Origin of the sequence: Paenarthrobacter sp. NPDC057355 (assembly GCF_042667405.1) — a bacterium.
Lineage (GTDB): Bacteria > Actinomycetota > Actinomycetes > Actinomycetales > Micrococcaceae > Arthrobacter.
Genome location: NZ_JBHVAL010000003.1, coordinates 159,071 through 252,821 on the forward strand (window position 1 = coordinate 159,071; position 93,751 = coordinate 252,821).

Sequence of the window (93,751 nt, forward strand, 5' to 3'; positions counted from 1 at the left end):
CCGGCACCACCCCGGGTGCCAGCACTTCTGGTTCTGACGGCGTCCTCGCAGGTACGCAGCTGATCGTTCCGATCACCGCTCCCGTCACCATTGGCTCGACTTCGGTAGGTATCGGTGGCGGTTCTGCCGGCAACGTAACGCCTCCAGTGGTGAACCCTCCGGTAGTCAACCCGCCGGTTGTTACCCCTCCGGTAGTTAACCCGCCCGTGGTGAACCCTCCCGTAGTTACCCCGCCGACCGAGGCCCCCATTAACGGAAGCCCCTCGACCGGTGGAGAAACCGGTGTTGATGAGCCCGTCGGTGGCGCTGTCACTGGTGGCGCAACCAACGTCGGCGGTGCAAACGGAAGCCTTACGGGCGGAACCATTCAGGCTGCAGGCAGTGTTCACACGCTGGGTGCTACCAAAGGTTCGGTGTCCGCGGCAGCCTCGACCGCCGTCGGAAGCGCCAAGAACTTGGCTGCAACGGGTCTGGACAACAACTTTGCACTCTGGGCAGGAGCGATGCTCCTCATGGGCCTGGTCCTGACCGCCCTTGGTCGTCGGAAGGCAGTAGCCAGCCGTCGCTAGGGCCGAGCGGTAAATCGCTTCGCATCCCGTTGTTGCGGCTCCGGTCTTCGGAGCCGCAACAACTGCGCGTCAAACCCGCGCACCCGTTGCCGCCGATCGCACCCGTAACCTCTGGTGCGCCGAGCGCGTACGGGTGCGCGCCAGCCCACGAAAGGGTGCGCCGAGCGCGTACGGGTGCGCGCCAGCCCACGAAAGGGTGCGCCGAGCGCGTACGGGTGCGCGCCAGCCCACGAAAGGCAACGGGGTACTTCCTCGAGTCTTAGGATGAAAGGGATGACCACCACCCAAGCAGACAAGAGCTTCAGCCTCCGCAGTGTCGCACTCCCGGCTTTTGGGCCGGCACTGCTGTTCTGCATCGGCGAGGGGGCGGTCCTTCCGGTCATTGCGCTCTCGGCCAGGGAGCTGGGTGCGTCGGTAGCCGTTTCAGCGTTGATCGTGACGCTCATTGGCTTGGGTTCGTGGCTCTTCAACATCCCGGCGTCGATCATCACCGAGAAGTTTGGTGAACGATGGTCAATCGTCGGCGCCGGTGCTTTGGGCGCCATGGCCCTCGGCGCGGCGGCGTTTGCCCCGCAGATCGACCACGGACTGTGGCTGTTGGCGGCATCCATGACGTTGGTGGGCATGTCCGCCAGCGTGTTCAACCTTGCCCGGCAGAAGTTCCTCACCGAGGCCGTACCGGTCATCTTCCGGGCTCGCGCATTGTCCACCCTGGGCGGTGTCACCAGAATCGGCATCTTCATTGGACCGTTCGTCGGTGCCGGCGTGATGCAGTTCGCGGGCATCAGCGGTGCCTACTGGGTGGGGTTCGCGGGGATGATGGCAGCGGCTGCCTTGTCGCTCACCATTCCGGATTTGGTGACGCCAGAGTCGTCCGACGGCGGTCCGCGCCCTCCGGCGTCGACGCTGCGGAGCGTCGCGGTATCGCATGCGGGGGTGTTCCTGAGCGTCGGTTTCGGCATCCTGCTGCTGAGCGCACTGCGTGCTTCACGACAAGTCGTTATCCCGCTGTGGGCCGATCACCTGGGTCTCGACGCCACCCACGCTTCACTGCTGTACGGCTTGTCGGGAGCAATCGACATGCTGGTCTTCTACCCGGCCGGGAAACTCATGGACAGGAAGGGCCGGCAATGGGTGGCGATACCGTCGACGGTGATCATGGGAGCGGCACTGATCCTGATCCCGTTCACGGCCGGCTTTGTCCCGTTGCTCTTGGTCGCTTTGTTGATCGGCTTCGGAAATGGGATCAGTTCCGGGCTGATCATGACGCTGGGCGCAGACTTCTCGCCGGACAACGGGCGGAGTCACTTCCTGGGAATTTGGCGCTTCATCGCGGACTCGGGCGCCACCGGGGGTCCTGTACTGCTGTCGGGGTTGACTGCTGCCGTCTCCCTCTCTGCCGGTATCTGGGCCACAGGAATACTGGGCTTCGCAGCGGCAGTGGTGTTCGCCGTCGCAATTCCGCGGCTGAAGCACCGCCGCAACTACTAGCGGTCCGACCGGCAAATGCTCACGGTCAAAATTCACAGGTAATTCGCAGGAAAGTCTAAACAGTGGCTAAACTCGTGCTGGCCGTACTCAGGCGGCCATTTTTCCGCGCTCTTGGGGGCGTTTGAGTAGAGGGCGGCTGTTGATGCAGAACCGACGGAGAGCGCGTGTGCGCTGTCAAGTAATTCTTACCGGTATTATCGCCATGATCGCCGCTGCTTTGCCGGCTCTTCCGGCCGCAGCTGAGGGGACTGAGGCGCCGCCGCCCAGTCCGGCACCGCAGCCAATGTCTACGGTTTCAGACGAAGTTCCGACGGACCAGTTCATCGTGAAATTCAAGGAACGGGACAGCATCCAATCCGCTGATCGGCAAGCATCCCTGGGGCATGCGGCCAGTGCTGCGTCGGTTTCTGTCCAAGCTGTCCGCACCACAGCCGCTGGCGAGGACGTGGTCAAGGCCGACCGAAGGCTCGGAAAAGTCGAAGCTAAAGAGTTCGTCGATGCCTTGACCTCTAACCCGAACATTGAGTACGTCGAGCCTGACATCATCATGCGTGCCCAGGACGTTCGATTCAACGACACTTACTTTGACTATCAGTGGGGTGTGGCCCACTACCAAGGCGGCATACTCATGCCCATCGCCTGGGATATCAACCAGGGACAGGGAAGTGTTGTGGCCGTCATTGACAGTGGCATTCTCAGCCACAGCGACCTGAACCCCAACGTCCTGCCTGGCTACGACATGATCACCGACCCGGCCGTCGCACGCGACGGCAACGGCCGTGATTCGAACCCGCAGGATGAGGGTGATGCAACGTCTGCCGGCCAATGCGCAGCGGGCGAACCCGCCGCCGCTTCATCGTGGCACGGTACACACGTCGCGGGCATTGTTGCGGCCGTGGCCGGGAACGGCAAGGGAGTAGCTGGAGTCGCTCCCAAAGCCAAAGTTCTGCCCGTTCGTGCCATTGGAACCTGCGGCGGTTATGCGTCGGACATAGCAGACGGCGTGATTTGGGCCGTTGGCGGTGCGGTGCCTGGGGTCCCGGCCAATGCAAACCCTGCCCGCATCGTCAACCTCAGCATCGGTTCGCTTGCCAGCTGCCCGAGCGTCTTCCAGGACGCCCTCGATGTGGCCCACGACAAGGGTGCCGTGGTGGTCGCGGCCGCTGGAAACGAGGGAGTCGATGCCTCGCAAGCCAGTCCCGCCAATTGCCGGAACGTCATTGCTGTTGGCGCGAGCACCCGCACCAACAACAAGGCGTACTACTCAAACTATGGCGCGGCCATCGATGTCACCGCCCCTGGTGGGGACATGCGATACGACGTTCTCGACGGAATCGTCTCCACTCTCAACAACGGAAAGGATCGCGCCACCACAGAGGACTACTACATCAAGGCTGGAACGTCCATGGCGGCGCCGCACGTAGCCGGGGTCGCGGCCATGATGCTATCCAGACTTCCTGCTCTGACGCCTGAGGCCGTCGAGCAAAAGCTAAAGGCGACGGCCTCGGCTCCGAGCTGCAATGTTTGCGGTGCGGGACTCATCAACGCGACAGCCGCGCTCCGGAATGTTGAGGATGAAGCCCTGGTGATCACGGCAGGTGAGCCCCGTATTGTTGGTGAACAGGTGGTTGGACGTACTGTCACCGTGGACTATGGCAATTGGAAGTACAACTCCTTGGCCCAGTGGTCACGCCAATGGAAGCGGAACGGCATCGACATACCATCGGCAACGGACTACTCATACACCTTCGTGCCAGAGGATCTGGGTGCGGCGATCACCGTCACGGTGACTGCCAAGATGAACTTCACACCCACTGCCTCGGCCACCTCCCTTCCAACGGCCGCGATCAAGCCGGGTGTGTTGTCCACCGGAGAGCCTACTATCAGCGGTTCAGCTTATGTTGGGAATGCTTTGTCCGTCGCCGCCGGAACATGGGGACCGGAACCGGTGGAGCTGGCGTACCAGTGGTACCGGGCCGGAACGCCGATCGCCGACGCCTCCGAGCCCTTGTACATCCCTACGGACGCGGATACGGGGAAGTCGCTCACTGCGACGGTGACCGCCAGCAAGTTGGCGTACGGCACAGTCTCCAAGAGCACGAAGCCGACCGCCACCGTGGTGGCTGCGGATAAGGCAGTCTCTCCGGCGCCGGTCGTTTTCTCCGAGGCTCCCTACATGGCTGAGGACAAATACACCGTCCCGGAAACGGTCGGCGTTGACTATCAGATTGATGGCGTGACGGTGGCAGCTGGCGTATATCGGGCACGGGGCCAAGTAAAGGTGACCGCCAAGCTTCAGACTGGCTACGCCTTGGCCCGCGATGCAGCTGACCAGTGGATTACGTTCTTCAGCACCAAGGGCCCGGAATTCATGGCTCCGACTGTTTCTCCCTTCAAGGATGTCCTGACCACCCAGCAGTTCTACAAAGAAATGGCGTGGATGGCTGATACAGGGATTTCCAAGGGGTGGGTGGAGGCCGACAAGACACTAAGCTACAGGCCCTTGACGCCGATTAATCGGGACGCGATGGCCGCCTTCCTTTACCGCATGGCTGGTTCCCCGGACTACACGCCTCCTGCCCAGTCACCTTTTAAGGACGTGGAGACCACCCAGCAGTTCTACAAGGAGATGGCTTGGCTTGCGGAGACCGGAATATCGTCGGGCTGGATTGAGAATGGTGGACGCCTGTATAAGCCGTTGACACCAATCAACCGTGATGCCATGGCCGCGTTCCTATATCGTTTGGCAAACAAGCCGGACTACGTGGCCCCGCCGTGGCTGCCCTTCAACGATGTCAGCTCCGGCCAACAGTTCTACAAAGAGATGGCATGGATGTACGAAACCGGTATTTCCTCCGGCTGGAGCGACGCGTATCAACGCGTCTATAAGCCGCTCTCGCCCATCAACAGTGATGCCATGGCAGCCTTCTTGTATCGAATGCCTTAGCAAAAAATAAGAAAAACAACCGGGAGCGGTTGCAGGAGCGCCTGCGACCGCTCCCGGCGTCTTCGACGATTCACAGGTAATTCGCAGGAAAGTCTAAACAGTGGCTAAACTCGTGCTGGCCGTACTCAGGCGGCCATTTTTCCGCGCTCTTGGGGGCGTTTAACTAGCGGGCGGCTGTTGATGCAGAACCGACGGAGAGCGCGCATGCGCTGTCGAGTAATTCTTACAGGTCTTATTGCCGTGGTGGGAGCCTCTTTGCCGGCTCTTCCGGCCTTGGCTGAGGGCACGGACGCCCCGATGCCCAGTGCAGCACCACAGACGATGTCCGCGGTGTCCGAAGAAATTCCCACGGACCAGTTCATCGTGAAATTCAAGGAACGGGACAACATCCAGTCGGCTGACCGTAAGTCCTCGTTTGGCCGGGTCGCCAGTGCTGTGGGCGTACCGGTCCAATCAGTGCGCACCATGGCCACCGGTGAGGAAGTCGTCAGGACGGACAGGAAGCTCGGTGCTGACGAAGCCAACCAACTGGTTTCCGCGTTGGCTGCCGACCCCGGCGTTGAATATGCCGAGCCGGATTCCATCATGCGTCCTTTTGCTGCCTCTCCTGACGACACCTACTACGGCTTGCAGTGGGCGCACGGCACCGACTACGGGGGGATGCGCGTCTTGGGCGCCTGGGACGAGAGCCAAGGGGAAGGGAGCGTGGTTGCTGTAATCGATAGCGGAATCCTCAACCACTCAGACCTGAATGCCAACGTCCTGCCCGGATACGACATGATCAGCGATGCAGCGATCGCACGGGACGGCAATGGCCGCGATTCAAACCCACGCGATGAAGGCGATGGAACGTACTACGAGCAGTGCGGCGCCGGTGCGCCATCGGAAGCTTCTTCGTGGCACGGTACTCATGTCGCAGGCATCGTGGCAGCAGTTGCGGGCAACAACAAAGGTGTTGCCGGGGTAGCGCCAAAGGCCAAGATTGTGCCCGTCCGCGCGCTTGGAATTTGTGGCGGTTATGTCTCGGACATTGCTGATGCGATTGTCTGGGCGGCTGGCGGAACTGTCGCAGGGGTGCCGGCCAACGCCAATCCTGCCCGGGTCATTAACCTCAGCTTGGGTGGACGCGGTACTTGCCCGGCCTCGTACCAGAACGCCACTGACTTCGCCCGAAATCAAGGCGCCTCTGTTGTGGTGGCTGCAGGCAACGAGAACATCGATGCCTCGCAGGTCAGACCCGCCAATTGCAAGAACGTCCTGGTTGTTGGTGCAACCAAGAAGGACGGAAATAAAGCCTACTATTCGAACTTTGGCGTGAATGTGGATGTTGCTGCGCCGGGTGGCGATATGCGGTTCTCCGACAACGATGGAATTGTCTCCACCCTCAATGACGGGTCGGACGTGGCAACCACGGAGAACTACTCCCTCAAAGAAGGCACCTCCATGGCTGCTCCACATGTAGCTGGCGTGGCGGCACTCATGTACTCCAAACTGCCCGCATTGACTCCCGCGGATGTCGAGCAACGACTGAAAGAGACAGCCAGACCCGTTTACAACTGCAACTGCGGCGCGGGCCTCGTTGACGCGAATGCTGCCCTCAAGGGCGTATCTGCGGACGTGGCTCCCATTGTCCCCGGAACGCCCACCATCTACGGTCAAACCAAGGTCGGCGCGATGCTGACGGCCAATGCCGGTTACTGGGGACCTGGCCAGGTTTTCCTAAGTTACCAATGGTTGCGTGATGGTCTTCCCATCAGTTATTCGAGGCTCTCGCAGTACGTTTTGGCCCCGGAAGACGCCAACGCGGTCATCTCCGTCAGAGTCACTGGAGAGAAAAAGTATGCCGCCGCAGCGTCCGCAACATCGGCGCCGACGGACCCGATTACCCCTGCCGATATCTACTCCAACGCCCCGAGGATCACAGGCCCGGCGTACGTTGGCAGCGTCTTGAAAGCGGAGGTGCAGCCATGGGGGCCGGAGCCGGTGGCCCTTGCCTACCAATGGAAGCGCAACGACGAACCTATTTCCAGCGCGACGGGTTCTGAATACACCATCACCGGCGACGACACAGGCGCCGTTATCACCGTCGTGGTGACCGGGACCAAACCCGGTCACGCCACGCAGTCCTTGGCCAGTGAGCCAACGGAAGTTGTGCTGCCGGCCGACAAGGCCGTGAACCCGGCGCCGGTGGTGTTCTCGGATGTGCCGTTCACGGAGAACGATACATACACGATTCCTGAGACTGAGGGAGTTGAATATTGGGTAGCAGGCAAACTGATTGAGGCTGGAACCTATGCTGGCCTCGATCGCGTGAGCGTTACGGCGAAGGCAAAAGACGGTTACGTACTCGCGGCGGGATCCACCGTGGAGTGGACGGATCGTTTCAGCGCCAAAGGTCCGGACTTTGTACCGCCCGCGGTGTCACCTTTCAAGGATGTCCTCACCACGCAGCAGTTCTACCGGGAGATGGCGTGGATGGCTGATGCAGGGATCTCCAAGGGATGGGTGGAGGCGGACAATTCCGTCTCATACAGGCCCCTGACCCCGATCAATCGAGACGCCATGGCCGCTTTCCTCTACCGTATTGCTGGTTCGCCGCAGTACACCGCGCCGGTCACATCACCGTTCAAGGATGTGTCCACTACCCAACAGTTTTACAAGGAAATGGCGTGGCTGGGATCTCCTCTGGCTGGACCGAGGGTGATGGATCCAAGACGTATCGTCCGCTGACTCCGATCAACCGTGATGCGATGGCCGCCTTCCTGTACCGCTTGGCCGACCGCCCTGCGTACGAGGCACCCGCGGTATCGCCGTTCAGGGACGTTGTCACCAGCCAGCAGTTCTACAAGGAAATGGCATGGATGATGGAAATGGAGATTTCGACGGGCTGGTTGGAAGCGGACGGCTCTCGAAGCTACAAGCCGTTGTCGCCCATTAACCGCGACGCCATGGCAGCATTCCTTTACCGGATGCCGTAGGCGCCGGAACTCCCGCAAACCTGCCTGGCATGGGGGTTTGCGGCCGTTCCCGAACCTTGCCGGTCACCAGAACCACCGCGATCACCAGCAACAGCAGGCCCCACGTAGCGTTAGCCGCGTCAAGCGCCGTCCGCATCACGACAAAGGGCGGAATGATGGCCAGCACAGTCGCAACAATAATCCGCCACATCGCCGGCCGTGAGGCACCCGGGGCCAGTGCTGTGCTGGCAAGCTCCAAACGGACCAAGGGCAGGGAGACCAGCAGCACCAGAACCCAGGCGGCCACGTAGAAGACCGGCCGGCTGAGCCACCATTGAACCCCCGCGGGCTCGGGGAACGGCAGCCGCAGGAGCAGGGCGATCCCGAACATCGCGATGATCAACGGCAGGTGCCACAGATAGATGGTCATGGCACGGCTACCCACAACAAACATCACCTTCTGGATCCAACCAAGCTGCACGCACCGCTGCAGCACGGGGTAGAAGGCCTTCACCAGCAGCACATGTGCCAGGCCAACCAGGATCAAGGGAAACATCGGCGGGTTTTGGTTGGTGAGCATGTCCACCGGGTACGGACCCGAGTGCGTTAACAGCGCCAACGCCGCGTAGCAACCCGCCGCAGCAAGAACCAATTGCCAACCCGCAAAGCGGTCAAAGAACCCGTCGGCGTAGAAGAACCCCAGCTGCTGCAATAGCCCCCACACGAACACCATATTCAGCAGCCCGATCGGGTTTGAGTCGAAGCCCCAGGGATTGTGCTCCAAGCCCAGGCGGAAAACATCCACGACGACGGCGCCCGCGGCCAGCGCAGCGATGGTCCGGTAGGGTGCGGCCTCGTGAAGTTTCGCCATCGTGGGCACCATGGCCTGGCAGATCAGGTACGCGGCAAGGAACCACAACTGCACTCCGGCGCCCGCAGCGATAACGGAGAGCAGCGCGCCCGGGACGCCGGCCGCCGTCGCACTCCACAGCGCAACCGTGAGGAAGGCGTACAACGCAACGGTAGGTCGAACCAGCCGCAACACACGGTTCCTCAGATAATCACCGGCGTCGCCTCCTTTACGGCGCAGACTCCGCCATGAGGTCAAGGAAGCGAAACCGCCTACTACAAAGAACAGCGGCATCACTTGGCCAAACCATGTGCCTTGGGCGAACCAGCTGAGGGAGGTCAGCGGGTTGTCCACCCCGATCCCGGACTGGTCCACGCTGATGCCCATCATGAGCAGGTGTACGGCGACCACGGCAAACATGCACACTACCCGGATGAAGTCCACAACGAGGTCACGTGAGGCCGGGACGGTTGCGGCCTTGCATGGCAGGCCGGGTTTCAGGGCGGATGACATGGGGGCTCCTGGAGTTATCCATCGTTAGTCCATCGATTGGACTAACTGTAGCCCATCGCGGTGCATTCGTCGACGTAATCCGCAGAAACGTTGGGCATTACCGGGTCAGGATCGGCGCACCACGTCGTAGCCTAGTGGGGAGGACCCGGCCAATTTCCCGAGTTTGAGGCAGTGCATTGAGGGGTCCCCGCCATATCCCACCAATCAAGAACGGCAGCGCTGATCACTATGCACATCAGGGAATTTTGGAATCAGCTTTCTCCCGAAACGCAGCAATGGCTCATCGACAATCCGGGCAGTGTGATGGTGCCCCGGACTGTCACCACGATCATCAAGGGGCAGACCGGCGACGACAGTGCCGTGGATATCCATGGCGCCACCGTGCTGACGGATGAGGACCGTGCCTTCATCCGGGAGCAGGCCCGCCGGGTTCGCAGCGACGCTACGGAGGGCTGAAGCCGATGGCGGTGTGCCGCCGTCGAGCCTTAGCTCTTTCGGGCCGCCAGGCCGAACAGCCACGTGCCGCCAAGCGCTGAGAGGTATCCAGCGATGGCTATGAAGGCTGTGCCTGCCCAAAAGTAGTCGATGGTGCTGTCGGTGCTGAGTCCCGGCATTACTTGAAACAGCGAGTAGGCGGCCACCATCAAGGCGATCAGGAGGGCGGTAACGGTAAGCCAAACCCAGATCCGGGATGCGGCCCAATGTTCGCCGTAGCCCTTCCAGACGTTCCAACTGCTGCCGGTGCGCAGGACCAGCCAGCCAGCGGGGAGCATCACCGCGGCCACCACCAGGAATGCAGCTATGACGTCGGCGGGGCGGTGCCACTGGTTGATGAGGGTCGAGATGCCGGTGGCAACAGCGAACATGCTTCCCAGGAAGCCGGCCAGCGGCCGCCAGCGCGGGGAAACCATGAGGAACACAGCTGCCGCAGCGGAGGCGGCAAGCGTGGTATGTCCTGAGGGGAGTGAGTTCAACTCCAAGGTCTGTACGCCGCGGTCGGGACGGTCCGGGATGAAGAATTTGAGGACCTGGGTGGCCAGGTTGGCGGCAACGCAGGCGGCCACAGCGATTCCCGCAGCCCTCCAGCGGCGCCGGGCGACGGTCACGAAGAGCACCATGACGGTGGCAATCGCTAGGGAAAGCATGGGGAGCATGTCCAGGAATTCGGTGGAGGCCCGGCCTGCGGTTCCGCTGAGGGTTGTGGCCTCGACCAACGCCGACTCGTCGATGAACTGGCCGGGAGTGGTTCGCACAAAGAAGTAATACGTTGCCGCGAGGCCCACGATGCTGGCGATGGTGGCCAGGCAAAAGAGGAAACCTGTGCCACTGCCTGCGGCGCGTGCTTCAAGCGGCCGTTTGCTCGACCTCCCGCTGGTGCGGAATTGCTGGGAACTCATTCTGTCTAGATTGCCACAATTCGCTGGACGCCTCATGTGAATCGGAACCCAGCGTGGCGGGACTCCGTGAGGCGCAAGCAACAATTCTGTGACACTTGACACGTGTTAGGTGACGGGCATACGCTTCCTAACACGTGTTAGGGAAGGAAAATGACATGTCGGGAACCAATGGGGCTTTGCGCGAATTCACACGTAGAAGTGCCCTCACAGCCCTCGGCGCCGGAATTGTCGGACTGACTGCGGCGTCGTGGCCGCGCTTGACCGGCGCCGATATCCCAGGCCGGGGAGACAACAGCCTCAGCATCGCCATCATGGGCACCGCCGCAGACGCCGCAGCCCGCCAGAAGGTCATCGACGCCTTCGCCAAGGTCCACCCTGAGATCAAGGTCAAGGTCCAAGCCATCCAGGCCGTGGACTGGAAAGACTTCTTCACCAAGATCCTCACCATGGTGGCCGCAGGAACGCCACCGGACGTGGTCTACGTGGCAACGGAAGGAGCCCAGCTTTTCGCCGAGAAGCTCGCCCACCCGTTGGACGAGTACCTCCGCCGCGATGCCGACCACATGAAGGAGTACTTCGCGGACGTCCACCCCAGCTTGGTGGAAGCCTTCATGTACAAAGGCAGCCTGTTCCAGCTTCCCATCGACTGGAACGCCGCCAACATGTACTACAACACCACGGCACTCCGGCAGGCAGGCCTTGACCGGCCCGCCGATGATTGGACGCACACCGACTTCCGGGCCACCCTTGCGGCCATGAAGAAGGCGAATCCCAAAGACTTCACTCCGTACTACTGGACCAACAGGCTCTTCGGCGGAGTGGTGCCGTGGCTCTACGCCAACGACACGAGCTTCCTCAAGGAAACCAAGTCCGGCGGCGGCGAGTGGCTGTGGGACGGCTTCTATGCCAACGACCCCTCGCGCGGCCTCCGCTCCGGGGGCTACCAGTGGCTCGAACCCAACGCGGACGATCCCCGGGTCTTCGAATCCTTCGATTACCTCCGCGGGCTCGTCAAGGACGGACTCGGCGTCCGTCCCGAAGAAGGCGGCGGCAGCTCACTGATCGGCCTCTTCGCCTCCAACCGCATAGGTACGACGCCGGCCGGTGGCTATTGGGTGCAAGGCCTCCACGAGGCGGGGATGACAGAGGACGGATTCGATGTCCAGTTCTTCCCCAAGTGGCGGTCCCAGCGGCACCAGTTCGGCACCGCGGGCTACGCGATCATGAAGACGGCCAAGGACAAGGACGCCGCCTGGGAATGGGTGAAGTTCTCCTCAAGCCTGGAAGCCATGCGGATCGTGTTCCCCACGCCGAACACCACACCCGCCCGCCGCTCCATGGTGAACGAGCAGCTCTATTCGGGAACAGGGCCCAAGCACTGGAAGGTCTTCTACGACACCCTGGACCGTTTCCCCACCACAGGTCCCATTCCAGCGCCACCCCAGCAGGCCGCCGTCGAGACCGCCCTGATGAAAAACGTAAGCCTGGCTGTCAGCGGTGACGAGCGCCAACTCAAGGACGCGCTCAACTCCATGCAGCGTGACCTTGAACTGGCCCTGAGGAGGCAGCCATGAGCACAACCACCAGTGCGCCCGCCCCGACAGGAAGGCAGGCCACCCGCAAATCCCCGCACGATTCCAAGCGGGGACGCGTGCAGCAGCGCTGGCTCCCTTGGGCTTTCCTGGCACCGACCATCGCGGGCATGGGCATCTTCACGCTGCTGCCAATCGTCGCGTCGATCGCGCTCGCCTTCTTCCGCTGGGACATCATCTCGGCGCCGACGTTCGTGGGCTTCGACAACTTCGCGGAGGTGGTCCAGGATCCAACCGTCAGGGTGTCGTTCCTGAACACCATCGTGTTCGTGATAGTTGCCGTGGCGTTGCAGCTCGGGTTGGCCCTGGGGCTGGCCATCATGGTGCAGGAGAAGCTGCCGGCCTGGCTCAGGGTGTTCTTCCGCTCGGCGTTCTTCTTCCCCCTGATCCTGTCCGCGGCATCGGTCTCGATCTTCATGCGCTACCTCTTCAACGAGCAATTCGGCGTCGTGAACTGGTTGTTGTCGATCGTCGGCATCCCGGCGGTACCGTGGCTGACCACGCCAGGTGGGTCTGCCGCCGTCGTGATTCTTGTGTACGTATGGCAGAACTTTGGCTTCTCGTTCCTTTTGTTCATCGGCGGCCTCGCGTCGATTCCGGTGGAGACCTACGAGGCCGCCTCCATTGACGGTGCAACCGGTTGGCGCAAGCACTGGTACGTCACCCTGCCGCTGCTGAGCCCCACCACCCTGGTTGCCTCGGTGATGGCCATCATCAACGCGCTCCAGGTATTCGATCAGCCCTACGTGCTCACCCGGGGCGGACCCGGCGACTCGACGCGCACCGCCGTCATGGTGATCTTCGAGTCAGCGTTCCAGCGCCTCGAATTCGGCCAGGCCTCGGCGATCGGCGTGATCCTGACGCTCATCATCATGGGCATCACCGCCGCCCAATTCCGGCTCAGCAAACGATTCGTCTTCTACCAGTGAGGCCCGCCATGACAACCATCCAAGAACGTGTCACCACCACGGCGCCCGTAACCACCCGGAAGAAGCGCGATTGGTCAGTGGCCGTGCGCGTCCTCGTCTTGCTGATCGCGTCCGTCTTTGTCCTCGGCCCCGTGTTGTGGACGCTGTCCACCTCGCTGCGGCCGCCGTCGGAATCCTTCCAGCTGCCGCCGGCCTTCCTGCCGCTCAATCCGGACCTGACCTCCTACGAGCAAGTGTTCAAGCAGCTCAACATCGTGGCGCTGGTCGTGAACAGCGCCCTGGTGACCGGGCTGATCGCGGTAGGACAGATGATCACCGCGGCACTGGCCGGTTACGCCTTCGCGCACCTTCGTTTCCGTGGGCGCGGCGCCCTGTTCTCCATCGTGCTGGCCACCATGATGGTGCCCGCTCAGGTCACGATCGTGCCCGTGTTCATGCTGATCCGCGGCGTAGGGCTCTCTGACACGCTGCTCGCGTTGATCATTCCCGCCATCCCGACGGCGTTCGGCACCTTCCTGATGCGCCAGTACTTCCTGGGGTTGCCGGGAGAGCTCGCTGAAGCGGCCGCCATTGACGGCGCTTCGCCGTGGCGCACCTTCCGTTCCGTCTACGCACCGCTTGCCATGCCGGGCCTGGCGATCGTGGGCATCCTGGCGTTCAACTTCCACTGGAACGAGTTCTTCAGGCCGCTCATCATGACCATCTCCGAGCAGAACTTCACCCTCCCGTTGGGTCTGGTGTCGCTCCAAGGCAACCTCGGCACCGGCAGTATCTCCGTGGTCCTGGCCGGTGTGGTCCTCTCCATGATTCCCGCGCTGGTGGTGTTCATGTTCGGTCAGCGCGCGCTGCAGGATGGACTCACCGCAGGCACGGGCAAGTAATTTCATCTCCATTCTGAAAGGGGTTCCGTTGACGGACCTTGCACTCATTGACTCCCTGGCATCCGCTTCGACGCACCCGGACCCGGCCTTCCCGAGGTTCCACCCGCGTCCGGCACAGGGCTGGATCAACGACCCCAACGGCGTCAGCTTCATCGACGGCCGGTACCACGTGTTCTTCCAGTACAACCCCTTGTCCGCCCGGCATCACCAGATCCAGTGGGGCCATGTGAGCTCTCCGGACCTGGTCCGCTGGGAAGAACACCCGGTGGCGCTGGTTCCCCAGGCCGGCGGCCCGGACTCTGCCGGCTGCTGGACGGGCGTGGTGACCTCCGATAACGGCGTTCCGACGGCCGCATACTCCGGTGTGAAGGACCACGGCGGTCATTCGCAGGTAGTGATCGCGCGTGGTTCCGCGGATCTGGTGACGTGGGAGCAGGACGGACACGTCGCTGCCTCCATGCCCGCCGATCCGCTGGTCACCGCAGTGCGCGATCCCTTCATCTTCCACTTCAATGGCACCCGCTACGCCATGCAGGGTGCGGGCCTGGCCGACGGGCGTGCCGCCTTGCTGCTGTACACGGTGGACTCCCTGGATGACTGGAAGTACCAGGGAATCTGGCTCACCACGGCCAACCCTGTCGCTGCCCAGTACACGCCGGCCGAGATCTGGGAGTGCCCGCAGCTGGTAGAGGTGCCGGTGGCTTCCGGCGGTTCCACATGGGTCATGATGTTCTCGCTCTGGCTTTCCGGGGACGACCACGAGCACGCCAATGGCGTGGGGCATCTGATCGGCTCTCTTTCGGCCGATCCGGAGACCGGGTTGCCGGTGTTTACACCTGTCTCAGGTGGGAAGTCCGATCTTGGACGCGACTTCTACGCACCGCAGATCGTGCAGCTTTCTTATGGTGCATCTGCTTCGGCTTTGCTTATTGGTTGGGCCAACGAAGGGCCCGGACGCGACGGCCGGCGCGGCCGCACCCAGGAAGAAATTGACGACGCCGGGTGGTCGGGTGTGTTGACGCATCCTCGCGTTTTGTCCGTGGCTGATGGGGCGTTGGTGGTTGCTCCCGCGCCGGAAGTCGGCGCTTACCGGGGTGCTTCTGTGGCTTCGGGGGCTACCGGATCGGTTGAGGTTCCTGGGTTTGCCGAGGTGCTGGTGTCCGGTGCCGGCACTGTTTCCTTGGAACTCGGTGACGGTTCTGGTTCCCAGGCGGTCTATTCGGGTGAGCTGGTTGAGGGGGAGGAGCTCCGGATCTTCATCGATGCCTCCCTGGTGGAGGTGTACTCGTCGGGGTCCGTGGCGACTACCCTTCGGGCCTACCCCGCGCCCGGGGAATCCTGGACGCTCACCCTTCCCGATGGCGCGACCGCCGACGTGTGGGACCTGGCCCTGCCCGCCTGATCTTTCCCGTTGTGAGGCCTGCTTTGCGCGCTACTTCCTCAGCAGGGCCCACGCCGCCCGGGTTCCTTGGCCGAGCTTGCGAGGTTAGGGAGGCGGTGGGGATGCAGAGTGGGCCTCGCACGTGGGGCTCAGCGTGGTGCTGGGCCCGTTGACTCCCGCACCACCAAGCGGCAGGGGACCAGCGTCTCCATGGTGGGGGCCGCCGTCGTGCTTTCAGTGCCCGTGCTTTCAGTCCCCTCAATGGTTCCCAAGAGAGCTGCCATGGCTGCCTGCCCGATCTCACGCAACGGCAGGGCCATGGTGGTGAGGGCAGGGACCATGGTGTTGGCGATCCGGTGTTCGTCGTCGTAGCCCATGATGGAGAGGTCGCCGGGGATGCTGAGGCCAAGGCGCGATGCCGCCAGCGCAACGCCGATGGCCAGGCGGTCGTTGGCACACATGATGGCGGTCGGCCGGTTGGTGGTTTCCACGTCGTCGAGCAGGCGCATGGCCCAGGTGAAGCCGTCATTGATATCCCAGCCGGCGTGCGTGATCCGGTCCTCCCTGATGCCGATCCCGGCGTGCTCAAAAGCGTCCTTGAAACCCTGCACGCGGAGGGGAGCGGCAGGGTCTTCGCCGGCACCGGCCACAAGGGCGATATCCCGGTGACCGAGTTTCAAGAGGTGTTCCGTGGCCTCGCGGCCGCCGGTGACTTCGTCCGGGATGACGTGGTGAAGCTGGGGTTGGGGGTGCTCGTCGTAGCAGTTGGCCAGGACTGACGGGACGCGGAGCATACCTTGCGGGATCTCGATCGGCTTCAAGCCCACAGTCACGTACATCAGGCCATCCACCTGCCGGTCCAGGAGGGTCTCGATGGCACTGGCATCCCGGGCGGCGTCGCTCTCGGTGTCCATGACAACGGTGACGAAGCCACGGCTGCGCGCGACGTCGTCCGCGCCGCCGATGATGTTGCCGTCGAAAGGGCTCACTACTACCGCGTCGGAGACTATGCCAATGACGCGTGATCGCTGGTTCCGCAGGCTGAGGGCAATGGCATTGGGGGAGTAGTTCAGCTCCTGGGCCGCCAAACGGATGCGGTCCTGGCTTTCCTTGGCCACATTGCCGTCACCCCGGCCATTGAGGACGAGTGAGACCGCACTTCGGGACACGCCGGCCCTCTTGGCGACGTCCAATGCGGTGGCCTTGCGGTTCATCGATGTCCTCTCCTGACGCTTAGTCAGCAGTCTACCTAACGCGTGTGAGGCTTGGCTGCAGGCGCTTAGGCGGCTTAGCCCATGCCGGAGAAGATGGAGCGCATAAACTCCATGCTTTTGAGGCCGGCTACCACCATGTAGAGCAACCAACCTGCGGTCAGTACAGCCATTGGCCACCATCCACGTCCGGGGGCGACCTTGTTTACCACCACTGTCCGGCCAATCATGTAAACCACGCTGCCCATGTACATAAAAGCCCAGGCCCAGTGGAACGGCCGAACAACGCCCTTGCTTTTGAGGCCTCGATGGTCAAAGAAAGCCAGGACAATTGAGGCTACGTAGACAAACGCCAAGGATCCCATGATCAGGAAATAGCCGGAGTCCAGGACAGACGAGGGATCAGGAACGGGATCGCCCGTGCGCGATGTCAGGAACCGGATTTGCGGGTTCCACGCCAGTGCTGACACTGCTGGAAGCAAAGGCAATCCGGCAATGCCCCAGGCGAAGGCGTTGTACACCGGTGTCCCCGGGCTGAGAGCTGGGCGTTGGTTCAGCAACGGAGAAGCCGGCGGTCCTACATGTTCCGTCCAAGCAGTGCCGTCCCACCAACGGTAGTACCGCGGATCCGAAGCGTCGGCGTACCAGCCAGGTGCCGGCGTCGTGGTGGGTTCCGGAAGCGGGCCAGGCGCTGAGGCGTCAGTCATTGCATCCCTTGGCCGCTAGGCGTTTACGGAGTAGCCAATCTGCGAATAGATCTGAGACATGAAATTGGTCATCCAAATGCCCACAACGATCAGCGAGACGATGTAGGTTCCGATCATGGCCCAAATCGGTGCGAGACCCCGGCCGAGGGCTACCTTCCGAACGATCACGGTCCGCCCAATGATGTAAACCGTAGGGCTCAGGAAGCACCAAGCCCAGTGGAAAGGTCGGATCACGCCCGAATTCGCCAGGCGCTGGCGATCAAGGAACGCGAAGAAGACCGACAAACCGTAGGTGACGAACCCTACGCCCTGGAGCAGAAAGTATCCGGGGGAATAGATCGAAGTCGGATCCAGGGTGGTGGTGCCTTGGCGCGTCGTGATGATGCGGAACTCCGGCTGCCAGGTGAACATCAGCAGCAGAGTGACCAGTGGCAGGAGAGTGATCGCCCAAATAAACGGGTTGTACACCGGAGTCTGGTTGCTGATCAATACGCGCTGAGGCGGCATCATTTGCGCCGATAATGGTGCCAGATGCGGCGTCCATTGCACACCGTCCCACCAACGCATCCGCTGCGGGAAAGAGGGGTCCGGGTACCAGCCGGGAGGCGTCGTCGAACCGGGCATTGCTTGACTCATGTTTCCCCCACATCGTGTTGTGACTTCGAGAGTATCGCGGTTGCAGGCTCTCGGTTGCAAGGTGGCCTTCCCCAGAGGATGCGTGGCGGTGTATGGATGGAGCATGAGCTTCTTCGACGACCTCCCTGAGGCCCCCGCCGGGCTACGCGAACCGCAGCCGGGCAGGGCCGAATGGTCCGGGCCGCCGTCGGACGAACTGCCTGGCATCGTGACTTCCGGCGGCTTCGTGCTCCGGGGCCCCAACGCGGTGGTGGCGCTGAAAGCGGTGGAGGTCTTCTCCACGGGATGCATTCTGGATCTGGTGTGGTCCGTGCGGCGCTCGGACGAAGCCGGCCAGGATTGGCGGGATGTCATGGAGCGCAGCTTTGAGCGACCCGGGTTGCCGGGAATCATGGTCGGTGCAGCACTGCCCGATGGTCGAAAGGCTTTTGCCGGGGACCCTTCCATGGTCGAGGGCATTGGACCTGTTTTAGTGCCGCAGGAAGGCAGTGGCAGCAGTGCCGGTGACGAACAGGCGGTGGGTCACGCCCAGTACTGGTTATGGCCGCTGCCCGCCGAAGGTGACCTGCGGATCGTTGCAAAGTGGGACGATGTGGGGTTAGCCGAAGGCTCCGTCACTGTGCCTGCTGAGTCTTTGGCCCGGGCGCGTGAACAAGTGGGCAAATACTGGTCGTAGCACTTTTCCACATAGCCAACCTTCCCTCGCAGCGCCGTCAAAGGCCGCCGGTACAGTGGCAATATGCCTGAACGCCTTCCTCACCCTAAGCGCCTTCCAGACCTCGAAGAACTCCTTGATTCCGCCTCCGTGGTCTCGTTGCCCATGCGCGTGAAGTTCCGGGGCATCATGGAGCGCGAGACTCTCCTTTTGCGTGGGCCGCTGGGTTGGGGTGAGTTCTGTCCCTTCCCGGAATACGACGACGACGAATCGTCCCGCTGGTTGGCAGCCGCCCTGGAAGCGGGCTGGCTTGGGTTCCCGGAACCGCTGCGGGACACCATTCCGGTCAACGCCACGGTTCCTGCGGTTTCGGCAGACCGCGTCCCCGATGTCCTGGCCAGGTTTGGACGGGTCGACGCCGTCAAGGTCAAGGTCGCCGAAAAGGGACAACAACTGTCCGATGACCTGGCGAGGGTGGCAGCAGTCCGGCGGGCGTTTCCCGAGGCCGCCATCAGGGTAGATGCCAATGGCGGGTGGGACGTTGAGGAAGCCGTTGAAGCACTGGGGGCACTGGCTCCGTATGGGCTTGAGTACGCCGAACAACCTGTTTCAACCATTACCGGCTTGGCTGAAGTGCGGCGGCGATTGGCCGCGGCAGGCACCCCCGTCCTCATCGCAGCGGACGAGAGCGTGCGCAAGGAAGACGATCCCCTGCGTGTGGCCAAGGCCGGGGCGGCCGACCTCATCGTGGTCAAGGTGGCGCCCCTTGGGGGAGTCCGACGGGCCCTGGACATCGTCGAACAAGCCGGGCTGCCCGCCGTCGTCAGTTCCGCACTGGACACCTCCGTGGGTATCCGCGGGGGCCTGGCGCTCGCGGCCGCTCTTCCCACGCTGCCATACGCCTGCGGCCTGGGTACAGTTTCGCTCTTTGCGTCCGACATCACCAGGGATCCCCTTGTAGCCGACGACGGCGCCATCCGGCTGCGGGACATCACCGCCGACCCAGGGCTACTGGAGCAGTACGCGGCGCCCAGGGAACGTCAGGATTGGTGGTTGGACCGGCTCCGGCGCGTGCACGAAGTCCTGGCAAACAACCAGCACGGGTTGTTCACCGTGTCTTAACCGGACAGACCACTGAGCTTCGGATTGCGCTGAAAGGCTCGTCGGGAACCTCGTACACACTCTGGAAGGTCCCCCCATGTCTGAAACCACCGGCCGCAAGTTCCCGCTGCTGCCCATGCTCGGCCACACCAAGGGTAAGCGCAGCGCAGTAACGTGTGCGCTCAAGTGCGACAACGCCTGCGCAGGCGAAGTGTGCAACACCAGCGCCAACGGCTACTTCCGCGATATTGCCTCGACGGCGATGTCTCGCCGCGCGGCCCTGGGCCTTGGCGCAGCAGGGGCGCTCGCCGTCGTTCTTGGTGGTGCCGTGACCGGCACCGATTCCGCCGTCGCCGATGCGGGCAACGGACTGTCCGACGCAGCAAAGAAGGGCTTCGACAAGTCCAAGCTGCAGTTCACAGCCATCAAGCCTGTCGACGCCGCCGTCGATGCCTTTACGGTTCCTGAGGGCTTCGGCTGGAACCCCATCATCCGCTGGGGTGACCCGCTGTTCGCGGACTCGCCCGCCTTCGACATCACCAAGCAGACGGCCGCCGCCCAGGCACGTCAGTTCGGCTACAACAACGACTACACGGACATCCTGCCGATCCCGGGCTCCAAGGACCGCCGTGCCGTGCTCTTCACCAACCACGAGTACACCAACGAGAACATCATGCTGCCGGTTGGCTTCGATGCCGCGGAAGCCCGCGCCATTGGCCGTGCCGCACACGGTCTGGCAGTGGTGGAGCTGGAACGCAAAAACAAGAACAAGCCGTGGAGCTACGTTCAAGGTGCTGCGCTGAACCGGCGCTTCCTTACCGACACTGTGTACGAACTGACCGGCCCGGCTGCAGGCACCAATCTGGTCAAGACCATCGATGACCCGGCCGGGCGTTACATCAAAGGGACTCTCGGTAACTGTTCGGGTGGCACCACTCCTTGGGGCACCGTCCTCTCCGGCGAAGAAAACTTCAACGGCTACTTTGCAGCTCCCGGAACCAGCGACGCAGACAAGCGCTATGGTCTCTCATCGAAGCCGACCACCCGCCAGTGGGAGCTCGACGAGCCACGTTTCGACACCCGCAACTCCGGATACGCCAACGAAAGCAACCGCTTTGGCTGGATCGTCGAAGTTGATCCGTTCGACCCCACGTCCACGCCCAGGAAGCACTCCGCCATGGGACGCTTCAAGCACGAGGGCGCCAACGTCATTGTCGCTCCGGACGGCCGCGTAGTGGCATACATGGGTGATGACGAGCGCTTCGACTACCTCTACAAGTTCGTCTCCAAGGGCAAGTACCAGCCGGGCGATTCGAAGGCAGCCCGCAAGAACAACATGAGCCTTCTCTCCGAAGGTGACCTGTACGTGGCCCGCTTCACGGGCGACTCGCCTGGTGCGGAGATCGATGGCAGCGGGAAGCTGCCCGCCGACGGAGCCTTCGATGGTTCCGGCGAATGGCTGCCGCTGGTGGTTGGCGGGGCATCAGCCGTCCCGGGGATGTCCGTCGCCGAGGTCCTTGTCTACACCCGCCTGGCCGCCGACAAGGTTGGCCCCACCAAGATGGACCGTTGCGAAGACGTCCAGCCCAGCCTGCTCACCGGCAAGATCTACGTGGCCTGCACCAACAACTCCGACCGTGGCAAAGCCGGCAAGGAAGGCGCTACGGAGGTCAACCCGCGCACACTGAACCGGGACGGCCACATCGTGGAAATCACGGAGGCTCCGGGCCAGACGGGTACGAAGTTCAACTGGACCCTCCTGCTGGTTGCTGGCGATCCCTCGAAGAACAGCTCCACGTACTTCTCCGGGTTCCCGGCCGACAAGGTCTCTCCGATTTCCTGCCCGGACAACGTGGCGTTCGACTCCGTAGGCAACCTCTGGATCTCCACAGACGGTGCTCCGTCAACCATTGGCTACAACGACGGTCTGTTCAAGGTCACCCTCGAGGGCCCGGAGCGCGGCAAGGTGGAACAATTCCTGGCTGTTCCCCGCGATGCCGAGACCTGTGGTCCGATCATCCACGACGAGGAGCGCACGGTATTCGTCGCCGTCCAGCACCCGGGTGAGGAAGGCACGTTCGACGCGCCCCACTCGTTCTTCCCGGATTACGTACCCGCTGGGGCCACCCCTGCCGCCGGTGCGGTGCGGGCACCCCGCCCGTCGATTGTGCAGGTCTTCCGCAAGTAGGTGATCCGCTGAAGCGCTCCCTTGTCTCTCGGAGATAGGGGAGCGCTTCTGTCTCCCACGCTCGTTCACATCCCCGGTGTTTGGGCCCGACGCTCGTTCACGTCCCGGGTGTTTGGGCCCGACGCTCGTTCACGTCCGCCTGGGGTGTGATGGAGGGTCGGCCGGAAGGTGGTGGGATGTGAGTGAGGGTTGGGTCGCCGTCTGCGCCAATAGACTGGAACGGTGACTTCCCAGGACTCTCTGACATCCATCGCCGCCGCCCGGATCGCCGTAACTGCGCTGCTCGACGGCGGCGTGCGGCACGCCGTGGTTGCGCCGGGGTCGCGTTCTGCACCCATGGCGTATGCGCTCGCCGAAGCGGAAGCAGCTGGCCGGATCCGGCTCCACGTCCGGATCGACGAACGAGACGCCGGATTCACCGCGCTCGGTCTCGCCCTCTCCTCGGAGGCTCCCGTCGCTGTCCTGACCACCTCCGGCACCGCAGTGGGAAACCTGCTGCCCGCCGTCATGGAAGCGAACCATTCAGCCGTTCCGGTTGTGGTCATCTCAGCGGACCGCCCCGAGGAACTCCACGGTACCGGGGCGAACCAGACCACCATCCAACTGGACCTTTTCGGCGATCACGTTCGCTTCGCCGTCGACGTCGCCGCGGGGGAGGACCCGCAGAAAGCCATGGCTACCGCGCTCTACGCAGCAACGGGCGCGCTCGAAGACACTCCTCCCGGCCCCGTCCAGGTGAACCTCGCTTTCCGCGATCCGCTGATTCCGGAGGTCGGCGACGCCCTGCCGGAAACGCAAGGACACGGCGTGTTCCATTACGACGCCGGTCCCCAAGCTTTGGATCTTCCGCCGGCATCCGCAGCACTTTCCGAGAGACGGACGGTGGTCCTCGCAGGCCACGACGCCGGTCCGGTGGCCGAAGCCTTCGCCCGCGCCCACGGCCTTCCACTGCTCGCGGAACCGTCCTCGAACGCCCGCTTCGGACCTAACGCGGTGGGGCCGTACCGGGTGTTGCTGGAGCACTTCGGTCCGGGCTCGCCGACTCCCATCGAGCGAGTGGTCCTGTTCGGCCGAGCCACGCTGTCCCGCCCTGTTGCAGCACTCCTGGCACGCGAATCCGTGGAATCCGCGATTTACCAGCCCGTCCCGGTCGCTTGGTATGAGGCCGGTCGCCGCCGCGAAACACCTGTGGAAACCCTCCCTGAACTGGCAGATTTCGCGGGCCGCGGTTCGGCGGAATGGCTGGATTCCTGGCTTCTGGCCGGGGCCGCTGCCCAACATGCCTTGGACGGCGTGCTTGCGGGGGAGAACGTCGCGAACGGCCCCTCCATAGGCGCAGCCGTGTGGGCACACTCCCGCGGGCAACTGGTCCTGGGCTCCTCCAACGGCATCCGGGACGTCGACCTCGCCGGCCAACCGCACCACGAACCCATCGCCACCGTCTACGCCAACCGCGGCCTCGCCGGCATCGACGGCACCATTGCCACGGCCACGGGAATCGCCCTGGGCAGCGGGCGCGAAACCACCGTCCTGCTGGGCGATGTCACCTTCCTCCACGACGTCGGCGGCCTCCTCCTCGGCCAGGGCGAACCTACGCCGGACCTCCGCATCGTGGTGCTCAACGACTCCGGCGGGGCCATTTTCAGTCTTCTCGAACACGGTGCTGTGGAAGACTCGGGCGCCTACGGCACCGCCGTCGAGCGTCTCTTTGGCACCCCTCACTCAGTGGACATCGCGGCACTCGCGGCGGCCTACGGCGTCGGGCACCAAGCGGTAAGCACGACGGCGGAACTTGCCGAAGCGCTCAAGGCGCCGCTGAAGGGACGCACCATCGTGGAGGTGCGCGTGGACCGGGCGGGCCTACGCGGACTTCATGCCCGGATCAAGGACGCGATCAGCGCGGCCGTTGGCCAGGTTATGACAGCGGGTTGAGCGTTTTCCCGGTGGGATGCGATTGAGCGTCGGCCGCAAGCGGGTGGGATGTGAGCGAGCGTTGGCGGCAAGCCGGTGGGATGTGAGAGAGCGTGAAAAACGAAAGGCGGGCGGCACTCAATGTGAGTGCCGCCCGCCTCCAAAGCAGAAGGACTTAAGCTTCCTCGACGACGATGTGGGTCGGGTCAAGGACGCGGCGCAGGAATTCCTTGGTTCGCGGCTGGGTGGGGGCGCTGATGACCTGCTCGGCCGGGCCTTCCTCCACCACAACACCGGCGTCCATGAAGACAACGCGGTCGGCCACTTCGCGGGCGAAGCCCATTTCGTGGGTGACCACCAGCATGGTCATGCCTTCCTGGGCCAGCTTGCGCATGACGGCAAGGACATCGCCCACGGTTTCAGGGTCCAGGGCGGAAGTGGGCTCATCGAAAAGCATGAGCTTGGGGTCCATGGACAAAGCGCGTGCAATGGCCACGCGCTGCTGCTGGCCACCGGAGAGCTGGTCCGGGAAACGGTCTGCCAAGTGTCCCAGGCCAACGCGTTCGAGGTTGTGGCGTGCCACCTCGCCGGCTTCGGACTTGGAGCGCTTGAGCACCTTCATCTGCGAGATGGTGCAGTTGTCCAGCACGCTCAGGTGCGGGAACAGGTTGAAATGCTGGAAGACCATACCGACGCTTTGGCGCATCTTGTTGAGGTCGACGTCAGGATCGGTGGCCTCGAATTCGCCTACGTTGATGGTGCCGGCGTTGGGGTGTTCCAGCAGGTTGACGCAGCGAAGGAGGGTGGACTTGCCGGAGCCCGACGGGCCGATCAGGCAGACTACCTGGCCCGGTTCCACGGTCAGTGAAATGCCCTTGAGGACCTCGTTGCTGCCGTAGGACTTGCGGAGGTCCTTGATGTCGACGCCGGCGGCGCGAACGGCGGCCGTGCTCCCAGTGGAGTTGTTCATGACTGTCCTGCCTATCGCTTGGTCCGCGCGGAGCGGCTTTCGAACTTCCTTGCAAGGAGGCTCAACGGGATGGTGATGACCAAGTAGAAAGCACCAGCCACCAGCAAGGGGGTGAGGCCTGCGCCCAGGCTCGAGATGCCGTCGCGGCCGAACTTGGTGAGCTCGTACTGGGAAGCCGTGAGGCCCAGGACGTAGATCAGCGAGGAGTCCTTGGTGAGCAGGATGATCTCGTTGGTCAGCGGGGGAAGGACGATCTTGAACGCCTGGGGAATGACGATGGAAACCATTGCCCGCCAGTGCGGCATGCCCAGCGAGCGGGCTGCTTCCATCTGTCCCTTGGGTACGGCCTGCAGGCCTGCACGGAGGGTTTCAGCGATGTAGGCCGAAGCCACCATGCCCAGCGAAACCATGACCACGACGTTGACATCCCACTGGACACCGAAGGCCAGCGGAACACCGTAGCCAAAGGCGATGAAGACCAGCAGGGCAGGGACGCCGCGGAAGAACTCGATGTAGCCGGTGGCAATCCAGCGGTACAGCGGGAAGGAAGAGAGCTTCATGAGGGCGAGCAGGAGGCCGCCCGACAAGCCCACCACGAAGGCCAGCGCTGTGTAGATGAGGGTGTTCTTGAGGCCCACCAGGAAGATGTCCGGGAACATCGGGCCGATCTTGGCGAAGTTGAAGACGCTGGTGCCGATCGTCTTCCAGTCCACGGCAAGGATCACTGCGGCCAGGACCACAACGAAGATGCCCGCCTGGACGTACAAACTGACTTTGGCTCGTTGACGTGCAGTCATTGCCATGGTGTTCTCACATTCATGTTGCGCAGCAGGGCCCCGAAACAACGTATCGTTTCGGGGCCCGGCTGCGTGGATCTCGGGAGAGCCGGGGCTCGGACTACTTGGTGGCTTCGCCGAACCAGGTGGTCTGGAACTTCTTCAGGGAGCCGTCGTCAGTGATGCGCTTCAGGGTGCCGTTCACAGCGTCTGCCATGGCGGTGTTGCCCTTCTTGATGGCGATGCCCAGCTTCTCACCCGTCGCGTAGTCCTCAACGCGCTTCAGGTTGGAATCGTCCTTGATGGCGTAGCCGAGAACGGACTGGTTACCGATGGCGGCGTCGATGGTGCCGGCCTTGAGGGCCTGGACCAGGAGGCCGGAGTCCTCGAACTGCTGTGCGTCGATGCCCTTGTCCTTGGCGTACTGTGCACCGGTGGTCGCCTGCTGGACGCCGACCTTCTTGCCCTTGGCGCTGTCGATGTTGCTGATGCCGGATGACGAACTGGCAACGAGGGTCAGGTCATCGTCCAGGTACGGGCTGGAGAAGTCCATGACATTCTTGCGGACGTCCGTGATGGAGATCGAGGAGATTGAGACGTCGCAACCTGTCAGTGCGGTGCCGGTCTCGATGGCCTCGAAGGAGCTGTCCACCACGTTGAGTTCTGCCTTGATGTCCTTGGCGATCTCTGCAGCGATGTCCATATCGAAGCCGACAATCTTGCCGTCCTTCTGGAACTCAAAGGGCTCGTAGGGGACATCCGAGCACACAGTCAGCTTGCCGGCGTTGATGAGCTTCAGGCCCGAGCCATCCGAGGCTGCGGGAGTCGAGGAACCACCACAGGCGGTGAGGGCCAATGCGCCGGCTGCGAGCACGGCGGCAATCTTGGTGCCGGACAGAACCGAACGGGAGATCTGCATGTGTTTTACCTTTTGTTGCGGTGGATGCTGAACTGAGTCGGTTTTAGTGTAGCGCCGAACATGAGATGTGCATCACAGGAAACGAAGTTTCACTATTAGATAACCAGTTTACGCACTTATCAACCACCAAAGCAGAAGGTCTGTCTGGAATCCCAGATTCAGCGCTTGATTCCCAATGCCTCGAGCATTGGCCGGAACTTGGCCCAGGTCTCGGCGAGTTCCGCCTCGGGCTGCGAGCCCTCCACGATGCCGCAACCTGCGTAGAGGCGCACAGTATTCGCGTCCTCGATCACGGCTCCGCGCAGCGCTATGCCCCACTCTCCATTGCCGGCGGCGTCGAGCCATCCGACCGGCCCGGCATACGGCCCGCGGTCCAAATGCTCGAGTTTCCGGATCAAGGCGCCCGCCACCAGGGTGGGAGTTCCGCAGACAGCCGCCGTAGGATGCAGGGCGTTGATGAGCGCCAGGCACGTAGGCACATGTCCCTCGATATCGGCCAACTCGGCTTTCACATCCGAGGCCAAATGCCACACGTTGGGCAACTCCAGAATGAACGGCTCGCTGTGGGAATTCATCGCCTCGGAGAACGGTGCCAGTTGCCGCGTCAGGGAATCAATGGCGATTTCGTGTTCATGCCGCTGCTTGTCCGAACCGGCCAAGACCCGCTCGGCGTATTCCATGGGGGAGCCGTCCATGCCATCGGCATCCCGACGGTCCAGGGTTCCCGCCAGGACCCGGGCCTGCGCAGTACGGCCTTCCACCTGAATCAGCATTTCAGGTGTTGCGCCAACCAAGCCGTCAACACCGTAGGTCCAGCATTCGCGGTACCTCGCGGCCAGCTGGCGAAGAACCTCGGCCGCGTTGACGCCGGCCGGAAGGGTGGCAACGACGTCGCGCGCCAACACCAGCTTCTCCAGCTTGCCGGCACGGATCTCTTCGACCCCGTCGGCTACAGCTTTCATCCAGTTTTCTTCGCTGAGCGAACCGTGGCTGAGGTAGCCGTCTTCGGCAACGGCCTCAGGGGACAGTCCGACGTCGGACCCTCCTTGGGCGGACTCGTCACCGTTGGTGCCGGCGAGCCAGCGGTCCACGCTGGCGAGGACGCTCGCCTCGGTGAGGGGGCCGGCGTCGAACGTCAATTGGGTGGCCCAGGCGCGACCGTCACGGATGCCGATCACCAATTCCGGCAGGATCAGGCGGGAAACGTGCGGGGAGGTCTTGGAGAAAGCGAAGGAACCGAATGCCACAGGACCGGTGCCCGGGAGCTCCACGTAATCAGTGATCTCTGCCTCAAGAATGAGGTGCCGCCACCAGATATCGGCCTCGAGGAAACGCTCGGGGCCGGTGGCATTGAAGCGGGTCAGCTCGCCATAGCCCACCAGGCCGGCTTCGCGCCGGGACCAGCAAAGAACGTCGTCCCGCACCAGAAATGACGGCAGCCCCCCGGAGGATGAATCAACATCGAGGGGGACTGTCAAGGTGCGGAGCGTACTCGTCATGATGGAACAACAGTACTCCCGCGCGGGAGCAGAACCTGAGCCGACTTCTACAGCGCAGCAAAGTCTGCGGAATGTCTGAGACAATTACTGGGTGAACCGAGCATCCTTGGAAAAGCGTCCGGACGAAGTTGCGACGATGTTTGATGATGTCGCCCCAAAATACGACGTCGTCAATGACGTCTTGTCCATGGGGCAGACCCGGCGTTGGCGCCGGATCGTGGTGGACGCCATGGATGTAAAGAAGGGTCAGAAGGTCCTTGACCTCGCCGCCGGAACGGGAACGTCCAGCGAGCCCTACGCCGATGCGGGCGTGGATGTTGTGGCCTGTGACTTCTCCCTGGGCATGCTCAAGGTGGGCAAGCGCCGCCGCCCGGACATCGACTTCATTGCAGGGGACGCCACCAACCTGCCGTTCGCGGACAACAGCTTTGACGCCTCCACCATTTCCTTCGGCCTGCGCAATGTCGTGGAACCCCGCAAGGCACTGGAGGAGATGCTGCGCGTCACCAAGCCCGGTGGCCGCCTGGTCATCGCCGAGTTCTCCCACCCTGTGGTTCCGCTGTGGCGCAACCTTTACACCGAATACCTGATGCGGGCCCTCCCGGCCATCGCCACCAAGGTCTCCTCCAACCCGGATGCCTACGTGTACCTTGCCGAGTCCATCCGTGCTTGGCCGGACCAGGACCACCTGGCGCAATGGCTCGCGGATGCAGGCTGGACGGACATCACCTACCGCAATCTCAGTGGCGGGATTGTTGCCGTGCACCGGGCGCAGAAGCCTGCCGAGCACCGCGAAAGTGTTCCCGTGGCCAAGTTGCGCCGCCAGATCAAACCGCGCCGAACGGGCGCCCAGTCCGGCTAAGTTGCTGATTAGGACGACGTGAAAGTACTGATTGTCGGCGCGGGCCCTGCCGGGTCCACAGCCGCGTATTACCTCGCCCAAGCGGGCATCGACGTCACTGTGCTGGAAAAAACGTCGTTTCCCCGCGAGAAAGTCTGCGGAGATGGGCTCACTCCGAGAGCCGTCCGCGAGATCCAGAAGCTGGGCCTGCCCCATGCCGTTGACGAGGGATGGCGCCGCAACAAGGGCCTGCGCCTCATTGCCGGTGGCCGCACCATCGAATTGCCCTGGCCGGAAGTTGCGGACTTTCCCACCTACGGCCTGATTCGCACCCGCCTCGGTTTCGACGAGGACCTTGCCCGTCACGCACAGGCAGCCGGCGCCGTGGTGCTCGAGCACCACAGCGTCACCTCTGCGCTGACCGACGACGCCGGTCGCGTCATCGGTGTTCGCGCCTCGATCCTTGACGAGTCCGGACGCAAGACGGGCGAACAGCGCGACTTCCATGCCGACGTCGTACTCGCCGCGGACGGTAACTCCACGCGAACCGCCGTGTCGCTGGGGATGCATAAGCGCGACGACCGGCCGCTCGGCGTCGCGGTGCGCACCTACTTCACCTCGCCCCGCCACGAGGACGACTGGATGGAAGGCTGGCTGGAACTACCGGGCAAGTCCGGCAAGCCGCTGCCCGGCTACGGCTGGGTGTTCGGGGTCGGCGACGGCACCTCCAACGTGGGCCTCGGCATCCTGAACTCCTCCAAGGAATTCGGCAAGCTCGACTACAAGCAGGTCCTGCGCGAATGGACCGCCGGCATGCCCTCCGAGTGGGGCTTCACTCCCGAAAACCAGGTGGGGGAGATCCGTGGCGCCGCGCTGCCCATGGGCTTCAACCGCACGCCGCACTACTCGCCCGGGCTGCTTCTGCTGGGCGACGCCGGCGGCATGGTGTCCCCGTTCAACGGCGAAGGAATCTCCTACGCGATGGAGTCGGCCCGTTTCGCGGCTGAGTTCCTGATTGACGCTTCTTCGCGCTCAGCCTCCGCCGGTTGGTCCACGCACGACGCCGATGCCCACCTTGCGCGGTACGCGGACTATGTGCGTGAGCAGTGGGGTTCGCACTTCACGCTGGGACGGATGTTTGCATCCCTGATCGGCAAGCCTGCAGTGATGAAGCTTGCGCTGCGCACCGGCATGCCCATTCCGGTCCTGATGCGCTTTGTGGTGCGCATGCTCGCCAACCTGACCGACCCGTCCGCGAAGGGCTTCGAAGACCGCGTGATCCGCGTCCTCGAGATGCTGGTTCCGGCAACGTCAAACACTTCCTCTGCCCGCGCCCTGACGCCGGCAGGCTCCGACACCGCGGTTTCCGCAACAACTAGTTAGGGTTAACCCGTGACGAACTCTGCCGAACACAGCTGGACGCATGCCGGGCACGGCTTGCCGGACTCCAACGAGCCTTCCCTGAACACCACGGCGATTGCAACGGGCCTCCAGCTGCCCGCAGGTTTTGCCGCCATCGCAGGCGACGCCGAGCTTGGCCCGGCCATCACCAACAATCTTGCCCGGGTGGAGAAGAAGCTTCGCGAAGCGATCTCCAACTCGGACCCGCTGGCTGACGCGACGTCGCGCCACCTGGTGGAAGCCGGAGGCAAGCGGATCCGCCCGCTGCTGACCCTGCTGTGCGCACACCTGGGCGACGCCTCACGTCCCGAGGTTGTACAGGCAGCCGTTGTTGTTGAGCTCACGCACCTGGCCACGCTCTACCACGATGACGTGATGGACTCCGCGCCTTTCCGCCGTGGGGCTCCCACTGCCCACGAAGTCTGGGGCAACTCGGTGGCCATCCTGACCGGCGACCTTATCTTTGCCCGCGCCTCCATCCTGGTTTCAGAACTCGGGTCCCGGGCTCTCGGCATCCAGGCCCGCACCTTTGAGCGGCTGTGCCTTGGCCAGCTGCACGAAACCGTGGGGCCGCGCGAAGACGAGGATCCGGTGGAGCACTACCTCTCGGTGATTGCAGACAAGACCGGGTCCTTGGTTGCTGCTTCCGGGCAGCTCGGTGCGATTTTCGCCGGCGCTGCTCCGGAATACGAGGACGTGCTGGTTGAGTACGGCGAAAAGGTCGGCGTCGCATTCCAGCTGGCCGACGACGTCATTGATGTCACCGGAGTAAAGGTCAAGTCCGGCAAGTCCCCGGGCACTGACCTCCGTGAAGGCGTTCCCACCCTCCCTGTGCTGTTGCTGCGCCGCGATGCAGCGGCGGGTGACACGTCCGCCGTCGCCCTTCTTGAACTGATCGACGGCGACCTGTCCTCGGATGAGGCGCTGGCTGAGGCCGTGGCCGGCCTGCGTGAGCACCCTGTCACCAGTGAGTCCTGGAAGATCGCCCGCCAGTGGTCAGCCGAGGCCGTCGCGGCCCTGGCCCCGCTGCCCGAGGGTGTCGTGAAGGACTCCCTGACCAACTTCGCCCACGCTGTGGTGGACCGCAGCAGCTAATTTCCCTGCTTTCCCGCAGGCGTCCGGCTCGTCATGGGCTGGGCGCCTGTTTTTTGTGCCTGGGTTTCTGCGCTTTTGCTGGGCTTTGCGACGGGCCCTGTGCCGCCACGACCAACTTTGGGTGAGCATTCGGGCCCTGGGCAGCATTTCGCGGCGTGTCCCGCCCTTCTGCCGTCAATGTGGGTGGTGGGGGCACGGGCTCACAGCGTGCTTAAAACGGAATGGCCCCGGTCCGCTGCAACGTTACGAGTCATACGCTGCACCGAACCGGGACCACAATCTCCGTTCGCATCAGACCCACCGGAGGCATTTAGTGGATCCGTGAATAGCTTATGACAATCCTGTCAAATTGGCAACTCTTCGCGTCAACGGATTTTCGTTTGTAGTGCTGTGGTTTACAGGTTGAGCTCGCGCCGTCAGCACCCACATTGATGTCGGGGAGCGGGTGACACGCCGGAACTGGGGGAGTTGTGGCTGGTTCTTGCAGCAAAGTCGGTGGCGGAGGCACGGAACGTTTTCCACATAGCCCTATTCACCCCAACGCCGTGAGCCGTCCTGGCTGGACTATTTGCATATGGACATCGTTGATTTTCTCCGCAGCCGTGAAGGGGCTGCAACTGCCCAAGCACTCTACGCAGCGGGTTTTACACGCCGGGCTCTGGCCAATGCCGTCAGCAAAGGGATCGTCACCAGACTGCATCGCGGTGTCTACGTTTCACGGAAGGCAGCCCCGGACGTAGTAGCCGCGTTTCGTTCCAACGGAAAGCTGACCTGCGTTTCCGCTGCTCGCTTTTATCAGTTGTGGACCCTTGATAGCGCCAATGACCTCCATCTCAGCTGCGGAACGGGGTTGGCCCGTCACCAGGTTGTTCACCACGGTCAGTGCATACACCCGGACCACCCATTTCTGCCGGTGGCAGGTGTTGGTGATGTTTTGCTGCACGCCTTGAGATGTCTACCGGAGTTGGAATCACTCGTCATGGTGCAGAGCGCGGTCAGCCAAGCACTGTTGACCACCAAATTCCTGGAAAACAAGATGGGAGGAAACCGGAACGGCAAAGCCCGCGCAATTCTGGATCTTGTCCTTCCGCGAGCAGATTCACTCCTGGAAGTCCTCGCCCATACGCACTTCAAAAGGGCAGGCCTCCGCGTCAAGATGCATGCAAACGTCCCCGGCGTGGGTGAAGTGGACTGCCTGATCGAGGACTGCGTGATTGTTGAACTCGACGGCGGGACACACTTCGAGCCAAAGCAGGTGAAGAAGGATTGGTACCGAAGCAACTCGGGTTTGAGGGGCGGCTTCATGAGTCTGCATTACTACTATGCAGACGTTGTGTATCAGCCACAGAAGATGGTGGACGAAGTCCTTGCGGTCCTGGCGAACAGGGAAACCGGCCGCTACGGGCCCCTCCGCTACATAGCCGGCCCGCCGCCGTCGTAAATTTTGGGCCCAAAGCCGTGCCGCCACAACCAACTTTGCGAGCAGAAGGTCGCCGGGACCCCCGGAAAACGGCGTGGCGCGGTGTTTAGAAACCCAATGTGGGTCGTGGCGGTACAGGCGCCAAACAAAAACAGCCCCCGCGCAACCAAACGGCTGCGCGGGGGCTGCGTGGACAGCAAACCTAGTCCTCGTCGTTGAACGCCCACTCGAACATGTCGAACACGAACTCGGAGAACGTACCTTCCTCGCTCTTCCACTGGCCGCGGGCGTTGTTACGGCGCCACACGATGGGGTCCGGGATGTTGAGGTCGGCGGTGCGGAAGCCCCAAGTGAACTGTTCGTCCTCGTCCTCCAGGAACATGAGGAAGCCTTCGTCATCGACTTCGAGTTCCTCGGGGTCCCAAAAGTAGTGGTAGGCCTCCATGAGGTCTTCGCAACCGCCGATGGCAAGGTAGAACTCGCGCAGGACCAGCGGGATGGTGAAGGAGTGTTCGGCGAGGGCGTCGTCCAGTTCCTCTGGCGTGAGGCCGTCTTCTTCCTGCCATTCATCCTCGAGATACTTTGGGACCAGCGCGCGGAACTTCTCGAGGAACATGTCAGTCATGCTCTTATCCTAGCTAATCCCGGGCACCCGAAATTGCGCCTCCGCCGGTCCCGGCACGGTGCCAGCCACGGACTGCCAACGGCACGTACCAGCCGCGACGCCAGGCGGTTACCCGGAAGGCGAAAACAACCCCGGCGATCACACACGCCGTCAGCCCACTGAAGAGCCCAAGGTGCCACAGCAACGTGGTCAGTCCCGCTCCGACAAAGGCAGGCAGCGCATAGATATCGCGGTTGTTGAACAGGGTGGGGATTTCGTTCGCGGTGATGTCCCGGAGCAAGCCACCGCCCACGCCGGTGGTGACACCCAGCAGTATCGCCGCCACGGGATTCATGCCGGCACTGATTGCCTTGAGGGTTCCGGTGATGCAGAACAAAGCCAGCCCGCCGGCGTCGAACAGCGTCAAAAGTGACGTGAAGCGCTGGACGGAGGAGAACAGGTAGTAGACCAGCATCGCCGCGAGCAGGGGAGGCGCCAGATAGGCGGGATTTGTGAAGGCGATGGGCGGACCGGCGTTGATGACGATGTCGCGGATGACGCCGCCGCCAAGTGCTGCGATGGACGCAAGGAGTATCGAACCGACAAAGTCGAACTGCTTCCGGGCGGCCAGCAACGACCCCGAGACGGCAAAAAAGAACACACCGATGAGGTCAAGCCAGAGAAGAACAATGTCAAAGGAAATCACGGGGACTGGTTCTTTCTTAACGTGCTTCACAACAGGTGCTGGCTCAACGTTACGCTAGCTCCCATGAACAGCCCCGTTTTGATCGCCTGTGCCCACGGAACCCGCAATGCCGAGGGGCAGGCAGCCATCCGCCAGGTCATGGCCGAAATCGAGGAACTCCGTCCCGGGCTTCGGGTCCTGGAGGCCTACGTGGACGTGCAGGAGCCTGAATTGTCCGGGGTGGTGGAGGGCCTGCCCGAGGGAACTGCCGCCGTCGTCGTACCGCTTTTGCTTTCCACCGGCTTCCATATCAAGGTTGACGTTCCCAAGGCGATCAAGAGCAGGCCCGAGGTAGTGGCCGCCAGGCCGCTGGGTCCCGATCCGCGGCTGGCGGAGCTGCTGGCCATGCACCTGCGCAACGCCGGGCTGCAGGAGAACGACGGCGTCCTGCTGGCTGCCGCCGGTTCGTCACTTCCGGACGGGTCGGTGGATTCGGAGGAGCAGGCGCGTTTGCTCGCTGAGCTGCTGCCGAACAAGGTGCGGGTCGCCTATGGTGCCAGCGCCCAGCCGACAGTGCCCGACGGCGTCGCCTCCTTGCGTGCTGAGCTCGCCGGAAGCGGTGGCCGCGTTTTTGTCGCGTCCTACCTGTTGGCCACCGGCTATTTCCATGACCAGCTTTTCAAGGCTGGCGCCGACGTTGTGACGGATCCGTTGCTGCCGTCTACGGTTCTGGCGGAGATTGCGCTGGAGCGTTTCGACGCAGTGTTGGAAAGCCTCTCCTAACCTTTGTTTGCAAGGAAATCCGGGCTTCGGGGACCTGCATATCCAGCGCCCGGGAACAAGGCAGTCGGCGTGTTCGTGACGAAATGTTTCCCTAGGTGACTCAACATTTCCAGACCTTTGCTGGCCAAATCTGGCCAGACCTACAGTCGATGTATGACAGATACAGCTGTAGCCGGTGCGTCCGCTGACGCCGCAGTCCCTTCGCGCCCAGCACGCACCCGTCCGGCGGCCAAGCCCCACGGCCAGTGGAAGGTGGACGGCACCACGCCGCTCAACGCCAACGAGACCTGGAAGCAGGAAGACAACGGGCTGAACGTCCGTGAGCGCATTGAGTCTGTCTACTCAAAAGAAGGCTTCGACTCCATCGACGGCACGGACCTGCACGGCCGTTTCCGCTGGTGGGGCCTCTACACCCAGCGCAAGCCCGGGATCGACGGCGGCAAGACCGCCACGCTTGAACCGCACGAGCTCGAAGACAAGTACTTCATGTTGCGCGTGCGCATCGACGGCGGTGCCCTCACCACCGAGCAGTTGCGCGTCATCGGCCAGATCTCCGTGGACTTCGCCCGCGGCTCGGCTGACCTGACCGACCGCCAGAACATCCAGCTGCACTGGATCCGCGTGGAGGATGTGCCCGAGATCTGGCGCCGCCTGGAGGGCATTGGCCTCTCCACCACCGAAGCGTGCGGCGACGTGCCGCGCGTTATCCTCGGCTCCCCGGTTGCGGGCATCGCCAAGGACGAGATCATCGATCCCACGCCGCTCATACACGAACTCGCCGAGCGTTTTATCGGCGACCCCGAGCTGGCCAACCTGCCGCGTAAATACAAGACCGCCATCACCGGCCACCCGTCCCAGGACGTGGTGCACGAAATCAACGACTTTGCCCTGGTTGGTGTTGTCCACCCCGAGCTCGGTGCCGGTTACGACCTCTGGGTCGGTGGCGGCCTGTCCACCAACCCGCGCCTCGCCGAACGCCTCGGTGTGTTCGTCTCGGCCGATGTTGCCGCCGAGGTTTGGCTCGGCGTCACGAGCATCTTCCGTGACTACGGCTACCGCCGCATGCGCACCAAAGCACGCCTGAAGTTCCTGATGAACGACTGGGGCCCGGCCAAGTTCCGCCAGATCCTCGAGGACGAATACCTCGGCTTCAAGCTTCCCGACGGACCCGCCGCACCCAAACCCACGGCTCCCGGTGACCACATCGGCGTCCACGAGCAGAAGGACGGCAAGTTCTTCATCGGCGTGACCCCCACTGTTGGCCGTACCTCCGGCGAGGCACTCGTGAAGCTCGCGGACACCCTGGAGCTGCACGGTTCCTACCGCCTGCGGACCACCCCGCACCAGAAGCTCGTCATCCTGGACGTCGCCAAGGAACAGGTGGAACCGCTGATCGCGGAACTGGACACCCTGGGCCTTTCCGCCCGACCGTCCGTGTTCCGCCGCGGGACCATCGCCTGCACCGGCATCGAGTTCTGCAAGTTGGCCATCGTGGAAACCAAGGTCACGGCTGCAACCGCCATCGCTGAACTGGAACGCCGCCTGGCCGACTTGGTGGAGACCAAGCAGTTGCCCTCGGCACTGTCCCTCCACATCAACGGCTGCCCGAACTCCTGCGCCCGTATCCAGACGGCCGACATCGGCCTGAAGGGCATGATGCTGCCAACGCCCGACGGCGACCCCACCCCGGGTTTCCAGGTCCACCTTGGTGGCGGGCTGGCCAACAACGAGCGCGAGGAAGCCGGTTTGGGACGTACCGTTCGCGGCCTGAAGGTCACGGTGGAGGACCTGCCCGATTACGTGGAGCGCGTGGTCCGTAAGTTCGTCGCTGTTGGCGCCGAGGGCCAGACCTTCGCAGAGTGGGCACACTCCGCAGATGAAGGAGATCTACAATGACAGATCCCCAGACGCTTCCGGCTGTCCGCACGCTGCGGTCCCACGAAGAACTCAAGGCGCTGGCTGAAGCCGGCGCCGCGGAGCTTGGTTGGAACGCCACGGCGCAGGAAGCCATTGCCTGGGTGGCGCGAAACTTTGAACTGCCTGCAGTAACCGTCGCCTGCTCCATGGCCGACGCCGTTCTGCCGGCTTTGGTCGCGGACCAGCTTCCCGGCGTCGACGTTCTGTTCCTGGAAACCGGCTACCACTTCAAGGAAACGTACGACACCCGCAACGAAGTAGCTGCCAACCTGCGTGTAAACGTGGTGGATGTCCTGCCGGAGAACACCGTTGAGCAGCAGGACCGCCTGCTGGGCAAGGACCTGTTCGCCCGGGACGCTGCCCAATGCTGCGCCCTCCGCAAGGTCCAGCCGTTGCGCCGCTCGCTCTCCGGCTACGAAGTGTGGTTCACCGGTGTCCGCCGCGACGAGGCCCCCACCCGCACGAACACGCCCGTGGTCACCTGGGATGAAGGCTTCGGCCTGGTCAAGGTGAACCCGATGGTGGACTGGTCCTTCGACCAGCTGCTGGAGTACTCCGAGGACAATATCCTCCCCGTCAACCCCCTCCTGAGCCAGGGCTACCCGTCCATCGGATGCCAGCCCTGCACCCGCAAAGTGGCCCCGGGCGAAGACCCCCGAGCCGGCCGCTGGGCAGGATCCGACAAGACAGAATGCGGACTACACACATGAGCACTCAAACAACCAGCGAGGACCTCGAGTTGAACCAGTTGCAGAGCGAGACCGAGGAATCCGCCGCGGCGTGGCGGGCATCGCGAAGCGGGCACGGCGGATCCTCGGTGGAGCGTCTCTCCAGCCTGGACACCCTCGAGTCCGAGGCCATCCACATCATCCGCGAGGTTGTTGCCGAGTTCGAGAAGCCTGCGCTGCTGTTCTCCGGCGGCAAGGACTCCGTAGTGATGCTGCACCTGGCTACCAAGGCTTTCTGGCCGGGCAAGGTGCCTTTCCCCGTCCTGCACGTGGACACCGGGCACAACTTCCCGGAGGTCATCGATTTCCGCGACCGCACCGTTGAGCGCCTGGGCCTGAAGCTTGTGGTGGGTTCCGTTCAGGAATTCATCGACCGAGGCGAACTGGCTGAGCGCGCGGACGGTACCCGCAACCCGCTGCAGACGGTCCCGCTGCTGGACGCGATCCAGAAGAACAAGTTCGACGCCGTGTTCGGCGGCGGCCGTCGCGACGAGGACAAGGCCCGTGCCAAGGAACGTATCCTGAGCCTCCGCGATGAGTTCGGCCAGTGGGATCCGCGCAACCAACGTCCCGAGCTGTGGAACCTGTACAACGGCCGCCACACCGTGGGCCAGCACGTTCGCGCGTTCCCCATCAGCAACTGGACCGAGCTGGACATCTGGCGCTACATCGAGCGCGAGAACATCGAGCTTCCCAGCCTTTACTACGCCCACGAGCGCGAGGTCTTCGCCCGCGATGGCATGTGGCGTGCAGTAGGTGAGGTCTCCCAGCCACTTCCGCACGAGGACGTCATCACCAAGCTGGTCCGCTACCGGACAGTGGGCGACATGTCCTGCACAGGTGCCGTCGAGTCCGACGCACGCACCGTGGCCGACGTCGTAGTTGAAGTCGCTGCCTCCACCCTGACCGAACGTGGCGCCACCCGAGCAGATGACCGCATCTCCGAGGCAGCCATGGAAGACCGCAAGAAGGACGGCTACTTCTAAATGAGCACCGAAACATTGGCTGCCGGGCTGGAGACAGCCCTGCCCACCACCCTTTTCCGTTTCGCTACCGCCGGATCGGTCGACGATGGCAAGTCCACTTTGGTGGGCCGCCTCCTTCACGATTCCAAGGCCATCCTGGCTGACCAGCTCGACGCCGTTGCCCGCACCTCCGCGGACCGCGGCTTCGGCGGCGACAAGGGCGGCATCGACCTCGCCCTCCTGACCGACGGCCTGCGTGCCGAGCGCGAGCAGGGAATCACCATCGACGTGGCCTACCGCTACTTCGCCACGGACCGCCGCAGCTTCATCCTGGCGGACTGCCCCGGCCACGTTCAGTACACCAAGAACACGGTGACCGGCGCGTCCACTGCGGATGCCGTCGTCGTACTGATCGACGCCCGCAAGGGCGTGCTTGAGCAGACCCGCCGCCACCTGTCCGTGCTGCAGCTGCTGCGCGTGGCGCACGTGATCGTGGCCGTGAACAAGATCGACCTCGTGGACTTCAGCGAGCAGGTGTTCCGCGACATCGAGGCTGACGTGCAGAAGGTTGCCCGTGAGCTGGGACTTGGTTCCGATGGCGTCGCTGACCTGCTGGTGGTGCCTGTTTCGGCCCTCGACGGCGACAACGTGGTGGACCGCTCCGAGCGCACTCCCTGGTACACAGGTCCTGCGCTGCTGGAGGTCCTCGAAACCCTCCCGGCCGCGGATGAACTCGAAGCCGAACTGGAAAGCTTCCGTTTCCCGGTCCAGTTGGTCATCCGTCCTCAGGGCGCCCTGGCCCCTGATGCCGTGGCTGCCGGACTCGATGTGGAGGCGTACCGCGACTACCGTGCCTACGCAGGGCAGATCACCGAAGGCTCCGTGAAGGTCGGTGACGAAGTTTCCGTCATCAGCCCGGGGCACGAACCGCGCGTCACCACCGTGGTGGGCATCGACTTCGCCGGCCAGTCGTTGGAAGAGGCCGCAGCGCCGCAGTCCTTGGCCATCCGCCTGGCTGACGAGATCGACATCGCCCGTGGGGACACCATCGCTGCAGCCGGAACCGTTCGCGAAAGCTCGGCTGACCTGTACGCGGCGCTGGCCTGGTTGTCGCCGAAGCCCCTCCGCGAAGGGCAGAAGGTCCTGGTGAAGCACGGAACCCGCACGGTCCAGGCGCTGGTCCGCAACGTCACCGGCAAGCTGGATCTGGCTACATTTGCCGTGGAGCCGACCTCAACGCTGGAGCTCAACGACATCGGAAACGCGCAGCTCCGGCTCGCTGCCCCCTTGCCGTTGGAGAACTACCTGCACCACCGTCGCACGGGTGCCTTCCTGGTGATCGACCCCATTGACGGCAATACCTTGGCCGCCGGTCTGGTCAAGGACCACCCCGGTGACCACGAAGACGAACGTTACGTCATCTAAGGACACAGACAGCAATAAAACCGCGGCTTGTTCGCTGCCCCCTCCCTGCGGAGCGTGATGTTCGAACAAGTCGCGGTTTCTTTTTGGGAAGGCCATATGCCCCGCAACACCACCCTCAGCACCCTCCTGGACGCCGGCAAGGACCTTGTCCTGGACGGAGCCCTGGCCACCGAATTGGAAGCCCACGGCTGCGACCTTGAGGACGCGCTGTGGTCCGCCAAGGTCCTGCTGGAGCAGCCGGAGCTGATCAAGCAGGTCCACCGCGACTACTTCGACGCCGGTGCCTCCGTGGCTATCACCGCCAGCTACCAGGCGACGCCACAGGGTTTCGCGCGTCGCGGGCTGTCCGTGGAGGAATCGCTGGAGCTGGTTTCGCTGAGCGTCCGGTTGGCCGACGAAGCCCGCCAGGAGTACCTCGCGGCCAACCCCGGTTCGGGACCCTTGCTGGTTGCGGGCTCGGTGGGGCCGTACGGCGCCTACCTCGCCGACGGCTCCGAGTACCGGGGCGATTACACGCTTTCTGCCGCGGAATTCCGGGACTTCCACCGGCCCCGCATCGCGGCCTTGGTTGAAGCGGGCGTGGACTTCCTGGCGTGTGAGACGCTGCCGTCGTATGCCGAAGCGGAGGCACTGTTGGCGCTCGTGGCGGAGTTCGACGTCGAATCCTGGTTCACGTTCACGCTGCGGGACAGTGCCCACATCAGTGACGGAACGCCGCTCGCGGACGTGGTGGCGCTGCTCAGCGCGGAACCGCGCGTGGCCGCCGTCGGGGTTAACTGCGTGCCGCTGGACCTGGTGACTGAGGCGCTGGGGACCCTTCAGAACGCCACAGCTGCACCCCTGGTGGCGTACCCGAATTCGGGGGAGACGTATGACGCCGTGACCAAGACGTGGGGGCCTGCCGGTGGTGGCGTCTCGGCGGAGACGTTGGCCGGGAACGCGGGGGATTGGCTTGGCCGTAGGGCCCGTTTGGTGGGTGGCTGCTGCCGCACGAATCCGAGGGACATTGAAGCCCTCTCAGCCAATATGACGCAAAGTGACCCTTCATGAACCTTGATTTCTACGGGATTGAAGCCGAAATATGACAGTCCCTACTGTGAACTCATGACCACTCCGGAACGGTCCTTCCTTGCCCTCGATGGGCGATGTTAGGGGCCTGATCTTCGCCCCGCTTCGCATCCCAAAAATCTCCTAAGGACCCCCATGTCGAACTCTCCCGAGTCACCCAAGCCCGGATCTGATTCCGGCACTACCCGCATCGTCGCGGGCCAGACCCCAGCCAAGCCCAAGCGCCGCCGCACCCTCGAGATCGGACTGGCCGTTGGCCTGGTCCTGCTGATCGGTGCAGGCGCAGCCGTAGCCTCCGTTGTCTCGAACAACAACAACCAGGCAGCACCGGCCGCCAACACCTCCCCGGCAGCCGAGCTCAAGCTGGGCTACTTCAGCAACGTCACCCACGGGCCTGCCCTGGTCGGCACCAGCAAGGGCCTCATCGCCAAGGAACTCGGCGACACCAAGCTCAGCACCCAGATCTTCAACGCAGGCCCCGCCGCGATCGAAGCCCTGAACGCCGGCGCCATCGACGCCACCTACATCGGCCCGAACCCGGCCATCAACTCCTTCGTCAAGAGCAACGGCGAATCCATCAGCATCATTGCCGGCGCTGCTTCCGGCGGCGCACAGTTGGTGGTCAAGCCGGAGATCAACTCCGCAGCCGACCTCAAGGGCAAGGTCCTCAGCTCCCCGCAACTGGGTGGAACGCAGGACGTAGCACTCCGCGCCTGGCTTGCCGGCCAGGGCTACAAGACCAACGTCGACGGCAGCGGTGATGTGAACATCAACCCCACCGAGAATGCGCAGTCGCTGAAGCTCTTCACGGATGGAAAGCTCGACGGCGCGTGGTTGCCTGAGCCGTGGGCCTCACGTTTGGTTCTTGAAGCCGGAGCAAAGGTCCTGGTGGACGAGAAGGACCTGTGGGACAAGGGTGACTTCACCACCACCATCCTGATCGTGAACAAGAAGTTCGCTGCCGAACACCCCGAAACCGTGAAGGCGCTCATCAAGGGCCACGTGGAGTCCGTGAAATGGCTCAACTCGGCCTCGGCTGAGGAGAAGGCGACCACCATCAACGCTGTCCTCAAGGACACGGCAGGCAAGCCGCTTCCCGCGAACGTGATCGAACGCGCGCTGCAGAACATCAAGTTCACCACCGATCCGCTCGCCGGAACGTACAACAAGCTGCTGGAAGACGGTGTAAAGGCCGGTACCACAAAGCAGGCCGACATCAACGGCATCTTCGACCTCCGCACCTTGAACGAGGTGGAGGGCAAGAAGACCTCCGCTGCAGGTCTCGGCCAGGACTAAGCAATAACGGGCTGGTCCGCTTCTCCTTCGATTCTCGTGGGGAAGCGGACCGGCCTTAAGCCACATCAGCTCTACCAATCAACACGAAGGACGGGACCATGCCAGTCGTACTCGAGAACCTGGGCAAGCGCTTCGGCGACGGCGCCCCGGTGCTGGACGACGTCAACGCCACCATCGCGCAAGGCGAGTTCGTCGCCCTTCTCGGTGCGTCGGGCTGCGGCAAGTCCACCCTGCTGAACATCATGGCGGGACTGGAACAGCCGACGTCGGGCGCCCTTGAAGTACCCAGCGACGGTGCCGCCTTCATGTTCCAGGACGCATCCCTGTTCCCGTGGCTGACCGCGCGCGGCAACATCGAACTCGCCCTGCAACTGGCGGACAAGTCCAGCACCAAGGCGAGCCGGCGCGAACGGGCCAGCGAACTGCTGGAACTTGTCCACCTTGGTGGCGCCGGGGAGAAGCGTCCGCATGAACTCTCCGGCGGCATGCGGCAGCGCGTTGCCCTGGCCCGGTCCCTGGCGCAAGACCGTCAGCTCCTGCTGATGGATGAGCCGTTCGCGGCACTCGACGCCATCACCCGCGACCTTTTGCACGACGAACTCGAGCGCATCTGGAAGGAAACCGGCCGCACCATCGTGTTCGTCACCCACAATGTGCGCGAGGCCGTCCGGCTTGGGCAGCGGGTGCTTCTGCTTTCCTCGCGCCCCGGCCGCGTTGTGGCCGAATGGCAAGTCACTGAAGAACACCGCACCGATGCCGGCCGTGCCGGGGAACTGACCGCCGTCATTACCCGCCGACTTCGCGAGGAGATCCGCCGCCATGCCAAGTAACCCCACCACCGAAGAGCGGACCCTCCCAGTGACTGAATCCAAAGAGCACATCACGTCGCCGTCGCTCAAGGGCGACGCCTCCGACCTCCGGGATCTCGAAGCAGGCCTGGACAACCTGCAATCGGACGCCGGCCGCACGCGCGGTATCGAATGGACGCGCGTGCTGCTGCCGGTCGCTGCCCTGGTGGTCCTCATCCTGGCGTGGCAGTTCTATGTGTCGCTTGAGTTCAAGCGGCGCGACCTCGTCCCCGGACCACTCGACGTGCTCACCCAGTTCGTGACCATGTGGGGTGAAGGCAAAGTCCAGGAAGCAGTGTGGACGTCACTTCAACGTGGTGTGATCGGCTTCCTCATTTCTGTTGTGATTGCTACACCCGTGGGTCTGATTCTGGCTCAGGTTGCTCCCTTGCGCCGTGCGTTTGGTCCTCTGATTTCCGGCCTGCAGGTCCTGCCGTCCGTGGCTTGGGTTCCTGCCGCCATCATCTGGTTCGGCCTGACCGACGCCACCGTCTACTTCGTGGTGTTCATGGGCGCTATTCCGTCCATCATCAACGGACTCATCTCCGGAGTGGACCAGATCCCGCCGCAGTATCGCAGCGTGGGCACCGTCCTTGGCGCCAACAGGCTCCAGATGGCCCTGCAGATCGTCCTGCCAGCCGCGCTTCCCGGCTACATCGGCGGGTTGAAGCAGGGCTGGGCTTTCTCCTGGCGCTCCCTCATGGCCGCGGAAATCATCGCCGTTGGTGGCACCATCGGTTTCGGCCTGGGATCGCTGCTGGACCAAGGCCGTCTCCTGTCCGACATGACTATCGTGATGTCCGCGATCCTGCTGATCCTGTTTGTCGGCATCCTGATTGAGCTCTTGGTGTTCGGCCCAATAGAGAAGCGCCTCCTGCAGCGCCGTGGCCTGCTGGCAGGCAGCTCGCGGTAACCCCCTTGGTCCGGGGGTGAGGTGTGGGCGGAGGGCAGAGGCGCGCCCGATTCCGCCGTTCGCACCTCTTCCGCACCAGCTCCGCGCCCTTTCACGCCAATTGCACCAGCGGTTATGGAGGCGATCGGCGCTACATGGTGCGGGAACCCGGCGCACGCAACGCCCGACGGCGGCCTCCCGCCGTCGGGCGTTTACGGAACCGAAGCGCTAGAGACCGGCGAGGAGGGTCTTCATCTCCTGGATCTCCTGCTCCTGCGCAGCCACGATGTCTTTGGCAAGCTGCACGGCCTCGGAAGATTTGCCCTGGCTTATCTCGGTTTTGGCCATGGTCACAGCACCTTCGTGATGCGCGATCATCTGGGAGAGATAGAGCCTGGCTGCTTCCGTGCCATGGGCGTCTTTGAGTTTCTGCAGCTCAGTGTCGCTCACCATGCCGTCCATGCCGTGGCCTGCGTGCCCTGAGGATCCCATCATGGGCTCACTCCAGCCCTTCAGCCACGCCGTCATTTTCTCGATCTCAGGTGCCTGGGCCCCTTTGATCTGAACCGCCAAGGCAGTCACAGCGGACGGAATATCTTTCTTGGCCAGGATCGCGTCCGACATCTCGACGGCCTGGGCGTGGTGCGGAATCATCATCTGGGCGAACATGGTGTCCGCCGCATTGTGGTTTGACGCGGTGCTGGCCTCGGAGGTGCTGCCGGCTGAGGCCGTCTGCTGGCCGTGATCCATGCCGGGCATCGGATTGGAGCCGGAATTCGAAGCGCATCCCGTCAGTGCCAGCAGGCCTGCAAGGGCGGTTCCGGTAACAAAAAAGCGTACTTTGTTCATCAGTGATTGGTCCTTTGCCAATTCAGGCGGCCTGTTGGTCGACCGCCAGGGGTAAGCAGATGTTCCGAGGCCGAGGCCCCGGGATGGACGGGTAGCCGTGCGGCGACCCGTTCCGTTGCTTACGTCCTGCTGATGCTCAGTTGCCCGGGCGTGGGTGCGGCTGGTCGGTAGGACCAGGCTGGCGTGGCCTCGTGGGGTTCCCAGACAGTGGTAGTGATGACAAGGGCGTCACCCGGAGGCGGCGCAGCCAGTGAGCCTGTTTTCAGCGATGGGATGCAGTTTGCGCTGGAGGACTGGGCGCAGGAGCAGCTGCCCGATGTGCACTGGTCCGCTTGTGCAGGCTCCAGAGGATGCTTTGCGGAGCCATGCTCGTGGTGCGATGCGGCCGTTAACATCAGCGCTGAAGGATTGGCGGAATGTGAGCCGTGTGACCCGTTGACAATGTGCATTCCGAAAATGCCCGCAATGACGGCAGCCACCAACAGCAGGAGAGGGATCCGACGTCGGATGGCGGCGCCGGTATCCAGGAATGTCATCCTGTTCACGGTTTCCCACCACCTCCTGCAGCTCATCGGACATTAGCAGCATACCCCCGGAGGGTATCCTTTGCATCGCAGCGCCGCGGGTTCGCCTCTGATGCAGGTTTATCCGCTGCGAATTCCCTTCCGAGCGCCTAGAATCGCCAAATGGGCCTCCTAACGTTCAGCATCAACGTCACCCTGGATGGTTGCGTTGACCACCGTGAGGGTATCGCCGACGACGAGACACACGCTCACTTCACCCGACTCCTGGAGCAGGGCGGCGCAATGCTCTGGGGTCGCACTACCTACGAAATGATGGAGAGCTACTGGCCGGGCGTCGCCAGCGGCGAGATCGATGCCCCGCAATCCCTCAAGGAGTGGGCGGTGGCGCTGGAGACCAAGCCCAAGTACGTCGTCTCGGCCTCGCGGAGGGACTTCCCGTGGACCAACAGCCACCACCTGACTGGGGACCTCCGCTCGGCTGTGCAGGAACTCAAGGACAGTACACCTGATGGGGTCCTTGTCGGCAGTGGAAAACTTGCCACAGCGTTGGACCGGATGGACCTGATTGACGAGTACAAGCTCCTGATCCATCCCATGATCACCGGTCACGGACCCACCCTCTACCAAGACGGATTGCCCAGCACCCGGCGCTTGGAGCTGGTCTCCGCGGAGCCACTGAGCAACGGCGCGGTCGCCATGCACTATCGACGGGCCGATTGAGGAATGCACCGGCACTCACCGGTGTTGTGACGGGCATGCACAACAAACGGATCGGCTTCCTGTCCTTCGGCCACTGGGCCCGCGTCCCAGGCTCCTTGGTTCCCACTGCCGGCGAGGCCCTGAAGCAGGGGATTGACCTCGCTGTCGCCGCCGAGGAGTTGGGCATCGATGGAGCTTTCTTCCGTGTGCACCACTTCGCGCGGCAGCAGGCTTCGCCGTTCCCGCTCCTGAGTGCCATCGCTGCGCGGACCAGCCGCATTGAGATGGGCACCGGCGTGATCGACATGCGCTACGAGAACCCCCTCTACATGGCCGAGGAAGCCGCAGCCACGGACCTCATCAGTGACGGCAGGCTGCAACTCGGCGTGAGCCGTGGTTCACCCGAGCCCGCACGGAACGGTGCCGCGAATTTCGGTTACGTCCCGGCCGATGGCGAGGACGGGGGCGACATGGCCCGCCGCCACACGGCGCTGTTCCGCAAAGCCATTGCAGGTCACGGTGTGGCGGAGGCGGATCCGCACTATTCCGGCGGCGCCACTGGTTTGCTCCCGATCCAGCCTCAATCGCCCGGCCTTCCACAACGGATCTGGTGGGGCGCCGGCACCCGTAAGACGGCGGTGTGGGCGGCAGAGCAGGGAATGAACCTCATGAGTTCGACGCTTCTCACCGAAGATACGGGCGTGCCCTTTGACGAACTCCAGGCCGAGCAGATCCGGATGTTCCGCGAAGCCTGGGCAGCTGCCGGCCATGACTTCGAACCGAGGGTCTCGGTCAGCCGCAGTGTGATCCCGATCGTGGACGACGTCGACAACCACTACTTCGGCCTCCGCGCCCAAGCGGACAGCCAGGATCAGGTGGGGATTCTCGACGGCGCGTTGTCGCGTTTCGGTAAGAGCTACATCGGCGAACCGGAGCAGTTGGCAGAAGAGTTGGCGAAGGACGCAGCAGTCCAGTCTGCGGATACGGTGCTGCTCACCGTGCCCAACCAGCTCGGGGTCGATTACAACGCGAAGCTCCTGGGCAACGTGGCAAAGCACATCGCCCCGGCGTTCGGGTGGAAGCCGAATTGGGAGGAGGCGTAACCGGGCATCGTTCTCTCCACCGATAGGATCGAACGCATGCATGAAGGAACCACCAAGCTGAATATACGGGCTTGCCGTGGGCCGGAGGAGTACGCGCGCCTGGTTGAGATTTGGCGCGAAGCGGTCCTCGCCACCCATGACTTTTTGGATGAGTCCGATTTCAACCGGATCGAATCCCACCTTGCATCGGACTACTTTCCCGCCGTGACTCTCACCGTTGCCGAGAAGGACGGAATACCCGTTGGGTTTGCCGGGGTGCTGGACGGTGCTCTGGAGATGCTCTTCGTCTCCGATGCAGTCCGCGGCCACGGTGTTGGGACGGCGCTCCTGGCCGAAGTTGTCAAGAGCCAGGGGGTCTCGAAGGTAGATGTGAACGAGCAGAACGACGCCGCTCACGGCTTCTACCGTAGCCGGGGCTTCGTTCAGACCGGCCGGAGCGAGCTCGATGCCGACGGTCGGCCCTATCCGATCCTTCACCTGGAGCTGAATACGGGTTCCTGAACCCGGGCCGGCGTCCACGGAGCCCCCGAAACGCCGGTACTCTTATTGGCTGTGCATCGCTGCGGAAACGCCGCGGGCGCACGTGTAAGCCCCTTCAATGAGGAGGGGGCTGACGAAGCCAGTAAAGGTAAAGATGGACATTCAGAATCTCCTCGAAGACATCGTTGGAGCAGTCGAACCGCACGTGGGCCAGGGAAATGTGGCCGACTACATTCCCCAGCTCGGGGCTGTGGATCCGTACCAGTTCGGGATATCCCTGGTGACCAAGGACGGCGAGGTGTTCTCGGCCGGGGACGCCCACGTCGAGTTCTCTGTCCAGAGCATCTCCAAAGTGTTCGCCCTCGCCTTGGTCCTGGCTTCCGACGGCGACCACATCTGGAAGCGTGTCTTCCGCGAACCCTCGGGCAACCCTTTCAACTCCCTGGTCCAGCTGGAGAGCGAGGACGGGATTCCCCGGAACCCCTTCATCAACGCCGGCGCGATTGTGGTGACGGACAGGCTGCTGAGCCTGACGGGCAACGCTGCGCACGCTGTCCGGGACCTGATGCGACAGGAAACCAACAACACAAACGTTGATACCGACCACCGGGTGGCGTCGTCCGAGTTGGCAAACAGCCACCGCAACGCCTCCTTGGCGCACTTCCTTGCCAGCTGTGGCAACCTGGAGAACCCCGTGGAGGACGTCCTGGACTCCTATGCCAGGCAGTGCGCCTTGGCCATGACGTGCGAAGACCTGGCGCTCGCCACCCGGTTCCTGGCCTCCAACGGTTTGGGTGCCGACGGCAGCCTCCTGTTGTCACCGGCGCAAACAAAGAGGATCAACGCCGTCATGCTCACCTGCGGAACCTACGACGCCGCCGGGGAGTTCGCCTACCGGGTGGGCCTTCCGGGCAAGAGTGGCGTGGGCGGCGGGATCGTGGCCGTGGTCCCGAACAAGTGCGCCATCAGCGTGTGGAGCCCGGGGCTGGGACGGTCTGGCAACTCCGTGGCAGGGGTCGCCGCGCTGGACGAATTCACCACTCGCACGGGCTGGTCGGTGTTCTAATCAGCCTGCAGTTGTGAAACTTTTTGTGACGCCGGATTACCCAGCGTTACCGGTTGTGTCCGGGCCTTTGAAGCATATTACGGCGCAGCCCTACAGTTTTTTCATGGCAATACAGGACATTTACCCCACTGCGCTGAGGCTGCTCGGCCGCCCGGTGCTGGTTGTGGGCGGCGGACCCGTCGCGCCAAGGGACTGCTCGACGCCGGTGCAAAAGTCACCGTGGTCGCTCCCGTTGCCACCGAAACACTTCGCACGCAGGCGGCGTCCGGGCTCCTCACCTGGGAGCCCCGGGAGTACCGCACCTCAGACCTCGACGGCGTCTGGTTCGTTCAGACCGCTACCGGCTCTTCCGCTGTGGACACCCAGGTAGCGTCCGACGCCGAGGCGCAGCGCATCTGGTGTGTTAATGCTTCCGATCACGAGGCTTCCGCTGCCTGGACTCCCGCTGTCGCCGAGGTTGACGACGTCAAAATCGCCATCAATGCCGGGGGAGACCCGCGCCGCGCCATGGCCTTGCGGAACGCAGTTGCCACTGCCCTGGAATCAGGTGACCTGCCGCTGCGCCGGCACCGGAAAGCGGACAGCACAGGTTCCATTGGTTCCGTCGCTTTGGTGGGCGGCGGTCCCGGCGACTCGGGACTCATCACCGTCCGCGGTCGGCGCTTGCTGGGCCAGGCCGACGTCGTGGTTGCAGACCGTCTTGGTCCGCGCGAGCTGCTCAAAGAGCTGGCTCCCGACGTTCGCGTGATCGAGGTCGGCAAGACCCCCGGCCACCACCCTGTACCGCAGCTTGAGATCAACCGCATCCTCGTGGAAGAGGCCCTCAAGGGCAACCGCGTGGTCCGTCTTAAAGGCGGCGACCCCTATGTCCTGGGCCGCGGCGGCGAGGAAGCAGAGTACTGCCGGCAGAACGGCGTCGAGGTTGAAGTGGTCTCCGGTGTGACGTCGGCGATCTCGGTTCCCGCTGCCGCCGGCATCCCGGTGACGCATCGTGGCCTGGCCAAGGGCTTCAGCGTGGTCACCGGCCACGAGGAGCTGTCCGAAGTCCCGGCACGGCCCGATCACACTGTGGTGTTGCTCATGGGAGTGGCGCAATTGCGTGATTCCGCGGCTGCGCTGGCGGGCTCGGGTCTGCCTTTGGACACTCCAGTAGGTATCGTAGAGAACGGGTATTTGCCGGATCAGCGCGTCACCATCGGCACCTTGGGAAGCATTGCGGACCAAGCGGAAGCCGTGGGCGTGGCCAATCCGGCGGTCATCGTGATCGGCGATGTCGTCCGGGTCAGCCCCTTTGCGCCGCAGCATTTCAAGACCGCTGACTACAGCACTATTACCCCCAACCGTCCCCGCGTCCGCACCAACTAGCCCCCGGCCCAACTAGGTAACAGATAACGTCGTTATGAGCCCTCAATACGACGTTTACTGCGACTCAGTTGGGAGGCCCGAAAAGAAGAAGGAACACAGCCGTGTCAATTAGCACCCCCGTAGGTTCTGCGGACCGTCCGCTTCGCGTCGCCGTCATCGGCTCCGGCCCGGCCGGCGTGTACGCAGCGGACATCCTGACCAAGAGCGAAGCCGTCAAGAGCGGCGAACTCAACGTCAGCATCGACCTCTTTGACCGCTACCCGGCACCGTACGGCCTGATCCGTTACGGCGTTGCCCCGGACCACCCCCGCATCAAGGGCATCGTCAACGCCCTGCACAAGGTGCTGGACCGCGGCGACATCCGCTTCTTCGGCAACGTGGACTACGGCACGGACATCTCCATCGAGGACCTCCGCAAGCACTACGACGCCATCATCTTCGCCACCGGAGCCATCAAGGACGCGGACCTGAACATCCCGGGCATCGAGCTTGAGGGTTCGTTCGGCGGCGCGGACTTCGTGTCCTGGTTCGACGGACACCCGGATGTTCCGCGCGAGTGGCCGTTGGATGCCAAGGAAATCGCCGTTCTGGGCAATGGCAACGTGGCGCTGGACGTAGCACGTATGCTGTCCAAGCATGCCGACGACCTGCTGGTTACCGAAATCCCGGACAACGTCTACGCCGGCCTGAAGAACTCCCCGGTGACGGACGTCCACGTGTTCGGCCGTCGTGGCCCGGCGCAGGTCAAGTTCACCCCGCTGGAGCTCCGCGAACTCTCGCACTCCAAGGACGTCGACATCATCCTCTACGCCGAGGACTTCGAATTCGACGAAGAGTCCGACCGCCAGGTCCAGAGCAACAACCAGATCAAGACCATGGTTGGCACGCTCACCAACTGGATCGCCGAGCAGCCGGAGGACCTCTCCGAACTCAAGGCTTCGCGCCGCCTGCACCTGCACTTCCTGCACAGCCCCGTGGAAATCGTGGACTCCGCCGAGACCCCCGGCAAGGTTGCAGGCATCAAGTTCGAGCGCACAGAGCTGGACGGCACGGGCAACGCCCGCGGCACCGGCGAGTTCATCGACTACCCGGTCCAGGCCGTGTACCGCGCCATCGGCTACTTCGGCTCTGCCCTTCCGGACGTCGAGTTCGACCACAAGAAGGGCGTCGTGACCAACGACGGCGGCCGCGTCCTGGATGCCGACGGCCAACACGTCCCGGGCCTCTACGCCACGGGCTGGATCAAGCGTGGTCCCGTGGGCCTCATCGGCCACACCAAGGGCGATGCCCTCGAGACCGTCACGTACCTGCTGGAGGACCGCGAAAACCTGCCGCTCGCCGAGGTTCCTGCGGCAGACGCCGTCGTGGATCTGCTCGATGCCCGCGGCGTGAAGTTCACCAGCTGGGAAGGCTGGCTGGCACTGGATGCCCACGAGCTCGCCCTCGGCGCAGCGGCCACCGAAGCCGGCGGTTCGCACGGCGTCGAGGTGACCCGTGAGCGCATCAAGGTTGTGCCGCGCGAGGACATGGTCAACATCTCCCGCGACGGTGTATCCGCCCAGGTCTAAAACCAACGCGGGGTCACTTTTGGCCCATTCGGAGCTTCCGGATGGGCCCTAAGTGACCCCGCGTTGTTTTAAGGTGGGGGTATGGACGTCGTCGTCATCGAAACACCCCAGCTGGGCGACCGCAGCTACCTGGTCCACGACGGCTCCGTGGCACTGGTGATCGACCCCCAGCGGGACATCGACCGGGTTGAGGCAGCGGCCACTGCTGCGGGCGTGCGGATCACCCACGTGGCGGAGACCCACCTCCACAACGACTACGTCACCGGTGGCCTGGCCCTCGCTGAAAAGCACGGAGCCGCTTATCTGGTCAACGCGGCGGACCACGTCGCTTTTGCGCGCACACCTGTCTCGGACGGGGACGCATTTCTTGTGGGACGCCTCTCGGTGCGGGTGGTCGCGACTCCGGGTCACACCCACACGCACTTGGCGTACGTGGTGCGTGAGGCAGGGGACGACGGCGGCGCGGAAGCCGTGTTTTCCGGCGGCAGCCTGTTGTACGGCTCGGTTGGACGGACGGACCTGGTCGCTCCGGGCGACACTGAGGCCTTGGCCCACGCGCAGTATTCTTCGGTCCGGAAACTGGTGGACTCGGCTCATCCGGAGGCCGCCCTCTACCCGACCCACGGCTTCGGATCGTTCTGTTCCATCGGCCCTGCAAGCCACCAGGACGCCTCTACATTGGCGGAGCAGTCAGCACACAACCATGCCCTGACCGACCCGAGCGAAGAGCACTTCGTAGCCCAGTTGCTGGAGAACATCACCGCGTATCCGGCGTACTACGCCCACATGAGCCCATTGAACGCCGCAGGTCCCACACCCGTGAACCTGAATATTCCGGAGTCGGTCGAGGCGGCTGAACTGGCCCGTCGCCTGCACGCTGGAGAGTGGGTGGTGGACCTCCGGCACCGGGTAGCTTTCGCCGAGGACCACCTGCAGGGGAGCGTTGCCTTTGAGTACGGGAACGGGTCCAACTTCACCAGCTATCTGGGCTGGGTGATCCCATGGAACCAGCCGCTCACACTCCTCGGGTCACACGATGACGTGGAAAAGGCGATCCGCGACCTGGCGAGGATCGGCATTGAAAGCCCGGATGCCGCCGTCGGGCCTTCACCCGAAATGCTGGCGCCGGGCGCCTCACGGTCCTCCTACCCGCACGGCGACTGGAGTCTGCTGCTGAAGGAGAGGGTGCAGGACGATGTGGTCCTGGATGTCCGAAGGCCCGAGGAATTCAAGGCCTCGCACGTGCAGGATGCCCTGAATATTCCGGTGTATGAGCTTCTTTCCAGGGTCACTGAGCTGCCGGAGGCCAGGATCTGGGTGCACTGTGCCACCGGCTACCGGGCCAGTGTTGCCGCGAGTTTGTTGGATCGTGCGGGGCACGACGTGGTGCTCATCGACGCCCGGTTCAAGGATGCGGCCGGTGCCGGGATTGAGCTGACTCCCTAGGACGTGGAAAGCCCGCTGTTCCGTTGTTGGGCAACGACGGAGCAGCGGGACCGCAACGTGCTTCTTAGAACTGCAGAGGCGTCTTGTCGGCGCAGAAGTCGAGATTCCGGTAGACGCTGGAAACGGCGGCCTCAGGGTTGTGGGCTTCGACGGCATCCACCAGTTCGTCGTGGCCTTCGCGCGGGATGCCGTTGAAGCCGTCCTTGCGCTGCTGGCGGAGGAGATCGTTGTGGAAGACACCGCCGAACGAAACGTAGAGCTGGTGCAGCAGGGGATTGCCTGAGGCCAAAGCCACGCGTTCGTGGAATTCCCAATCGGCGGTGGCCCACGCGGGGTAGTCCTCGGCAAGCCAGGCATCGTGGCGGACTGCCAGGAGACGACGCATCTCCGCGATGTCCTCAGCCGTGGCATGCTTCGTTGCCAACCGGGCGGCCTGGGTGTCGAGCCCCAAACGAACCTCGACGATGTGTTCCTGCGTGTGCTCCTTGTACATCCGCTGGGCGGCCCCGGAGATCTCGCTGTTGGCACGGACGTACGTACCGTCTCCGCGGCGCACCTCCAGCATCCCGGAGTGCGCCAGGGCCTTGATGGCTTCGCGCAGCGTTCCCCGCGAAACACCCAGGGTGGCCATGAGCTCGGGCTCGGCAGGGATGCGTTCCTGCAGCGGCCACTCACCGGTCTTGATCATGTCCCGCAGCTTGGCGGTGATCTCCTCGGCGAGGGCCGGGCGATGCGAAGGGGTCAGGGTCATGCCGTCCTCGGTTGGGTCTTTGATGCGGTGCGCTTGCTGGTGAGCAGGTGGCAGGTGACCATGAGCGCCACGGCCACGATGGACAGCAGGCTCAGCGGCAACACCCAGCCGCCGGTGGCGCTGTGGAGCAGCCCCATGCCAAAGGGGCCGATGGCCGCAATCAAGTATCCCAGTGATTGGGCGATCGTGGAGAGCGCGGTGGTTTCCGCCGTCGAGCCTCCACTGCGGCTGATGATCACCAGGACCAGCGGGAAGATGCCCAGGCCAAAGCCGAACAGCACCGCCGGAATGACAGCGAGCGACGTCGGCAACCACAGCATGGCGCCGATCGCCACCAGCGTGGAGCTGCTGGCCAGGTACAAAGCGGGCCGCAGCATGCCGGGGCGGGAACCGAGCGTCAACAGGATCATGCCTGCCGCCACCGAGACCAGTTGCATCACGCCGAACTGCAGGCCGCTTTCGGAAGCGCTGAGCCCCTGGGAGGTAAGGATGTAGGCGAACCAGCTCATCACGGCGTAGGCAAGGAAGGCCTGGAACGTGAAAATCGCGGTGATCAGGAGGCCCAAACGGGTCCTTAGGAGTGGCCACATGGAAACCCGGGGACGGTCGGACTTGGCCGAGTTCCGGTGGCTGTGCAGGACAACCGGGAGGAAACCGAGCAGTGCGGCGACGCCCAGAAGGCCCCACGCAGCCAGGCCCATGGACGGCGAGCCGAGCTGCTGCGCGAGCGGCACGCTGACTGCTGCGGCGAACGTGGCACCACCGGACATCGTGAAGGTGTAGACACCGGTCATCATGGAGGTGCGGTCCGAGTAGTGCTCACGGATGAGCGATGGCATGGCTACGTTGCACACTGCCAGCCCGGACATCGCCAGGACGGTGCCGCCCAGGAGCGCACCGGTCGCGGGAACACCGCGGACCAGGAGCCCGGCGGCCAGGAGAGCCAGGGCGATGAAGATCGCCTTCTCAACGCCCACCCGGCGCGTAAGCCAGGAGGTTCCGAGCCCGGCAACCGCGAAGCACAGCAGTGGAATGGAGGGCAGGATCGAGGCCACCAGCGGGCCATAACCGAGGAACTGCTGCAGCTCATGGAAGAGGGCAGCAGCGCTGGTGATGCCGGCGCGCAGGTTCAGGCCAATCAGGACGACGGCGATGATGCCAACCACGACGACGACCCGGGACTTGGGTGCCTTGGCGCCGGTGTTCGCTGCGCTCAAGGCAGCACCGGCGGGGGAGATCGTAGGGATGTTTCCTGTCGTCGTTAGTGGAGTCGTCGTAGCCATATCTAAAGGTTAGACGTTTGACGTCTAATGTCTACACTTCTGTGGCGAATCTCTCCGGCGGGCGGCTCCGGCGCCACTCCGGAGGCGAGAGGCGGCACTGAGGCGCGTGCCGCCGTCGTACGCTTACCGCGGGTTTCGGGAGCCCAGGCGCTGGACCGCCAAAGCCAGCCACAACTGGACGCGGTCCTGGGTCTGGGAGGGGTCGTAGCCGGTGAGTTCGGTGATTTGGGCCAGCCGGTAGCGGACGGTGTTCCGGTGGAGGGTGAGAGCTTCGGCCACCGCCGCCACGGAACCGTTGTGGTTCAGGTAGCTTTCCAAGGTGGCCACCAGCTCGGCGCCGTGGGCGGCATCGAACTTGCGAAGGGGAGTGAGCGACTCGCTTGCCATATCCGCCAAGGGCACGTCCTCGCTCGCGAGCAGCAGGGAGGTCAGGCTGAGGCGCTCGGGCTCGTTGACGGGCAGGCCATGGGCCACCGCGTCGCGGGCCTCGAAGTAGCTCCAGCGCAGGCCGTTCGGCTTGGTGTAGGCGCCGCCAATGCCGATCACCGCGTGGATGCCGGCTTCCTGCAGATGGTCGCTGAGGCTCTTGGCGAGGGCAGTGGCCGAGCTGCCGTCGTCGGTCACCACCGTGACCAGATCCTTCCCGACGACGGCGCTCACGCCACCTTCCAGCGCCTGTGGCAGGGAGATACTGACCAGTTGCTTGTGGTGTGCCGTGGATTCGGCAACCAGCACCACGTTCTTCCGGGTGCTGTTGATACCTACCCCGGCCAAGCGGCGAGCGGCTTCGATAGTTTCCAGTGTGCCGTGGATGACGTCGTCCAACACCTGTCCGGCCATGGCGCGTTGGGATTGCCGTTGCTTGACCATGTTGTTGAGCTCGACGCTGATCAGGTTTTGCGCGTAGCTGACGATCCCCGAGTCGATGAACGGCTGCCGGAGCCAGAGGGTGCAGGCGTCCCTGCGGCCGGTGGGAATCGGGTACGAAGCCCAGCCATCCGCCGTCGGGGCCGGTTTCCCGGGCACGCTGTTGTAGAGCTGGGCACTGAACTGGGTGAGCACAACATCGGTGCGCAGCATGCTGCCCAGTTGCTTGAGGAGTTCGTTGAGGCCGCCACCGGTGAGGAGCGAACGGGCGAGGATCTGGTGCCCGGCCAGGAGGCGCTCCAGGTTGGAGTAGTGGTCCGCGGAGTGGGACTCTGCAACGAGCTTTCCGATGGCGATGAACGGGATCTCGTAGGGCACCTCCACCAAGGGAAGTCCCCACCGGTTGGCCTCGGCGATCAAGGCCTCCGGAACGGATTCGTGGGTGAGGCCTATGCCGAAGCCAATCCCCACGGCGCCTGCGCGCTGGACCTGGCGGACGAATCGCCGCTGGTCGGCCGCACTCTTGAGGCGCAAGCCCGTGGTCAGCACCAATTCACCGCCGCTGAGGAAGCGCTGCGGATCCTCCAGCTCGGTCACCGCCACCCAGCTGATGTCCTGGTTCCACGTGGTCTCGGCAAGGCCGGACTGGCGGAGTTTCAGGGACGGGACAGCGACGAGCGAAGCAAGGGACAGGGCCATGCTTTAAGCGTAACCCGGTGCTGGTCAAGCGCACTAAGCGCGGTGGCCTTGTGTGTGCAGCTGACTATTCCCCGTACCCCCTCCCTGGCATAGGCTCTGATCAGCTAAAACCCATGCCCAGACACCGAAAGAGGGTTGCACACCGTGGTTCAAACCTTGCAGAACTTCATCAATGGCGAATTCGTCACGCCGGCAGGTACGGGTCTGCTGGACATCGTGAACCCCGCCACCGGGGAAATCGTTGCCAAGTCTCCCATTTCGGTGCAGGCCGATGTGGACGCAGCCATGTCCGCAGCAAACGAGGCGTTCAAGTCCTGGAAGAAGGCCACCCCCGGCCAGCGCCAGCTCATGCTCCTCAAGCTTGCCGACGCCGTCGAGGCCCACAGTGACGAACTCGTTGAGGCGCAGCACCGCAACACCGGACAGGTCCGTTCCCTCATCGCTTCCGAGGAAATCGCCGCCGGCGCCGACCAGCTCCGCTTCTTTGCCGGCGCCGCACGCCTCATGGAAGGCAAGTCCGCAGGCGAGTACTTCGAAGGCCACACCTCTTACGTGCGCCGCGAACCCATCGGCGTCGTAGCCCAGGTTGCCCCCTGGAACTACCCGTTCCTCATGGCCATCTGGAAGATCGGCCCCGCCCTGGCCGCCGGCAACACCATTGTCCTGAAGCCCTCGGACACCACCCCGGAGTCCACCCTGGTGCTGGCACGCCTCGCTGGCGAGATCTTCCCTGCAGGCGTCCTCAACGTTGTCCTTGGCACCGGCGAGACCGGCTCCATGATGGTTGACCACAAGGTTCCCGGACTGGTGTCGATCACCGGCTCCGTCCGCGCCGGCATCGCCGTTGCAAGCGGCGCGGCCAAGGGTCTCAAGCGTGCCCACCTGGAACTCGGTGGCAAGGCTCCGGCGATCGTGTTCAAGGACGCCGACATCAAGAAGAGCGCCGCGGCCATTGCCGAGTTCGCTTTCTTCAACGCCGGACAGGACTGCACCGCCATCACCCGCGTCCTCATCGAAGACTCGGTTCACGACGACGTCGTGGCAGCCATGGTGGAGCACACCAAGACCCTGCACACCGGTTCCCAGAACGACGAAGACAACTACTTCGGTCCGCTCAACAACGTGAACCACTTCAACGCCGTCACCTCCGTGGTGGAGAACCTCCCGGAGAACTGCAAGATCGAGACCGGCGGACACCGCGCGGGCGAGAAGGGCTTCTTCTTCGAGCCCACCATCATCACCGGTGCCAAGCAGAGCGACGACATCGTGCAGAAGGAAACCTTCGGCCCGGTCATCACCGTCCAGAAATTCAGCACCGAAGAGGAAGCGCTCGAGCTGGCGAACGACGTCGAATACGCCCTGGCGTCCAGCGTCTGGACCACCGACCACGGCACGGCCATGCGCATGAGCCGCGACCTGGACTTCGGTGCGGTCTGGATCAACACCCACATCCTCCTCACGGCAGAGATGCCGCACGGTGGCTTCAAGCAGTCCGGCTACGGCAAGGACCTCTCCATGTACGGCGTCGAGGACTACACGCGCATCAAGCACGTCATGTCCGCGCTCGACGCCTAAGAATTTCCCCGTTCTTCAGAAAGGCAAACCCTCATGACCACCACCGCGAACGAACTCTCGTACCGCATCGAGCAGAAGCGCAACATCAACGGCGCCTTCCCCGGCCCCAAGTCGCAGGCACTGGCCGAGCGCCGCTCCGCCGTCGTTGCTGCCGGCGTCGCCTCGGGCGTTCCCGTTTACGTTGAAGACGCCGACGGCGGCATCATCCGCGACGTCGACGGCAACTCCTTCATCGACCTTGGCTCCGGCATCGCCGTGACCAGCGTCGGCGCGTCCGACCCCGCCGTCGTCGCCGCTGTCCAGGAAGCTGCCGCGCACTTCACGCACACCTGCTTCATGGTGACCCCGTACGAGGGCTACGTTGCAGTTGCCGAGCAGCTCAACCGCCTCACCCCGGGCGACCACGCCAAGCGCACCGTGCTGTTCAACTCCGGAGCCGAAGCCGTGGAAAACGCCATCAAGGTTGCCCGCCTGGCTACCGGCCGCGACGCCGTCGTTGCTTTCGACCACGCCTACCACGGCCGCACCAACCTGACCATGGCACTGACGGCCAAGGCCATGCCGTACAAGACCAACTTCGGCCCGTTCGCGCCCGAGGTCTACCGCATGCCCATGAGCTACCCGTTCCGTGAAGAGAACCCGGAGATCACAGGCGCCGAGGCTGCCAAGCGCGCCATCACCGCGATCGAGAAGCAGATCGGTGGCGACCAGGTTGCCGCGATCATCATCGAACCCATCCAGGGTGAAGGTGGCTTCATCGTTCCGGCCGAAGGCTTCCTGCCGGCACTGTCCGCTTGGGCCAAGGAAAAGGGCATTGTCTTCATCGCCGACGAGGTCCAGTCCGGCTTCTGCCGCACCGGTGAGTGGTTCGCCGTCGATCACGAAGGTGTTGTCCCGGACATCATCACCATGGCCAAGGGCATCGCCGGCGGCATGCCGCTGTCCGCGATCACGGGCCGCGCCGACCTGCTCGACGCCGTTCACCCCGGCGGCCTCGGTGGCACCTACGGTGGCAACCCGGTTGCCTGTGCAGCAGCACTTGCAGCGATCGACACCATGGAACAGCACGACCTCAACGGCCGTGCCCGCCACATCGAAGAGCTCGCCCTGGGCAAGCTCCGCGAACTGGCTTCTGAAGTCTCTGTTGTTGGCGACATCCGTGGCCGCGGCGCCATGCTGGCCATCGAACTGGTCCAGGCCGGTTCCAAGGAAGCCAACGCCGAGCTCACCAAGGCCGTTGCTGCCGCTTGCCTCCAGGAAGGTGTCATCATCCTGACCTGTGGCACCTACGGCAACGTGATCCGCCTGCTCCCGCCGCTGGTTATCAGCGACGAACTGCTGATCGACGGCCTCGAGGTCCTGGCGAAGGCCATCAAGGCCCACGCGTAAGCCTCACCGCTGTAAACACAGGAGGAGGGCCGGGATTTCCCGGCCCTCCTTTTGCGTTAGCCGCCGAGTTCGCTGGAACCCGTCCTTTTCGTGCGTAAACTTCCGGACGCTTTGGCAGCGTTCCCGCGATCTCGCGCGCCGGCGTCGGGAATCAAGGTTCGACGGCGGGGCCTGGCTAGGTGCCGAGCGTCAGGTTCTTCTGGTGGCCGTGCCCGTCGAGTTGGACCTCGATGGTGCTGACGCCCACCAGGACTGCGCCGTCGTCGGACTGAACCGTGGTGGTCCACGAACCAGGCAACGTGATCCGGACGCTGCTTTGTGTGCGCGATGGATCGGCCACAGACACCGTGAGCTTTCCGTTGCTCTGGCGGGTGGCGAGGGTGCACGGACCCGATGCCGTGTAGCCGGACGCACCGCCCGCTGCGAAGAAGTTGGCCAACACCAGGGCGTCCTCGTCCGCGGCGATCAGCTGGACATCTGCCGAGTTGGCAAGCACCTTTACGGCCGGGTTTGCGGACTGAGAGAACGTGGCATCGTGGGTAGCTGCGGGGAGCACCATGTACGCATAGCCCGAATCTACCGGATCCGTCCCGTGGCGGTGGGTCACGGTGACGAAGTCCCGCGTTGCAGGCTCGGCGCTGCCACCCGTGTCCGCGCCGGAATTGATGTCATACCAGCTTCCCGTGCGGCGGATGACGGCAACGTCAGGACTTCCGGAGACACCGGGCGCATCCAGGAAAACGTAGCCTCCGTGTCCTTCTATGTGCAGTGAGCGTTTCAGCCTTACGGGAGCATCGCCTGGAGCCATCACGCGGTTGCGGGAATCCGTGCGAAGCGCAGGCACTGAACCCACGGCGAAGGACCTGTTCTCGATGGTGGTCTGCACCAACGCGCCACCAGTGCCGGTAATACCCGACCCAAGGCACACCACGGCGTCGTCCAGGAAGAACCACGATTTCCGCCCTGACAGGGATTTGTTGTGGTTGAGGTGGTCCATGCCGACCACGCCCCAACGGCCGTCAACGGTCAGTCCACCGGCGAAGGCCTGGTAAGCGCGGGGGATTCCTGTGCCGGCCCCGCCAGCACCGCTGGCCCGGACCTGGTCATTGACGGTGGTTCCCGGAAGAGCGTATGGGTCCACCGTGGGCCAGAAATGCGCACTGAACTGCGCGGGGTCCTGCCGGGTGTACAGGAAGGTCATGCCATCGCCTTGGTACCAGCCGAGGTTGTTCTCGCTGTTGCCCCATTCGTAGCGGCCGATTCGCTTGGAGGAGAGGTTCACCGTGCAGCCCCACTGGGGGCGGTGGTGCACCAGCCGGTCCTGATCGGCGAACATCCGGCTGTAGACCGGGGCGGGAGCAGCTGTCACGGAGGCATTGGTGAGCACGGCCAAGGAAAGCAGCGATTTGGCCAGGCTCTGGGTGGGATGACCCACGAGCTTCTGGTCGGCACACCGTTCAAGCCACCCCTTGGCCAGCGCCAGGAAACGGGAGCGGTGGGGCTCCTCGCATCCGGGAGCCAGCAGGAGCACCGCTGAGATCAAACCGAAGCCGCTGACGTAGTCGGGTTCACGCTGCCGGGAGACGGCACGCCCTCGCACGGTGTCCATGATCCGGCCGTCCCATACGAATGGAGCATAAGTGGACTCAACGGCGTCCAGGAGCACCGACTGCTTGGGATCCTTGATGGCCCAGTCGCTACCGCCCAGCATGGCGATGATTTCGGCGATGCCTGCCAACGCAACCACGCCGTAAGTCCCTGCGTAGGGCAGGTAAGTGTGCTGGACAAAGGAGCCATCGGTGTAGAAGCCATCGCCGCTGGTGACGTAGGTGAACACACTGTTGGTGCCGCCGCGCACGGTATCGCTCAAAGCGTCCCGGCCAAGGGCAATCTCGTCTGTGTTGTTGTCCAGGATGCCACGCATGCAGCAGGCCAGGGATTTGTCCACTCGGTTGGCCCCGGTCTCGGCCAGGGATGTAGCACGCCCGCGCCAATTCGGATTTGGCGCGAACCAGCGCACCGCGGCCAGGAGGGAGGTGCGGAGTGTCTCCGGAACCTCGGCGTGCAGGAGCGTCAGGATGTCCACGGATTTGCGGGGAACGCCGATTTCCCAGAACCACCAGTTGCCGGCTGCGCGCATGCCGGGTTTGTAAGCGGTGTCATTGAGGAGTTTCAGGGCGGCAACAATGTCCTCAGCCAGCTGGGGATTCCCCGCGTAGGGGGTACCGGCGACGGAGTAGCCCAAAGCCATATCGTAGAGGCGGTTGAAATGCAGGCCCAGGTTGTTGGTCGCTGTGGCAGATTGTCCGATGCCAGCGGGGGGAAGGTCGCTCCAGAGGGACGTCCGCACTGGAGCTTTGTCCATGGATGACCACCACTTCTCCGTGGTAGCGCCCATGCCCTCAAGTTGTCCAGCGAGTTCCGGAATGTCCGCAGCGCTTCGGCCACCGGTGAGGACCTGACGGCGTCGATCGATGAGTTCCTGCAGGCCACCGGCCGCAAAGGACGGCCCTCCCTGGGAAAGGAGCGCGCCCGCGAGTGCGGCTGCTCCTGCCGTGCGGAAAAGGGTCCTGCGGCTCATGGGTGATCCAATAACGTTCAAAACTGCTCCGTTCAAAACTGTTGAGGCCTGGGGTGTGGCGGCGGAAGTTTCCCGCCACCTTATTTCCGGTTCCCGCGCCCCTCAACAGAAATGAACAGAAGTGCTCAGAACTTGTTGAGAGACGAAACGGAGTCCCGGATGACGATGTGCGTACCGACGGTGAGGGTGTTGTCAGAGGAGGCGCCGGCGTCGTGGGGTGACTGTGCCAACGCCAAACGGACGGCTTCGCGCCCGAGTTCTTCGAGCGGGACCCGCACAGTGGTGAGCCGGGGACGCAGCTCGCTGGCTACTGGAACGTCGTCGTAGCCAACCACCGAAATGTCCCGGGGAACCTTGATTCCTCGTTCTTCGAGGGCTTCCAGGATGCCTGCGGCCACGAGGTCGTTTGCCCCGAAGACCGCGGTAAAGTCGAGGTCCTGATCCAGTAATTCGCGCATGCGGCTGTACCCGAAACCGCGGCCAAACGCACCCTCGTGCACCAGCGCAGGGTCCCGCTCAATCCCGCGGGCGTCCAGGGCACGGTAGAAGCCCGCCAGCCGGGACGCGGTGGTGGAGAATCCGCTGGGACCACCAACGTAGAGAATCCTGCGATGGCCCTGGGAGATGAGGTAGTCGGTGATTGCGAAGGCGCCTCCTTCGTTGTCATAGGTGACCATCTTGGTGGGCACACCCGGCCCGAGGGACGGCCTCCCGCACAGGACCAGCGAAGAACCGGCCGCTGCAAGTGCCCGCGCACGGTCGGCCATCTGCTTCCGGTATCGGGGGTCGTCGGATGCCCCGCCCACCACTATGACGGCGTCGGTGCGTTGTTCCCGCATGAGGTCCACCAGCGCCAGCTCACGTTCCTTGTCACCATGGGTGGCGGTGATGAGGCACAGCCGTCCCTCGGCGCTCGCCTGACGCTCCACTCCGCGTGCGATGTACGCGAAGAAAGGATCGGCGACGTCGTTGATGATGATTCCCACTGTCCGGGTGGTGGCGCCGGCCAGGGCACGCGCGTGGGCGTTGGCGACGTAACCAAGGTCCGACACGGAGCGAAGGATCCGTTCACGGGTGGCCTTGGCCACCGGATAGTTGCCACTCAGGGCCCTGGATACGGTAGCCACTGACACGCCTGCCGCCTGGGCGACGTCGGCAATCGTGGCGCCGCTGCCGCCGCGGGCGGTGGCGGAATCTGTGGGGGAGTTTTTCTCGGTCACTAGGCGATTCTTGCAAGATCCGCAGCCAAAACCGGATAAGCCAAGGGCAAGCCCTCGCTCAATCGGCGAACTTCCATGACCGCTTGGCTGCCCAAACGGTGGATCTCGTTGCCCATTGCCCCCGCAATATGGGGAGTCAGCACAACATTGGGCAGGGTGTGCAGGACCGAACCGGCAGGAAGGGGTTCGGGGTCCGTGACGTCGAGATAGGCATCGAGCCGGCCGGAAACCAGCTCCCGGGTCAGTGCGGCGGCGTCGATCAATACGCCCCTTGCGGTGTTGATGACCAGAGTGCCGTCCTTCATCAAGCCGAGCTCCTTCGCGCCTATGATGCCGCGCGTTTCGGCAATGTCAGGGGCATGGACACTGACGACGTCGGACAGCGTGCAAAGTTGTTCCAGGCCTACGGATTCGACACCCAACCCGGCAGCCTCGACGGCGTCAAGGTAGGGGTCGTAGACCAGCACCCTCGCGTCGAGGTTCTTCAGGAGTCCCATCACCAGGCGTCCTACACGCGACGCGCCAACCAGACCGATGGTTATGCCGTTGGTTCCTATGGTGGGGAATCCGGCAGCGTTGCGGGATTCGCCGGTTGTGCGCAGCTGTTCACTGAATCGCCGGGCTCTTTTGAGGCCCATGATGATTGCCGCAAACGTGAATTCGGCCACCGGCACCGCATTCGCCGCAGCAGAGGACGACACCTGGATCCCACGTTCATGGACCTCCGGGGAGAGGAATGTCTTGACGGTGCCCGCTGCGTGGACGATTGCGCGCAGTTGCGGCAGCCGGTCCAGGACGCAGCCGTCGATAGCGGGGGCTCCCCAGCCGGTGATTAGCAGCTCGGCCTCTGCGAGCAACTCGAAAACGCCAGGCGCGGAGAAATCTGCAACGGGCCCGGGTTCAAGCAGCGTGACCATACCGCGCAGCCGGGCGAGGTCCTCGGTGCTGAACAGGGTGGACAGATTGTTCCTCCCCATCACGAAAGCAGCCTTCATGGGGCCGATGTGCTCGAGCTTGGTGGTCACTGCTGGGTTCCGTCCGGTTGTGGTTGAGAAAACTATAGAAATCGCTTGCTATTGGATGTCAGCGTAGATGCAGCTCCAAAACGCTGTCAATGCCAACTACGCCGCCAGTGCGGGCGAGAGCCGTGTTATTGACATCACACAATTTCACTGGGTAGCTTGTTCTCCATAGTAAACGCTTACTATTTCAGCCGATCGGTCGCTTCCAAGCGCCGGGCCACTCCACATCGCCGGCAACCGGCGCAGACAGAGGAAATACATGAGCAGCAACAGCCAGACACTTACGCCCCGGGCGACGCGCGACGTCGGCGGGCCGACGACGGCGGTGCCAGGCCGCCGTCGTGACCGCCCTCCTGCTGGAGCCGCAGGGCAGGTCCGCAAGAAGAGCCTGATGGCCCGCATCCGACGCGACAAAGTGATGTTGCTGTTGATCGCACCGGGCTTCCTGTACTTCGTGGTATTTCACTACGTCCCGCTCGCCGGCAACATCATCGCGTTTCTGGACTACAAGCCCTATCTCGGTTTTGTGGACAGCGTCTGGGTGGGACTGGACAACTTCGCGGCGATGTTCCAGGACGGTGCCTTCTGGGAAGCTCTCCGCAACACCCTGGTGATCACCGGTTTGCAGCTGGCGCTGTTCTTCCCGGTCCCCATCTGCCTGGCACTGCTGCTGAACAGCATCGTGTCCAACAGGATCCGCAAGTTCGTGCAGAGTGTCGTCTATCTGCCGCACTTCATTGGCTGGGTGATCATCGTGGCCGTCTTCTCCGAAGTCCTCGGTGCCACGGGAGCCGTCCCGCACCTCCTGGAAAACCTGGGTCTTCCGCGCTTCGACGCCATGACCACCCCCGAATTCTTCCCCTTCCTTGTGACCATCCAATCCATCTGGAAGGACGCAGGCTGGGGGACCATCATCTTCCTTGCCGCGCTCATGAACGTGGACCAGGAGCTCTACGAAGCCGCAGCCGTGGACGGAGCGAACGCCCGGCACAGACTTTGGCACATCACCATCCCGGGCATCATGCCCGTCATCATCCTGCTGCTCATCCTCAACCTTGGCAGCATCCTTTCAGTGGGCTTCGAACAGATCGTCCTGCAACGCGACAACGTCGGCCCGGGCGCGGGCGAAGTGCTGGACACCTATGTCTACTTCCACGGCATCCAGGACGGGCAGTGGGGTCCGGCGGCCGCCGTGGGGCTGGTCAAAGGAATCGTCGGGCTGATCCTGGTGCTCGGAGCCAACAAGCTGGCCCACCTCTTCGGACAGGAAGGTGTCTATTCCAATGGCAAATCCAAGTAGCACTTTGGTGGCAGGCCTCGGCCGTCGCGGGAACCGCCCCGTGAAAAAGGACAGCCGCCCCGTCTGGATGGAAAAGCCCAAGCCGGTGGTTCAAGTATCCAAAGCCATCGCCCTGGTAGTCATCTGCTTTCTTGCCTTGTACCCATTGCTGGCAGTCCTGGCCACGAGCCTCTCGAGCCAAAGCGAGATCGCCAATAACAACGGCCTGGTGCTGTTCCCCAAGGAACCCACCTTCGCCGCGTACCAAACCATCTTTGCCGGCGGCGTAGTGACCGATGCCTTGATCCGCTCCCTGCTCATCACCACCGTTGGCACTGCATTGTCCCTGGTGGTCACTGTAGCCATGGCTTATGGGCTTACCCGGAGGGACCTTGTGGGCGGCCGCTTCTTCCTCATGACCGCACTGTTCACGATGCTTTTCAGCCCAGGTATCATTCCCAGCTTCCTCATGGTCAAGGAACTCGGCCTGTTGGACAATTACGCAGCACTGGTCCTTCCCACCTTGATGAGTGCCTTCAACCTCGTGGTGGTCCGGTCCTTCTTCATGAACCTGCCCAACGAACTGTTCGAGGCCGCCAAGATCGACGGCGCGGGAGACTTCCGGATCCTGGTCCAGATGGTGCTGCCCCTGTCACGCGGGGTGCTGGCCGTCGTCGGGCTCTTCTACGCGGTGGGCTATTGGAACGCCTTCTTCAACGCCATGCTCTACCTGAACGATGACAAGTGGCCGCTGTCGATGATCCTGCGCCAGTACGTCCTGTTGGGCCAACCCATGGGCGACTCCGCAGTAGCCGAGATCGCGGTGCCGTCCCAGGCGATCCAGATGGCCGTCGTCGTTATTTCGTTGATCCCGATCGTGATCGTCTTCCCGTTCCTCCAGCGGTACTTCACCAAGGGCGTCCTCACCGGCGCCATCAAAGGCTAAGCAAACTCTCTACTCTCGAAAAGGAATCCCATGAACGCAGTCCCGACTCCCGGCCCCAGCCGCCGGAGCTTCCTTTCCGTGGCGGGCATTGGCGCCCTGGCACTGTTCAGCGGCGGGGCCCTGGCCGGTTGCGGGCAGCGCACCACCAACGTGGCCTCAAACGCCAGTGAGGCGTTGCTGCCAACGCACATGCCACTCAAATCGGCAGCCGCAGACATCGCCGGTACGGCCGAAGGCGTCCCGTCGGCCTTTTACAAGTACCCAACGCCCTTCCGGAGCGTGCCGAGAGCACCCCTCAGCGGCGGCAAGATCACAGCCATCACAAACCTTTTCGGCACGGCTCCCAACGCCCGTGCAGACAATCCCGCGTGGCAGGCCATTGAAGCCCGTTTGGGTGGACAGGTGGAGATCACCTCGGTCTCCTCGGATGACTACGCCACCAAGTTCAACACGGTCATCGCGGGCGGTGAGCTGCCGGACCTCATGTTGAACGACGGAGCTGCGGTGCCCAACATCGTGGAGTTCCTGCAGGCCAAATGCGCGGACCTGACGCCGTTGCTGGGTGGCGACAAAATCAAGGACTATCCCAACCTCGCCGCCATTCCGGAGGTTTTCTGGAAGCAGACCGTGCAAGCCGGCAAGCTGTACTCCCTGCCCATCCCACGCAACCTGACCGGCGGCTCCGGATTCGTGAACCAGACGCTGCTGGAGAACGTGGGGCTCAAATCCACCGAGGACATCAAGGACAAGGACGATTTCTACCGGGTGGCCAAGGAACTGACCAATCCCGCCAAAAACCAGTGGGCGCTGGGCAGTACCAAGTTCGGTCTCACGATGCTCCACCACATGTTCCGGACGCCGAACGTCTGGAAGAACGACGGCGGCAAACTCACCCGGGCGTTCGAGACGGACGAATACATGGCCGCGATCGAATTCGCAGCCAAGCTCTATAAGGACGGACTGTACGTACCGGGTTCCGAGGGGTGGACGAAATCCCAGATGGTGAACTCGTTCATCTCCGGGAAAGTGGCCATGATCTACGACGGTCTGCCCGCGTACATCGGGCCCACTGGCTACGGCCGCAGCGTCCCCGCCGCGAACAAGGCCAACAAGGCCGTGCCATTCATCCCGGTGGGCCACGACGGCGGCAAGGCCCAGACCTGGCTGGACAACATCACGTTCGGCACCGTGATGCTGAAGAAAGCGGACGAATCCAAGCTCAAGGAAGTCCTGGCCGTGGCCAACTTCCTGGCGGCACCATTTGGCAGCGAAGAATACCTGCTGCTCAACTACGGCGCAGAAGGAGCGGACTACACCCTGGATGCCAACGGCAACCCCGTGGTGACCGAGCGGGCCTTGCTGGACAACGCCGTGCCATGGAAGTACCTCGCAGCTCCCCAGCAGGTGGTGTACGACCCCAGCAACAAGGACATCGTCGACGTCATGCACAACGCTTACTCCAAGCTCATTCCGCTCGGGGTCGAGGACCCTTGCGGCACCCTGTTCAGCCCGACCAACGCCAGCAAGGGCGCAAAGCTGGGTCAGCCGGTTTCCGACGCCGCCACAGCTGTCATCGCAGGGCGCGGGACCATGGATGCCCTCAAGAGTGCCGTGGCGGACTGGAAGAAGAACGGCGGCGACACCATTCGCGGCGAATACGAATCAGCACTGGCCAAATAGGCTCCGGAAAAAACCCAAGGATCCAACACCGTGACACAGCCCTCCACGGCACATCAGTCCCTCCCGGCAACCTTGTCCTGGCTGCCCGGACCACACACCGGTCTTTCCCCGATCACTGGCTGGACCCGCAGTCATTGGGAGGCCACGGCCGATCACTGGCTCGAGCACATCCGGACTTACTCCAGCCCGCTCAAAGCCAGTCCAAGACTCCCGGGCCGGGTAACACGCGACGGCGAGCGCCGGGAAGGGATGGAGACCATCGGCCGGAGTTTGCTGATGGCGGCACCCCGCATTGCCGGTGCGCGTGGCCAGGATCGGCTGGGGCTGGCTGCGTGGTACCGGGAGGCGCTGCTTGCCGGAACCGACCCTGATGGTGCTGAGCGTTGGCCCATGGGCGTGACCTGCAAGTCGCCGTTGCTGGGGGTGACCAACTCGATCGTGGAGGCCGCGAACATCGCGTTCTCATTGCACATTGCCCGGGATTGGCTGTGGGAGCCCTTGGCTTCGGGTGAGAAGAAACAGGTGGCGGAGTGGTTGCGGCACCACGCCCGGCTTGAGGTGTGGGGGAACAACTGGCAGCTTTTCCCGGCGATGGCGGAGGGTTTCCTGCGGTCGGTGGGAGAGGACGTGTCCGGCTGCACGGGTGCACGGAATGTGGCCCGGGTGGAGTCCTGGTATCTGGGTGATGGCTGGTACACGGATGGGCCGGAGCACGCCATTGATTACTACAACGCCTGGGCCATCCACCCCTATTTGTGGGCGTGGTACTCGATGACTGGCCGGGAGGACACGCCTGAGGGCCTGCGCCAGTTGGAGCGGTTGCGGGAGTTTGTAGGCACGCAAAGCCTGATGTTTGCCGCCGACGGCGCCGTCGTGCACGTCGGGCGGTCCTTGGCCAACCGCACGGCGGTTCTCGCTGCCTTGTGGTGTGCGGAAATTTCGGGAGTAAATCCGTTGACGCCAGGGGCTACCAGGCGCTTGGCCTCCGGTGTGCTGGCGAACTTTACGGCGAAGGGCGTAGGAGTGGACGGCCCGCCGAACCTGGGCTGGTATGACGAACACCTGGGATCCTGCCAGGCGTACAGCGGCTTCGGGTCCCCGTATCTGGCGGGTATTGGCTTCCTGGGCCTGGCTCTGCCGCCGGAGCACAAGGTGTGGCAGGACGTGGAGGAGCCGCAACCTACTGATGGGCCCGCCGTCGTACGTCCGTTGCCTGATGCCGGGTGGATCCTGAGCAGTGATGGCGGCCTGGTCCGTCTCACCAATCACGGCAGCGATCATTGCGGCCTGCCTGTCGAGGGCGGCACGGACCCCGACGACCCCCACTATGCCAAGTTCTCCTACTCCACCCACACCGCGCCGGGGACCGGACCGGCGTGGGAGGAGAACATCGACGGCCACCTTGCCCTGTTAGGCTCCGACGGCGTGGCGAGCCGGCGATGTGCCTTGCGGGCAACCCGTACGGAGGGTTCGATCAGCGGATCGGTCCACGTTCCCCAGTTGTATGGCAAGTCACTGCCCGGAACAGCGGTCACCACGGTGTCCGTGGTGGACGGCATCCATGAGCTGCGTTGTCATCTTGTCATCGGGCCGGTGGAGTTTTCCGTGCGCGAAGGCGGGCATGCCGTCGCCGGAGCCGCTCGCCTGAAGGCGGGAAAGACAGAGGACACGTCCTGGGTCAGCAACGGGGGCGTCTTTGCTTCCGTGACGGCTGTGTACGGTTGGCAGGAACCGGACCACACCCACTACAAGGGTGCCAACGCCATGGGCGAGCACTCCGCTGTGCCAAGCCTGTCGGCCCAACGCGCGGTTGTCGAAACGGTCCATGTCGCCCTCCACACGCTGACCCGGGGTCCGGCTCCGGTGCCCGAATCGCTTAAGGCCGCCGCCGCCGTCGTGGTTTCCGGTACGGAGGTCTCCGTGACGTGGGCCTCCGGAGCCTCGCAGTCATTCGACCTGCGTACTTTCGTGCCATGGGACGGGCAGGTGGGCAGATGAGGGACCTCAAATTCGGCGCGTCCGGGCAAGGACGGCGAAATGACCCTGCCATGCAGAGGTTCCGTGGCCACCGGGTGGGGCAGTTCATCCACTGGGGCCTCTACGCGCTGCCGGCAGGGAGGTGGGAGGGGAGGGATATCGAATTCGCGGCAGAGTTCCTGCCGCGCGTAGCGAAGATCCCGCAACAGCGCTGGGAGGCGCTCGCCAACGACTTCACGCTGGCCGATTTCGACGCCGACCGGTGGGCTGACACCGCTGTTGCATTGGGGGCCCGCTACATGACCATCACTACCAAGCACCACGACGGCTTTTGTCTGTGGCCGAGTGCCCACACGGACTTCCACATGGGAAACACGCCGTCGGGCCGGGACGTTCTGGGTGAACTGGTGGCGGCCTATGAGGCCCGCGGGATCGATGTCAACTTCTACTACTCGGTGCTCGACTGGCGGCACCCGGACTGGCGCTTCACGCTGGAGAACGACGGCGATCGGGCGGCTTTTGCCCGCTACCTCGACTTTGCAATGAATCAGTTGGAAGAACTGGCGGACCGTTACCCCGGTGTGAAGGGATTCTGGTTCGACGGCACCTGGGACGAATCCGTGAAGGCCAACGGCTGGTGGACGTGGGAAGTCGAACGGATGCTGAAGCAGCGCATTCCCGGCGTAGTGGTCAACAGCCGCCTGAGGGCCGATGATTTCGGAGCCCGGCACGTCGACTCCCATGGACTGCTGATGGGCGACTACGAAAGTGGTTATGAGCGCAGGTTGCCATCACCGTGGGACGTTGGCGTGGCGGCCCACGATTGGGAAGCCTGCATGACAATTCCGCAGGCCAGCTGGGGTTACCACCAAGGCACGTGGGCGCAATCAACGCTGAAACACCCTTGGGATGTGGTGGACATGATTGCCCATTGCACCTCCTTGGGAGGCAACTTCCTGCTGAATTTCGGCCCGCGGGGTGACGGCTCCATGGCTCCGGCAGAGGTGGATATTGCCTCCCGGGTGGGGGAGTGGCTGGCAACCAACGGTGAAGCCATTTATGGGTGCGGCTTTGCAATGGGCTGGAACTACCCCGGTTGGGGCTACTTCACCCGGGACACGGACACCGGTCAGGTGTACGCCGTTCTGACGCGGGTACCGGCGTCGGGGAGGGTGCGCGTGGAGGCTGCCAGCGGGCTGGAAGTGGTGGGGCTGCGGTTGCTGGGTTCAGGCTCCGACGGGTATCCGTTCACGAGGTTGGCCGATTCCGTGGTGGAAGTGGAGCTGGCAGTGGAGCTGGCGTTTGGCTCGGCCGGCTCGGACGCCTCGGACGGCTTGGCCCGTTCGGCCGCGGAGTTGGGTTCAGGCTCCGTGGCCGCAAGCGCAGGGTCAGCGGCCGCGGGGTCACTTGCAGGTGCTGGGCCGCTGGTTTTCGCGCTGGAAACCCGTGCCCTCGACACCTCCGGCCGCGAAAAGGAACCCAACCCTGACGTGCTCGACTAGGGTCCGGGGTCGAGTTCGCGGGAACGCTGCGAATCCGCCGGAAAGTTCCGGGGGTTTTGGCAGCGTTCCAGCGACTTCGCGGAGTGCCGCGCGGTGGCGACGGGTTCGGCGTCGGGAATCAGGCCTCGACGGCGGCCAGTCGCGCCCGCCTCCTTCGTCTAAAGCAACGCGGGGTCACTTATGGCCCATTTTGCGGCTCTGGATGGGCCATAAGTGACCCCGCGTTGCCCTCCAGGAGCCGGCGTCCAGTTCGCTGGAACGCTGCGAAGCCGCCGGGAAAGTTCCGGGGGTTTTGGCAGGGTTCCCGCGAGTTCGCGGCGTGCCGCGCGGTGGCGACGGGTTCGGCGTCGGGAATCAGGCCTCGACGGCGGCCAGTCGCGCCCGCTTCTTCAGTGCCGAGTTCTTGCGCGTGGTCCGCAGCATGTCGATCGTCAGCAGGACCAGGGCCAGCCAGACCACGCAGAAGCCGATCCAACGGGCCGTGGTCATGGTTTCGTGGAACACCAGCAATGCCACAACGAACTGGAGGATCGGGGCAAAGTACTGGAGGAGGCCGATAGTGGTCATCGGCAGGCGGCGTGCGGAGGCGCCGAAGAAGAGCAGCGGAACGGCGGTGATGACGCCCGAAGCCACCAGCAGCCAGAAGTGCCCGGCACCCATGGTGGTGAGGGTTTCGGCACCTGTCACACCCAAGACCACCATGGTGATGGCTGCGAAGGGAGCCAGCACCATGGTCTCAACGCTGAGGCTCGTGAGGGCATCGACCTTGGGGCCAACCCGCTTCTTCACAAAGCCGTAAAGGCCAAAGCTGAAGGCCAGGATCAAGGCGATCCACGGAAGCTGCCCATAGGAGAAGGTCAGGACGCCCACGGCCACGAAACCGATACCCACCGCCGTCCACTGCAGGGGGCGCAGCTTCTCTTTGAGGACGAAGACGCCCAAGAGGACCGAGACCAGCGGGTTGATGAAGTAGCCCAGGGAGGTCTCGACGGCGTGGCCGGTGGTGACGCCGAACGTGTACGTGAGCCAGTTGATGGCGATCAAGCCAGCCGCCAGCGCCAAGGGGCCGAAGACGCTGCGGTCCTTCAAAGCGGCACCGAAAATCCGCCAGGACCGGGTGATGGTGATCAGCAGTGCACAGAAGATCAGGGACCAGACCACGCGGTTGGCCACGATTTCGATTGCACCGGCAGGCATCAGGATGAAGAAGTACAGGGGAAGCAGACCCCACAACCCGTATGCGCCGATGCCGAACAGGATTCCCGCAGTCGACTCGCTCCGCACGGGCTTGCCGAGCCCTTGCTTGGCGGCACCGTCGGTTCCTTCGCCTCCGCTCCCGGTTACCGCCGTCGTTGGCTGGTCTGAAGGGGAGCTTGAGATGATCTGATCCGGAGTCGACACATTTTGGCCAACGCGAACCATCCCCGCAATATTCCGCAATCTTTGTGTATTTTTGTGACTCCTGCCATATAAGCGGCCCGGTGTGGGGCGGACACCTAGAATTGAAGCCTGCGCGCCACCAACAGCGGCGTGGCTCACTGCTTCGGAAGGGCTCACGGTGTCAGACTCAGCCGCAACCAATCGTCCGCTTCGCGTGGCTATCGTGGGCGCCGGTCCCGCCGGTGTTTACGCCGCGGATATCCTCACCAAGTCCAACGAGGTTAAAGACGGGCACGTGGAAGTGAGCATCGACCTCTTCGAGGCGTATCCCGCGCCGTATGGGCTGATTCGATACGGCGTAGCGCCCGACCATCCCCGCATCAAGGGCATCGTGAACGCTCTTCACAAGGTGCTTGACCGCGGCGACATCCGCTTCCTGGGCAACGTCACCTATGGCAGGGACCTGACCCTCCACGACTTCCGCGCTTTCTATGACGCCGTGATCTTCTCCACCGGTGCCATCAAGGACGCGGACCTGAACATTCCGGGTATCGGGCTGGAGGGCTCTTTCGGCGGCGCGGATTTCGTCTCCTGGTACGACGGACACCCGGACGTGCCGCGCGAGTGGCCGCTGGAGGCCAAGGAAATAGCTGTGATCGGCAATGGCAATGTTGCCCTGGACGTGGCGCGCATGCTGGTCAAGCACCCGGAAGAGCTGCTGGTCACCGAGATTCCGGACAACGTGTACCGAGGCCTGAAGAACTCGCCCGTTACCGATGTCCACGTTTTTGGCCGGCGCGGACCTGCCCAAGTGAAGTTCACGCCGCTGGAGCTGCGCGAACTCTCGCACTGCAAGGATGTGGATATCGTCCTCTACCCGGAGGACTTCGAGTTCGACGAGGCCTCAGACGAAGCGATCCGGACCAACAACCAGATCAAGACCATGGTCAACACCATGACCAACTGGCTGGTGGAAGAGCACGCCGAAGCCGAGCAGCCCTCGTCCCGCCGCCTGCACCTGCATTTCCTGCACAGCCCCGTGGAGATCCTTGACTCTCCCGAGACCCCGGGCAAGGTTGCGGCAATGAAGTTTGAGCGGATGGAACTGGACGGGACAGGCAACGTCAAGGGAACCGGGGAGTTCCTCGAATACCCGGTCCAGTCTGTCTACCGCGCCATCGGCTACCACGGCTCGCCACTGGAGGAGCTGCCGTACGACGCCCGCCGCGGCGTCATACCGAACGACGGCGGCCGCGTCCTGGGTGCCGACGGGGAACCCGTTCCGGGAATCTATGCCACCGGCTGGATCAAGCGTGGACCGGTGGGGTTGATCGGGCACACCAAGGGCGATGCCTTGGAAACCATCGGCTGCCTCCTCGAGGACCGGTTGAATCTGCCCCCGGCCGAAAACCCGGATCCCCAAGCCATCATCGACCTCCTGGAAGAACGCGGCATCGAATACACCACCTGGGAAGGCTGGAACCGGCTGGACGCGCACGAAGCTGCCCTCGGCGCCGAGTGGTCCGCAGGTCCCGAAGCCAACAACGGAGTGGTCCGCGAGCGCATCAAGGTTGTCCCGCGCGAGGAAATGATCCGGATCTCCCGCCCCTAACCTCCGGAGTTTTTGTACACCTAATGCGCTTATTCGGGCGTCTTAGGGTCATTAGCTGTACAAAAACTCCATCCGGCGAACTAGACTCGTCGGTACTGTGCTGCCCACCACACGCGCTGCCCAACGCGCGCGGCCATTGACCAGCACAGCACCCAGGGGAGTTCGAGTGAGGAATCAGATCCATCCGGTGGTTCCCGGCACTGACGCCGCGGAGTTGCTGCATAAGCGTGCCCTGGCCGGCCACGAACACCTGGAGGCCTGGCGTGCCGGAACGGCCGATGAGATTGCCGGGATCCGGCGCCTGGTTCACGAATCGTGGCAGCGGTCCGCCAGCCTGAAGGCCAACCCCGATGTCCCGGAAGCGCCCTTGGCCATGGACCGCGATGAGCTGGAGGAGTACAGGCGCCAGCACCCCTTGGCCACCATCATGCCCGTGATCAAGAAGCTGCTGGTCCAGCCGAGCCATGACAGCGGCCTGCTGGTGGCAGTTGGCGACGACGTCGGGCGGCTTTTGTGGGTTGACGGCGACCCCGTGATGCAACGCCGCGCCGAAGGCATGATGTTCGTGGCCGGCGCCGACTGGTCTGAGGCCTCCGTCGGCACCAGCGCACCCGGTACGGCACTGGCCCTGGATCGCAGCATCCAGATCTCCGGCGCTGAGCACTTCAAGCGGTCCGTCCATCCTTGGAGCTGCACCGCGGTTCCATTCCACGATCCCGACTCCGGCGCGGTGCTGGGCGTTGTGGACATCACGGGCACTGAGACAGCCGTCGCCCCGCACACCCTGTCGCTGGTGGAAGCAACGGTGGCCGCGGCCCAGGCGCAGTTGCGCATTGAACGCTTGCAGCTCGCTGCCGAGGTCCGCGACAAACCACGACGCCGGAGCGCGGCCGCCGCGAGCAGCCACGCTTTGTACCGCAACAGCCTGCAGCTGCTGGGCCGGGACCAGGCGCTGCTCAGCATTGACGGCCGGACAGTCTCTTTGTCAGCACGACACAGCGAAATCCTGGCGATCCTGGGCAACCATCCGGAGGGGCTCAGCGCTGATGACCTGTGCGCCCAGCTCTACCCCGGCGACGGATCCTCCGTAACCCTCCGGGCCGAGATGGTCCGGCTACGCAAAGTCATCCAGGAGCTCAGCCCGGATGCTGTGCCCGAGTCGCGGCCATACCGGCTGCCCGTCGAGCTGCTTCCGGACTCGGGCCAGGTCTTGAGCTGCCTGCAGCGCGGCGCCCACCGCATAGCCCTGGAAATCTACAAAGGTGCGCTTTTGCCGCGATCGGAGGCGCCCGGCGTCGTGCAGTTGCGCGAGCGGGTCTCGCATCTGCTGCGGGAGGCGCTGCTCAGCGACGGCAGCGTCGATTCGCTCCTCAAGTACGCGGAGCTGCCCGAGGCGAAGTACGACGTCGACCTCCGCCTTGCCGTCCTGAAGCTGCTGCCGCCGCGCTCACCCAAGCGCGCCGCCGTGGTGGCCGACCTTGAGCGCATCGAAACGGAACTGCAGGCGTGAGCTGACTCACACCGTTGCAACGTAGCTGCAACCTCCTGGCTCCTAGGCTCGGATCAATGGCGAAAGCCACAGTGATTCGCAGCAAAGGAGCTAGCAATGACCGTTTACGCACAGCCGGGTGCCGAAGGTTCGAAGGTCACCTTCAAAGACCGTTACGAGAACTGGATCGGCGGCGAATGGGTCGCCCCGGTCAAGGGCGCCTACTTTGAAAACATCACCCCCGTTACGGGCAAGGTATTCTGCGAAGTTGCCCGTGGAACCTCGGAGGACATCGAACTCGCACTGGACGCAGCCCACAAGGTGGCACCGTCCTGGGGAAAGACCTCCGCGACCGAACGCGCCGCAATCCTGAACAAGATCGCCGACCGCATCGATGAGAATGTGGAACTCCTCGCCGTCGCCGAGACGTGGGACAACGGAAAGCCCGTCCGCGAGACCCTCAATGCCGACATCCCGCTGGCCGCCGACCACTTCCGCTACTTCGCCTCGGCCGTCCGCGCCCAGGAAGGTGGGCTCTCCCAACTCGACGAGGACACCACCGCGTACCACTTCAAGGAGCCCCTGGGCGTTGTCGGCCAGATCATCCCGTGGAACTTCCCCATCCTCATGGCCGTCTGGAAGCTCGCACCGGCGCTCGCAGCCGGCAACGCGGTTGTCCTCAAGCCGGCGGAGCAGACCCCCACGTCCATCCTGGTCCTGATGGAACTGATCAGCGATCTCCTGCCGGCCGGTGTGGTCAACGTGGTCAACGGCTTCGGCGTCGAGGCAGGCAAGCCGCTGGCTTCCAGCCCGCGCATCCGAAAGATCGCCTTCACGGGCGAGACCACCACTGGCCGGTTGATCAGCCAGTACGCGTCCAACAACCTTATTCCTGTCACGCTGGAGCTTGGCGGCAAGAGCCCGAACATCTTTTTCGACGACGTCGCCGCCCAGAATGACGCCTTCTACGACAAGGCCCAGGAGGGCTTCACGCTCTTCGCGTTCAACCAGGGCGAAGTCTGCACCTGCCCGTCCCGCGCCCTGGTCCAGGAAGGCATCTACGACTCCTTCATGGCCGACGTCGTGGCCCGGACCAACAAGATCATCCAGGGCAACCCGCTTGATACGGAAACCCAGATCGGTGCGCAGGCCTCCAACGACCAATTGGAGAAGATCCTGTCCTACATCGACATCGGAAAGCAGGAGGGCGCCAAGGTCCTCACCGGTGGTGCCCGGGCAGAGCTCTCCGGCGACCTCGCCGGTGGCTACTACGTCCAGCCCACCATCTTCGAAGGCCACAACCGGATGCGCATCTTCCAGGAGGAGATCTTCGGCCCGGTAGTGTCCGTCACCAAGTTCAGCGACTACAACGACGCCATCGGCATCGCCAACGACACGCTCTATGGACTTGGTGCCGGCGTCTGGTCGCGCAACGGAAATGTCGCCTACCGCGCAGGCCGGGAAATCCAGGCCGGCCGCGTGTGGGTCAACAACTACCACGCCTACCCGGCAGGTGCCGCCTTCGGCGGCTACAAGTCCTCAGGCATCGGCCGTGAAAACCACGCCATGATGCTGGACCACTACCAGCAGACCAAGAACCTCCTGGTCAGCTACAACGAGAACAAGCTCGGCTTCTTCTAGGAGTTTTTGTACAGCAAATGCCCTTATGGAGCCTTCTTAAGGGCATTAGCTGTACAAAAACTCGCATCAAGCGGATGGATCAAAGGAGATCGTCAATGTCGAACACTATGCAAGCAGCAGTAGTCACGGAGTTTGGAACCGACCTTACGGTCAAGGAAGTTGAACGCCCGACGCCGGGTCCCGGCCAAGCGCTGGTCCGCCTCCTGACATCGGGGGTATGTCATACGGATTTGCACGCCGCCGAAGGCGACTGGCCGGTCAAACCCACACCGCCGTTCATTCCGGGACACGAAGGAGTGGGCGAAGTGGTGGCCTTGGGCGAGGGCGTCAACGATGTTGCCGTTGGCGATCTCGTGGGGAACGCCTGGCTGTGGTCGGCATGCGGGGACTGCCAGTACTGCCGGACCGGATGGGAAACCTTGTGCGAGTCACAGCAGAACGGCGGTTACAGCGTGGACGGTTCCTTCGGCGAGTACATGCTGGTGGACACACGTTTTGCTGCCCGTATCCCTGAAGGCTCTGACCCGGTGGAGGTCGCGCCGGTCCTCTGTGCCGGTGTGACCGTGTACAAGGGCCTCAAGATGACCGAGGCCAAGCCGGGGCAGTGGGTCACCATCTCCGGCATCGGCGGTCTGGGCCATATCGCGGTTCAGTATGCCGTAGCGATGGGCCTGCGCGTTGCCGCTGTGGACATCGCCGATGACAAGCTGTCGCTGGCCAAGGAACACGGCGCCGAGCTGACGGTCAACGCGTTGCATGAGGATCCGGCCGAGGTGATCCAACGTGAAACCGGCGGGTGCCACGGGGTTCTGGTGACAGCCGTGCACCCCTCGGCCTTCGGTCAGGCCATCGGCATGGCGAGGCGCGGCGGGACCATCGTGTTCAATGGGCTTCCGCCAGGAGATTTTCCGGCACCGATCTTCGAGATTGTCCTCAAGGGCCTCACAGTCCGGGGATCGATCGTGGGGACCAGGCAGGACCTGGAAGAAGCACTGGAGTTCTATGCCCAGGGGAAGATCAAGCCAACGGTCTCCACCCGGGAGTTGTCGGAGGTCAACGCAGTGTTCGACGAGATGAAACACGCAAAGATCGACGGCCGAGTGGTTCTGAAGTTCTGATGACCAGCTCTGCGCTGGAAGCTGCGGTGACGCTGCCCGGGGAGGACTTCTCCCGGGTGGCGCTCACCGCGGCGTCCGTGGATCTTCTTCGCACGTTATGGACCCGGCACGGCCCGCTGATGTTCCACCAATCCGGAGGGTGCTGTGATGGCTCCGCGCCGATGTGCTATCCGGCGGGGGAGTTCCTGACCGGAGATTCCGATGTCCTTCTGGGCCGGTTCGAGCTGGGCAGTGCCTCGGAGTCGCAGCCACTTGAGTTCTGGATGTCCCGCGAACAGTTCAACTATTGGTCCCACACGCATCTGACGGTGGATGTTGTTTCGGGTCGCGGAAGTGGTTTCTCCGTGGAAGCGCCCGAGGGCAAGCGCTTCCTGATCCGGTCGACACTGATGGATTGGGATGTGCCGGGCATTTAGCTGCCAGAATTCGGGCATCAGGCTGGTGTGATGCGGGCAACTCACTCCCATCACACCAGCCTCAGCTGTCACATGATGCAGGGCGTCGTCTCACTATCTGGGATAAATATGGCCGTCCACTGGCCGGACACTATTCTTGATGAGTCCTATACCACCCTCCTCCAGAATGTGGCATTTTTATGAACATTTTCAGGACCAAGTCGATTGAGCAGTCGATCGCTGATTCCGATGAACCCGGTCGCAAGCTCAAGCGCAGCCTGAGCACCTGGGACCTCATGATCATGGGCGTCGCCGTTGCTGTCGGCGCCGGGATCTTCTCGGTGGGCGCCAAGGCTGCTGCCAACTTTGCCGGCCCCGCCGTCACCATTTCCTTTGCCATCGCCGCGGTCACCTGCGCGCTGGCCATCATGTGCTACGCCGAGTTCGCCACCGCCATCCCCGTGGCGGGTTCCGCCTACGTCTTTACATACGCCACCATGGGCGAGGTCCTGGCCTGGATCATCGGTTGGAACCTCATCCTTGAACTCTTCACTGCTGCAGCCGTGATCGCGAAGTACTGGGGCATCTACCTCAGTACGGTGTTCGGTTTGATGGGAGTGGAGATGCCGCCCTCTGTCAGCGTGTTCGGCATCGACCTCTACTGGGGCGCTTTCCTGATTGTCGCGATCTTTACGGTGCTGCTGGTGCTGGGGACAAAGCTGTCCGCCCGCGTGGGCAACGTCTTCACCATGATCAAGATCGCGGTGGTGCTGTTCGTGATCGTGGTGGGCTTCAGCTACGTGAAGTTCTCCAACTACACGCCGTTTGTCCCCGCTTCCGAACCCACTGCCGGTACCGGTGCGGCCGATGTCATGAAGCAGTCCTTCTTCGGCTTCCTGACCGGCGCTGCTCCGGCGCAGTACGGAACCCTGGGAATCTTTGCAGGCGCTGCCCTGGTCTTCTTTGCTTTCATCGGCTTTGACGTGGTGGCGACCTCGGCGGAAGAGGTCAAGAACCCGCAAAAGACGCTGCCTCGCGGTATCTTCGGTGGACTGGCCCTGGTCACGTTGCTCTACATCCTTGTTTCCCTCGCCCTGACCGGCATGGTTTCCTACACGCAGCTGGCCGAGGTTAAGAACCCCACCCTGACCACCGCTTTCGAGGCCGTTGGCAACACCGACGCGGCCAAGGTCATCGCCTTCGGCTCCCTGGTGGGCTTGACCACCGTGATCATGGTGCTCCTCATGGGCCTGTCCCGCGTGGTTCTTGCCATGAGCCGCGACGGACTGCTGCCCCGCTCCCTGTCCAAGACCAGTGACAAGCGGGCTACACCGGCCCGCCTGCAGATCATCTGTGGCGCTGCTGTAGCGATCGTTGCCGGTGTGACCAAGGTGGATCTCCTTGAGGAAATGATCAACATCGGAACCCTTTCGGCCTTCGTGATGGTCAGCCTGGGCATCCTGGTGCTCCGCAAGAAGCGTCCCGACCTCAAGCCCGCCTTCCGCGTGCCCTTCGGCAAGGTCCTGCCGTGGGTCTCCGCAGTTTTGTGCCTCTACCTCATGACCAACCTGGCCGTGGAAACCTGGATCTTCTTTGCGATCTGGCTGGTGATTGGCATGGCGATCTACTTCTCCTACGGCCAACGCCACTCCAGGCTCAACGAGAAGTTCGCTGAGGCGAAGACTGCCGTCAATGGCGCCACGGAGAGCCGCCGGGCCGACGGCGACGAGGACGAAGACAGCTACACGAAGGTCTAAGTGCCTGTCAGACAGCCGAGCGCTTTCTAGTCACGGGACGCCCGGGAACCACTGGTTTCCGGGCGTTTCTGCGTCCCGGTGGGCCATCAAACATCCTCACGGTGCAGCATGCTCACTGACCCATTCCACCAGGGGCCGGAGCACCTCCCACCGGGCAGCGATCTCGTCCTTGGCCGCAGCGGTGGACAACCAACCCGGCTGCCCCACCTCGACACCAGCCGACAGCGACTTGTGCTTGAGCAACTCCGCCCGCGGATGGTCCTTGTCGAATCCGCGGGGAACGGTCTTCAGCTTTTCACCTTCTATGGTGAATCCGGCTTCCGCTACGGCGTCGGTGATCTTCTGCAGCTCCAGGCCACTCTCAGGCGCATCCACTGCTGCCCGGTAGCGGGCCAGTTGCGCCGGGGTGTGGGAGTGGTAGCCGCCGCCGATCAACAAACCGTCGGCGCTGATCTGCACGTAGTAGCCAACGCCCTCCTGGGTGGCGGCAAAGGCGCCCTGTGCTGTTTTATAGGGCGACTTGTCCTGGGAGAACCTGACATCCCTGTTGGGGCGGAAGATTTTTGCCGGCCCGAACCTGGGTTCCAACACTGCAAGGAGAGCTGTCAGCGGCTCCTTGACCTCGGCGTCGTACGTGCTTTTATGCTCCAGCCACCACTCGCGGTTGTTGTTCTCTTCAAGGTCCTCGTAGAAGCGGAAGGCGGCTGGCTGAATGCCTGAAAATGTGTCCATGAAGGGATCCTATGGACCCCAAGGACGCATCAGCCATAAGGGCAGCCCGCTATGTGGAAACAACCCGCTATGTGGAAAACAAAAAGAACACCCCGCCGCGGAATTGATCCGCAGCGGGGTGTTCCTGAAAACCGGACGCTTAGAGCTTGTTGGCTGCTTCGGCGTCGGACTCGGTCTGGCCAGCGCCGAGGTTGGCGCGGAGCTTGGCGCCGAGCTCGGCGTCAACGTTGGTCCAGTACTGGATGGCGCGTTCCTTGATGTCGGCGTTCTTCACGCCACCAACGGCACCGGTGATGGTGTCGAGGAAGCGTGCCTTGGCGGCCTCGTCGTAGACCTCGCGGTACAGGGTACCGGCCTGGCCGAAGTCGTCATCCTCAGCGTGCAGGGTGTGCGCGGAGAGGGTGAGCTCGCCGTCGTTCTCCCAGCCACCGGCGGGGGAAGCGGGCTCAACGGCGGCCGGGCCACCGACGGAGTTCGGTGCGTAGACCGGGGTGGACGGGGCGTTGAACAGGTAACGGCCCTGGCCATCCTGGCTGTAGTTGTTGACCTGGTTCTTGGGCTGGTTCACCGGGATCTGGGCGTGGTTGGTGCCCACGCGGTAGCGGTGTGCATCGGCGTAGGAGAAGATGCGGGCCTGCAGCATCTTGTCCGGGGAAGCAGCGATGCCCGGCACGAAGTTCGACGGCGCGAAGGTGGCCTGCTCGATCTGTGCGAAGTAGTTCTCCGGGTTCTTGTTCAGCTCCATGGTGCCCACGTGGATCAGCGGGTAGTCGGAGTGCGGCCACACCTTGGTGAGGTCGAACGGGTTGAAGCGGTACGTCTTGGCGTCCTCGTAAGGCATGACCTGAACGTGCAGTTCCCACGACGGGAAGTTGCCGGCTTCGATGTTCTCGGAGAGGTCGCGGATGTAGAAGTCTGCGTCCGAACCGGCCAGCTCTTCAGCCTGGTCACCGGTGATGGAGTTGACGCCCTGGTTGGACTTGAAGTGGTACTTGACCCAGAAACGCTCACCAGCGGCGTTGATCCACTGGTAGGTGTGCGAGCCGTAACCCTGCATTTCGCGCCAGGAAGCCGGCAGGCCACGGTCGCCCATGAGCCAGGTGACCTGGTGTGCGGACTCGGGGGAGAGGGTCCAGAAGTCCCACTGCATGTCAGCGTCGCGCAGGTGGGTACCCGGGAGGCGCTTCTGGGAGTGGATGAAGTCCGGGAACTTGATGCCGTCGCGGATGAAGAACACCGGGGTGTTGTTGCCCACGAGGTCGTAGTTGCCCTCGGAGGTGTAGAACTTCACGGCGAAACCGCGGGGATCGCGCCACGTGTCGGGAGAACCGTTCTCGCCTGCAACGGAGGAGAAGCGGATCAGCATGTCGGTCTCGACGCCCGGCTGAAGGAAAGCTGCCTTGGTGTAGGCGGAAACGTCGGAGGTGGTCTTGAAAGTACCGAAAGCGCCGCCACCCTTTGCGTGCACAACACGCTCCGGGACGCGCTCGCGGTTGAACTGTGCGAGCTTTTCCACCAGGTAGTGGTCGGTCAGGATGATGGCACCGTCAGCGCCGACGGACTTGGAGTGCGCGTCGGAAGTGACAGGGGCACCCGACTGTGTGGTCGAGATGTTCGCGGTCATCATTCTCCTTTTTATTATTTCTGGGTTACGGAAGGTAGTACGGGAAGCTGTTGTTTGGCCTGGCAATCCTGGCAGATGCCCTGGTAGAGGACGTCTGCGATCTGGATGGTCATGGGCTTGGAATCTTCGTTCCAGTGCGGAGTGAGGCACGGTGCGTGTCCCACTGCACAGTCCACGTCCTCCACCTTGCCGCAGCTGATGCAGACGGCGTGGTGGTGGTTGTCGCCAACCCGGGTTTCATAGAGCGCCGGGGAGTGCGGGGGCTCGAAGCGGCGCAGCATCTGCAGGTCCGTGAGGTCGCTGAGAACCACATAAACAGACTGCGCCGTCAGTTCGGGAAGTTCTTCGCGGGCAGCGGCAAGGATGCCTTCTGCCGGGGAATGCGGATGGTGCTGGACCGCGGCGAGCACTGCAAGCCGCTGTTTGGTCACACGACGGCCATGGGCATGCAGGGCCGCCGCCCATGCTTGCTGCTCAGCTGTGTGATCCGTCATGCATCCATTCAAGCACTTATTTTGATAAGTTCACAATAAGGCGAGGCTAACTTCCGGTGAACGTAATAATTCCACCAGCGGGTTCACGTCCTCAGCCGCGGATCTGCCCAGCGCATGGATTTGCAGCGGCGTCGCCGGGGTCCGTGATTCGAGCGCCACGCAACTGAAGCCGCTGACTCCAATGGGCATTGGCAAGTCGCCCATGGATGCGGCGATGGCAAGGAGGTCAACCGGCCTGAGCTCCCGGATCGACGCCGCACCTCCGGCGGGCTCGATCACCGTGTGCCGGGGTCCGGCAGTTACGGTCCGGGCCGGTTCAAGGACAGGTACGACGGCGGCCTCCGCCTCGTGTGCGACGGCCAGGGCCGCTTCGGGCCGCTCACTGCGGAGGACCTCACGTAATGCCTGGTCGGTTTCCTCGAGCCCGGACTCCGGCAGTGCCACCCGACGGTGGGCCGGCAGCGACAGCTGCTGTCCCGGCGTCGTGGTTTCTCCGGCCCAACGACCGAAAAGGTGGAACGTCGGCGTCGACGACTCAGCCACCGGCTCACCCAGCCCGGCTCCCAACGGATGCCACTGGTAGGCGAACATGACGGCGCACTGACCGGCCCCGAGGACCTTCGCAAGGGCTGTACGCGCCAGATGGTGGCAAAGAAGCCAGTCCGCTGCTGACGGGAGCGCGAAGTCGATGGAGGGATCGGACAAACGGATCACCACATGTCCGGCTGTGAGGGGGTGACGTGGCCGGGCGATCTCCCAAAAGTCCGAACGGTACAGCAATCGTCGCGACATGACCATGTCAACTCCTTCCCCGGGGTGAGCCTACCAAGCCCTGGGGCTGGTTAGGGTTGGACGGTGGCAAAACTACTGGCAGACATCACTCCGCTCAGGGAGAGTCCTGCTTTTCGCCGGCTCTGGCTGGGGGCATCCGTGGCGGCCATCGGCACCCAATTGACCCTCGTGGCCGTCAGCCTGGAGGTCTACCGGCTCACCCAGGAAAGCCTCTACGTAGGATTGCTGGGCATCTTCGCGCTGGTTCCGCTGGTGATCGCAGGTCTCTACGGGGGCTCCATTTCCGATGCCTACGATCGCCGGAAAGTGGCCTTGATCGCGTCCTTGGTCCTATGGCTGACCACGGCCGGGCTGGCTTTGCAGGCGTGGCTGGAGATCGGGAACATCTGGGTGCTTTATGCGCTGGTGGCCATCCAAAGCGGCGCGCAGGGCATCAACGGACCCGCCAGAAGTGCGATTATTCCGCTCTTGGTCCGTAAGGACCTGCTGCCGGCCGCCAATGCCCTGAACATGCTGACCTTCGGTCTCTCGATGACCGCCGGACCGCTGTTGGCCGGAGTGCTCGTGGCCACGATCGGTTTCGGGTGGACCTACACCATTGACGTCATCAGTTTTACCTTTGCGCTCTGGGGACTCTTCAAGCTTCCCCCGTTGCCACCCTCCAAGGATGCAGTGCGGCCCGGATTCCGTTCCGTGGTGGAAGGGTTCCGCTTCCTCGGCGGCAGGCCCAATGTCCGCATGACCTTTGTGATCGACCTCATCGCCATGATTTGCGCGCAACCCAGGGCACTGATGCCGGCCATTGGTGCTGTGATGATCGGGGGAGGGGAGACGACCGTGGGTGTGCTGCTCGCTTCCACAGCCGTGGGCGCGTTCCTTGCGGGCCTCTTCTCCGGGCCGCTCGGCAGGGTGCGCCGGCAGGGCAGCGCGGTGGTGTGGTCGGTGATGGGTTGGGGCGCATCGATTGCAGGCTTTGGCCTGGTGGTGCTCCTGGCCGGAGATTCCGGACGTAACGGAACCACGCCCTGGCTGATACCGGCAGCGCTCTGCTGTGCGCTCGCCGGCATTTCCGACTCCGTGAGTGCTGTGTTCCGCACCACCATCCTCCAGGCAGCCACTCCCGACCACCTGCGCGGACGGCTGCAAGGGGTGTTCATTGTGGTGGTCGCGGGCGGGCCGCGGGTCGGTGACATGCTTGCCGGTGGAGTCACGAGATTCCTCAGCGAGGGCGGCGTGCTGCTGCTTGGCGGACTTCTGTGCATAGTGCTGGCGTGGCTGGCCTCGCGCATTCAACCCGGGTTTGTCGCCTACGATTCAAAGCACCCGGTGCCGTAGCCGCCGGTGCCCTAACTCCCGGTGCCCTAACCCCCGGAACAGGGCGACCGGCGTCGGCGTTAAAGCTAAAGAACCCCCGCAAGAGGCGACGAAAGAGGACGAGGGAAACGTGCACAAACACAACAATGGACTCAAAACCGCAGCACTGTTCGGTGTGCTGTGGGCGGTGTTGTTGGGTTTGGGCGCCATCATCGCCTCGGGAACCCGCAGCACTGCCCCCATCTGGATCATGGCTTTGATCGGCGTTGGTACGACTGCGTACGGGTATTGGAACAGCGACAAGATCGCCATCCGTTCCATGGCCGCGTACCCGGTGACCGAGGCCCAAGCGCCGCAGCTCTACCAGATCGTCCGGGAGCTGTCCGTGCGGGCAAACAAGCCCATGCCGCGGATTTACCTTTCACCCACCATGACGCCCAACGCCTTCGCTACCGGGCGCAATCCGAAGAACGCCGCCGTGTGCTGCACTGAGGGGATCCTGCACCTCTTGGATGCCCGGGAACTCAGGGGTGTGCTGGGGCACGAACTGATGCATGTGTACAACCGCGACATCCTGACGTCCTCGGTGGCGGCTGCCGTGGCCGGCGTGATCACCTCGGTTGGCCAGATGCTGCTGATCTTTGGCGGTGGTGACCGGCGCAATGCAAACCCCCTTGCCACCATCGCCATGGCGCTGCTGGCTCCCTTTGCCGCCTCGCTCATCCAAATGGCGATCTCCCGGACCCGCGAGTTTGACGCCGACGAGGACGGTGCCGAGCTCACTGGCGATCCCTTGGCACTGGCTTCGGCCCTGCGCAAGATCGAGTCCGGGGTGAGCCAGTTGCCCCTTCCGCAGGACCAGCGGCTGATCAACGCCTCGCACCTCATGATCGCCAACCCCTTCCGTGGCGGCGGAATGCGGCGGATGTTCTCGACGCACCCGCCCATGAAGGAGCGAATCAGCCGCTTGGAGCGGATGGCCGGGCGCCCGCTCTCCTAGGGACTCAACACGTTGTGAACCCGCAGATCCGTTGTTGGCCAACGACCGAAAAGCGGGTCCGCAACGGAAATGGAGCCAGCGCAGGCCCTAGGTGAACAGCCCTTCGCCGATGTACCCGCCCTGCTGCACGCCCGGAGGCACCGCAAAGAGGCCCGAACCAGTGTGCTTCAGTGGACAAGCCACCCAAGGCCACAATTTGGCATCACGGCTGCTTGGTTCTTGGCAAATTTGTCCTCGCCCACGGCAGATAAGAAAAAACGAGGACCGCAGGATCAAGGCTGATCGCTGCGGTCCTCGGTGATTCTGCGGACTCTGTGCGGACTACGGACGCAGGCGCCCACTAATCACGCCGTCCTGCGCCGTTAGCTGCGGAAGTTCACGAACTGGAGGTCGGCCTCTTCGAACTTCTTGAGGATGGCCATGGTCTCCTGCAGGTCGTCGCGGGACTTGGACGTCACACGGAGTTCGTCGCCCTGGATCTGGGACTTGACGGACTTCGGAGCTTCATCGCGGATGATCTTGTTGATCTTCTTGGCGATGTCCTGGGCGATGCCCTCCTTGATGCTGCACTCCAGGCGGAACTCCTTGCCCGAGGGGTAGGGTTCGCCCTGGTCCAGGGACTTCAGGGAGATGCCGCGCTTGATGAGCTTGGACTGGAAGACGTCCAGGACAGCAAGCACGCGGTCCTCCGAGTTCGCCTTCATGAGGATCTTCTCGCCGCTGAAGTCGATCTCAGCGCCGACGCCCTTGAAGTCGTACCGCTGCGCGATTTCCTTCTGGGACTGGTTCAGTGCGTTGGCGACCTCTTGCTTGTCTACCTTGCTGACGACGTCGAATGTGGATTCGCCTGCCATGACTCTCCTTAGGTTGGGGGCCCTGTGAGGGCGGTTGGGTCTGGCATCCAGCCTAGTACGGAAGACGGCCGTTGGGACGGTGAGGGGCTTTCACAGTTCGCTCACAGCACACGCAGGGTGGGAACCGAGGTGGGCGGCCCAGAGTTGTACCAGTTGGAAGACACTTCGTCCGGAGGATCAGCATGAGCACCAAGGCCGTCCAGTCCATCAGTAAGTCCGCCTCAGCAGCAGCAGGTTCGATTGGAACGGCTGCAGTGGCTGCTGCCAGTGCAGTAGCGGCGGCAGCGGTGGCGGCCTCGATCGTGCTGAGCCCGGTTCCCGACGCCACCTCGCGCATGGATGGCGTCCACGCAGATCTTCAGCGGGCCGTGCAACTGAACCAGATCACCGCCGAGCAGGCCGAGAAGTTCGAGGCCAAACTGGCGGGCCGCATCCTCGGAGAAGCCTGAAATCCCTTGAAATCCCGGGCTCCAAGTCCCGATTAGATTCTTCGTGGAAAGTTCTGTAAGGTTGTCTCTGCCTTCGGTTACCGGATCGAAAGAAATGGTCTTCCGGAAGTGATCTTCTTTTGAAGTTCGGCAGATTACCCGAGCGGCCAAAGGGGGCTGACTGTAAATCAGCTGGCAACGCCTACGGGGGTTCGAATCCCTCATCTGCCACCCAAGGAAAATCCCCGGAACCAGTGGTTCCGGGGATTTTTTGTGTGCTTGTGGGTTTTCCCGGATGGGTTGGCTTCTTGGTTACTGTCTCTCGGAGATTTTCCGAAGCTCCGCGATTTCCAAGCGCAAGGCCGCGATCTCCTTGACCAGATCAGCCACTTCGGCCCGCACGGGTTCCTCGGCTGCTACTGCCTTTTCGCCCGCCGCGGCCGCCACGCCTTCGGCATTCTCCTCGATCCGCTGCACCAGCCAGGAGGCGATCGACGCCGTCACGATACCCAGAACTGCGATGCCGCTCATCATGAGGGCTGCGGCGACAACCCTGCCGATGGGTGTGACCGGATACAGGTCGCCGTAACCCACGGTGGTGATGGTGGTGACGGCCCACCAGGCTGCGTCTCCGAAGGTCAGGATCTTGGCGTCGGGCGAGCCCTGTTCAACATCCAGGACGGCAAGCGCTCCAACAAGGATGAGCATGGCTGCCGCTCCGGCGACATAGGTTGCCACGCGTCCCCGGAGGGTTTCGCCCACGGTCCGTTGCAGGACCGAGAGCAGGGTGACCAGGCGCAGCAGCCGCAACGGCCGGAAGAAGGGGAGTACCACGATCAGGAGTTCATGGAGATTCCAGAGGAACCATCGCAGGCGGTCTTCGGCAAGCCAAAGGTTGATGAAGTAGTCCAAGGCGAATATTCCCCACGTGATCCAGAGAACCACTTCGAAGGGGGTAGCCGAGGGGCCATCGACGCGCCCGATGACCTGCCACGCGTAAGCAGTAAGGAATATTAATGCCGTGGCCATGAGCGGCCATTCGACGAGGTCCCGGTATCGCGCTTGAGTCATACGGGAATCCTAGCCACAGGCTGTACCTGCGGAAGCAGAAAGCGAGGATCAGTCGTTGGTTTCCAGCCAGTAGCCGTCCAGGTGGTGGATTAGTTGGCGTCCCAGGCCACCCTTGAGCTGGATCCACAGGGTGCTGCGGTCATCGGTCATGCCATCCAGGGTTCCCTCAATCCGGTTCCCGCGTGCGTCCTGGAGCACCACCGCCTGGTGGCGCTGGAGTTCGGGCCAGACGTCGCCGTGGGGCCGGGTGGTTTGCAGCGTACTCAAAGGGGTCCCCCTGATGTGTTCTTCAATACGAGTTCCAGATATTGTGCACGTCTTTGGTGAACCGGCGGTAAACGTTAGTGCAATCGTTGGACATAAATGTGGACATTAACGGCGCAAACCCCGCTGCCAAAGGGGCGTCCCACATTGCGGGCTGCAACTTCCGCCCAATATTACTCATGGGTAACATTGCTGTCATGCACCTGCTTCTACGTACCCTCATGTTGCTGTTCACGTCCGCCAAGCGTTCCCCTTTGGGCGTCTGGGAAGAGTCTTCGCTGCCTTTGCGGGTCCTGCCCACGGACATTGACATCGCCATGCACGTCAACAACGGCATGTACTTTTCCCTGATGGACCTCGGCCGGTTCGACCTCATGGTGCGCAGTGGCGTCTGGGCCAAGATGCGAAAGCGGGGCTGGAGCCCGGTGGCTGCGGGGGAGACCATTGCGTTCCGGAAGTCCTTGCAGCTATGGCAGCGCTACACCATTGAAACCCGCATCATCGGCTTGGACACCAAAGCCATCTACTTCGAGCAGCGCATGGTGGTGGCCGGAGAGATCTACGCACGCGCCTACATCGCCACCCGCCTGGTAGCCAAAGGCAAGCCGGTGTCCCAGGAAGAAATCATCGCCGAGTTTGGTGCGCCGCCAGCCGACCTTGAACTGCCCGAATGGATCCATGAATGGCGCGAGAACAACGGACTGCCTGGGGCCCGCCGTCCCGCGCCTCACGTGTGGAACTAGACGCCGACATCCCGGCGCTGCAGGGCAAAGGCTCCCAGGGCAATAAGGGCAACCGATATGGCGTACAGCCCGGTCACCGCGCCCCAGTCGGCCCCATTGGCCACCGGTGAATTGCCATAGGCCCAGTGGTACGGAGAGAGATTCAGCAGCCATTCCACGTTGGGACTTTGCCGCCCCACGGCGTTGAAAACATAACCAAGGACCGCCACTGCCGCGCCGACAGCGATTCCATACACCTTCCGTCCGCTGAGCGCGCCGACAAACAACGCGGCGGTGCCGCTTAGCAGAGCCAAGGCAGCAAACAGCAGCACTGCGCCAGCGAGATGCCCGACGTCGATGTTCAGTTGGGCGGGTCCGTTCAATACCAGTACCAGCACGAAGACAAGGGCGGCGAGGACCGCGATGCGGACGATCAGCGCCAGTGCCCGCTCCAGCACGATCTGTACGCGCGTAACGCTGTGCGCCAAGGTCAGCTCCAGGAGCCCGGACTCTTCGTCGCCTCCCACAGCTGCCGCGCCCCAACCCACCGAAGCCATGGACATCAGCAGGAACCCGATGAGCCCGAACAAGGTTGCCTGGGTGTAGCCGGGACCGGTTGCGATTTGGTCGTAGTTCAAGGCTTTGGTCATGCCTTGCGGGAGGGCATCGATCATTTGCTGCATTTGGGAGCTGCCACCGATGGAGGGGTACAGGGGCAAGTACAGCATGATGGCACCCGTCAGACCCACAGCCCACGCCAGGGTGGAACGCCACGAGTCCGTCAGTGCTTTCGTGAACAGCGGCAGTGGCCTAGGCATGGTGGGCTCCTTCCGGTTGCTTGAGGGCTCTGTGCCGGGATTCCTCCCTGGTGGAATCCGTGGTGGAAGGAGTGTCATTGCCGGTGTAGAGCGTCAACACGGCTTCCTCCAGATCCGGCTCCTCCAGCACCAGATCCGTCAGGTTCAGCCTGGCCAGCTCCTGGACCAATGGCTGGACATGGCCGGACAACGTGGCAGTGGCTTCGACCGTCCCGGCGGTGTGCCCATCGGCCGGCAGCTCCCGTACCGCTACATTGGCGACGCCCGGCACCCTGGCCAGGAGCGCGCCGACGTCGTGCGCTTCTGTTCCGGTGCTGTTGAAGCGAAGCTGCCTCACCGCTGCCGTCCTCAGGGCCTCGACGGTGGAAACTGTGACGATCCCGCCGTCGCGAAGGATGGCGACGGCGTCCGCTGCCTGCTGGACCTCGCTCAGCACGTGCGAACTGAGGAACACCGTGGCGCCCCCATCCACGGCCTCGCGGACCATTCCGTGGAAGACCTGCTGGACCAAAGGATCAAGGCCGCTGGTGGGTTCGTCCAGGATGAGAAGTTCGGGTTTGTGCATGAAAGCCTGCAGCAGCCCGAGTTTCTGCTTGTTGCCCTTGGATAGCTTGCGGGTCTGGCGGTCCAGGTCCAGCTGGAGCCGCTCGGCGAGATCGTTGACGTGCCGCTGGTCCACTGGTCCGCTGATGGCGGCAAAATGTTCCAGCATCCGGCGGCCCGTGGTGCGGTTTTCCAAGTGCAGCTCGCCAGGGAGGTACCCGATCCGCCTGCGCAACGCGGTCCCCGAATGTCTGGGATCCTGCCCCAGGATGGAGATGGAACCGGCGCTGGGCCGGATGATGTCCAACAGGCAGCGCATGGTGGTGGTTTTACCCGCCCCGTTCGGCCCGATTACCCCGAAGACTGTCCCGGACTCCACAGCGAAATCCAATCCGTGCAGAACCTCGCGCTGTCCGAACCTTTTGCGCAACCCTTCGACGACGATTGCCTGGGTCACGGGGCATGCTCCCTTCCGTTGTTGTTGTTTTCTTCAAGCGCTTCCCGGGCCGCGTCCAGGAACCGCGCGTCCGCGTAGAAACCGTGGGTGTAAATCTCAAGAAGTGGGAGGGTGAGCTGGCGCAAAAGGTCTGGGCCGATGCCGTTGGGTTCCGGTGCCGGTGCTCCCAGGGTGCGGGCGAGGTGCCTGCCCAGCATGAGCACCGCAAGGCTGTTGGAGGCGATCACCACGGCGATGGATCGGACGTCCTCGAATTTCCTGATGGTGCCGGCGTCGATGCCGGTGAGGATGATGTCCTGGCACTGGTCCACCACAGCGTCGAAGAAGGCGTCACCGGCGTCGGACTCATCGCCCAGGCTGCGGCGGATGTAGGCGACCTCCTCCGTGTATTGGTCCGGGTTGCTCAAGTAGTCCTGGATGAGCCTGCCTGTGGCACCGGGGTCAGCTTTTTCCCGCCCCTGGGTGGCTGTCTGGGAAAGAACGTGGTGATCGCAAGCCTCGCGGAGTCCGGCCTTGCTGCCGAAATGATGGATGACCAATCCGGGGCTGACTCCGGCGGCAGTGGCTACGCCGCGGACAGTTGTGCGGGAGAAACCGTCTCGGCCGAAGAGCCCGATCGCGGCATCCCGGATGCGTGCGCGGGTGGTCAAATCGTCTGCGGTTGAACGCATGTTTAATAGGCTAAACACTTGTTCAGCGATGAACAATAGGTTCTGGGATGCCGGGCTGGACTTTTATTCCCGGTGACGCGGGAAGCGAACAGGGCTCCCGTCCGCGGGACTTACCGGGCAGGGACGCGTACGGTGGAAGCATGGCTACAGTTGACATCACCGGTGAACAGTTCGCATCGACCATCGAGGAGAACGACATTGTCCTCGTGGATTTCTGGGCTGCATGGTGCGGCCCTTGCCGGCAGTTCGCGCCCACGTACGGAGCAGCATCGGAAACCCACTCCGACGTCGTCTTCGCCAAGGTGGACACCGAAGCCGAGCAGCAGCTCGCCGCCGAGGCCGGGATCACCTCCATCCCCACGCTGATGGCCTTCCGCGAAAAGGTGCTCGTCTTCTCGCAGCCCGGTGCCCTGAACGCCCAGCAGCTTGAGCAGGTCATTGAGGCCGTGAAGGGCCTGGATATGGAAGAAGTCCACGCGCACGTTGCCAAGGCCCGTGCCGAGGCACAGGAAAACTAGACTCCCTCCGGCGGGTTCGCTGGAAACACATCGAGGTCGCCGGAAATTCCCTGTGTGTCAGGCTGTTGTGTGACAGTTTGTGTGTCGCTTGTGGCCTGGCACGCGGGGCGGGGAAAGGTCCGTTATGGATTTTGTTGT

At 63.3% G+C, this 93,751-nt stretch carries 79 protein-coding genes, 1 tRNA gene and 3 pseudogenes; 53 read left to right on the plus strand and 30 right to left on the minus strand.

The genetic code is table 11. The features are described from left to right. The 4 genes and pseudogenes from ACFUOZ_RS06260 to ACFUOZ_RS06275 all read left to right on the plus strand — a co-directional run. Positions 1-569, plus strand: a 569-nt coding sequence (locus ACFUOZ_RS06260) for an LPXTG cell wall anchor domain-containing protein (protein WP_377545842.1), incomplete at its 5' end; no start/stop codon positions are given. A gap of 273 nt (positions 570-842) precedes the next feature. Next, positions 843-2,060, plus strand: coding sequence for an MFS transporter (locus ACFUOZ_RS06265; RefSeq protein WP_377545844.1), 1,218 nt, complete (start codon positions 843-845; stop codon positions 2,058-2,060). Between the two features lie 142 nt (positions 2,061-2,202). Further along, entirely contained in the window at positions 2,203-5,007 is a 2,805-nt protein-coding gene (locus ACFUOZ_RS06270; protein WP_377545846.1) for a S8 family serine peptidase, read from the plus strand. 180 nt (positions 5,008-5,187) lie between these two features. After that, positions 5,188-7,985: pseudogene (locus ACFUOZ_RS06275) on the plus strand (S8 family serine peptidase). Here the strand turns inward: ACFUOZ_RS06275 and ACFUOZ_RS06280 are convergent. Then, entirely contained in the window at positions 7,942-9,327 is a 1,386-nt protein-coding gene (locus tag ACFUOZ_RS06280) for an acyltransferase (RefSeq protein ID WP_377545848.1), read from the minus strand. The pseudogene ACFUOZ_RS06275 and the gene ACFUOZ_RS06280 overlap by 44 nt on opposite strands. Before the next feature lie 228 nt (positions 9,328-9,555). Here ACFUOZ_RS06280 and ACFUOZ_RS06285 point away from each other — a divergent pair, with 228 nt between their 5' ends. After that, positions 9,556-9,783 (plus strand): hypothetical protein, encoded by a 228-nt coding sequence (locus tag ACFUOZ_RS06285; protein WP_144659263.1) that lies wholly within the window; start codon positions 9,556-9,558, stop codon positions 9,781-9,783. A gap of 29 nt (positions 9,784-9,812) precedes the next feature. Here ACFUOZ_RS06285 and ACFUOZ_RS06290 read toward each other — a convergent pair whose 3' ends face one another. Continuing rightward, positions 9,813-10,826: a phosphatase PAP2 family protein gene (locus ACFUOZ_RS06290; RefSeq protein WP_377545851.1), complete on the minus strand. Its 1,014-nt coding sequence runs from the start codon at positions 10,824-10,826 to the stop codon at positions 9,813-9,815. A gap of 53 nt (positions 10,827-10,879) precedes the next feature. Here ACFUOZ_RS06290 and ACFUOZ_RS06295 point away from each other — a divergent pair, with 53 nt between their 5' ends. The 4 genes from ACFUOZ_RS06295 to ACFUOZ_RS06310 are packed head-to-tail and all read left to right on the plus strand — an operon-like array spanning position 10,880 to position 15,528. Further along, the gene (locus tag ACFUOZ_RS06295; protein ID WP_377545853.1) at positions 10,880-12,298 is read left to right on the plus strand and encodes an ABC transporter substrate-binding protein; all 1,419 of its coding nucleotides are present in this window, start codon (positions 10,880-10,882) and stop codon (positions 12,296-12,298) included. Then, positions 12,295-13,245, plus strand: coding sequence for a carbohydrate ABC transporter permease (locus ACFUOZ_RS06300; RefSeq protein ID WP_377545855.1), 951 nt, complete (start codon positions 12,295-12,297; stop codon positions 13,243-13,245). Before ACFUOZ_RS06295 ends, ACFUOZ_RS06300 begins: the two co-directional genes overlap by 4 nt. Before the next feature lie 8 nt (positions 13,246-13,253). After that, complete coding sequence (locus ACFUOZ_RS06305; RefSeq protein ID WP_377545857.1) at positions 13,254-14,126, plus strand: carbohydrate ABC transporter permease; 873 nt, start codon at positions 13,254-13,256, stop codon at positions 14,124-14,126. A gap of 28 nt (positions 14,127-14,154) precedes the next feature. Next, positions 14,155-15,528, plus strand: a complete 1,374-nt coding sequence (locus ACFUOZ_RS06310; protein ID WP_377545859.1) for a glycoside hydrolase family 32 protein — start codon at positions 14,155-14,157, stop codon at positions 15,526-15,528. 128 nt (positions 15,529-15,656) lie between these two features. On the opposite strand, the gene ACFUOZ_RS06315 is transcribed toward ACFUOZ_RS06310, so the two are convergent. The 3 genes from ACFUOZ_RS06315 to ACFUOZ_RS06325 all read right to left on the minus strand — a co-directional run bounded on the left by ACFUOZ_RS06315 (position 15,657) and on the right by ACFUOZ_RS06325 (position 18,061). Beyond that, positions 15,657-16,721 (minus strand): LacI family DNA-binding transcriptional regulator, encoded by a 1,065-nt coding sequence (locus ACFUOZ_RS06315; protein WP_377545861.1) that lies wholly within the window; start codon positions 16,719-16,721, stop codon positions 15,657-15,659. A 74-nt stretch (positions 16,722-16,795) separates the two neighbouring features. After that, positions 16,796-17,425, minus strand: a complete 630-nt coding sequence (locus ACFUOZ_RS06320) for a DUF2510 domain-containing protein (protein WP_377545863.1) — start codon at positions 17,423-17,425, stop codon at positions 16,796-16,798. Positions 17,426-17,440: 15 nt separating this feature from the next. Continuing rightward, positions 17,441-18,061, minus strand: coding sequence for a DUF2510 domain-containing protein (locus ACFUOZ_RS06325; RefSeq protein ID WP_377545865.1), 621 nt, complete (start codon positions 18,059-18,061; stop codon positions 17,441-17,443). A gap of 103 nt (positions 18,062-18,164) precedes the next feature. Between ACFUOZ_RS06325 and ACFUOZ_RS06330 the strand changes: the two genes are divergently transcribed. The 4 genes from ACFUOZ_RS06330 (at position 18,165) to menD (ending at position 23,937) form a co-directional block, all read left to right on the plus strand. Continuing rightward, positions 18,165-18,737 (plus strand): hypothetical protein, encoded by a 573-nt coding sequence (locus ACFUOZ_RS06330; RefSeq protein WP_377545866.1) that lies wholly within the window; start codon positions 18,165-18,167, stop codon positions 18,735-18,737. Between the two features lie 63 nt (positions 18,738-18,800). Beyond that, positions 18,801-19,838, plus strand: a complete 1,038-nt coding sequence (locus ACFUOZ_RS06335; protein WP_377545867.1) for an o-succinylbenzoate synthase — start codon at positions 18,801-18,803, stop codon at positions 19,836-19,838. Between the two features lie 76 nt (positions 19,839-19,914). After that, positions 19,915-22,005: a PhoX family protein gene (locus tag ACFUOZ_RS06340; protein ID WP_377545869.1), complete on the plus strand. Its 2,091-nt coding sequence runs from the start codon at positions 19,915-19,917 to the stop codon at positions 22,003-22,005. 222 nt (positions 22,006-22,227) lie between these two features. Further along, positions 22,228-23,937 (plus strand): 2-succinyl-5-enolpyruvyl-6-hydroxy-3-cyclohexene-1-carboxylic-acid synthase, encoded by a 1,710-nt coding sequence (menD, locus tag ACFUOZ_RS06345; RefSeq protein WP_377545871.1) that lies wholly within the window; start codon positions 22,228-22,230, stop codon positions 23,935-23,937. Between the two features lie 154 nt (positions 23,938-24,091). Here menD and ACFUOZ_RS06350 read toward each other — a convergent pair whose 3' ends face one another. The 4 genes from ACFUOZ_RS06350 to ACFUOZ_RS06365 all read right to left on the minus strand — a co-directional run bounded on the left by ACFUOZ_RS06350 (position 24,092) and on the right by ACFUOZ_RS06365 (position 28,080). Then, on the minus strand, positions 24,092-24,886 hold the full coding sequence (locus tag ACFUOZ_RS06350) for an amino acid ABC transporter ATP-binding protein (protein ID WP_377545873.1): 795 nt from the start codon (positions 24,884-24,886) through the stop codon (positions 24,092-24,094). Positions 24,887-24,897: 11 nt separating this feature from the next. Beyond that, positions 24,898-25,689 carry an amino acid ABC transporter permease gene (locus tag ACFUOZ_RS06355; RefSeq protein WP_262275740.1) on the minus strand — a complete coding sequence of 264 codons (792 nt, stop codon included), beginning with the start codon at positions 25,687-25,689 and terminating at the stop codon, positions 24,898-24,900. A 94-nt stretch (positions 25,690-25,783) separates the two neighbouring features. Continuing rightward, a complete protein-coding gene (locus ACFUOZ_RS06360; protein ID WP_377545875.1) occupies positions 25,784-26,581 on the minus strand; it encodes an ABC transporter substrate-binding protein in 798 nt (265 codons plus the stop codon). Between the two features lie 158 nt (positions 26,582-26,739). After that, on the minus strand, positions 26,740-28,080 hold the full coding sequence (locus tag ACFUOZ_RS06365; protein WP_377545877.1) for an isochorismate synthase MenF: 1,341 nt from the start codon (positions 28,078-28,080) through the stop codon (positions 26,740-26,742). 91 nt (positions 28,081-28,171) lie between these two features. On the opposite strand from ACFUOZ_RS06365, the gene ACFUOZ_RS06370 reads away from it, so the two are divergent. The 4 genes and pseudogenes from ACFUOZ_RS06370 to ACFUOZ_RS06385 all read left to right on the plus strand — a co-directional run. Further along, positions 28,172-28,942, plus strand: a complete 771-nt coding sequence (locus ACFUOZ_RS06370) for a demethylmenaquinone methyltransferase (RefSeq protein ID WP_262275738.1) — start codon at positions 28,172-28,174, stop codon at positions 28,940-28,942. An 18-nt stretch (positions 28,943-28,960) separates the two neighbouring features. Continuing rightward, a complete protein-coding gene (locus tag ACFUOZ_RS06375; protein ID WP_377545879.1) occupies positions 28,961-30,304 on the plus strand; it encodes a geranylgeranyl reductase family protein in 1,344 nt (447 codons plus the stop codon). Between the two features lie 9 nt (positions 30,305-30,313). Then, positions 30,314-31,417 carry a polyprenyl synthetase family protein gene (locus ACFUOZ_RS06380; RefSeq protein WP_377545881.1) on the plus strand — a complete coding sequence of 368 codons (1,104 nt, stop codon included), beginning with the start codon at positions 30,314-30,316 and terminating at the stop codon, positions 31,415-31,417. A gap of 574 nt (positions 31,418-31,991) precedes the next feature. Next, a pseudogene (locus ACFUOZ_RS06385) lies at positions 31,992-32,120 on the plus strand (type IV toxin-antitoxin system AbiEi family antitoxin domain-containing protein); the annotation flags it as partial. A 12-nt stretch (positions 32,121-32,132) separates the two neighbouring features. On the opposite strand, the gene ACFUOZ_RS06390 reads toward ACFUOZ_RS06385, so the two are convergent. After that, on the minus strand, positions 32,133-32,360 hold the full coding sequence (locus tag ACFUOZ_RS06390) for a hypothetical protein (RefSeq protein WP_377546001.1): 228 nt from the start codon (positions 32,358-32,360) through the stop codon (positions 32,133-32,135). A gap of 36 nt (positions 32,361-32,396) precedes the next feature. Here ACFUOZ_RS06390 and ACFUOZ_RS06395 point away from each other — a divergent pair, with 36 nt between their 5' ends. After that, positions 32,397-32,858: an endonuclease domain-containing protein gene (locus tag ACFUOZ_RS06395; RefSeq protein WP_377545999.1), complete on the plus strand. Its 462-nt coding sequence runs from the start codon at positions 32,397-32,399 to the stop codon at positions 32,856-32,858. Positions 32,859-33,039: 181 nt separating this feature from the next. On the opposite strand, the gene ACFUOZ_RS06400 is transcribed toward ACFUOZ_RS06395, so the two are convergent. Beyond that, positions 33,040-33,462, minus strand: a complete 423-nt coding sequence (locus ACFUOZ_RS06400; protein WP_377545883.1) for a hypothetical protein — start codon at positions 33,460-33,462, stop codon at positions 33,040-33,042. A gap of 13 nt (positions 33,463-33,475) precedes the next feature. Next, entirely contained in the window at positions 33,476-34,147 is a 672-nt protein-coding gene (locus ACFUOZ_RS06405) for a trimeric intracellular cation channel family protein (RefSeq protein ID WP_377545885.1), read from the minus strand. 63 nt (positions 34,148-34,210) lie between these two features. On the opposite strand from ACFUOZ_RS06405, the gene ACFUOZ_RS06410 reads away from it, so the two are divergent. The 9 genes from ACFUOZ_RS06410 to ACFUOZ_RS06450 all read left to right on the plus strand — a co-directional run bounded on the left by ACFUOZ_RS06410 (position 34,211) and on the right by ACFUOZ_RS06450 (position 44,069). Continuing rightward, positions 34,211-34,909 carry a sirohydrochlorin chelatase gene (locus ACFUOZ_RS06410; protein WP_377545887.1) on the plus strand — a complete coding sequence of 233 codons (699 nt, stop codon included), beginning with the start codon at positions 34,211-34,213 and terminating at the stop codon, positions 34,907-34,909. Positions 34,910-35,062: 153 nt separating this feature from the next. Next, entirely contained in the window at positions 35,063-36,805 is a 1,743-nt protein-coding gene (locus ACFUOZ_RS06415) for a nitrite/sulfite reductase (protein WP_377545889.1), read from the plus strand. Further along, positions 36,802-37,536, plus strand: coding sequence for a phosphoadenylyl-sulfate reductase (locus ACFUOZ_RS06420; RefSeq protein ID WP_377545891.1), 735 nt, complete (start codon positions 36,802-36,804; stop codon positions 37,534-37,536). Before ACFUOZ_RS06415 ends, ACFUOZ_RS06420 begins: the two co-directional genes overlap by 4 nt. Continuing rightward, the gene (cysD, locus tag ACFUOZ_RS06425) at positions 37,533-38,540 is read left to right on the plus strand and encodes a sulfate adenylyltransferase subunit CysD (RefSeq protein ID WP_377545893.1); all 1,008 of its coding nucleotides are present in this window, start codon (positions 37,533-37,535) and stop codon (positions 38,538-38,540) included. The genes ACFUOZ_RS06420 and cysD overlap by 4 nt, the downstream gene beginning before the upstream one ends. After that, positions 38,541-39,944, plus strand: coding sequence for a sulfate adenylyltransferase subunit 1 (locus tag ACFUOZ_RS06430; RefSeq protein WP_377545895.1), 1,404 nt, complete (start codon positions 38,541-38,543; stop codon positions 39,942-39,944). Between the two features lie 96 nt (positions 39,945-40,040). Beyond that, positions 40,041-40,994, plus strand: coding sequence for a homocysteine S-methyltransferase (mmuM, locus tag ACFUOZ_RS06435; RefSeq protein ID WP_377545897.1), 954 nt, complete (start codon positions 40,041-40,043; stop codon positions 40,992-40,994). Between the two features lie 153 nt (positions 40,995-41,147). After that, positions 41,148-42,308: an ABC transporter substrate-binding protein gene (locus ACFUOZ_RS06440; protein ID WP_377545899.1), complete on the plus strand. Its 1,161-nt coding sequence runs from the start codon at positions 41,148-41,150 to the stop codon at positions 42,306-42,308. 98 nt (positions 42,309-42,406) lie between these two features. Beyond that, complete coding sequence (locus tag ACFUOZ_RS06445) at positions 42,407-43,138, plus strand: ABC transporter ATP-binding protein (RefSeq protein ID WP_377545901.1); 732 nt, start codon at positions 42,407-42,409, stop codon at positions 43,136-43,138. Then, entirely contained in the window at positions 43,128-44,069 is a 942-nt protein-coding gene (locus ACFUOZ_RS06450; RefSeq protein WP_377545903.1) for an ABC transporter permease, read from the plus strand. The genes ACFUOZ_RS06445 and ACFUOZ_RS06450 overlap by 11 nt, the downstream gene beginning before the upstream one ends. A 207-nt stretch (positions 44,070-44,276) precedes the next feature. On the opposite strand, the gene ACFUOZ_RS06455 is transcribed toward ACFUOZ_RS06450, so the two are convergent. Continuing rightward, positions 44,277-44,897, minus strand: a complete 621-nt coding sequence (locus ACFUOZ_RS06455; protein WP_377545905.1) for a DUF305 domain-containing protein — start codon at positions 44,895-44,897, stop codon at positions 44,277-44,279. A gap of 686 nt (positions 44,898-45,583) precedes the next feature. On the opposite strand from ACFUOZ_RS06455, the gene ACFUOZ_RS06460 reads away from it, so the two are divergent. The 7 genes and pseudogenes from ACFUOZ_RS06460 to ACFUOZ_RS06490 all read left to right on the plus strand — a co-directional run bounded on the left by ACFUOZ_RS06460 (position 45,584) and on the right by ACFUOZ_RS06490 (position 53,148). Then, complete coding sequence (locus ACFUOZ_RS06460; protein WP_377545907.1) at positions 45,584-46,141, plus strand: dihydrofolate reductase family protein; 558 nt, start codon at positions 45,584-45,586, stop codon at positions 46,139-46,141. A 35-nt stretch (positions 46,142-46,176) separates the two neighbouring features. Then, the gene (locus tag ACFUOZ_RS06465) at positions 46,177-47,223 is read left to right on the plus strand and encodes an LLM class flavin-dependent oxidoreductase (RefSeq protein ID WP_377545909.1); all 1,047 of its coding nucleotides are present in this window, start codon (positions 46,177-46,179) and stop codon (positions 47,221-47,223) included. Between the two features lie 36 nt (positions 47,224-47,259). Continuing rightward, the gene (locus ACFUOZ_RS06470) at positions 47,260-47,724 is read left to right on the plus strand and encodes a GNAT family N-acetyltransferase (protein ID WP_377545911.1); all 465 of its coding nucleotides are present in this window, start codon (positions 47,260-47,262) and stop codon (positions 47,722-47,724) included. Between the two features lie 133 nt (positions 47,725-47,857). Beyond that, on the plus strand, positions 47,858-48,769 hold the full coding sequence (locus ACFUOZ_RS06475) for a glutaminase (protein WP_377545913.1): 912 nt from the start codon (positions 47,858-47,860) through the stop codon (positions 48,767-48,769). A 103-nt stretch (positions 48,770-48,872) separates the two neighbouring features. Continuing rightward, positions 48,873-50,134: pseudogene (cobA, locus tag ACFUOZ_RS06480) on the plus strand (uroporphyrinogen-III C-methyltransferase). 101 nt (positions 50,135-50,235) lie between these two features. Next, a complete protein-coding gene (locus ACFUOZ_RS06485) occupies positions 50,236-51,702 on the plus strand; it encodes an FAD-dependent oxidoreductase (RefSeq protein WP_377545915.1) in 1,467 nt (488 codons plus the stop codon). Positions 51,703-51,783: 81 nt separating this feature from the next. Continuing rightward, on the plus strand, positions 51,784-53,148 hold the full coding sequence (locus tag ACFUOZ_RS06490) for a rhodanese-like domain-containing protein (protein ID WP_377545917.1): 1,365 nt from the start codon (positions 51,784-51,786) through the stop codon (positions 53,146-53,148). A 64-nt stretch (positions 53,149-53,212) separates the two neighbouring features. On the opposite strand, the gene ACFUOZ_RS06495 is transcribed toward ACFUOZ_RS06490, so the two are convergent. The 3 genes from ACFUOZ_RS06495 to ACFUOZ_RS06505 all read right to left on the minus strand — a co-directional run bounded on the left by ACFUOZ_RS06495 (position 53,213) and on the right by ACFUOZ_RS06505 (position 56,748). Beyond that, positions 53,213-53,899: a FadR/GntR family transcriptional regulator gene (locus tag ACFUOZ_RS06495; RefSeq protein ID WP_377545919.1), complete on the minus strand. Its 687-nt coding sequence runs from the start codon at positions 53,897-53,899 to the stop codon at positions 53,213-53,215. Beyond that, on the minus strand, positions 53,896-55,182 hold the full coding sequence (locus ACFUOZ_RS06500; RefSeq protein ID WP_377545921.1) for an MFS transporter: 1,287 nt from the start codon (positions 55,180-55,182) through the stop codon (positions 53,896-53,898). The genes ACFUOZ_RS06495 and ACFUOZ_RS06500 overlap by 4 nt, the downstream gene beginning before the upstream one ends. Before the next feature lie 123 nt (positions 55,183-55,305). Then, complete coding sequence (locus ACFUOZ_RS06505) at positions 55,306-56,748, minus strand: PucR family transcriptional regulator (protein ID WP_377545923.1); 1,443 nt, start codon at positions 56,746-56,748, stop codon at positions 55,306-55,308. Between the two features lie 144 nt (positions 56,749-56,892). On the opposite strand from ACFUOZ_RS06505, the gene ACFUOZ_RS06510 reads away from it, so the two are divergent. Next, a complete protein-coding gene (locus ACFUOZ_RS06510) occupies positions 56,893-58,323 on the plus strand; it encodes a gamma-aminobutyraldehyde dehydrogenase (RefSeq protein WP_377545925.1) in 1,431 nt (476 codons plus the stop codon). A gap of 33 nt (positions 58,324-58,356) precedes the next feature. After that, complete coding sequence (gene gabT, locus ACFUOZ_RS06515) at positions 58,357-59,712, plus strand: 4-aminobutyrate--2-oxoglutarate transaminase (RefSeq protein ID WP_377545927.1); 1,356 nt, start codon at positions 58,357-58,359, stop codon at positions 59,710-59,712. Between the two features lie 175 nt (positions 59,713-59,887). Here gabT and ACFUOZ_RS06520 read toward each other — a convergent pair whose 3' ends face one another. The 3 genes from ACFUOZ_RS06520 to ACFUOZ_RS06530 form a co-directional block, all read right to left on the minus strand. Next, positions 59,888-62,293, minus strand: a complete 2,406-nt coding sequence (locus tag ACFUOZ_RS06520; protein ID WP_377545929.1) for a polysaccharide lyase 8 family protein — start codon at positions 62,291-62,293, stop codon at positions 59,888-59,890. A gap of 125 nt (positions 62,294-62,418) precedes the next feature. Next, positions 62,419-63,513, minus strand: a complete 1,095-nt coding sequence (locus ACFUOZ_RS06525; protein WP_377545931.1) for a LacI family DNA-binding transcriptional regulator — start codon at positions 63,511-63,513, stop codon at positions 62,419-62,421. Continuing rightward, the gene (locus tag ACFUOZ_RS06530; protein WP_377545933.1) at positions 63,513-64,538 is read right to left on the minus strand and encodes a hydroxyacid dehydrogenase; all 1,026 of its coding nucleotides are present in this window, start codon (positions 64,536-64,538) and stop codon (positions 63,513-63,515) included. Before ACFUOZ_RS06530 ends, ACFUOZ_RS06525 begins: the two co-directional genes overlap by 1 nt. Positions 64,539-64,794: 256 nt before the next feature. Between ACFUOZ_RS06530 and ACFUOZ_RS06535 the strand changes: the two genes are divergently transcribed. Genes ACFUOZ_RS06535 through ACFUOZ_RS06555 form a run of 5 tightly spaced genes read left to right on the plus strand, consistent with a single transcriptional unit; the run spans position 64,795 to position 71,919 of the window. Then, the gene (locus tag ACFUOZ_RS06535) at positions 64,795-65,835 is read left to right on the plus strand and encodes an ABC transporter permease (protein WP_377545935.1); all 1,041 of its coding nucleotides are present in this window, start codon (positions 64,795-64,797) and stop codon (positions 65,833-65,835) included. Next, positions 65,819-66,760 carry a carbohydrate ABC transporter permease gene (locus ACFUOZ_RS06540; protein WP_377545937.1) on the plus strand — a complete coding sequence of 314 codons (942 nt, stop codon included), beginning with the start codon at positions 65,819-65,821 and terminating at the stop codon, positions 66,758-66,760. The genes ACFUOZ_RS06535 and ACFUOZ_RS06540 overlap by 17 nt, the downstream gene beginning before the upstream one ends. A gap of 30 nt (positions 66,761-66,790) precedes the next feature. Further along, complete coding sequence (locus ACFUOZ_RS06545; RefSeq protein WP_377545939.1) at positions 66,791-68,440, plus strand: extracellular solute-binding protein; 1,650 nt, start codon at positions 66,791-66,793, stop codon at positions 68,438-68,440. A gap of 30 nt (positions 68,441-68,470) precedes the next feature. Beyond that, a complete protein-coding gene (locus tag ACFUOZ_RS06550; RefSeq protein ID WP_377545941.1) occupies positions 68,471-70,438 on the plus strand; it encodes a DUF2264 domain-containing protein in 1,968 nt (655 codons plus the stop codon). A 50-nt stretch (positions 70,439-70,488) separates the two neighbouring features. Further along, positions 70,489-71,919: an alpha-L-fucosidase gene (locus ACFUOZ_RS06555; RefSeq protein WP_377545943.1), complete on the plus strand. Its 1,431-nt coding sequence runs from the start codon at positions 70,489-70,491 to the stop codon at positions 71,917-71,919. A 354-nt stretch (positions 71,920-72,273) separates the two neighbouring features. Here the strand turns inward: ACFUOZ_RS06555 and rarD are convergent, their stop codons facing one another. After that, the gene (rarD, locus tag ACFUOZ_RS06560) at positions 72,274-73,359 is read right to left on the minus strand and encodes an EamA family transporter RarD (RefSeq protein WP_377545945.1); all 1,086 of its coding nucleotides are present in this window, start codon (positions 73,357-73,359) and stop codon (positions 72,274-72,276) included. Between the two features lie 118 nt (positions 73,360-73,477). On the opposite strand from rarD, the gene ACFUOZ_RS06565 reads away from it, so the two are divergent. From ACFUOZ_RS06565 to ACFUOZ_RS06590, 6 genes are all read left to right on the plus strand, one after another. Next, entirely contained in the window at positions 73,478-74,911 is a 1,434-nt protein-coding gene (locus ACFUOZ_RS06565) for an FAD-dependent oxidoreductase (RefSeq protein WP_377545947.1), read from the plus strand. A 166-nt stretch (positions 74,912-75,077) separates the two neighbouring features. Further along, positions 75,078-76,421, plus strand: coding sequence for a GAF domain-containing protein (locus tag ACFUOZ_RS06570; RefSeq protein WP_377545950.1), 1,344 nt, complete (start codon positions 75,078-75,080; stop codon positions 76,419-76,421). Between the two features lie 96 nt (positions 76,422-76,517). Continuing rightward, a complete protein-coding gene (locus ACFUOZ_RS06575) occupies positions 76,518-78,041 on the plus strand; it encodes an aldehyde dehydrogenase family protein (protein WP_377545951.1) in 1,524 nt (507 codons plus the stop codon). A gap of 95 nt (positions 78,042-78,136) precedes the next feature. Continuing rightward, the gene (gene adhP, locus ACFUOZ_RS06580) at positions 78,137-79,159 is read left to right on the plus strand and encodes an alcohol dehydrogenase AdhP (RefSeq protein ID WP_377545953.1); all 1,023 of its coding nucleotides are present in this window, start codon (positions 78,137-78,139) and stop codon (positions 79,157-79,159) included. Next, the gene (locus ACFUOZ_RS06585; RefSeq protein ID WP_377545955.1) at positions 79,159-79,575 is read left to right on the plus strand and encodes a DUF779 domain-containing protein; all 417 of its coding nucleotides are present in this window, start codon (positions 79,159-79,161) and stop codon (positions 79,573-79,575) included. Before adhP ends, ACFUOZ_RS06585 begins: the two co-directional genes overlap by 1 nt. A 179-nt stretch (positions 79,576-79,754) precedes the next feature. Further along, positions 79,755-81,311, plus strand: a complete 1,557-nt coding sequence (locus ACFUOZ_RS06590; protein WP_377545957.1) for an APC family permease — start codon at positions 79,755-79,757, stop codon at positions 81,309-81,311. 96 nt (positions 81,312-81,407) lie between these two features. On the opposite strand, the gene ACFUOZ_RS06595 is transcribed toward ACFUOZ_RS06590, so the two are convergent. The 4 genes from ACFUOZ_RS06595 to ACFUOZ_RS06610 all read right to left on the minus strand — a co-directional run bounded on the left by ACFUOZ_RS06595 (position 81,408) and on the right by ACFUOZ_RS06610 (position 84,953). Then, complete coding sequence (locus ACFUOZ_RS06595; protein ID WP_377545959.1) at positions 81,408-82,043, minus strand: DUF2461 domain-containing protein; 636 nt, start codon at positions 82,041-82,043, stop codon at positions 81,408-81,410. Positions 82,044-82,182: 139 nt separating this feature from the next. Next, on the minus strand, positions 82,183-83,667 hold the full coding sequence (locus ACFUOZ_RS06600; RefSeq protein WP_377545961.1) for a catalase: 1,485 nt from the start codon (positions 83,665-83,667) through the stop codon (positions 82,183-82,185). Positions 83,668-83,681: 14 nt separating this feature from the next. After that, positions 83,682-84,161 carry a Fur family transcriptional regulator gene (locus ACFUOZ_RS06605; protein WP_377545963.1) on the minus strand — a complete coding sequence of 160 codons (480 nt, stop codon included), beginning with the start codon at positions 84,159-84,161 and terminating at the stop codon, positions 83,682-83,684. 30 nt (positions 84,162-84,191) lie between these two features. Next, entirely contained in the window at positions 84,192-84,953 is a 762-nt protein-coding gene (locus ACFUOZ_RS06610; protein WP_377545965.1) for a hypothetical protein, read from the minus strand. Between the two features lie 63 nt (positions 84,954-85,016). Between ACFUOZ_RS06610 and ACFUOZ_RS06615 the strand changes: the two genes are divergently transcribed. Both ACFUOZ_RS06615 and htpX read left to right on the plus strand, forming a co-directional pair. Further along, positions 85,017-86,288: an MFS transporter gene (locus ACFUOZ_RS06615; RefSeq protein ID WP_377545967.1), complete on the plus strand. Its 1,272-nt coding sequence runs from the start codon at positions 85,017-85,019 to the stop codon at positions 86,286-86,288. A gap of 109 nt (positions 86,289-86,397) precedes the next feature. Beyond that, complete coding sequence (gene htpX / locus ACFUOZ_RS06620; RefSeq protein WP_377545969.1) at positions 86,398-87,267, plus strand: zinc metalloprotease HtpX; 870 nt, start codon at positions 86,398-86,400, stop codon at positions 87,265-87,267. A 362-nt stretch (positions 87,268-87,629) separates the two neighbouring features. Here htpX and ACFUOZ_RS06625 read toward each other — a convergent pair whose 3' ends face one another. Then, entirely contained in the window at positions 87,630-88,121 is a 492-nt protein-coding gene (locus ACFUOZ_RS06625; RefSeq protein WP_144659328.1) for a YajQ family cyclic di-GMP-binding protein, read from the minus strand. 182 nt (positions 88,122-88,303) lie between these two features. Here ACFUOZ_RS06625 and ACFUOZ_RS06630 point away from each other — a divergent pair, with 182 nt between their 5' ends. Beyond that, complete coding sequence (locus ACFUOZ_RS06630) at positions 88,304-88,570, plus strand: hypothetical protein (protein ID WP_262275697.1); 267 nt, start codon at positions 88,304-88,306, stop codon at positions 88,568-88,570. Positions 88,571-88,698: 128 nt separating this feature from the next. Next, positions 88,699-88,780: transfer RNA gene (locus ACFUOZ_RS06635), tRNA-Tyr, on the plus strand. An 81-nt stretch (positions 88,781-88,861) separates the two neighbouring features. Here ACFUOZ_RS06635 and ACFUOZ_RS06640 read toward each other — a convergent pair. Further along, positions 88,862-89,620, minus strand: a complete 759-nt coding sequence (locus tag ACFUOZ_RS06640; RefSeq protein ID WP_377545972.1) for a potassium channel family protein — start codon at positions 89,618-89,620, stop codon at positions 88,862-88,864. A gap of 48 nt (positions 89,621-89,668) precedes the next feature. After that, the gene (locus ACFUOZ_RS06645; RefSeq protein ID WP_377545974.1) at positions 89,669-89,887 is read right to left on the minus strand and encodes a hypothetical protein; all 219 of its coding nucleotides are present in this window, start codon (positions 89,885-89,887) and stop codon (positions 89,669-89,671) included. A gap of 194 nt (positions 89,888-90,081) precedes the next feature. Here ACFUOZ_RS06645 and ACFUOZ_RS06650 point away from each other — a divergent pair, with 194 nt between their 5' ends. Continuing rightward, a complete protein-coding gene (locus ACFUOZ_RS06650; protein WP_377545975.1) occupies positions 90,082-90,627 on the plus strand; it encodes an acyl-CoA thioesterase in 546 nt (181 codons plus the stop codon). Here ACFUOZ_RS06650 and ACFUOZ_RS06655 read toward each other — a convergent pair. From ACFUOZ_RS06655 to ACFUOZ_RS06665, 3 genes are read right to left on the minus strand one after another with little or no spacing between them, the layout of a single operon-like run. Next, on the minus strand, positions 90,624-91,424 hold the full coding sequence (locus ACFUOZ_RS06655; protein WP_377545977.1) for an ABC transporter permease subunit: 801 nt from the start codon (positions 91,422-91,424) through the stop codon (positions 90,624-90,626). The two genes, ACFUOZ_RS06650 and ACFUOZ_RS06655, sit on opposite strands and share 4 nt — an antisense overlap. Beyond that, positions 91,417-92,424, minus strand: a complete 1,008-nt coding sequence (locus ACFUOZ_RS06660) for an ABC transporter ATP-binding protein (protein WP_377545979.1) — start codon at positions 92,422-92,424, stop codon at positions 91,417-91,419. The genes ACFUOZ_RS06655 and ACFUOZ_RS06660 overlap by 8 nt, the downstream gene beginning before the upstream one ends. Then, positions 92,421-93,095 (minus strand): TetR/AcrR family transcriptional regulator, encoded by a 675-nt coding sequence (locus ACFUOZ_RS06665; protein ID WP_377545981.1) that lies wholly within the window; start codon positions 93,093-93,095, stop codon positions 92,421-92,423. Before ACFUOZ_RS06665 ends, ACFUOZ_RS06660 begins: the two co-directional genes overlap by 4 nt. A 140-nt stretch (positions 93,096-93,235) precedes the next feature. Between ACFUOZ_RS06665 and trxA the strand changes: the two genes are divergently transcribed. Continuing rightward, positions 93,236-93,613: a thioredoxin gene (gene trxA, locus ACFUOZ_RS06670; protein WP_377545983.1), complete on the plus strand. Its 378-nt coding sequence runs from the start codon at positions 93,236-93,238 to the stop codon at positions 93,611-93,613. Positions 93,614-93,751: the final 138 nt, after the last annotated feature.

What these genes read in the sequence shown, in the direction of transcription:
- ACFUOZ_RS06500 (WP_377545921.1), bottom strand. Translation starts at nt 55,182, where the DNA reads ATGGCTACGACGACTCCACTAACGACGACAGGAAACATCCCTACGATC.
- ACFUOZ_RS06420 (WP_377545891.1), top strand. Translation starts at nt 36,802, where the DNA reads ATGACAGATCCCCAGACGCTTCCGGCTGTCCGCACGCTGCGGTCCCAC.
- adhP (WP_377545953.1), top strand. Translation starts at nt 78,137, where the DNA reads ATGTCGAACACTATGCAAGCAGCAGTAGTCACGGAGTTTGGAACCGAC.
- ACFUOZ_RS06285 (WP_144659263.1), top strand. Translation starts at nt 9,556, where the DNA reads ATGCACATCAGGGAATTTTGGAATCAGCTTTCTCCCGAAACGCAGCAA.
- gabT (WP_377545927.1), top strand. Translation starts at nt 58,357, where the DNA reads ATGACCACCACCGCGAACGAACTCTCGTACCGCATCGAGCAGAAGCGC.
- ACFUOZ_RS06315 (WP_377545861.1), bottom strand. Translation starts at nt 16,721, where the DNA reads ATGAACCGCAAGGCCACCGCATTGGACGTCGCCAAGAGGGCCGGCGTG.
- ACFUOZ_RS06470 (WP_377545911.1), top strand. Translation starts at nt 47,260, where the DNA reads ATGCATGAAGGAACCACCAAGCTGAATATACGGGCTTGCCGTGGGCCG.
- ACFUOZ_RS06590 (WP_377545957.1), top strand. Translation starts at nt 79,755, where the DNA reads ATGAACATTTTCAGGACCAAGTCGATTGAGCAGTCGATCGCTGATTCC.
- ACFUOZ_RS06465 (WP_377545909.1), top strand. Translation starts at nt 46,177, where the DNA reads ATGCACAACAAACGGATCGGCTTCCTGTCCTTCGGCCACTGGGCCCGC.
- ACFUOZ_RS06415 (WP_377545889.1), top strand. Translation starts at nt 35,063, where the DNA reads ATGACAGATACAGCTGTAGCCGGTGCGTCCGCTGACGCCGCAGTCCCT.
- cysD (WP_377545893.1), top strand. Translation starts at nt 37,533, where the DNA reads ATGAGCACTCAAACAACCAGCGAGGACCTCGAGTTGAACCAGTTGCAG.
- ACFUOZ_RS06330 (WP_377545866.1), top strand. Translation starts at nt 18,165, where the DNA reads ATGAGCTTCTTCGACGACCTCCCTGAGGCCCCCGCCGGGCTACGCGAA.
- ACFUOZ_RS06445 (WP_377545901.1), top strand. Translation starts at nt 42,407, where the DNA reads ATGCCAGTCGTACTCGAGAACCTGGGCAAGCGCTTCGGCGACGGCGCC.
- ACFUOZ_RS06545 (WP_377545939.1), top strand. Translation starts at nt 66,791, where the DNA reads ATGAACGCAGTCCCGACTCCCGGCCCCAGCCGCCGGAGCTTCCTTTCC.
- ACFUOZ_RS06395 (WP_377545999.1), top strand. Translation starts at nt 32,397, where the DNA reads ATGGTGCAGAGCGCGGTCAGCCAAGCACTGTTGACCACCAAATTCCTG.
- ACFUOZ_RS06360 (WP_377545875.1), bottom strand. Translation starts at nt 26,581, where the DNA reads ATGCAGATCTCCCGTTCGGTTCTGTCCGGCACCAAGATTGCCGCCGTG.
- ACFUOZ_RS06630 (WP_262275697.1), top strand. Translation starts at nt 88,304, where the DNA reads ATGAGCACCAAGGCCGTCCAGTCCATCAGTAAGTCCGCCTCAGCAGCA.
- ACFUOZ_RS06350 (WP_377545873.1), bottom strand. Translation starts at nt 24,886, where the DNA reads ATGAACAACTCCACTGGGAGCACGGCCGCCGTTCGCGCCGCCGGCGTC.
- ACFUOZ_RS06265 (WP_377545844.1), top strand. Translation starts at nt 843, where the DNA reads ATGACCACCACCCAAGCAGACAAGAGCTTCAGCCTCCGCAGTGTCGCA.
- ACFUOZ_RS06280 (WP_377545848.1), bottom strand. Translation starts at nt 9,327, where the DNA reads ATGTCATCCGCCCTGAAACCCGGCCTGCCATGCAAGGCCGCAACCGTC.
- ACFUOZ_RS06300 (WP_377545855.1), top strand. Translation starts at nt 12,295, where the DNA reads ATGAGCACAACCACCAGTGCGCCCGCCCCGACAGGAAGGCAGGCCACC.
- ACFUOZ_RS06585 (WP_377545955.1), top strand. Translation starts at nt 79,159, where the DNA reads ATGACCAGCTCTGCGCTGGAAGCTGCGGTGACGCTGCCCGGGGAGGAC.
- ACFUOZ_RS06595 (WP_377545959.1), bottom strand. Translation starts at nt 82,043, where the DNA reads ATGGACACATTTTCAGGCATTCAGCCAGCCGCCTTCCGCTTCTACGAG.
- ACFUOZ_RS06430 (WP_377545895.1), top strand. Translation starts at nt 38,541, where the DNA reads ATGAGCACCGAAACATTGGCTGCCGGGCTGGAGACAGCCCTGCCCACC.
- ACFUOZ_RS06640 (WP_377545972.1), bottom strand. Translation starts at nt 89,620, where the DNA reads ATGACTCAAGCGCGATACCGGGACCTCGTCGAATGGCCGCTCATGGCC.
- ACFUOZ_RS06440 (WP_377545899.1), top strand. Translation starts at nt 41,148, where the DNA reads ATGTCGAACTCTCCCGAGTCACCCAAGCCCGGATCTGATTCCGGCACT.
- ACFUOZ_RS06505 (WP_377545923.1), bottom strand. Translation starts at nt 56,748, where the DNA reads ATGGCCCTGTCCCTTGCTTCGCTCGTCGCTGTCCCGTCCCTGAAACTC.
- ACFUOZ_RS06400 (WP_377545883.1), bottom strand. Translation starts at nt 33,462, where the DNA reads ATGACTGACATGTTCCTCGAGAAGTTCCGCGCGCTGGTCCCAAAGTAT.
- ACFUOZ_RS06575 (WP_377545951.1), top strand. Translation starts at nt 76,518, where the DNA reads ATGACCGTTTACGCACAGCCGGGTGCCGAAGGTTCGAAGGTCACCTTC.
- ACFUOZ_RS06475 (WP_377545913.1), top strand. Translation starts at nt 47,858, where the DNA reads ATGGACATTCAGAATCTCCTCGAAGACATCGTTGGAGCAGTCGAACCG.
- ACFUOZ_RS06625 (WP_144659328.1), bottom strand. Translation starts at nt 88,121, where the DNA reads ATGGCAGGCGAATCCACATTCGACGTCGTCAGCAAGGTAGACAAGCAA.
- ACFUOZ_RS06555 (WP_377545943.1), top strand. Translation starts at nt 70,489, where the DNA reads ATGCAGAGGTTCCGTGGCCACCGGGTGGGGCAGTTCATCCACTGGGGC.
- ACFUOZ_RS06450 (WP_377545903.1), top strand. Translation starts at nt 43,128, where the DNA reads ATGCCAAGTAACCCCACCACCGAAGAGCGGACCCTCCCAGTGACTGAA.
- ACFUOZ_RS06490 (WP_377545917.1), top strand. Translation starts at nt 51,784, where the DNA reads ATGGACGTCGTCGTCATCGAAACACCCCAGCTGGGCGACCGCAGCTAC.
- trxA (WP_377545983.1), top strand. Translation starts at nt 93,236, where the DNA reads ATGGCTACAGTTGACATCACCGGTGAACAGTTCGCATCGACCATCGAG.
- ACFUOZ_RS06535 (WP_377545935.1), top strand. Translation starts at nt 64,795, where the DNA reads ATGAGCAGCAACAGCCAGACACTTACGCCCCGGGCGACGCGCGACGTC.
- ACFUOZ_RS06520 (WP_377545929.1), bottom strand. Translation starts at nt 62,293, where the DNA reads ATGAGCCGCAGGACCCTTTTCCGCACGGCAGGAGCAGCCGCACTCGCG.
- ACFUOZ_RS06650 (WP_377545975.1), top strand. Translation starts at nt 90,082, where the DNA reads ATGCACCTGCTTCTACGTACCCTCATGTTGCTGTTCACGTCCGCCAAG.
- ACFUOZ_RS06365 (WP_377545877.1), bottom strand. Translation starts at nt 28,080, where the DNA reads ATGACGAGTACGCTCCGCACCTTGACAGTCCCCCTCGATGTTGATTCA.
- ACFUOZ_RS06460 (WP_377545907.1), top strand. Translation starts at nt 45,584, where the DNA reads ATGGGCCTCCTAACGTTCAGCATCAACGTCACCCTGGATGGTTGCGTT.
- mmuM (WP_377545897.1), top strand. Translation starts at nt 40,041, where the DNA reads ATGCCCCGCAACACCACCCTCAGCACCCTCCTGGACGCCGGCAAGGAC.
- ACFUOZ_RS06320 (WP_377545863.1), bottom strand. Translation starts at nt 17,425, where the DNA reads ATGACTGACGCCTCAGCGCCTGGCCCGCTTCCGGAACCCACCACGACG.
- ACFUOZ_RS06495 (WP_377545919.1), bottom strand. Translation starts at nt 53,899, where the DNA reads ATGACCCTGACCCCTTCGCATCGCCCGGCCCTCGCCGAGGAGATCACC.
- ACFUOZ_RS06605 (WP_377545963.1), bottom strand. Translation starts at nt 84,161, where the DNA reads ATGACGGATCACACAGCTGAGCAGCAAGCATGGGCGGCGGCCCTGCAT.
- ACFUOZ_RS06540 (WP_377545937.1), top strand. Translation starts at nt 65,819, where the DNA reads ATGGCAAATCCAAGTAGCACTTTGGTGGCAGGCCTCGGCCGTCGCGGG.
- ACFUOZ_RS06455 (WP_377545905.1), bottom strand. Translation starts at nt 44,897, where the DNA reads ATGAACAAAGTACGCTTTTTTGTTACCGGAACCGCCCTTGCAGGCCTG.
- ACFUOZ_RS06340 (WP_377545869.1), top strand. Translation starts at nt 19,915, where the DNA reads ATGTCTGAAACCACCGGCCGCAAGTTCCCGCTGCTGCCCATGCTCGGC.
- ACFUOZ_RS06655 (WP_377545977.1), bottom strand. Translation starts at nt 91,424, where the DNA reads ATGCCTAGGCCACTGCCGCTGTTCACGAAAGCACTGACGGACTCGTGG.
- ACFUOZ_RS06600 (WP_377545961.1), bottom strand. Translation starts at nt 83,667, where the DNA reads ATGACCGCGAACATCTCGACCACACAGTCGGGTGCCCCTGTCACTTCC.
- ACFUOZ_RS06335 (WP_377545867.1), top strand. Translation starts at nt 18,801, where the DNA reads ATGCCTGAACGCCTTCCTCACCCTAAGCGCCTTCCAGACCTCGAAGAA.
- ACFUOZ_RS06295 (WP_377545853.1), top strand. Translation starts at nt 10,880, where the DNA reads ATGTCGGGAACCAATGGGGCTTTGCGCGAATTCACACGTAGAAGTGCC.
- ACFUOZ_RS06610 (WP_377545965.1), bottom strand. Translation starts at nt 84,953, where the DNA reads ATGTCGCGACGATTGCTGTACCGTTCGGACTTTTGGGAGATCGCCCGG.
- ACFUOZ_RS06355 (WP_262275740.1), bottom strand. Translation starts at nt 25,689, where the DNA reads ATGGCAATGACTGCACGTCAACGAGCCAAAGTCAGTTTGTACGTCCAG.
- ACFUOZ_RS06410 (WP_377545887.1), top strand. Translation starts at nt 34,211, where the DNA reads ATGAACAGCCCCGTTTTGATCGCCTGTGCCCACGGAACCCGCAATGCC.
- ACFUOZ_RS06305 (WP_377545857.1), top strand. Translation starts at nt 13,254, where the DNA reads ATGACAACCATCCAAGAACGTGTCACCACCACGGCGCCCGTAACCACC.
- ACFUOZ_RS06325 (WP_377545865.1), bottom strand. Translation starts at nt 18,061, where the DNA reads ATGAGTCAAGCAATGCCCGGTTCGACGACGCCTCCCGGCTGGTACCCG.
- ACFUOZ_RS06270 (WP_377545846.1), top strand. Translation starts at nt 2,203, where the DNA reads ATGCAGAACCGACGGAGAGCGCGTGTGCGCTGTCAAGTAATTCTTACC.
- ACFUOZ_RS06665 (WP_377545981.1), bottom strand. Translation starts at nt 93,095, where the DNA reads ATGCGTTCAACCGCAGACGATTTGACCACCCGCGCACGCATCCGGGAT.